A 112,957-nucleotide genomic window follows, 5' to 3' on the forward strand; every position below is an offset into this window, starting at 1 on the left:
CCTTCACGGCGTGGAGGCCGAAGGAGGCGCACGTCACGTTCCATGGCTGTCACGGATCACCGGGTGAGCCCGGTCAGTACGGCGTAAGCGCCCTATCACTGAGGAGATCCCGTCATGGAATCGCGTGTCGACTACTTCGGAAACGCTCTTGCCGGCAAGGTCATGAGGCACCTCAACTCGGCCAACAAGGTCGTGGCCGAGTCGACGCTGCCGGTCGCGACACAGGAGCTCGTGAAGATCCGCGCAAGCCAGATCAACGGCTGCGGATTCTGCACCGACATGCACATCAAGGACGCCGTCGCCGCCGGCGAGACCCAGCAGCGTCTGAACCTGGTGGCGGTCTGGCGGGAGGCCAAGGTCTTCACCGACGCCGAGCGCGCGGCCCTGGAGATCGCCGAACAGGGCACCCGCATCGCCGACGCCGCGGGCGGGGTCCCGGACGATGCCTGGGCGCGTGCCGCGAAGTACTTCGACGAGGACCAGCTCGCCGCGCTGATCTCGCTTCTCGCGATCATCAACGCCTACAACCGCATCAACGTCATCAACCAGCAGCCTGCCGGGGACTACGAGCCCGGCATGTTCGGCTGAGGCGATCCGGCCTGCCTCGCCGGACACACCGTCCCTCTCCTCGTCGCTGTGGCCCACGACGGGGAGACGGGCTCCGAGTCGATCGCGACGGCGTTGGGGCAGCTGGCCCGCGCCGGTGCATCGGATCGGCCTGCTCTCACCTCGCAATAGGGAGCAAAATGCCAGGTCAGAAACGGTGTGTGTGGCTTCGATGCCCAGAAGCGTGCGGTCCGTGGCGGTTGTAACATTGTCCTGGCCGAAAGGGGCCGCCATGCACGCCGAGGATGACGCCGACTCGCTCGAGAGAGCGACGCAGGAGTTCATCGCGGCGCGTCCGCAGCTGTTCGGTGTCGCGTACCGCATGCTCGGCAGTTCCACGGAGGCCGAGGACATCGTCCAGGAGGCCTGGCTGCGGTGGCAGAACACCGACCGTCGGGAAATCGTCGAGCCGAAGGCCTTCCTGACGACAGTCACCGCCCGGCTCGCGATCAACCTGGCGCAGTCGGCCCGGATGCGGCGGGAGTCGTACGTGGGCCCGTGGCTCCCCGAGCCGGTCGACACCAGCCTGGACCCGAACATGGGTGCGGAGCGCGCCGAGGCGGTCGAGATGGCGGTTCTTCTCGTCCTCGAGAAACTGAATCCCGTGGAGCGGGCCGCCTACGTCCTGCGCAAGGCCTTCGACTACCCCTACCCGCAGATCGCGGAGATCGTGGACACCAGCGAGGCCAACGCCCGCCAGTTGGTGAGCCGGGCGCGCAAGCACCTGGCCGCCGAACGGCGGGCACCGGTCGACCGCGCGGAGCACCAGCGCCTCTTGAAGGTGTTCCTCACGGCGGCGCAGACGGGTGATCTGGCCACGCTGGAGCACGTCCTCTCCGAGGACGTCGTCAGCTACGCAGACGGGGGCGGCATCCGGGGTGCGTCGAAGATTCCGGTCGTGGGGCGTCAGCATGTTTCCCGGTACCTCCAGGCGTTCGCCCCGCGTTTCTGGCCCGGGTCGGAGATCAGCTGGGTCGAGGCCAACGACCGGCCTGCGGTCCTGGTCTCCTCCGGCGGCAACCCGGTCGCACTGCTGTGCGTCGACGCTTCACCCCGCGGCCTCGAACGCATCATGTGGGTGATGAATCCGGCGAAGCTGGCACCCTACGTGGCGTCACTGGCCGCGTGACCCTCGTCCGAGAGCAGTGGACCGAGGTGGCGCGGTGGGAGTGGGCAGGCCGCGCGGACAGGGCAGAAACGCCTGATCAGGTGCGGGAGTCATGGGCCGGTGTCACAAACGACGGGATCAAGTGGTCGTACTGAGTGACGAACCAAGTGATCGGAGCGGAACGTGGCTATCACCGAGCAACGCCTGTCCACCATGGTGTTGGTGATCGGAACGGGCGGCGCGGGACTGCGGGCGGCGATCGAGCTGGCCGAGGCAGGCATGGACGTACTCGCCGTCGGCAAGCGTCCCAAGGAGGACGCCCACACTGCCCTGGCGGCGGGCGGCATCAATGCGGCCCTGGCCACCATGGACCCCGAGGACAGCTGGCAGCAGCACGCCGCGGACACGCTCAGGGAGAGCTACCTCCTCGCCGATCCCCGCACCGTCGAGATCGTCACCCAGGGCGCCGCCCTCGGCATCGACGACCTGGAGCGCTACGGCATGGCCTTCGCCCGGGAAGAGGACGGCCGCATCTCCCAGCGCTTCTTCGGCGCGCACAAGTTCCGCCGCACCGCCTTCGCCGGCGACTACACCGGTCTGGAGATCCAGCGCACGCTGGTCAGGCGCGCGAGCCAGTTGCAGGTCCGCATGCTCGACAGCGTCTACATCACCCGGCTTCTGGTGCACGACGGTGCGGTGTTCGGCGCCTACGGCTTCGATCTCAACGACGGGACGCGCTACCTGATCCACGCCGACGCCGTCATTCTCGCGGCGGGCGGCCACACTCGTATCTGGCGGCGTACGTCCTCGCGGCGCGACGAGAACACCGGAGACTCGTTCCGGCTGGCGGTGGAGGCAGGAGCCCGGCTGCGCGACGCCGAGCTGGTGCAGTTCCACCCCTCGGGAATCATCGAGCCCGAGAACGCGGCCGGCACGCTGGTCAGCGAGGCTGCCCGCGGTGAGGGCGGCATCCTGCGCAACGCGCTCGGTGAGCGGTTCATGTCCCGATACGACCCCGAGCGCATGGAACTGTCCACGCGTGACCGCGTCGCCCTCGCCTCCTACACGGAGATCAGGGAAGGCCGCGGCACAGCCAAGGGCGGTGTGTGGCTCGACGTGTCCCACCTGCCCCGGCAGACGATCATGAGCCGTCTGCCGAGGGTCTACCAGACGCTTCTGGACCTGCAGATGCTGGACATCACCCGCGATCCGATCGAGATCGCGCCGACCGCCCACTACTCGATGGGCGGGGTGTGGGTCAGTCCCGACGACCACAGCACCGACGTACGCGGCCTGTACGCCATCGGCGAGGCATCCAGTGGCCTGCACGGCGCCAATCGCCTCGGTGGCAACAGCCTCATCGAGCTGCTGGTCTTCGGCCGCATCGCAGGACAGGCCGCAGCTGCCTACTCCAAGGGGCTGACGGCACAGCCGCGGTCGGCGGTCGCGGAGGCCGAGGCCCGGTTCGAGATCGACGGTCTGCTCGCCGCGGACGGCCCCGAGAACGTCCGTGCCCTGCAGCGCGCCATCCGCAACACCATGACCGAGCACGCCGGTGTCGTCCGCGACGAGGAAGGGCTGCGCGCCGGTCTGGCGGAGCTGGCCGGGATCGACGCGCGCATGGAGAACGTCGGGGTCCACCCGGACATCGCCGGCTTCCAGGATCTCGCGCACGCCTTCGACCTCAAGTCCGCGGCCCTCGCCGCCCGAGCCACGCTCGAAGCGGCGATCGAGCGCCGGGAGACCCGGGGCTGCCACAACCGCAGCGACTACCCGGACATGGATCCCGCACTGCAGGTCAACCTCGTCTGGTCCCCGAAGACTGGAATCACGCGCGAGAGCATCGCACCCGTCCCGGACGAGATCGCAGCCGTGATGGAAGAGGTGTCCACCGAAGGAAAACTCGTGGAGTGACCGACGATCGAGACGGTCGCCTGTTCTGTGCGGTGCCGTGCCGTGCCGTGCGAGTGGAGGACACCGTATGAACGATGCAGGTGATTCGGTGTCGATCCCCGATCTGCTCGACGAACGGCGGCATCTCCTGAACGTCGCGCACCGGATGCTGGACAGCAGCTGTGAGGCGGAGGATGTCATCACCGAGGCCTACCGGCGGAGGTACGAGCTGTCCAGCACGGCGCGGACGAGGATCACGACCCCTCGGGCCTGGCTCGTGGCGGTCGTGAGCAGTATCTGCTCGACCCGCCCTAGCGTGCGCGAACAGCACCGGGCCCCTGCGGTCGGGGAGAACGGTGGTGAGGCGGACATCGCGGAACGGACAGAACCGGAGTATGCCGAACCCTCCGACCGCGCACTGTGCAGTCTCCGGGCCCTGCGCTCTCGTCCCACCACGCCTCAGCGGCATGACGCCGTGGTCCGTACCGTCCGGCGGGCTTGCGCCACCGAGGACGCGCCGCTTCTGGCCTCTCTGCTGGCACCCGACGTGATGGCGTTCTTCGACGGCGGCGGCAGGGTCCGCGCGCCGACCGGACCCGTCCACGGCAACCTGCGGGTCGCCCGCAGCCTGCTGACCCTGGTCGCCCGGCGCCCGCGCATCACCTTGCACACCCACCCGGTCAACGGCCGCACCGGAATCGTTGTGCACTACGACCACCAGGTCGCCGCCGTTATCAGCCTCGACATCGCCGGTCACCATGCCGTACAGGTCTGGGTCACCCTCAACCCGGACAAGCTCCGCCCCTGGAACGTGTCACGGAGCGGGAGGGGCAGTCGCGCCGGTTGGGCACGCCCTCAGGCACCTGGACCTCCCTTGTGACGGCTGCCGACGTAACCCGTAGGACGTCGTCCTGGGTGCCTTCGAGGTGTCGGGCGTCGAGGCGTCGGAGCGGGCGTGGTCGGTGGCCCATGCGGAGAGCACTGTCAGGGCCTCGTCCGACGGTGATCCGGGGTCGGCGAGGAACGTGAACAGGGTCTGGTCGGGGTCGCCGGGGAAGGTCAGGGCCTCGGTGCGGAGGGTGAGACGGCCGGCGATCGGATGATGGAGGGTCTTGGTGCCGTGGCTGGGCTCGACGACCTTCTGTCCGGCCCACCAGCGCAGGAAGCGGTCGCTCTTCATGGACAGCTCTACTTTCTGCACGGTACGGGGTGTGCGGCGCCGGCTCGTGGCCGGGCGGCGCGCCACCGCGTGCAGATAGCTGCGTTCCGCCGGATCGAGCTGCAGAGCGTCAGCGAGGGCGTCCAGTACGGTTTCCGAGGGTGTGATGGGCCTGCCCTGCTCCAGGCGCGTGTAGTAGTCCACGCTGACGCCCGCCAGCGCAGCCAGTTCCTCCCTGCGCAGGCCGGGGACCCTGCGCGGGGCCGCGTCGCGGATACCGAACTGCTGCGGGTCCAGTGCCGCGCGCCGGGCGCGCAGGAAATCGCCGAGTCCCTCGTTGCGCTCCATGACCCCATGGTCGCCGGTGCCGGCCCGCCGTGTCCCGGTGAAGGTGGCCCTGCGGATCCCAGGATGAAGCGGGCCAATCCATGGCCCACGTACGCCTGTGCCGGCAGTTGGCTGGAGAGCGGGACACCACACCGGTGTTCCCGTCCCGTCCACCGGGCCGTACGTCTGACGCGCGGCCCACCAGAGAAAGTCTCCGCCATGCCTTCCACCTGGCTCATCACCGGCGCGACCTCCGGCTTCGGCCATCTCGCGGCCGAACGCGCACTCGCAGGCGGCGCCCACGTGATCGCCGTCGGCCGACGCGGCGACCGGCTCGCCGAACTCGCCGACGGCGCCCCGCAAGGTCAGGTCACCCCGGTCGCCCTCGACATCACCGCACCCGACGCACAGGACGTCCTGGCCGAAGCCGTACGCTCCGCAGGGAGCCTGGACGTCCTGGTGAACAACGCCGGCTACGGACTGTTCGGCTCCGTCGAGCAGATCGACGCGGACACGGCACGCTCGATCTTCGACACCAACGTGCTGGCCAACCTCACCGTCCTGCGCGCCGCACTCCCCGCCCTGCGGGCCGCCCGAGGCCGGATCCTGCAGACCTCCTCGCTCATCGGCCAGTTCGCCTGGCCCTCCTCCGGCCTGTACTCGGCGTCCAAGGGCGCCGTGGAACTGATCAGCGAGGCCCTTGCCCACGAGCTGGCCCCCACCGGTGTCAAGGTCACCATCATCGAACCGGGCACGTACGCCACCGAGTTCTCCACCAGCCTCCATGTCGTCGCCCCGAACGACGTCTACCTGCCGACCGTCGGACAGTTCCTCACCGACTTCTCCGCGCTGCCGCCCGAGGCGTTCGGCGACCTCGACTCCGTCGCGGACGCCATCATGGCGGTGACGGAACTGGACGAGCCGCCCCTGCGCCTGGCCGTCGGCGCGGACGCCGTCGAACACATCCGGGCCTCGCTCCGCTCCCGGCTGGCCGAGCTCGACCGCTGGGAGTCCTTCCCGCGCGTGCCGGTGGGCGAACGGGTCTGACCGTCCCGTACCACCGACGCACGAACCGGGCCCCTGTTCCTACGGGCCCGGTGACGTGCTGATGTGCACGGTCGACGCCGGCTGGAGCCGAGCAGGACGGGCGAGGCCGGGCAGGGCCGTCTGCGCGGCGTCAGCGCGGGCTGATCGCCGCTTCGGCTGCGGCCTTGATCCGGGAGCCGAAACCGTCGGCGTCCTTGCGGGCGGCGACCAGCGCCAGGCCGACAAGGAGTTTGCCCAGCCCGTGGCCCTCCAGGATGTTGAAGATACGGACCCGGGTCCTGCCGTCCGCCAGCGACTCCAGGTCGTAGCCGCCTTCGCGTGCCGTCACGCTGTTCTTCGTCACCTCGGCCCACCGGATCGTCACCGGGGCTTCGAGGGTGGTGATGCGGAACTCCCTGGCGGTTTTCATCCCGGCGTCCTTGACGGTGCTCCGGAAGACTGTGCCCACGGCCGTGGGGGTGTCGGGGATCCGTTCGATCTTGAGCACCCGGGGGCTGAACTGCGGGTCGTTGCGACCGTCGGCGAGATAGGCGAACACCTCTTCGACGGGTCGATCGACCTCGACCGTCGCTTCGAACTGTCCTGACATCGGCACTCCTGATCGGTCGAGCCGCTCCGCGCCGACGCGTCCCCTTCGGCCGATGTCCGCCGGACCGCCATGCCTTGTGGGAACTGCCTCGCGCACACGCGAAGGAACACGAGGACCGCGCCGTACCGCCAGTCCTGTCGTGGCGGCACCGCGACCCTACGGGACCACCGGGCATCTCGCGCGGTCAGCGACACAACCACGAGCAGGAAGGAGCATGCCCCGCCTCGACTTGAGGGGGGTGGGCAACCGAGGGATCCCTCAGCGGTCCTGCGAGAGGGCGAGGAGTTCGGCGAAGGTACCGCCCGCGTGGACGAGGTCCTCGTACACACCCTGTTCCGTGATGCGGCCCTGCTCCATGACCACGATGTGGTCGGCGGTCCTGGTGTTCTCGAGTCGGTGCGTGACGACGATCGTGATGCGGTCGGGGGCGATGGCCCTGATCCTTTCGAAGATCCCGTGCTCACCCCTCGGGTCCATCTGGGAGGTCGGCTCGTCCAGGATCAGAAGCTGGGGGCGGCGGTACAGGGCCCTGGAGCAGGCCAGGCGCTGCCACTGGCCGCCGGACAGTTCGGCTCCGCCGAAGACCTCACGGGCGAGGAGTGTGTCGAGGGCGGCGGGGAGGTCTTCGACGGCCTCGCGCATGCCGACCGCGTCGACGGCTTCCCACACCGGCCCGTCGTCCAGGCTTCGGGGCTGGCCCAATGTCACGTTCTCCCGGACCCGCAACGGCCACTGGGCGAAGATCTGCGGCACCAGCCCGATGCAGTTCCAGACAGTGGCCGGGTCGACATCGGCGAGGTCCTTGCCGTTCCAGGTGACGTGTCCCTTGTCCGCCAGGTAGATACCGGTGATCAGACGTGTCAGCGTGCTCTTGCCGGAGCCGTTCACCCCGACGATGGCGAGGATCTCTCCCCGGCGCAGTGTCAGGGTTACGTCGTCGACGGCCGGCTTGTCCTTCCCGGGGTACGTGTAAGTGACCTCGTCCAGCCGGATCTCGTCCACCGGCGCACCGACTGTCAGTTCACCGCGTTGGGGCGCCCGTTCGCCTGCGTCGTCGAGGAACGCCTGCATGTCGCTCAGGTAGAGGCTCGTGTGGAACACCGCAGCGCCGTTGATGACGACCTGGGACAGTGCGGCCAGGGTCGTTTGGACCGCGAGGACCGCCGTCGCTGCGATGGCGAGCGCGATCCGTCCGGTCACGGCCAGCCAGGCGAGGACCGCCCAGGTGGCGAGGAGAAGACCGCCACCGGCGAGAGATGACAGCAGCGCGATCCGCAGCGTCCGTGGTGCGGCGGCCACGGTGCGTTTGTCGACTCGCTCGGACAGCGCCCGGTTCCAGTACAGGAGGTAGTCCGTCATGCCGTTCGCGCGGACCTCGTCACCGTACTTGGGGGTCGTGGACCACCACCGCATCATGCTGCGGACATTGCGGTCGGCGACGTTGGCGTAGTGGATCTCGTAGTCGACGCGGGCGGTGAGCACCGCTCCGACGCCGGCGGGGAGCACGGCCAGGAGGAGCAAGGGCAGCATCAAGGGATTCAGCACGGAAAGGACGCCGCTGGCCGTGACCATCTTGACGAGCGCCGACATGAAGCGCTGTGCGTCCGTGACCATGACGTGCGTGCGGATCACCCCCATCTCGGCGGCCTCCTGCCGGTCCGCGAAGCCGTCGACGGCGTACGCCGCTGCCTCGACCCGGCACACGGCCTCGACGAGGGCGGTGTCGGTCGCGGTCGTCAGCCTGGGGGTGATGCGCCGCTCGGCGTACGTGGCCACGGCCCCCGACCCGCGGGCCAGCGCACTCGCGCCCGCCACGACGAGGAGGGCCGGCAGGGCTGCGTACAGGCGGTCGGCGACGGCACCGTCGCCGAGGATGGGGCTCATTGCCCTGGCCGTCGCGGTCAGCTGCACGGCGGCGGCCACACCGGTGATCAACTGGCAGGCCAGGAGCAGGAACACGGCTCGGCGATCGATGGCCCAGGACATCGTGGTGATGCGGCGCATGACGGAGGGGAGCTGCGCGCAGAGCTTGCGGAAGGTCACTTCGCCGAGCGGGTTCACGGAGTACTGCCCCGAGTAGGTGATCTCGGCGGGCGGCGGTGGGGGTACGGAGTGCGCGTCGTTGGTAGCGGCTGAGGTCAACTGGACTTCTCCTGCACGGTCGTTGGGAACGAGGTGGAGCTACCGGGCTCAACGACGTCGACCGTGAATCGAACACACGTGTTTTGGACGAAGCGGATTCCTTACAGGAGCGCGGAGGGCCAACGTGCCGGATGCATCCACCCTTGACGCGCACGGGTCGCTTCGAGCAGCCCGATGGCCGAAACGCCGATGCGGATACGTGTGTTGCGGGTGAGGTTTCGTTGGGGATCAGCCCCCCCATTCGGACAGCTCTGGGCAGTCCGAGCTCCGGACTCTCTCAGCCGGCGTGAAGGATCCGGAAGCGATCGGGTTCCGCCGGATCTCGATCGACGACCTGGATCGGTGTCCCGGCCCATTGCCACACGCTGATGCCCGGCATGCGGGAGAACCGGATCTGCCCGCGGGTGCCTTCGACTGCGACGCGCGGCCAGGATTCGGCAGTGCGCGCCATGTCCGCACCGTTGGAACGCAGCACATCGGCGAGAACGGCGACCGTGTCGTAGCCCTCGAAGGCGACGAAGGAGGGGGCTTCGGTCAGCTCCTCACGGAGAACCTTCTCCACTCGTACACCGAGTGGGGTGAGGCGCTCGGGCAGGTAGCGCAGGAACGGGATCGCGGCGCTGTCGTCGCCCAGCAACGTCGCCCATTCGGCGAACTCCGGTTGCCCGGCCGGAGCACCGATCATGATCTCGGCGAGCCGCTGGTCGCGGCGGACGGACTTGACGATCGACACTGCCGGCTCCGGGTGGCCGACCAGAAGAAGGAGGGCTGTCGCGCGATTCTCGACGAGTTCGTCGCACACGGCCGTGGCGTCGAGCGCGCTCATGTCGAGTTCGGCGACGGTGCTGCCGCGTGGAGCGAGGTAGTCCCGCAGGATGCGGGTCCCGGATGCCCAGTAGACGCTCGGCTGGGTTGCTACGGCGATTCGACCGTGGCCCGCGGCGAGGAGGAAGTCCGCGTAGACCTGCCAGCCGCGGGACTGCGGCGGGGAGAGGCGCGCGACCCATTCCGTCGGCTGTTCGGTGAGCGCGTCGAGAACCGCTGAGGAGCAGAGGAACGGCAGGCCGAGGGTGTCGGCCCTGGTGGCAGCGGCACGGGCGACGACGCTGTGGTACTCCCCCGCCAGGGCAGCCACGCCCAGGCCGGCCAATTCGTCCACGGCCGCCGCGGCCCTCTGCGGATCAGCCGCGGTGTCTCGGACCACCAGGTCGAGCGGCCTTCCGGCGATCCCCCCAGTGTCATTGACTTCCCGAACTGCCAACTCGAGCCCGGCGAGCAGGTGTTGGCCCGCCTCGATCCAGCCAGGCCGGGTCAGCGGAACGAGAGCGCCGATCCGGACGGACGACCCGGCGGTCCGCTCCGCTCCAGGCTGCGATGGTGGCGTGGTCATGTGTTGGCGTCTCCTGTGTGGCGATCGGCTTGTGGGTGGCTCTGATCGCGGAGTGAATGTCCCGGTCGGTCGGCAGAGGACACTGGGATGAGAGACAAGGGCAGTCACCTCGGCAAGCCAAGATCATCCGAACGTGCAGCTTACCCACGCACCAGTCCTCGATCCAGGGCCTGTTCCGAGAGATCGCGGTCACGTAGGCGACCGGTGGTCCGGCGCGACTCCTCGGCGCGGATGCCCGGATGGTTCATTGGGCGCACGGCCTCTTGGGACAGCCTTCAGCCGAGCTGCTCGGCCAGGCCGACGAGGATGCCCTCGGGGCCGCGGACGTGACAGAGCAGATAGCTGTCCTCGAACCGCTGCACCTCGCCGACGAGTTCGGCACTATGCGCTTGCAGGCGGGCAAGGACGTCCTCGATGTCCTCGGTGTGACGTGGCCACGGTGGCCGCAACTGCTGAGCTGGTCAGTGCCCGGACGGTGCCAGGTGTGCGCGCTCTCCCTGCGGGCCGAACAGGGCGAGCAGTTCCGCGGGCCGGCTGTCGGCGCTGCCGATCCAGTGCGGTGTGCGGGTGTCGAACTCCGCTGCCTCTCCGACGCCGAGCCGGAGCTCCTGCTCGCCGAGCACGAACCTGACGTGTCCGTTGAGGACGTAGAACCACTCATATCCCTCGTGGGTCTGCAGGTTCATGGTGGGTGCCTGGCCGGCGGGCGGATAGATCACCTTGTACGCCTGGATGCCACCGGCCCGCCGGGTCAGTGGCACCATGACCAGCCCGGATCGTCGCACTGGTCGCAGGTGGACGCGCGGGTCGCCGGTGGGCGGCGCGGCGACGAGATCGTCGAGCGGGACGCCGTGCGCCCGGGCCAGGGGAAGCAACTGCTCCAGCGTGGGGCGGAGCTTGCCGTTCTCTAGGCGGGACAGGGTGCTCGCCGTGAGGCCGGTTTCGTCTGCCAGCGCCGCCAGCGTGGCGCTCCGCGCCTGGCGCAGGGCACGCAGTCGCGGCCCTACTCCCGCCAAGACGTCTCCTGTGGGGTCGTCCATGTTGTCCATGTCCCGATGATGCGGATCCGCAATTTTCCTTGCAAGGGCGAAACTGCGGTGGCGATGCTGTCCGCACATCACCGACGTCCGATGTGCGTATCGGATCACGCTCGGCACGTCGGCCGACGAAGGGGCACCTCAGATGGATTCCACCCGACGCCGAAGGCCCACCGCCGACGCCGCGGGCGACCAGGGCGCGGCGGACGAGGACGCGGTGCTGTTCTGGGAGCGCCACTACCGCACCCAGCGTGCCTGGGGAGCAGGTGTCAACCCACTGCTCGCCGAGACCGCCACGCCGCTGCGCCCCGGAGCGGCCCTGGATCTGGGCTGCGGCGCCGGCGGCGACGCCATCTGGCTCGCCCAGCGTGGCTGGCACGTCACCGCCGTGGACATCTCCACCACTGCCCTGGAACGGGTGCGGGAACATGCCCGCGATCTCGGCGTCGCGGACCGGGTTCTCACCGCACAGCACGATCTGGCCGGCAGCTTCCCGGCCGGGCAGTTCGATCTCGTCTCCGCCCAGTACTTCCACACCCCGCTCCCCCTGCTCCGCGGCCGAGTTCTGCGCACCGCCGCACGGGCCTTGCGACCCGGCGGTCTCCTGCTGGTCGTCGACCACGGCTCCACCGCGCCCTGGTCATGGAATCAGGACCCCGACATCCACTACCCCACACCCACCGAGACCGCCGCCGAGCTCGATCTCGACCCCGCGCGCTGGTCCGTCCTTCGCGCCGACATGCCTCGCCGCCGGGCCAGCGGACCTACTGGTGAGACGGCCGCAGTCATCGACAACGTCCTGCTCGTCCAGCGCGCCGCCTGATGACCGCCCGAACCACACGACATCACGTCGGAACGGAGTGACTCGATGTCAGGAAATGACACGCAGCGATCCCGATCCCGGTCTCGGGCCAAAGACACCGGGCCTCCGCTGACCGGCGCCGACGAAAAGGCCACTCTGCAGGGCTTCCTCGACTATCTGCGGAACGCTGTCGCGGACAAGGTTGCGGGCGTGCCGGAACCACAGGTCCGAACGGGCGGAGTGCCCTCGGGTACCAACCTTCTGGGGCTGGTCAGGCACCTGGCGTTCGTCGAACGGTTCTACTTCCTCGGTGAGGATGTCGGCGACTGGCGTGCGACCATGCGGCCGTCCGCGGAGGACACCGTGGACAGTGTGCTCGCCGACTACCGTAAGACCGTCGAGCGAGCGAACCAGGTCATCGACGCCTGCCCGGATCTGGCCCTTCCCGCCCCGCGGCCCCCGCGCCGAGGACAGGCACCGTCGATGCGATGGGTCCTGGTGCACATGATTGAAGAGACCGGCCGGCACGCCGGCCATGCCGACCTCCTCCGCGAGCAGATCGACGGATCCACCGGCCGCTGACCAGTCGGCCACCGACCCGCTCGGACACTCCGAGACTGGTCTACGAGGACCCGGCTGACCACCACGGAGCCGGCCACTACCGAGGACCCACGTCCGGCACGTCCTGACCGCCTTGGCCTGCCACCCGGATGGCTTGGAGCAGCGCCTTGGTGGCCGGTGGGTCGGGTGGATCGCCGTAGGTGACGGTGTGGATCTGGCGGGGGAAGTCGGGGATCTCGGTGGTGTGGACGTCGGGCAGACGGTGGGCGCGGAGTGCGAGTCCGGGCAGGGTGGTGACACCGATACCGGCGGCGACGAGGGCCTGCACGACGACCATGTCGTCGCAGACGGACTCGATGCGTGGGGCGAATCCGTGTTGCCGGCAGACCGCGGTCAGCTCGCCCTGGCACCGTTCGCAGCCACCGATCCAGGCGGAGTGGCGATGGTTCGCGATGCTGTCGTCGGGGCTCTGGCTCACCAAGTAGATCGGGTCGTCGGCCACATGGACCATGCGGAAACCTTCGTCCTCCAGCGGAGCGTGCGCGTACCGGAAGACGAGTGCGACGTCGATCTCGCCGTGCCGCAACATCTGTAGCGCTTCGACCGGATGACGGTCGATCACGCTCAGTGTGAGGCCCGGGTGCGCCTCGGTGAGCATCGCGGCCGCCTTCGGCACGATCGTGCTCAGTACGGACGCGTTGGCGGCGAGGCGCACCCGCCCCGTCCGCAGACCGACCTGCGCGGACAGCTCGTTGGCCGCCGCGTCGACCCGTCCCACGATCTCGGTGGCCCGGTTGGCCAGCAGCTCGCCCTCAGGGGTCAGTCGGATCCCACGGCCCACGCGCTGGACGAGCTTGACCCCGGTGGCCGCTTCCAGGCGGGACAGGTGATGGCTCACCGACGGCTGCGAGTAGTGCAGCTCCCTCGCAGCCTCGGTCACGGACCCGTGTCGCGCCACCGCGGCCAGCACCTTGAGATGGACCAGGTTCAGCACATATCAAGGATATCAATGTGTTCTTCGACGGACTGGCATTGGACGTCATCTGTGCATCGGTCCATGCTCGTTGGTGAGGGCGCCGATGGCGGTGCCGAGCCGACTGAGGAGGCACGATGAGCAATCTCAGGTGTCATATCTCGATCTCGCTGGACGGTTTCGTCGCCGGCCCGAACCAGAGCGAGGAGAACCCGCTCGGCGAGGGTGGCGAGGGACTCCACGACTGGGTGGTTCCGCTGGCCGCCTTCCGCCAACCCCACGGCGAGCAGGGCGGAGAGGTGAACGCGAGCACACCGGTGTTCGAGGAGTCGCTCAAGAACATCGGCGCCGCGGTGATGGGCAGGAACATGTTGGGCCCCATCGGCGGCGGTGCCTGGCGCGACGAGCAGTGGACCGGCTGGTGGGGTGACAACCCGCCCTACCACTATCCCGTGTTCGTCGTGACCCATCACCCGCGCAAACCGGTGGAGATGGAGGGCGGGACCACGTTCCACTTCGTCACCGACCCCACACCCCACACCCTGCTGGACCAGGTCGTCGCCCGGCGCGCCGCGCCGAAGGCACCGCGCAGAGGAGAGCACCATGCAGCTTGACCGCCTGAAGACCTTCATCGACGACGTGGGACTCGTAGTGCGCAGCACCGACGACGAGCACGAGATCACGGCGCGGGTCGCCGAGCGGCTGTCCGCTCTGCTGGCCGACGGTTACCGGCTTCCGCCGGAGGTGACGCGGTCATCGTCCGCGCGCCACCTGACGTATCCGCTGTACATCGCTCCCGACGAAAGCTGGTCGCTGGCGTCCGTGGTCTGGGACGTGGGCCAGCGGACCAAGGTGCACTCGCACGAGACATGGGGCGTCGCCGGCATCTACGCGGGAGTCGAGCACGAGATCCGGTACCTCAAGCCGACGGCGTCCACCGCGAGCGGGCCACTGACACCGGCCGGTGAAACGCGGTGGGCTCCGGGGCAGGTGACCGTCTGCTGCACCACCGACGATGATGTCCACGCCGTCACAGCGGTCGGCAGCGAACCCACCATTGGCATCCACGTCTACGGCGGCAACATCGGCACGATCAGGCGACGGTCGTACGACCCCGCCACCGGCGAAGCCGACTGGTTCGTCTCCGGCTGGGACAGCGCCGAGGACGTGTCCCGAGCGAGGGCATCGAGCTGAAAACGGGCTACAGGTCGAGCACCGCCCGGAGCGCGTCGTCGACCAGGGCCTGCTGCGCGGGGCCGATGTTGCCGAGGCAGGTGCCTGTCTCGAAGCGGAGCGCGGAGAGCTGGAGCAGATTGACGGCCACGACCGAGGCGTCGACCGGAGTCGCCAGGCGCACACTCATCGCCGTATCCGGATGAGCCGCGGGGGCGTGCAGCACCAGGGCGACCACGGCGCCGTACCGGTCGGCAAGCCCGTCGAGGCTGGCGATCAGCACGGTCCGGTTGCCCTTGCCGGTGTCGACGTCCCACACGTCGCCCTTGCGGATCGTCACAGAGCGTCGCCCTCGCCGTCGAGGTCGAGGCGCTCCAGGGTGGCGAGCCGGCCGGCGGCATCGAGGGTCATCTGACGGCGCACGGCCTTGACGATGTACTCGTTGAGCGAAGCAGCGCCGGCTGCGGCATCGCGCAACGGCTTGTCCATGGAGTCCGGAATCCGAACGGTGATGGCAGTCATGCCACCAAATCTAGTGCCACGACTGCCATCACCGCACCCCTCCTCCCCATGCTGGTCTCCGGACGGCCCGACCGGGGTCGGCCGGTTCGTCCAAGGCCAGGCGTCGTGCCGAAGCCCCGTACGTGCATACTCAGGCTTTGCGCGCGCACCGGCGTTCGCGAGAAGCAGGAGGTGGGCGATGGTGTCGGCATCGGGTGCGGAGTCCCGGAAGGTCACGATCAACGACGTCGCCAAGTCCGCGGGGGTGTCCAGGCAGACCGTGTCGCGGGCACTCAACGACAAGGACGAGATCGACAGCGACACCAAACAGCGCGTGCTGGACGCCGCTCGGGCGCTCGGTTACCGGCCGAGCCGGTTCGCCCGGGGCCTGGTCCGCCAGGACACCATGACCATCGGGCTGGTCATCCCCGATCTGCTCAACCCGTACTTCACCGAGGTCGCGGCCTCCGCCCTGGAGGCCGCCCGGACCCATGGCTGGCATGTCGTCGTGTACGACACCGCCGACCGGGCGGAAGAGGAGCTCGGCACGCTCCAGGTGATCAGTTCGCAGGTCGATGCGGTCATCGGCTACTTCAGCTGCTCCGACAGCGAACTCGAGGCGTTCACCCGCGGCATGCCGGTGGTGCTCATCGGCCGTGAGGGCAAGTCAACGCGGTTCAGTTCCATCCGGATCGACGGCCGGGAGGGGGTCCACGCCGCGGTCGCGCACCTGGTCGCGAAGGGGCACACCCGGATCGGCATGGTCGACCACCAGGCCCGGGCCGAGCCGAGCATCCGGCACGCGTGGTTCACGGCGGCCGCGGCGGCGCACGGGATCGACGCGGGCATGGTGGTCGGTGCGGACCAGACGGCCGACGGCGGCGGCGCGGCGCTCAGGGAGCTGCTCACCGCTCATCCCGATGTGACCGCGGTCTTCACGTTCAACGACATCATCGCGATCGGCGCCCTGCGGGAAGCCCGCCGGCTGGGCAGGAGTGTGCCGCAGGATCTGGCGGTCATCGGCTTCGACGGTCTCCAGCTCGGAGCACTCATGGAACCCCCGCTCACCAGCGTCGCCCTCGACACGCGGCAGCTCGGCGTGCTCGCCATCGAGCAGGTCGCACGGCTGCTGTCGGACCCGCGCACGCTCGCGGTCGAGGACCTGGTCGTGCATGCCGAGCTGCGGCCGAGCGGGTCCGCGTAACCCGCCGGAAACCCATCCGCCTCGAATGTCTTGACATTGAACCGCGCCGAAGCGCAGACTTCCGAGCACTTCGCATCGCATCTCGCGAAGTACCTCTGAGAATCCCCGTGAGCGCTCCCGTGAGCGTTCACGGGACCGCTCACAAGCATTCATAACCAATGTTTTCGCCCCTCGCCACGGCGCTCGGCGCCTGAACCGACACCGTTGCGTCCTGTCCCTTCCACCCAGAGGGCGTTCCGCCCGAGGGATCAGCATCGAGCCGCCTAGCACCGTCGCTAGCCGTTGTCTGGAACGGAAAATATGAGCAACACAGTCACGCGCATCCGCCTCGCCGTCGTCACCGCGGCAGCCGGCGTCCTCGTACTCGCCGGATGCTCGTCGTCCGACTCGTCGGACAAGTCATCCGCAGCATCGTGTGAGCCCTCGAAGGGCAAGGTCACCCTCCAGTACTGGAACACCGTCAACGGCATGGACAAGGTCGTCGACCTGTGGAACAAGGACCATCCCAACATCCAGGTCGAGTCGAAGAACATCTCCAACGACCAGTACGGCGCGATCGGCAACGCCCTGAAGGCCGGCAAGGCCCCGGACCTCGCCCAGGTCGGCTACGACCAGTTGCCCACCCTTCGCTCCCAGGACGCCTTCGTGGACGCCTCGGCCTGCAAGACGGCCGCCGGCACCGAGTCGAAGTTCGTTCCGTGGACCTGGTCGCAGGCCAGCTTCGGCGGTGAAGGGGTGTATGCCCTTCCGCAGGACACGGGCCCGATGGCCATGTACGTACGCACCGACATCTTCAAGAAGTACGACGTCCCGATTCCGACGACCTGGGACGAGTACACCACCGCCGCTCAGAAGCTGCACAAGGCGGACCCGAAGCTCACCATGACGTTCTTCGACCCGAACAACGCCGAATGGTTCAACGGGCTCCTCTGGCAGAACAACGCGAACATGTACAGCTACTCCGACGACAAGTGGCACGTCACCGTGGAGTCGGACAAGAGCAAGCAGGTCGCCGAGTACTGGCAGAAGCTGATCGACGACAAGCTCGTGCGTACCGACCTCGCCAACGGGTCGACGCAGATGTTCGCCGCCTACCAGAACGACCAGATGGCCACCCAGCTCGGGGCGGCCTGGGGCTACACGGGAATGCGTGACAACCTGCCCGACCAGGCCGGCAAGTGGTCGATCGTCCCGATGCCGACCTGGGGTGCGGGCGGCAACTCCGGTGACTGGGGCGGCTCGACCGTCGCGTTCATGAAGGGCGGCAAGCACCTCTACGAGGCGGCCGAGTTCAACACGTGGCTCAACACCGACCCCGATGCGCTCGCGCTGGCGAACGAGGTGGGCGGCCTGTACCCGGCGTCCACCGACGGGCTGAAGCTCCCGGCGCTGACCAAGGGTGTGCCGTACTACAACAACGAGAAGATCTTCGACGTCTTCGCCGAGTCGTCCAAGAAGGTCGACACCGACTTCAGCTGGGGCCCCACCCAGAAGACGGTGAACCTGGCACTGCAGGACGCGATGGCCAAGGCGGTGGCCGGTGACGGCAAGCTGACCGGCGCCCTCGCGGCTGCCCAGGCCTCCGCGCTGAAGTCGATGGACGACCTGGCGATCCCGGCCACGGCGGGCAAGTGACCGCGGAATGACCGACATCGCCACCCGCCCCACCGACGCGGTGTCACCACCGCCCCGGGGCCGCCGCCGTCCGCGTCTGGACGGCGGCGGCCCCCGGGCCGGCACCATCGTCGCGTTCCTGACGCCCTTCTTCCTGCCGTTCGTCCTCTTCTACCTGGTGCCCATCGGCTACGCGCTCTGGCAGAGCTTCCGCGTGGTACGCCGCTCCGGCGGGCAGTACGGCACCTCGTACACGACGTTCGGCGGCTTCGAGCAGTACGTCGAGGTGTTCCAGAACGACGAGTTCTGGGCCAGCATCGGCCGCATCGGCCTGTTCGGCATCGTGCAGGTGCCCGTGATGCTGTTCACCGCGCTGGTCATGGCACTGCTCCTCGACACCCACCTGCTGAAGTTCAAGGGGTTCTTCCGCACGGCCGCGTTCATGCCGTACGCGGTGCCCGGCGTCATCGCCGCGATCATGTGGTCGTATCTCTACTCGCCGCAACTCAGCCCGGTCGTCGACCTGTTGAACGGCATCGGTCTGAAGCCGGACTTCCTCGGCCCCGGTGCCGTGCTGTGGTCGGCGGCGAACGTCTCGACCTGGCTGTGGACCGGCTACAACATGCTGATCATGTTCTCGGCGCTGCAGTCCATCCCGCAGGAACTCTACGAGGCCGCGAGGATCGACGGGGCGAGCAACTGGGTCATCGCCTGGCGCATCAAGGTCCCGATCATCGCCCCGTCCATCGTCATGACCACGGTGTTCTCGATCATCGGCACACTCCAGCTCTACTCGGAGCCGGCCGTGCTGCGCCAGATCTCCTCGAACATCTCCAGCACGTTCACCCCGAACATGCTGGCGTACACCGTGGCCGTCGGGAACAACTACCAGCAGGCCGCCGCCATTTCGGTGGTCATCGCTGTCATCACGTTCGTCTTGAGCTTCGGGTTCATGCGACTGACCTCCAAGCGGGCGGGACTGTGAGCAATCGACCCCCTTCGCAGGAAAGCCGCGTGAGCCGTACGGCCGTCATGGCCCTGATGCTCGTGCTGGCGATCTACTTCATGCTGCCGCTGTATTTCCTGATCGTGGCCGCGACCAAACCGCAGGGCGATCTCGCCTCCACCAGCGGCCTGACGTTCTCGAACTTCCAGCTGTTCGACAACCTGCACACCCTGTTCACCTTCAACGACGGCATCTTCGCCCGATGGATCCTCAACACGGTCGTCTACGCGGTGCTGGGCGCGGCCGTGGGCACTCTGATCTCGGCGCTGTGCGGCTACGCGCTCGCCAAGTTCCGCTTCCGCGGCCGGGAGTTCCTGTTCTCGGTGATTCTCGGCGGTGTGCTGGTCCCCAGCACCGCGCTGGCGCTGCCACTGTTCCTGCTGTTCTCCGAGGTCGGACTCGTCAACACCTACTTCGCGGTCTTCCTGCCCAGCATCGTCAGCCCGTTCGGCGTCTATCTCGCGAGGATCTTCGCGAACGCCGCCGTGCCGCAGGAACTCATCGAGTCCGCGCGCCTCGACGGGGCCGGCGAGTTCCGCACGTTCTTCTCGGTGTCGTTCAAGCTGATGTCGCCGGCGCTGGTGACCATCTTCCTGTTCCAGTTCGTCGGCATCTGGAACAACTTCTTCCTCCCGATGGTGATGCTCCAGAAGGAAGAGCTCTTCCCGATCACGCTCGGCCTCTTCACCTGGAACGGGCAGACCGCCCGCACCCCGCTCCTCCAGGAGTCCGTGATCATGGGCTCACTGGTGTCGATCGTGCCCGTGATCATCCTGTTCATCGTCCTCCAGCGGTTCTGGCGCACCGGACTCGCCGCCGGCTCCCTCAAGTGACCGCTCCCGCCCCCACCCCGTACAGAAGGTCCGCCCCGCCATGCCCAACTCCGCAGTTTTCGTACCCCACTTCCACTGGGACCGGGAGTGGTACGAGCCGTTCCAGGTCTTCCGGCACCGGCTGGTGACCGCCCTCGACACCGTGCTGGAGACGGCCGAGGCCAACCCCGATTTCCGGTTCACCGTCGACGGGCAGATGGCCGCGATCGAGGACTACCTGGAGATGCGGCCGGAGAACCGCGACCGGGTCGTGGCCCTGGTGACCGAGGGGCGGATCGCCATCGGGCCCTGGCTCATCCTGCTCGACGAGTTCCTCTGCTCCGGCGAGACCATCGTCCGCAACCTGCAGATGGGGTGGGCGGCCGCGGCGGACCTCGGCGGCGCGATGCCCATCGGCTATCTGCCGGACATGTTCGGCCACGTCGCGCAGATGCCGCAGATCCTCGCGCGCGCCGGCATCGAGCACGCGGCACTGTGGCGCGGTGTACCGGGCTCTGTCGACGGTCACGCCTTCCGCTGGCGCGCGCCCGACGGCTCCGAGGTGCGTACCGAGTTCCTCTTCGACGGCTACGACAACGGCCTCGACGTCCTGCTGGTGCCCGACCGGATCGGCCGTGCGCTGGGCGAGTACGCGGAGATGACAGCCGAGCGGTGGGGCGGCGATCCGGTACTGGCGATGGCCGGTACCGATCACAACGCGCCCGACCCGCACCTCGCGGCCTGGCTGCGGCAGGCGTCCGGCGAAGGACGGCCCATCACCATCGCGACCCTCGACGAGTACCTGCGCAAGCACGTGCGCGACGAGGTGTCAGCCGTCGTCACCGGGGAGTTGCGCAGCCATGTGCGCGGCAACATCCTCCCGGGCGTGCTCTCCGTACGGCTCGGGCTCAAGCAGCGGATGGCGGTCGCCGAGCGCACGATCGACCACGCCGAGCGCATGAACGCGCTGTGGTCCCGGCGCGACGACTCACCGTTCCTCTCCCTCGCCTGGCACAAGATCATCGAGTCGACGGCGCACGACTCGGTCGTCGGCTCCGGCACCGACGAGACCTGCGACCAGGTCGCCGCACGCCTCGCGGAGGCCGCGCAGACCGCCCGCGCCGTACGGGACGCGGCACTCGCCGAACCGGCGGCCCTGGTGCCGAGCGACGCCCACCTGGTCGCCAACCCGCTGCCGTTCGGGCGTACGGCGCTGGTCGAGGTGGATGTCGCCGCCCCGCCCGCGGGAACGGGGCTGACCTCGATCGCCACCGACGGCTCGGTACACCCTGTCCAGCTGATCGCCGAGGCACCGACGGTACTCAGCGACGAACGCATGGACGCCTCCCAACTCGAACGCGTGCTGCGCCGTATCCACCGCCGTGAACTGTTCGGCCGTCTCATCGACCGCTACGAACTCACCCCCTGCCAGCTCGTCTTCCACCTCGCGGAGGTCCCCACCAGCGGGCCCTTCGACCTGCTGATCCTGCGCAGGGAGGTCGCCGCCGCGGCCGCCGCGCATCCGGGTGAGTGGCGGGTGCTGACGGTGGAGGAAGCCCGGGCCACCGCACTCGTTCCCGTGCAGGTTCCCGCCTCGGGCCTGACCGCCTTCCGGGTCGAGCCGCGTGAGGGCGCCGCCACCGCGCCGGCCTCGTACGAGCCCGCGACGGCGACGGACCGCACGCTCTCCAACGGCCTGGTCGAGGTCACGGTCGCCGCCGACGGCACGCTGGACATCACCGGCTCCGATGGGACCGTACTGAACGGCGTCGGCCGTCTCGTCGACGGTGGTGACCGCGGCGACAGCTACAACTACGCTCCCCCGGCGCAGGACATCCTGATCTCGGACCCGACGGAGATCCGCGTCGACCTTCTCGAGGACGGCCCGCTGCGGTCACGGCTGCGGGTAACCCGCGTCTACGCGTGGCCCGCCGCGCTCTCCTCCGACCGCGATCTGCGCGACGAACGGATCGTGCCGACACCGGTGGAGACACTCGTGGAGGTACGTGCCGGTGAACCGTTCGTACGGGTCTCGACCTCGTTCCTCAACCAGTCCGCGGACCACCGGCTGCGCTTCCACGTGCCGCTGCCCGAGCCGGTTGCCACGTCCTCGTCCGCCGGACAGTTCGCCGTCACCGAACGCGGTCTCACCGCCGAGGGCGGCTGGGGCGAATACCCGCTGCCCACCTTCCCGGCCAGTACGTTCGTGTCGGCGGGCCCCGCCACGGTCCTGCTCGACCACTCCAGCGAGTACGAACTCGTGGGCGACGGCACCGAACTCGCCGTCACCCTGCTGCGCGCCATCGGCTCGATCAGCGTCAACATCCACCCCCTCCGCGACGAACCCGCGGCGGGCGAGATTCCCACGCCGGGTGCGCAGGACCTCGGCATGGGCATCGAGAACCGCTTTGCCGTCATCCCCTCCGCACATGGCTGGCACGGGGCGAACGCGGTCGCTCTCGCCGAGGAGTTCCGCAACGACGTGCTCGTCACGCGCGGGACCGCGCCCGCCGGAGGCCAACTGCCGCCCGACACAGCCGGGTTGCGGGTCGACGGCGAGAACGTCCTCGTGTCCGGCATCCGCCGGATCACCGACGACGAGTTCGGGGCCGGCATCGAGCTGCGGCTGGCCGCGATGAGCGACAGCGCGTCCACGATCCGTGTGACGGGCATGTTCTCCGAGGCCACCACCGTGGACCTGCTCGGCCGGCCCCTCTCTCGTACCCAGGCGGCGAACGAACTCGAACTCGCCCTCGGTGCCTGGGAGATCCGCACAGTCGTACTCCGGTAGAGCCCCGTCGTATCAGCGTCGTACGTGACACACAGAAAGAGTTGTGACCTCTTGCCCAGCGAGCTCTCCCCCCATGTTTCCGACATCGCGCCAGGCCGTGGCGCACTGCGCCCGGCGCGCTCGTGGCTGCACTCCGACGCACCCTCGCGTTCACTGAACGGGTCCTGGCGGTTCCGGCTGTCCCCCACGGCGTCGGTGACGGAGGACTTCGCGGCCGACGGCTTCGTCGACGACGGCTGGGACAGCATCCCCGTGCCCTCCCACTGGGTGCTGGAGGGTGACGGAGCCTACGGCCGGCCCATCTACACGAACATCCAGTTCCCCTTCCCGATCGACCCGCCCCACGTCCCGGACGAGAACCCGACCGGCGACTACCGCCGCCACTTCGACGTCCCCGCCGACTGGTCGGACGCCGAACGCGTGGTGCTGCGCTTCGACGGTGTCGAGTCGCTGTTCCGCGTGTGGGTCAACGGCGTCGAGATCGGCAGTGCGAGCGGTAGCCGGCTCGCCCACGAATTCGACGTGACCTCCGCGGTGCACACGGGCGACAACGTCGTCGCCGTACGGGTCCACCAGTGGTCGGCGGCCAGCTACGTCGAGGACCAGGACCAGTGGTGGCTGCCGGGCATCTTCCGCGACGTCACCCTCATCGCCCGGCCCGCCGAAGGCATCGAGGACGTCTGGCTGCGGACCGGCTTCGACCACGGGCACGGAAGGCTCGAAGCGGAGATCACCGCCGACGCGGCCGCGTTCCCGGTCACCCTGCGCATCCCCGAACTCGGTGTCGAGCACGTCTGGGCCACGCCTTCCGACGTGGCGCCCGTCGACATCACCGGCGTGGAGCCCTGGTCGGCCGAGCGGCCCCGCCTGTACGACACCACCGTGTCCACGGCCACGGAGAGCATCGCGCTGCGGGTGGGTTTCCGTACGGTCGAGATCCGCGGCGACCGGTTCCTGGTCAACGGCAGCCGCGTCGTCTTCCACGGGGTGAACCGTCACGAGACGCATCCCGAGCGTGGCCGCGTCTTCGACGAGGAGCACGCCCGCGAGGACCTGGCCCGCATGAAGCGGTTCAACATCAACGCCATCCGCACCAGCCACTACCCGCCGCATCCCCGGCTGCTCGACCTGGCAGACGAACTCGGCTTCTGGGTGGTCCTCGAATGCGACCTGGAGACACACGGCTTCGACAAGGTCGACTGGGTCGGCAACCCGAGTGACGACCCCGCGTGGCGCGAGGCGTATCTGGACCGCATCCGGCGCACCGTCGAACGGGACAAGAACCATCCCAGCATCGTGATCTGGTCGCTCGGCAACGAATCGGGGACAGGCGGCAACCTGGCCGCCATGTCGTCGTGGGTCCACGCCCGCGACACCGGCCGCCCCGTGCACTACGAGGGCGACCACACCGGCGAGTACACCGACATCTACTCGCGCATGTACGCGTCGGTGCCGGAGACCGAGCAGATCGGATCCGACGGCGCACGCTCGGCACTGCTGAACTGCACTCCCGCGCAGAGCGCCCGGCAGCGCACCAAGCCGTTCCTGCTGTGCGAGTACGCGCACGCGATGGGCAACGGGCCGGGCGCGTTCGACCAGTACGAGGCACTCGTGCGCCAGTACCCGCGGCTGCACGGCGGCTTCGTATGGGAGTGGCGCGATCACGGCATCCTCGCCACGGCCCCGGACGGGACGCCCTACTACGCCTACGGCGGCGACTTCGGAGAGGTCGTGCACGACGGCAACTTCGTGATGGACGGAATGCTGTTGAGCAACGACGTCCCCACCCCCAGCCTCCACGAGTACAAGGCGGTCGTGCGGCCGGTCGAGTTCGCGTTCGACGGCGAGAAGGTCGCGGTCACGAACCTGCGGCATTCGGCCGACACGTCCGACCTGCATTTTGGCTGGCGCGTCGAGCACGACGGACTCCCCGTCGCCTCGGGGGACCTGGAGATCCCCGTGGTCGCCGCGGGCGAGTCGCAATGGGCGTCGCTGCCCCAGGTCGCCGTCGCTCCCGACGCCGAGACGTGGCTCACGATCGACGCGACGCTGGCAGCGTCAACTCCTTGGGCCTCTCAAGGACATGTGATCGCCACGGCCCAACTGGACTGCTCGACACGGCGTCCCGTGCCCGCGGTCCGGCCACAGGCCGACTGGCGACCGGGCGACGGAACCCTGTCGCTCGGAATCGCCGAGTTCACCGGCGGATCCCTCGTGCGTCTCGCCGGCCGCGACGTGGCCGGGCCGCGGCTGGAGCTGTTCCGCGCGCCGACCGACAACGACGAAAGCCCGTCCGACGGGGTCGAGGAGAGCGACGACAGCATCGCCGAGGTGTCCAACGCCGACCTGTGGCGTCGTGACGGCCTCGACCGGCTGACCACACGTCGCGTCTCCGTGGAGCACACCGCGGACGCCCTGCGCACCCTCGACAAGGTCGCCGCGGCGAACTCCGCGCTGTGCGTGATGGTGGAGTCCGTCTGGTCGATCGAAGACGGCGAGCTGGAACTGCGTGTGGAGATCGAGCCCTCGCGTGGCTGGCAGACAGTGTGGCCCCGGATCGGGGTCCGCTTCGAACTGCCCGACGGCACAGCTCCCGTCGACGGAGCTCAGTGGTTCGGTCTGGGCCCGCTGGAGACCTACCCCGACAGTCTCCGCGCGGGCCGCACCGGCCGCTTCTCCGCCACGGTCCACGACCTCTCGGTCGACTACGCACGCCCCCAGGAGACCGGGCACCGCTCCGAACTGCGCCGACTGACACTGACGACCGGCTCCACCGAGGTGCTGCGCATCGAGGCGCTTCCCGACACCCGGGGGCGTCGCCCCGGCTTCACCCTCAGCCGCCACACCCCCCAGCAGATCGCCCGAGCCGGACATCCCTTCGAGCTCGGCGGCTCGACGACGAGCCACCTGATCGTCGACGCGGCCCAGCACGGTCTCGGCTCCCGGACGTGCGGACCTGATGTCTGGCCCGAGTTCGCGCTTCGGCCCGAGTCGCGCACGATCAGGCTGCGTATCTCGGAGGGATAGGAATCCGGAATCCGGGCGCGGCGCCTGAGGCGTCGCGCCCGACCGCGGTGTTCAGGTGCGGGCGAGGAAGCCGAGGAGCGCCTCGGTGGTTTCCTTCGGATGGGTCAGCAGACCCGCGTGAGCGGCACCGGATACCGCCACGAACTCTCCCCGGGGAAGCACCTCAACCGCGGCTTTTCCGGACCGCGGCGGGAAGTACAGGTCGTGCTCGAACGCCGCGACCAGTACCGGCTGGTGGATGTCCGCGAGGGCGGACATGCGGTGCCCGTCCCGCACCCACCGGCCGGCGGCGGCCCACTGTCCGGTCGCTCCCTCGGCCGATGCCCACACCGACTCCTGGGCGTCGAGCAACTCCAGCCAGGTGCGCACCTGTTCCTCGTCGTCGCGCAGTACCTCCGGTGGCAGTGAGGTCAGCAGGGTCTGCAGTTTCGTGAACGCCGCAGGCACACGACCGGTGGCCGAGGCCAGTTCGGCCCCCGCCTGCAGGAAGGCGTCCAGCGCCGCCGTCAGCGGCCCGGCACCGGCCAGGAGCACCGCCGCGCGCACCAGATCCGGGCGGGCACGGGCCAGAAGTTCGGTGGTGAAGCTGCCGAGCGAGTAGCCGATGACCGTGACAGCGGTCAGTTGCAGTGCGTCCAGCAGGCCGGCCAGGTCCGCTGCAAGGGCCTCAACCGTGTACGGGGCGGGCGGCGCGTCGGAAGGTGCCACACCGCGCGCGGCATAGGTCACCACCTCGAAGCCCGCGTCGACCAACGCGCCGCGCAGACCGCACAGCTCCCATGCGACCGGCGGCATGCCGGTACCCCCTACGAGGGCCACCGGCCGCCCGGCCCCACAACGCTCGTACGCGATCCGCACCCCACCGCCGACCGACACCGACTCCATGACCGCCCCCACCTCGATGACCTGACTGGACGTCAGATACTCATCGTGCCACGACGTCAGCGACGAGGCGGTGGTCACCGAATCAGATGTCGATCGGGGTCAGCCCGGGGTAGGCGGCCAGGCCGCTGTCGAGGCTTCGGCGGAGGCGCGACTCGTTGAACATGTGCCGGATGTATCGGCTGTTCGGTGACAAGGCGCCTTGCTCGGGCAGCGCACCGGCCCGCAGGATGGCTTCGGCCTCTGCGGGGTCGTGGGCCACCAACACGTCATCCGTGTTGACCGCGAACTCCATTGGCAGAAGCGGGAGCACGTGCGTACGGGCAGCTGCCTAGGCGCAGCCCGGCGGTTCGTCGTCGGTCGGTACGAACTGCATCGTGGGCATCCCGGCGGCGTCGAAGTAGGCAGTATGCGGGTCGATCAGAGTCATGTAGCCGGCGATCCGCTGGCTGTTCTGCGAGGGCGGCTCTCCCTTGACCTGCTCGGGCCCGGGGAACACGGAGTCGAGAACCCACCAACGGCCGCCGAACTTCACCCACTTGATCCCGCAGTGCGTAGAGATGTCGTACGGATACGGATGTTGCTGCTTGGGCTTGGCCGGCCCCTCCTGCCACTTGTCCTTCACGACAGTGCGGGCGGGCAGAGTAGGGCCGGTGTACCCCTCGTCGTCCGGGTTGTCGGACGAGGACGAGCAGCCGAAGAGCAACAGCCCGGCACTCAGGAGCACGACGACGGCTTGGCGCGTTACCTTCATGCACTTCAGACGCTGCGGGGACATGTTCCGTTCGATCCGTGCCGTCGACGGAAAGGTCTGAGGCAGACGCATTGCCGTCCACCGGGTCGCGACAGAAGCAGGTCCCGCCGAAGGGGGTCAGGTTCATCGCCGCCGTGCGCGCTTTCGCAGCCCGTGCAGGGGCCCGTGTCCCTATGCTCCCGACGTGAGCCGGATCAGCAGGATGCCGGGCGTGCGCGGAAGCGACACCCGCACTCCGGCCCCGTCACCGTCACCGTCCCAGACCGCCGAACCGGCTGTCTGAGCAGACGGGTGCAGGATCTCCGCACGAACCTCCCGGCCCGCCAAGTGCCTCACAGGCACATGGAGTTCACTCTCCCCGCCTCGACGCCAGACCGACACGTACGACGTACTGTCGCCAGGTACCCGCATCCCCAGGGCCAGCCATTCGTCCGTCCAGCCCGGAAGGCCGAGCGGCCAGAAGGGCACGGCCTCCGCGAGATCCTCCCGGATCGACTTGTACAGGGACACGGAATCCCGTACGAGTCCGAGCTGGTGCTCCGACATCCGGTTCAGGTGGCCCGAGAGATGGATGCGCCCGAGCAGCGCCCCGCCGAGGGTGAAGGTGATCAGGTCGTCGTCGAACTCGGGCTGCGGGTAGGCCCAGACGGCGCCCTGCTCGGGCGGGACCGCTGTCGGCGCGGCGGCGGCGATCGGCGGGAAGCGCAGCGGGTCCTGCTGGTCGCTGGTGGACTGGAGCTGGGTGACGGCCAGCGTTGCCCCGTCCATCCGCATCCCGCCCGAGGCGCAGTTCTCGATCACCAGACCCGGGTGCCGGTCCAGCACCTCGGACAGCCAGGCCAGGTACGCCTCGGCGTGGCCGAGCAGTCCGGCTCCCGGCGCGATGTCCCCGGGGGCGCAGGTCCCCGGGTCGACCACGATGTTGTAGTCCAGTTTGAGGTAGCCCACCCCCCAGTCGGCGACGAGCCGGTCGACTGTCTTGTCCAGGTGCGCACGGGCGGCCGGGTGTCGCAGATCGAGCTGGTGGCGGCCCTGCTCGGTGATGCGCAGGCCGTCGCGCTGGAAGAAGGCGTCCGGTGGCAGTGAGTCCGCGACGGGACTGCGCACGCCCACGACCTCCGGCTCCAGCCACAGCCCGGGCACCATGCCGCGTTCCCGGATCCGGTCGAGGACCACCTGGATTCCACCGTCGGGAAAGCGGCGCAGTGAGGGCAGCCACTCGCCGACGCTGTCCCACCAGCCCTCGGTGCCGTCGTCGTACCAGCCCGAGTCGATGCAGAAGTACTCCGACCCGGCCTCGGCGGCGGCGTCGATCAGCGGCAACAGCTTCTCTGTCGTGGGATCACCCATCAGCGTGTTCATGTAGTCGTTGAAGACGACCGGCAGCGTGGTGTGGTCCGGGTGCGGGCGGCGTACGGCACGGCGGTACGAGGTCAGGGCGCCGAAGGCGTCGTCCAGCCCGGAACCGAGGGCCAGGACGCCAGGCACGGTGGTGAATTCGGAGCCCGGCGCCAGTCGGACCCGCCACTGGTGCTCCGCGTCCATGGGCCCGTTCAGCGCCAGATACGTACCGTGGTCGCGCTCACCCAGGTCCCAGCGCCAGCCCGCCGGGGATTCGACCTGCCACAGCCAGGCCCGGTCGCCCCCACGTTCGGTGAGGGCGCCCATCGCAAGGTGTCCGTCGGTGGGCCAGCTGCCGCGTCCGGCCAGGGTCAGCGCTGCCCGGCTGTCGTGCTGGTGGACGTCGACATGGATGTCGGTGACGGTCTCCCGCAGCGGCTCGGTGTGCCAGCGGCACTCCGCCAGCCAGTCGTTGCGGGCGCGGTGGACGTCGAGGCTGTCGGGGGAAGGAATGCCGCCCAGCAGCAGACTGCTGACCGACTGGACGACGAGGGGTTCCCCGCCGTCGTTGCGGAGACGGACGCGGGAGCGGAGCACGGGCAGTCCGATGGGCGAGGACAGCTCGACAAAAGCGGTCAACCCGGTCCGGGCGTCGTGGAGTTCGACGGTCAGGTACGTCCAGCCGTCGCGTTCCTGGGCGGTGTGACCTCGGTACCGCAGACGGGCTCCGAAGGCCGTACCGGTGAAGCGCGGGCCGGACCAGCCGCTGCCGTGACCGAGGGCGGTGAGCTCCACAAGGTGGAGAGGGGCATCGGAGCCGGACTCGGACACCGGATCGCCGGGGCGTGCCAGCCGGACCAACCGCAGGACCCCGTCGGCGCCGGTGGCGAACTCCGCCTCCAGCGCTCGATGGCCCCAAGTGACCTTCTGGTGAGTGTCGTTGGGGGCCGTGCCCGCCGCGTCCGACGTAACGGTCAACGTCTTCCCCTCCCGCTGACCGCCGCTGACGGCGGTCTGAGTCTGCCGCGTGAATTCATGATTACGGTCTCTTGACGAGCTCCATGTGACCGGTCACAATCCTGGCATGAATGTGACCGGTCACACAAGGCGCTCGGTGAGTATCAGGGATGTCGCGACCGCGGCCGGGGTCTCGTACCAGACCGTCTCCCGGGTGATCAACGACCATCCCAGCGTCAAGCCGTCCACCCGGGAGCGGGTGCTCGCCGCCATCGACGAACTGGGGTTCAGGCGCAACTCCACCGCGCTCGCCCTCGCCAGCGGACGCAGCCGCGCCGTGACCGTGCTCACCTCCAACACCACGCACTACGGCTACGCCTCGGTCCTCCAGGGCATCGAGGAGGCGGCGCGAGCGGCCTCCTACACCGTGGGGATCGGCGTTCTCGAATCGGCCGACGGGGCCGACGAGGCCGGCGTCGCCGCCCAGGTTCAGCGGTCGGCCGACGCCGGCGGCGGGCTGATCGTGATCGCATACGATCCGGCCGGTGTACGGGCCCTGGGCGCTGTGCCCGCCGATCTGCCGGTCGTCGGCGTGGTGGAGACCCCCGCGAGCCCGCCCCGCGACGACCGTCCCTGGGTGTGGGCAGACGACCGCGAGGCCGCCTACAAGGCGACCCGCCATCTGCTCTCCCTCGGCCACGAGACCGTGCACTATGTCGCCATCCCGTCCAGCACCAGGCGCACCAGCGCCCGTACCAGCGGCTGGCAGCAGGCACTCAAGGAGGCCGGAGCGCCGCAACCCCGCACGCTGCAAGGGAGTTGGGGCCCGGCGGGCGGCCACGCGGCAGGCCTGAAACTCGCGGGGAACCCGGAGGTCACCGCCATTCTGTGCGGCAACGACGACCTCGCGCTCGGAGTCATCCGCGCCCTCCACGAGGCGGGCCGGGCGATCCCCGGCGACGTCAGCGTGGCCGGGTTCGACGACGCCCCGCACTCCGCCTATCTGACCCCGTCGCTGACGACCGTACGACTGGACTTCACCGGGCTCGGGCGGTCCGCGTTCGCCCTGCTGCACGGCGTGCTGGAGGAGTCCGCGCAGATCGCCCCGCACCCCGTCTCCGTACCGGAACTGGTGGTGCGGGAGAGCTCCGGGCCGCCGCCCGAACGGGGGTGAACCCGCGCCCGCTCCCCTCGCTTCGCTCCACCCGAACTGCCCGCTCGCACCTCCTCAGTTGGACCGCTTTCCGATCCGCCGACCTGAGCACGTTCGCGAAAGGCACACCATGAAGAGAAGAGCCCTGCCCGCGCTGGCTTTCATATGCGCCGCCGCTCTGTCCGCCACCGCCTGCAGCGACCCCACCGCCGGCGACTCCGGTTCCTCCTCCGACTCGGGCGGCAAGCAGACGAAGGTCGACCCGACCGCCCGCCTGGACGGCGTGAAGCTGACCATGTGGACCGCACAGAACACCGTCACCGCGCCCAAGCAGGTCATCGACGCCTTCGAGAAGGCCACCGGCGCCAAGGTCGAGGCACAGGCCATTCCCGACCTGTACGAGCAGAACGTGCCGACCAAGCTCGCCTCCGGCGACAAGCCGGACCTGATGTTCTGGCAGCCGTCCATCTCCACGCTGCCCTTCATCCAGCCGAAGCAGAACCTCCTGACTCTCGACGGGGAGGAGTGGGAGTCCAGGCTCGGCGACACCGAGAAGTCGCTCGGCATGATCGACGGCAAGCGGTATGCGGCGATCGTCACCAGCCCCTCCATGCTCGGCGTCTACTACAACAAGGACGTCTTCAAGAAGGCCGGGCTCACCGAGAAGGACTTCCCCAAGTCGTACGACGAGTTGCTGGCACTCGGCGGCACCGTCACGGACAAGACCGAGGCGGCCGGCTTCTACGAGGCAGGCGGCGACAAGTGGCCGCTGCAGTGGCAGACGCAGGTCCAGCTCACCGACCTCGACAAGCAGTGGTGGGCCGACCTCAACCAGAACAAGGAGAAGTGGACCGACCCGGTCGTCGTCGACGCGATCAAGAAGTACAAGGAGAAGCTGCTCGACGCCGGGCTCGCGCAGAAGAACTACAAGACCGGCACCTTCACCGGGCAGGCCGACTCCCTCTGGAAGGGCGAGTCCGGCATGGTCCTCAACGTCACCTCCTTCCAGAGCCAGTTGCAGGCCAAGTACTCCACGGCCGAGATCGACAAGAGGATCGGCTGGTTCCCGATCGCCAACTCCGCCGCGACCGGCATGTACTCCCCCGACCAGACCAACGGCGTGGTCGCGTTCAAGACCGGTGACGAGAAGCGGCAGAACGCCGCCCGCCAGTTCATGGCCTTCTGGCTCGGGCCGGACTACCCCGACTACATCGAGGCGATGAAGATCCCCTCCGTGCAGCCGTCCGTGCCGACCCCCGACGGCCTTCCCCAGGCGTCGAAGGACCAGGTCGCCGCGCTGCCCACGGCCATCGGTGTCTTCCAGGCCAAGGCGATCGTCGCGCCCGACACCCACCTGTACCTCGCCGACATGCTCTACGGGAAGAAGAGCCCGCAGCAGGTCGCGCAGGCGATCCAGGACCAGTTCGCGCAGGTGGCCAAGGCCCAGGGCGCGACCGGCTTCTAGACCCGACCGACCCGACGGGCAAGGATTTCCGATGGCGGACACGGCCATACGCACGCGTACGCAGAAACCGGCGCCCGCCAAGGGCCGGGGAAGGAAGGTGGGACGGCTGCCCCGCGCCGCCGTCCACCACCCCTGGTGGTTCGCGCTCCCCGCGATCGCCGTCTTCGCGGCCTTCTTCCTGGTGCCGAACCTGCTCAACTTCTACTACCCGTTCACCAATTGGTCCTCGTACCACCCGGACATCGCCTTCACCGGCCTCGACAACTTCAAGACCATCGCCGACGACGGCTCACTGCTGCGGGCGATCCGTACGACCCTGGTGTACGCCCTGCTGGCAGCGGTCTTCCAGAACGGCTTCGGGCTGGTGCTGGCGCTGCTGCTGGAGGAAGACTCCCGGTTCAACCGGTTCTTCCGCGCCGTCTTCTTCCTGCCGGTGCTCATCTCGGCGCTCGCCACCGGCTACGTCTTCCAGGCGCTGCTGAACCAGGACGGCGCCGTCAACGGACTCCTCGGCACCAACATCCCCTGGCTCGGCTCGACGACCTGGACACTGGTCCTGGTCACCGTCATCCACGGCTGGAAGTGGATGGGCCTGTCCATGCTGATCTACCTGGCCGGCCTCAAAGGCATCCCCAGCGAGATGCTGGAGGCCGCGAAGTGCGACGGCGCCGGGCCGTGGCGGACCTTCTGGTCGGTGCGCTGGCCGATGCTGGCGCCCGCGCTCACCTTCAACGTCACCACGGCGCTGATCGGTTCGATGAACACCTTCGACATCGTGCAGGCCACGACGGGCGGCGGGCCCGCGGCCTCCACCGAGGTCTTCAACATCTACATGTTCCGCATCTTCGGACAGGGCCTGTACGCCCAGGCCTCCGCAATGAGCCTCGTGCTCTTCCTGGTCGTGGTCGCCGTCGCGATCCCCCTCGTCATCGGACTGCGCCGAAGGGAGCAACTGCTGTGAGCACCACCGCGAATACCCCATCCGCCGCGCTTCCCGTATCCGCTGTGCGTCGCGCGTCCGGCGTGCACCCCGCCTGGCGTTACGGCCGTCCGGCGCTCGTCCTGCTGATCGCCGGGCTCGCCGTGGGCGTACCACTGTGGCTGGTCGCCGTCACCTCCGCCAAGCCGCAGGCCGAAGCGATCACACCCAACCTGGACCTGCCGCGGCAGTGGCAGCCGGGCAGCAACTACGAGGACGCCGTCAGCCAGGGCGAGATGCTGCGCGGCTTCCTCAACTCCCTGCTCGTCGTGGTGCCTTCGGTAGCCCTCGTCCTGATCCTCGGGGCGGGCGCCGCCTGGGTCTTCGCACGCCGCAAGTCGAGGCTGGTCTCGGCGGCGTACGCGCTCTGCATCAGCGGACTGCTGCTGCCGCCCGCCGTCATCACCATCGTCATGGAGCTACGGCAGCTCGGGCTCGCGGGCACCCGGCCCGGAATGATCGCCGTCTACACCGGGATGTATCTCTCCACGTCGATCTTCTTCATGACCGGCTTCATCCGGGCCATCCCCGTGGAACTGGAGGAGGCCGCGCGGATGGACGGCGCGACGCCGCTGCGGATCTTCCGGCAGATCATCCTGCCACTGCTCAGGCCGGTCATCGCCACCGCGACGATCATGGTGATGCTCTACGCCTGGAGCGACATCTTCTACGCCTTCTTCGTCCTCGGCGGCGGAGAGAAGGCGACCCTGCCGCTGAACCTCTACAAGGTCGCCAGCGCCCAGCTCTACCTCAACAACTGGCATCTCGTCTTCGCCTACGTCGTGGTGATGAGCCTGCCCATGGTCGCCATCTTCCTGGTGGCCCAGCGAAAGATCGTGTCCGGAATCACCAGTGGAGCCGTCAAATGACTGGAGGTCCAACAGCGTGAGCACCCCCACCCGTACGGGATCCCGCACCGGGTCCCGTACCAGAACCGCCCTTGTCACAGCCGTACTTGGAGTCACCGCCATGGCAGGCACCCTCCCCGCGGCGGGGACCGCGACCGCCGCCGCCGACCCGCAGCGGATCACCGTCGACCTCGACGCGTCCGAAGGGCCGGTGATGCACGGCGCCAACGGCACCCTGTACGGGCTCAGCGACGACGGCGTGCCCAGCGACGCCATGCTGGCGCCCTTGAAGATCACCAGCGTCTCGCAGAAGCCGGAGGGCGGCGCCCAGCACCCCAACGGCGACGCCCTCACCGTCTCCAAGTCGTTCTTCCGCAACGGCGGCGGCGAGATCCTGGTGATGATGCAGGACATCTACTCCAAGTGGCCGTACGAGGACCTCGGCATCGCCGACTACCTCCCCAAGGTCGACAAGATCGTGACGGAGGTGTCGGCCGACCCGAACAGCGACCGCTTCGTCTACATCCCCTTCAACGAGCCCGACCAGATCTGGTACAACCTCGGCACCTCCAACCAGGCACAGTACGAGGTCAACCGGGACCGGTTCTTCAAGGACTGGAAGACGGTGTACCAGCGCATCCGCGCGATCGACCCCGACGCCAGGATCGCCGGCCCGAACGAATCCGGCTATCACACACGCCTGTTGACCGACTTCCTCACCTTCGCCAAACGGGAGAACGTCCTTCCCCACATCATGACCTGGCACGAGCTGGACTCCAGCTCGCTGCGCAACTTCCAGGGGAACTACGACAGTTACCGCGCGATCGAGAAGAACCTCGGCGTCGCGCCACTGAAGATCAACATCGACGAGTACGCCAACCGCCGTGACCTGTCCGTGCCGGGCCAACTCGCCCAGTGGGTCTCGATGTTCGAGCGCAACAAGGTGTACGCCAACCAGGCCTATTGGGACGCGGCCGGCAACCTCGACGGCAACGTGGTGCGTTCGAACATCCCCAACGGCGGCTGGTGGTTCTTCCGTTGGTACGCCGGGCTGACCGGCGACACCGTCAAGGTGACCCCGCCGCAGGCCAACACAATCGACACCCTGCAGGGTCTGGCCTCGTACGACAAGAAGCGGCGCCAGGCGCAGGTCCTGCTCGGCGGCTCGGCCGGTGACTCCGACGTCGTCGTCCAGAACGTCTCCCGGTCCGTCTTCGGCCGCACGGTGACCGCGACCGTCTCCGAGTCCGCCTGGTCCGGCTACGAGGGCCAGCACGCGGCGCCGCGTGTCCTCACCCGTACAAAGGTCAAAGTAGCGGCCGACGGTTCGGTGACCGTCCCGCTGCGCGGCATGCACAAGATGTCCGCGTACCGGATCGCTCTCACCCCCGGCGGCTCGGGCACCCCGTCCACCGCCTCCGTCCCGTGGGCCGCCTCGTACGAGGCCGAGGACGCGGCGATCACCGGGGGCCAGGTCTACACCCAGGGCACGGTCAGCAACGCCAACGGCTACGCGGCCTCCGGGACGAAGGACGTCGGCTCGCTCAACACCGCTTCCAGCAAGGTCGACTTCACGGTGACCGTGCCCAAGGCCGGCACGTACGACCTGGCGATCCTGTACGGCAACCAGTCCGGGACACCCGCCACGCAGAAGCTCTCGATCGACGGCAAGGACCCGGTCACGATCTCCTATCCCTCCACCGAGAACTGGACCTACCGCGCCAAGAAGGACGTCACCGTCGAACTCCCGGCCGGCCAACATGTGCTGACACTGGCCAAGGGCGACGCCGAGGTCACCCTGGACCGCATCGACCTGACCGCCCGCACCGCCGCTGCGCCGTCCGCGTCGTACGAGGCCACGCTGGCGGACATCAGCGGCAAGCCGTCCTACGACTACTCCTCGTCGGCCGGGGTCGGCACGGGCGCCCTGGTCCTGCGCTCCGGTGACAAGGCGGTCTTCGACGCCTACGCACCGCGCGACGGCTACTACTCGGTGGTGTCGCGCGCCTCCGCGGCGGTGAAGCTGGAGCTGCACGGTGAGAAGGTGACGGCGGTACCCGGCCGGGCCCTGCGGCTGTACCTCGTGGCGGGCAACAACCGCATCGCGATGACGACCAAGGCCGCCGCCGTCCGCTCCCTCGACGTCTCGGGCGCCGGCTCGACCTCAGGCACCCTCTCCTACGAGGGCGCCTCGGCCACCCTCGCGGGCGGCGCCAAGCTCGTCGACTCCACCCACGCCTCCGCCGGTTCCTACATCGGCTGGCTCGGCAACAGCGCCTCCAGCACGGCCGAGTTCACGGTGGACGCGGCCAAGTCCGGCCGCTACATGCTGGTCGTCCACTACGCGCACAACGACCGGCGCGACAACGGCCACTCCTACAACACCGACATCATGTCCCGTACGGCGGACATCACGGTGGGCACCGCCGCTCCCCAGAAGGTCACCTTCAAGAACACCTGGAGCTGGGACGACTACTGGACGCTGGGCGTCCCCGTCGACCTGAAGAAGGGCTCCAACAAGGTCACGTTCGGGAACGCCGGCGCGTGGGCTCCCAACATCGACCGGATCGAACTGGGCCGAGTCATCGGCTAGTCGACCAACTCCACCCTGACGACACACGCGTTGGTCCCTAGCGGTGGAAGCGCACGGAGCAAGCAGGCCATGCTGGGCCGGATCCCGACGGAGATCCGGCCCAGCGACACGACCCGAGCCGCGCGCAGGGCGGTTCACTGCGGCGGGAGTCGGCGGGGACAGTGCCCGAGAACGAAGTGAGCGGGGGTGAGCGTAAGCCAGAACCACATGGCTGCTTCCGTGTTGACGAAGGCCAGAGGAATCAAGAGGCCGAAGACCAGAACGCTGGACCCGAGTTGGGTCGGAATGGCCGTCGCGGTGGACGACTCGATCCGCGCCGCTCAGAGGTCGTCCACGTCGACCAGCCCGTCCTGGATGGCGCGGGCGACCAGGCTTGCCTTGGTTCGCGCGGGTCGGCCGACGTTCGCGTACTTGATGCGCACCCGGTCCAGATACGAGTTGACCGTTCGTACGGAGATACCGAGACGCTGCGCGACCAACTCCTTCGACTCCGACTGGAACCACTCGATGAGCGCGTTCTCCTCGCCCGCCGAGAGCTGGGGGCGGTCGGCGCGGGCGTTCGTTCCCAGCGCGCCGGCCAGCGCGGGCGGCATGTAGGGCCGCTCATCTGCTGCTGCCAATGTCGCCTCGACCAAGTGATCCTGGCCCTCGCTCTTGGTCAGAAAGGTCGCGGCTCCCAGGTCCAGGCAGGTGAGCGCCGTCTTCTCGTCATCCCGCATCGAGTAGACGACCACCTGCCGCCCGGAATCGACAAGTCTTCGGAGGCTGCTGAGGGCGGGAGCGCCTTCGCCCAGTTGCAGATCCAGGAGGACGACATCGGCCGTGCTGCCCGGCGCGGTCCAGGCTTCCCGTACGGAACCGCCGGCCGCGACCACGGTGATGGGCCGCGGCGATGCGGCGTACCACATCTCCACGCCCGCGAGGATGGCGGGATGATCGTCAACGACGACCACGCTGACTGGTGCGCTGTTACTCATGCCCGGTCAACTTCTGAGGCCGCCGATTTGCTCCAACTGGCCTCCACCCACACACTTCCGCCGCGCGTGGTTCTCGCCACGGACACCTTCGCGTCCGTGACACGGCCATGCGACGGGGCGGCCTCTCCCCTGTTGCGGCCGTCGGCGCAGTCCACGCCGACCACGCTCACGCGGACCGTGCGGGGTGTCCATACGACGGTCACCCGCGCGGTCGAGCGGGTATGGCCCAGAATCACCGTCACCGGGTCGATCAGCTTCCTGCGTACCTCCAGAGGCACCTCACCCCGCTGGCCTCTTACGGCCAGGCTCACCGTCACCCCTTGGCGCTCGGCCACCTCGACGCACGCCCGCAACTCGTTCAGCAGCGGGTCCAGGACGGCATCGCTCTCCGCGAACAGGCGGCGCATACGGGCGGCTTCCACGCCGCACCGCAGCCTGACCTGCTCGTCGTGCGGGCTCAGCACACCGTGGCCAAGGCCCGCGAGCAGCGGCACTGTCGTGGCCGCCAGGGCGCGGTAGCGGTCCTTGTGATCACGCTGCATGTCTTCGTGGATGCGTTCCCGGGTACGCAGTTCCTCTTCCTGTGCGGCCGCGGTCCCTGCTGCCGGCGCCGTGCCGTGGAGCAGGTGCGTCAGTAGTACACCGACGGAGAGCTGGAAGCCGCAGATGGATATCGCGGAGATCCCCATGGTGGCCGACTCCGCGGCGGTTGGCACCCCCGAGAGGAACACAGCGGTCGCGTTGAGCCCGATATGCGCCCCGAGGAACGCCGCGAACGCCCCGACCCGCAGGTCTGCCAGCAGAAACAGCGCATGCCAGCCGACCAGTCCGAACGCCCAGTCCTCCGCCCCTGTCAACCGCTCCGGCGGGAGTGTGAACGCACCTGTCGCCGAAACGGCCAGCACCGCGCCCAGGCTCCACCCGCGCACCTGCGACGGGATCTGCCTGCCACGGAGCAGAAAGGCGGCGCCGGTCGCCGCGACGGCGGCGAGGCAGACGAAGGCCGCTGTCTGTGCCCACGCAGGGCGGTACACGCCCTGGTAGGCCGTGAGCGGGTGCAGCGAGAGGGTGAACTGCGACAGCAGGCTGATCAGCAGCGCGGCCAGTTGGGCCCCGTGCAGCAGCTGTCTGCGGATGAGGCGGACGACGGCCGTGTGTGCCCGGGCGCGGGGCGGGGACGGTACGCCCGCAGCCTGCGCTCTGTCCCCTGGCTGTAATGCCCGGGCTCGGCCGTGCCAGCGCCACTGCACGCGGGTCCCGGTGCCCGGATGTGAGGTGACCGTGGCGGAGCCTCCGACCGCGTGCATCCTGCCGATGATGGAACCACTGATGCCCCGGCGCCGTGCGGAGACGGACTGCGGGTCGAAGCCCCGTCCCGCGTCGGACAGTTCGACAACGGCGCCGTCGCCCTCCGTCCATGCCCTGAGCTCCGCCTCCCGCACCCCGGCATGGCGTGCCACATTGGTGACGGCCTCCCGGACCCCGTTGAATATCGCAAGCCCAGGGCCGGACGGGACCGCGAGCGGGCCGTCGATGTGCGTCTTGAGCCGCACCCTGGCCTGTCCCTCACCTTCGGGCACGCAGCCGAGAAGTGCCGCGAGGTCGACGCTCCCCGTCTCGAATCCGGGCACGGCGGACAGTGCCTCCAGATCCTGTCTGGCACGTGGAGGCAGCCACGACCAGTCCAGCCCGTCGCCCTGGGAGACCATCAGCAGCGTCGCGCTCGCCGTGTCGTGCAGGGTCGCCAGGTACTCGCGCTCGGCTGCTCTGCGTGCGGCGGCGACATCGGCCTTCCGGCGCGACGCCGCCCTGAGCGCGGCCGATCGGTCCGCGGCCCTGGCCCGGGCCCGGACGATGAGGTAAGCGCCCCTCGACAGGCCCGCCAGGAAAAACAGGCGCACCAGAGGGACCAACTCCGGGCTGTGCCCTGGCGAGGAGAGGATGTCGCCGAGCGCACAGGCGACGGCCCCCAGCGCGGCCAGGGCAGCCCCGGGCAGAGGGCGCGTCGCCCACTCGTGCTGGAAAGTGATGACGCTGATGCTGACAATCGCCTCCACCATCACATCCGCGCCATCGCCGCCGAGCACCGGCTGAGACAGCCCCGTCAGCACCACCACGGCCGCGTCCAACGTCCACAGCAGGGCGAACGGGAGCGGGCGGCGCAGCGCGTAGAGGCGCACACCGCAGGCGAGGAGAGCGGGCACCAGCAGAGACATCGCCAGGGGAATGTCCGCCGCATCCGCCGAGACGACGCCCAGCGCACTGCACAGACAGACCACGGTGGACCGGAGCCACACCCCGTACCGCTCAAGGGCCAGGATCACCAGGCGCTCACTGGACCTGGGGCCGTCCATCAGCTCAGCGGCTCTTTCCCCGTTCCCCTCGTATCCCCCGTACCGCATAGAGACAAGGGTAGTTGACTCGCGATCAAGGTAGAACGCCCCTTCCCGTCCGGCCTCGGTGCGATGAAGCGGTCTCGTCCGCTGCCTTGCGCGTACTCCGGTGTGTGCGGTGGCCGTTCCTTGTGGGGCGAACGACCGGCACACTCGGCGATCGGGCCGGGCTACTGTGCCCGTCGTACGGGGCTGACACCGGCCTTTGCCGCCGCGCATCCAGGCGGGTGCGAGTGCGCGCCTGACGCACGGGCAGTTCGCTTCCTCCCCTCACGAGAGGTACAACCATGTCCATTCGTCTCGGCAAGCGGTTCAGATCCCTTCTGGCGACCGGCGCCCTTACCGCCGGCCTCCTCGGCGGCGCCGTGGCCGTCGCTCCTTCGGCGGCAGCGTGGCCCTACGTCGGGGAATGCTCGTCCAGCCACAAGATCACTTACAACACGACCTCCTCGCAGATGATCAAGATCCCAGACGTGTGGTACAAGGGGTACTACAACGTGCGCTGCTGGATGGACTACGGCAGCGCTGGGGTCGGCGTCGAGGCTCTTCAGCTCGCCCTCAAGTCGTGCTACGGGCAACCCATCGCCGTCGACGGCGAATTCGGCCCGGCCACACGAGACGCCCTCAAATACGCCCAGAGCCAAGAGGGAATAACCGTTGACGGGCTGTACGGCGAGCAGGCCTTCGAGAACCTGCAGTGGGCGCGGTACAGGCAGGACGGGACGCGCAACGGCTGCGCCAGCCGCAGCTTCTAGCTACTTCCCCCTGAAGAAGTCGTTGGGGGCGGATCCTCTGAAGTGACGGTCGGGATCAGACAGTGAGGCTCGATGGCGAGCCCGAGGGGAAGACACCATCCGTGCATGACTACGACGACCCCGCCTGGGGGCCGCTTCCCGGCCGTCCGGCCGCACTGCGCTGGCTGATGCTTCTCCCCCTGACTCTGGTGTTCCTGCCGCTGTGGTGGGTGGTGTGGGTCTTCCTCGCCGTCTGCTTCTACTGCGTAGCGACAGTGGCCGAACTGATTGTCTACATGGTGCCGCGTGCCGAGAACGGTGCGATACGGGTGCTGGACGCCACTCTGGGCCGGGTGCCGTTCGTCCCGCTCTGGTGCGTGGCCCCGGTGGCGCTGGTGCGGGAGGGCGACACGGCGTACTACCAGGCGCGCGTGGAGCGGCGCATCGAGAAGCAGACCCGGCGAGTGGAGACCTCCCGGTACCGTCGCGAGTACCACCGCGACCTGGAACTCGGAGCACACTACTTCCGGGGCGCCGGCGCCGGTTACGTCCTGCGCGTCGCCTCGGAGCGGGGCTGGAACCTCCATCCGGTGCTGCGCTCGCACCCCCGGCGTCGGCTCCGGCTGCGCCACAACGGTCGGCCACGGCCGGACTTCAGGAACTGACGGTCCCGGACGGTCTTGGTCAGGGGCGGCTGCCCCTGACCAAAGAACAACGGCGAACCCACCGGCGCACTCCGGGCCACTCACGCAATTGCCGCCAGGCGCGGGCAGGTGGAGCCTCAATCCGTCTGCTGGCGCCGCGAATTGACGAGGCGGCAGCGTGTGTACCGCTTTCAAGGAGACGACACTGAGAAGAAGCGCCCTGCGGTGGCCGGTACTGATCATCGCGTTCTTGCTGGGCCTGCCCTCGTTGACCGGCTGCGCCATTGACAAGGGCACGGCACTCGCCGCGGATTTCGAAGAGAACTGGGCGGGTACGCCGGACGTGGCGAATATCCGCACCACCAAAAACAACACTCTGCCCTTCAAAGGAACGTCGACCGGCACGCTGGTCCTCAAGGACGGCACTTCGTCCGACCGCGTGACCGAACTGGTGGGCGAGATGAGGAAGTACGTCGCCCGTCACGACAAGATCACCGGTCGGATCGCGGCGGATGGCATCACCTTCACCGTTGTCGCGGACGAGGGGCGCACCGGAGAGGTCCTGGCGCTGTGGCGGTCACTGACGGCCGACGACCGGGTTGCGGACGCCGACATCAATGACGCGCCCTGGAAAGAAGCAACCGACCGCTGGCGGATCGAGGTCACCGCGGTCGATGCCATCGGCGCGTTGGCGGTGTTCAAGGACATGTACGCCGAGGGCGACCGGCACCGGCCACTCTCTGGGGTGATTGTCCTAACGGTCAAAGGAGGGCTCTTTGTGGAGACCGACTTCAACGACCGTTTCCCCGCCGAGGCGATCGCCGCGTACGAGGCGGTGCTCGCTCAGTACCCACTCGTCAGCGCGACTCTGCGGCGCGATGCCGTGTCTGGATCGGCGGTGAGCATCGTCGTGGCGGAGGGCGTGGATCGGGACCGTGCCGACGAACTCGCCAGGAGGGCGGCGCCGAACCTCGGTGCCGCCGTCAAGGTCACCAGCGACAGCGCCGACTGATCGCCGGCTGGACCAACCAGCACGGCCGTGCCTTGTACTACAGCCGCAGATCCTCCCTGCAGCGATCGGAGCTGATCGTTTCGCGCTCCTGCGCCCGCCCGGCACCACGGCGCGAGGGCCGGGTCGCGCTCGGTCACCGGCTTGGCGACCGGCGCCCGGCGCCCGGCCGGTTGTGACCGACGGATCAAGATCTGCGGCTGGAGGGCATGTTCCCTTCAGCGGTGGATCGGTTGGACGGCTGTAGTTCAGCGATCCGAGGAAGCGATCGAGTCGGCCAAGTCCGCCTGCCGTCTGCCGTCTGCCGTCTGCCGTCTGCCGACAACGAGGTGCGCTCCTGTCACGGCTGGTACCGGCACATCACCCGGGCCCAGCCGGCCGCCGCGTTCCTTGCCGTCCAGAACACGGCGGCCCCTGCGCGAGCAGGGCCCCCTCACCTCGGAGCACTTGCGTCAGGAAGCGGCACAGCCCGCCGACCACGCAGGGGGACGAGGCCGACGCCCACCGGCTCCGTCCCGCCCCTGCGTTTCACCGCCTACGAGATCCGCCGCCTCGTCATCGTCCTGCAGCCCCGGCTCCAGCCACCCACCCCGACCGGATCCGGCACGGCCTGCACTGGTCCAGCGGGCGACGCTGTCACAAGGCCCGCGCCCGCGCCCACCATCGAGCCCGCCGCTGTCCCGCACGGCCCACCGCCCTGGGCTACAGCCATCCAACCGATCTACGGCTCAAGGGCTTGTGGGGCAAACGACCGGCACACTCAGCGACCGGGCCCGGCTAACGTGCTCTTCGTACGGGGCTGACACCGACCTCAGCGGGCGCGCACGACCTCACTTTCGCTTTTCTCGCTCATGTGCCCGGGCAGTCGGCATGGGCAGGGCCGTCCCAGATGAGATCCGAGGCGAGCGACTCTGCGGTGCCCCTGACCCTCACAGGTGACCAGCGGTCCACATGACTTCACGCTGCATCAGACGCACCGCAGTCCCGTCCTGTAGGAACTCGGGCAATCCGCCCGAAAATCGGAAGGTGGAGCAGAATTGATCAACATCCGAAGCGGGCGCGCCAAGTCGGCTACGGCCACGGGAGCCCTGCTGGCCGGCCTCCTCGGCGGCGTTCTCGCCGGCGCGCCGTCCGCGACCGCGGCCGCGGCCGCGGCTGACTCCCCTTGTAGCTACGGGGGTTATGTCTACAACAAAGTCACAAACCCCACGTCCTACAAGTACGTCCCCTACGTCACCGGCGATTGGTCCGATTGCTGGCTGGACCGAGGGATGAGCAACACAGCAGTCCGCGCCCTGCAGAAGAACCTGAATTCCTGCTACGGATACAAGCTCGCAACGGATGGGGTCTTCGGAGCCCTCACCGAGTCGGCGCTCATCTCCGTTCAGAGGAAGGTGGGTGTCGCGGCGGACGGTGATTACGGCCCCAATACGCGGGATGCGATGGTGTGGGCGAACTACAGCGTGGAAACCGGGGCGCGGATCAGCTGTAACTGACGAACAGTTGCTCCACCGCCCGGTCCCCGGTATGGACGTTCGAGACCGTTCGGTCCGCGTACCTGGCCAGGGGATGGAGACCTGATCTCCATTTTTTTCCCGCGCGAACCGCCGGGATGTCGGCGACAAGTCGCGGGAACTTCGGCGTAACGAGAGGTGCGTTCGCCGCATCAATGGCGACCGCACCTCTTTCGGTTCAGCCTGATCCCTTTTACAGCCCAACTCAAACCTTTTATGCGCAGAACCGATTCAGTCGATTGTGCAGTCCTGAATCTTTGTCACATCACCACAAACCGGGGGACGGAATGCAGCACACGGGGCGTAACAAGAGGATTGCGACCGCGGCGGCGCTGGGCGCACTGACGGTGCTTCTCGCCACTGGATGCTCCTTCAGCATTGGCGACGCGGAGAAGAAGAATGAGGCGACGGCCAGCGAGAGCGCAGCCGCCGTCGAGGAGCAGCCGACGGCCGAGGAGCAGCCGGTCGGTGACGATCCCGCCGAGCCCGAGAACACGGGCGTCAGCGAGGGCGGGGCCGTCCACAAGGCCCGAGTCGCGCAGACGATCTCCGACAAGCTCGCCGCGGACACCGGCAAGCGTCCCGACAGGGTCACCTGCCCTGAGCACCTCGCGGCTCGGGTCGGCGCCACGATCCGCTGCGAGCTCACGGCCGGCAGCGACACCCTCGGTGTCACCGTCACCGCCACCTCGGTCAACGGCAAACAGGTCAACTACAACTTCAAGGTCGACGACAGCGTCGAGTGAACACAGGGACCGGGCGGTCAGGGGTGGGTGCCACTGGCGCCGCACCCGCCCAAGCACGAAGGAGCATGTCGGGTGAGCAACGTACTGACCATGAGAGCCTCCTGGGAAAGAGTCCACGACGGCGCTCCCGCGCCGGTCAAGGACTGGGTCGACTTCTCCGACGGATCGGGACCGGCCCGGGTGGTCGCGTACGTGGAGCGCGAGCTGCCACCGGGCGGCATACCCGCATACCTCGCGGCCCGCAGCAGCGGCGCTCGCTCCTTCGTCCTGTGGGCCGACGAGCACCGCCGGGAACGGGTGGCCACCCTGGTGACCCTTTCAGCCACCGGCGGCGTCGCGACGTTTCAGGCGCTCGGAGCGCACGGCGAGTCCATCGGCACGCTCGTGCGCGAGAAGGCGCTCCGTGGCAGGGGCCTGCGCACCCGCTGGACCGTGACTCAGCCCGGCGGCCCTGAGGCAGTGGGCTTCAAGGGCCGGATCTTCTGGTGGTGCATGTGGTGGCTGTCGTTGCCCATGCAGCTACTGATCCTCGTGTTCAGCGTTCTCGACAGTGTCCCCAACAATGAGGGTGGTGTCGCGCGCGGCCCCCGGCGCATCAAGTGGCGCGCGGGTGGGCAGGTCCCGCTGGAGTTCAGATCCCGCGGCAGCAAGCTGCATCTGCACGCGCCGGGATTGGACTGGCGGCTTGGGGCCACCCTGGTCGTCCTGCTGCGCACCTTCGGCGCCGGCTCGTGGGACGCCAGGAAGAAGTGACCGGTCGGTCGCGCCGCCGGCCCCGTCCCACGCACTGGATACATCCGCCGGGTGGGGGCGAGCGCCTCGGAAACAGTCGGCGCCACCAGGACGCTGGATTCCCGGCACGACGCGTACGAGGTGCTCGCCGCGCTGCGGGTGCTGCGGGCGCACCTGACCTTCGCCGAGACCGCGGGCGGCCTGCTGCACTACGCCGGCGAACGCCAGACCGCGGAAGAGGCAGGGGATCTCCCGCAGGACGCTGCGGGTCGTCTACGAGAGCGTGCTCAAGCCCGACGGCGGTCTCTTCCCTGATCCTTCCCGTGTGCAATCGGCAACGCTGAGTGTTCTGCACCCACATTGGCCTTGGGCTGAGCTCCGATCCGAGGATTCTCACAAGCCGCTGGGAGCGAAGGCGTCCTGACCAAGTTGTCGACCCCGCTCGGCCTCTGCCGCGTCGGCTGTGGTGGAGACCAGGATGATTCAGAGTGGAGGGATGTCTGAATCGTCATTGCCGGGTGGCTTCGTCAATCACGTCGTGCGGGTCGGTGCCACGGTGCGCCGCCCCGCGTCGGCCGGTACAGAGTTCGTCGCCGAACTGCTGAGGTTCCTTGAGGTCCGTGGCTGGCCCGGTGCGCCGCGGTACCTGGGGCTCGATGAGGACGGGCGTGAGGTCCTCACCTTCCTTGACGGGCACGTGGCCTGGGAACGGGGCCAGCCGTCAGCCGTGCGCTCCGAGGAGAGTCTGCTGCTGGTCACCCGGCTCGTGCGGGAGTTCCATGATCTGACAGCCGGCACCGAACTGGCCGGGTCACAGGAGGTCGTCTGTCACAACGATCTCTCGCCCAAGAACACGGTCTACCGATCGGTCGGCGGCGCCTTGCGTCCGGTGGCGTTCATCGACTGGGACTTGGCGGCTCCGGGCGCACGTATTCACGATGTCGCCCATGTGTGCTGGCAGTACATCGGTCTCGGGCCAGGGGTGCGAGACATCGACGAAAGCGCGCGGCGGTTGCGGTTGGTCGCCGACGCCTACGAGCTGGCCGATCGGGATGACCTCATCTCTGCGATCTTGTGGTGGCAGGACAGGTGCTGGCGCGGCATCGAGACTGCCGCGCAGGCCGGGGACCAGGCGATGATCGGCCTTCGAGCCGCCGGCACAGTCACTGAGGTCCAGGCTGCCTGGCAGTGGGTCCTGGACCACCGGGATGTCCTCGCTCGCGCACTGCGATGACGTGCTTGGTGACAGGCATCGTCCCTGCCGACGAAGAGCTGATGCTGTCCGAAGAGGACCTGCCGTTCACCGGGCGCCCAGGTCCACCCTGTAACGCTTTTCGCGCCTCGGTCCAAGAACAGGTGAAGTGCCTTTGAAGAACCCCGCTGAACCTCCGAAGAGGAGGATCGCCGGGGAGTCTCCGACGAGAGGGAGTCGCCTGTGGACGGCGCGGAACGGTTACGGGGTGGGCCCGCCGCGGTGGCACGCGACCCGCAGCTCTTCGAAGAGTTCTATCGGCGTCACGTGGACGCGGTGATGCGTTTCGTGGCCCGGCGGGTCGACGATCCGCACACCGCTGCCGACCTGACGGCCGAGATCTTCCTCGCCGTCCTCGACTCGGCCCACACCTATCGGCCACGCCTCGGCAGCGAGACGGCCTGGCTGTACGGCATCGCGCGCAACGTCGTGTCCTCGGAGCGGCGCCGGGTCGCCCGGGAGGCGGAACGCGATCGGCGCTTCTCCGGTCGGAGGTTGCTGGAGGCCGACGACATCGTCCGCCTTGAGGACAAGCTCGACGCGGAGAGCCCGGGTCGGCGCGCCCTGGCCGCGCTCACGCGTCTTCCCGAGGGCGAGCGGGCCGTCGTGGAGCTGGTCGCGGTGGACCAGCTCACGGTCACCGAGGCTGCGGCCGCGCTGGGCATCCGGCAAGTGACAGCCCGGGTCCGGCTGCACCGGGCACGCAAAGCCCTGCGGGAAGAGGCGGACGTCGCGGCCGCGGAGACGAACAGCGTGGAGACGAACCCCGCGTCTGTACGGGCAAGTTCCACCGGAGCGGGATCGCCGGACCCGTCGCTGCTGCACGTTGCAAGGGGAGAAGCATGAGCGCGAGGACGACGTTCGAGGACCGGCTCCTGGATGATCTGAAGAGGGAGATCGAACTGCGCGGGGCCGGGGCGAGCCGGGCGCCGGCTGGGGCCGAATCCGGCGAGCGAAAGCCGAAGACCTCCGCTCGCCGGCTGCTCGCCCCGCGTCGGATCGCCGTCGTGGCGTTCGCCTGCACGGTGGCCTGGCTCGGCACGGTGGTCGTGCCCGGCTCACTGGCCGACTCGACGGCGTACGCGGTGGAGCGCCACGGCGACGGCAGGGTAACGCTCACCGTCAAGGACCAGAACATCGGTGTCGAGGCTCAGCATGACCTCGCAAGAGAAGTGCGTCCCTGGGGCATTGAGGTGACCATTGACTTGCTCCCTGCCGGATACGTCTGCGAGCGCAGCGAGGTCACGCCGCTTCCGGCTGTTGATCGGCAGGGCAACCGTGTCCTCATCATCCCCTTGAAAGCCGGCTGGGACGTCACCCTGCGCCGGGGCAACGTGCTGGCGTTCGAGAACACCAGGGGTGACTCCCGACCTCGCGCGGTCGAGTTCTACAAGACCAAGAGCGAGGCCGAGCCCTGCGTTCCGATGAAGGTCACCCTGCCGGACGCCTAGCCGACGGATTCACCGCACTGGGACCAGGCGCAGCCACTGCAAACACGCATCCCTCGTCCCTCACTCCCCTAGGTGGTCACATTCTGTGACGTTGCGATTACCAATATCCGCCGCCGTGTCGACCGGTCCGTCGAGGTTGGCCTGGCTGGACGCATTGCGCGGCATCGCTGCACTCGTCGTGGTGTTCGACCACTCGTCGTACTCCTTCATGGCGGAGTTCCGGCGGGAGTTGATGCCCGAATTCAACACCAGCCGGTACGGCATCCTGGTGTTCTTCCTGGTCAGCGGCTACATAATTCCCGCGTCGCTGGAGCGCCGGGGCTGCGTCCGGTCGTTCTGGATCGGACGGATCTTCCGCGTGTACCCGCTTTGGGCGGCTGTCGTCATGGCAATCCTTGCCGTCAACTTCTTGGGCCTCGCGGAGATTCGTGACTTCGGCGGGCAGAGCGCTGTCGCGGTGACCGTCGCCCACATCACCCTGCTCCAGGAGTTGTTGGGGACACCCAATCTCCTGCTCATCCTGTGGACGCTCTCGTACGAGATGGCCTTCTATCTGCTGGTCGTCGCGCTCTTCACGGTCCGTCTGCATCAGCGGTCGGCGACGGTCGCCGTCACCCTGGCCGTGCTCGCCGCCGTGAGCGTCACGGCAGGCATTACGCTGCCGGATTCCACCCTGTCCGACCTGGTCGGCACAGGCCCGCTGATCGGGCTCGCCTCCGGCGCCCTGGTGGTCGCGATCTGCTGTGCGAGCGCCGGGTCACCCGCGCTTCGCGTGTTCGGCGGCGTGCTGGGCGGGGTGCTCGCGCTCGTCCTGGTCCCGCTCAACGGCACGGTCCCGCTGTGGGAGGGTCTGGTGATCCTCGCCGTGATGTTCCTTGGCACCGCCGTCCACCGGGCCGAGAACGGTCAGAACACCTGGCGGCACACGGCTTGCACAGCCGTCGTCGTTGTTGCCTGCGCCGTGGGCAGTGCGTACCGGTACGGCGACGGGGACCAGTTCACCCGGCGAGGTTGGATCGTGGCGTTCCTGCTGGCCGTGCTTACCTTCGGTGTCGGCCTGGCGTCGCGCCGCCGACGCGTACCGCGCCTCCTGACCGGTCTTGGCGCGATCAGCTACTCGGTCTACCTGGCACACCCGGTGCTGCTGGCGGTGATCGACAGCACGATGGGCCGGTGGCGGCAGAACAATCTCGTACTGGAAGTGGCGTTCTATGCGGTGCTGTTGCCGCTGTGCATGCTGACCTACCGTTGCATCGAGGCACCCGCCCAGGCATGGGGCCGCAAGCTGGCACTCCGGGTACCGACCGATCTCAGATCGGGACCCGTTCCTGTCAGTCGGTGACCACGGACGTGTTCAGGCCCTTGTCGTAGCGGTTGTGTGCGATCCGGATGCCCGAACTGCCGTGGAAGACGAACAGCGGGGAGGCGGACGGCGGGTGAGCCCGTCCGTCCAGCCGCCGGACGGTGTTGCCGGTGAATGCGAACCCGCCGACGCTCTTCGCGTTGACGATGGTGACGTCGCCGATGTCGAACGAGTTGTGCTCGACCGAGATGTTGTGGTGCACCGGGGTCGCCGGGTCGATGACCTGGTTGGTCGGCTCGACGAAGATGACCGGGCCGCTCGGCCGCGTGAACGAGTTCCCGCGGATCGTCAGGTCGGCGACCGGCCCGGACTCGTACCACTGGTAGGCGTCGGCGGAGACGTAGATGCTGGCCATGGACATCCCGTCGAACCGGTTGCCGGTGATCAGGACGGGTTTGCGGGTGGTGACCAGGATGCCGCGGGTCGGCACGTTGCGGAACACATTGCCGGAGATGACGACCGACGGGGTGGCCGTGATGTTCTCCACGACCGTGCCGCCGATCTCGACCCCGGAGGGAACCGGCCGGTCGAAGGTGACGGTCATCGTGGTCAGCGGCTTGTTGTGGTCCATCCCGCTCGGTCCGTCGACCGCGGTGACCTTCGCGTGCGGGTTGGCCAGAGCTGTCATCGTGCGCTTGGTGGCGAACTCGACCTTGTCACCGGGGGCGAACTGCGGGAATCCGGCGGTCTGCGGGTGTTTGTAGGCGAGGGTGAGGGTGGACGGTCCAGGTTTCCCCACGAACTCGAGGTAGGTGCCGTGGATGTTGATCGGGTCGTCGTGCGGTCCGTCGAAGACGCTCCGGGTGATCGAGACCTTCCCCTTGACGCCGGACATCTGCACGAAGTCCGCGAAGGATGACGTCGACCGGCCGGACCTCGGCGCGGGTGCGAAGTTCACCCTGTCGATGGAGATGTTCTCGCTGAACTGCCCCACTACACCGAAGGATTGGAGGTAGTAGGCGTTCATCGAGCGCATCGTGACGTTCTTGGACTGCCAGATGAACGCGCCCGGCTCCGTTCGCTCGATGAGGCGCATCTGGTAGACGAGCCCGGCGTCCGCCGGCCGCGCCGCGGTGGTGTAGTCGATCCGGATCCGGCGTCCGCCGAGGTCGGTGACCGCAGCGACATCGTTGAACAGCGGGTTGTCCGCTCGCCACGTCCGTTGCGCCTTGGGGTCGTGGAGCTGTGTGTACTGGAGTCCGTCGACACCCGACCAGTACGGCTGTCCGGTGGCCGGGCTCTTCTCGCCGAGCCAGGTGATGTGCGTGCCCTTCACCTTGTACGGGCTGCCGGCCGGGATCGACAGGACGCGGTAGGCGTGCCCTTCGGTGACACCGGTGCTGGCCACGGTCGCGTCGATGACCTGGGGGGCCGCGTAGTCGAAGGAGAAGTTCGTGAAAGTCACGTCGGTCGAGCGGATCGAGGCGAACGCCGTCTGGAGGCCGTGGTAGACGAGCTTGGCCCCGCCTCCGTCGATGGTGACGTCGTGCATGTCCTCGACGAGCAGCCCGATCTTCTTGTCCCGGTAACGCTGGTCGGCGCCAACGGTGTTGGAGACCTACAGCTCACGCGTCTCGGCCCGCTCCGGGTAGATCTGGTAGGTGCCCTTCGAGAAGACGATCCTGACCGGCCGATCATGATCGACGCTCTTGGCGTGCCGGAGCGCCTCGACGACGGCGGGCGTCGAGTCCCTCCGGCCGGTGGGGTCGGCCCCGTAGGCGTCCACGTCGACCACCACAGGCCTCGTCTTCGGCGCTGCGGCGACAGGACTCCCGCCACCTACGAGCAGCGCGAGCGCCACCCCGAGAAACACGAACCGAGACAAAGCCCCTCCGGAGCATCCATGAGCTACGAAACACCCGATGAATAGGCAGAGTTGCCGCCAGTGATCTGACCGGATCCCCGAGTGGAGTGTCCATAGACCCGACCTCTAGGTCAATGGTCTGGACGAGCAAAGGGAACTCACCCCTTCGGCACCGCCGTGCTCGCACGGATCACCAGTTCGGGGTCGAAGAGGAGTTCACCGACGGGGACGTCGCGGTTGCCGACCAGGGCGAGGATGCTGCGTCCCACCTCCGAGGCCAGACGGTCGGCCGGCTGACGGACCGTGGTGAGCGGAGGGTCGACGAAGTCCATGATCATGGAGCCGTCGTAGCCGACGACCGACACATCGCCCGGGACGTCGTACCCCTGACGGCGCGCGCCCCGGATCGCACCCAGGGCCATGTAGTCGCTGGCGGCGACGATCGCCGTGGCGCCGCGGCCGAGGAGCGAGATCGCGGCGGACTGGCCGCCCTCGACGGTGTAGGACTGCCGGACCACCCACTGCTCCGGGTCCTCGACACCCCGCTTGCCCAGCGAGGCGACGAAACCGCTGACGCGACGGTCGGCCGGGCGGTTGCCGACCGGGCCCGACGCCATGCCGATGCGACGGTGGCCGAGCCGGTGGAGGTGGTCGACGGCGAGTTCGGCGGCCAGCAGGTCGTCGGTGGAGAAGACCGGCGCCTCGCTCACGCCCTCGAACTGGCCGTTGATCCCGACGAAGGGGATTCTGCGGGAGCGCAGGAGTTCGTACGCCTGCGGGTCCGCGCCCTCCAGTGTGTTGCTGGCCGAGAGGAACACGACCGCCGCCACACCCCGGTCGGCGAGGGAGGTCACGAAGTCCAACTCCTGTACTCCACCTGGGAAGCACGGGCACAGGACCGTCTTGAGGCCGTGCGGGGCGAGGATGGATTCGATCCGTTCGGCGACATCGGCGAAGAACGGGTTGGAGACCAACTCCGTGACGACCGCGACGAGTTGACCCCGCATCTGCCGCTCGTACCCCAGGTCGGCCATCGCCTGCTCGACCGCCTCGCGGGTCTTGCGCGACACACCCTGGCGCCGGTTGATGACCCGGCTGACCGTGGCCTCGCTCACCTGCGCCCGGTCCGCGACCTCGGTGATGCCGACCTTCATACGTTCCCTCCGTCACCCCTGGTACCCACCGGCCGACAGGACGCTCACGAGGCCGACCGGTCAGACTTGCAAGATCTCACTGAAAACTTTCAGCTCGTACTTCCGCCCAACGTAGCAGTCAGTGTGCGTGTCTTCCATGTTTCTTGCGCATGACCATTGAATCGCCTCTTCGGCCCCTGCTAGCTTTCCCGCCACTGCCCGACCGCTCGTCCGCTCGACGTGACTGAAGACCCGGGAGACCCGATGAAGCCCTCAAGGCTCATGCTGCTCACCGCTGTTGCTCTGCTCACGCCGATGACCCCCGCGCTGTCTGCTGCGGCGGCGCCGGGGGACGGCGGGGTTCCCGCGTCGGGCACAGCCACCGCCGCCCGTCCCCAACTCGTCATCCCGGACCCGGGGTTCGAGAACGGCGGCACGGACTGGACCTTCGGCGCGGGCACCGGAGTCGGCACCGGCAACTCCCACGGCGGTGCCCGCTTCCTCTACCTCGACGCCGGAGCCGGCAAGAGCGCCGAGCTGAACATCGTCGCGCCGCGGAACGGCAGTTACGACTTCTCCGCGTGGATCGGAAGCGCCGGCACCGGCGGCACGTACACGGTCCGGCGCAACGGCAAGACCGTAGAGACGATCACTCTGCCGGAGCGCCGCGCGTACGCCCGCTACACCATCAGCCGCGTCGAGCTGAAGACCGGCGACCGGCTACAGATCGCCTTCGGCTCGGGCAGCGCCTGGGTCAACGCGGACGACCTGATGATCTCTCCCGCCGCGCCCGCAGACCCCAAGGTCACCTCGTCCGACCCCGAGGTCGCCGAGATGTTCGGCTGGGCCAAGAGAAAGGCCAACAGCTGGGCTCAACTGCCCGGCACGACGGGCCCGATCAACGTCGACGAGTACCAGACCGGCGGCACCGGCACCGCGCAGTACGCGCCCACCTACTGGGCCGGGTACGCCAACCGCAGCGCCTACTACTCCCGCGACATGACCCACCAGCTCGCCGGCGCCCACATCCTCGGCCTCGACGAGGCGAACAAGACGATGCTCCGCTCGTTCGCGGCGTCTTCCACCGCCGCGCACAAGTACTTTCCGGTCTGGGCCCTGAACTTCGATGCCAAGACCTACCTGAGCATCGACTACAAGAGCCCGGACAACTACGTCCGCGAGGTGCCGGCCGTCTTCGAACTCGTGGAGAAGGCAGGGCAGGCGTACCTCTGGACCGGCGACCAGAGTTATGTGGACGACCCGACGATGTGGAACTTCTACCGGCACTCCACCGAGGAGTTCATCGACCTGCACAACGGCGCCAAGCCCAACGGCAAGGTCAAGGTCGCCGAGGGCACGGGCAACGGCATCTTCGCCGGCGCCGCCAGCTACAACGAGCAGGACGGCGACGGCCTCGCCGAGGCCGGGGACGGCATCGCCTCGCAGTACCAGGCGTATCTCGCGCTGGCCACACTCGCGCGCGGCAAGGGCGACACCGCACTGGCCAGGACATACGACCGGCGTGCCGCCGAGCTGAAGGCGTACTTCAACGATGAATGGAGCGGCAGCGGAAGCGGCGCCGACATGGTCCGCGCTTACACCACGTCCAACACCCCGGTCACCGGCTGGGGCAAGGAGAACAGCGTGTTCGTGCCGATGAAGCAGATCCTCGATCCCGGCCCGCGCAACGACGCCTATCTCGACTACATCCAGGAGCAGGAGCTGGGGCCGGAGGGGTCGCCCAACATCGAGTCGACGACGTACCTGCCCGACATGTTCTTCAGGAACAACCGCAACGACACCGCCTGGACGTGGATGAAGAAGATCTACGGCCAGCGGGAACTCCAGCACGTCAACTCCAGCCAGGGCCCCAACGGTGACTACCCCGAGGTGTCGTTCACCCTGGTCAGCCAGACCGTCGAGGGCCTGATGGGCATCGCACCGGACGCGGCCGACCGCACGGTGACCACGCAGTCGCGGCTGCCGTCGGGCATGAAGTGGCTCCAGGCTGCGGACGTGCCCATCGGCACGAGCACGATCACCGTGCGGCACGACGGCGCGACGAAGACCAAGCTGACGAACAACGCTCGCCGTGGGGCCTACCGCTGGGAGGCCCGTTTCCCCGGGGTACACAAGAAGATCGAGGTCAACGGTGTCCCGCAGCGCGTACGCACCAAGACGGTCGGCGGCGTGACCTACACGTACGCGACGCCGACGGTGCGGGCGGGGGCGACAGCGGTGGTACGGGTGACGGACTGACGCGACCGCAGTTCACAGCCGAGCGCGCGTCGGCTGAGGCGGTACCAGAGTTTTCCGTTCTTGCGCGCCTGGTCGATGGTCTGCGCCGTTTCGGGATTTCCGATGGTGAGACTGTCCTCGACGAATCGGTAGCGGCGCATTGTCATGTGGATGAGACCGGCAATGTTGCGGAGAAAATTTGCGACAGGTGTACGTTCGGAGGTGTCGGCCCAGTTGGCATCGATATTCCAGAGTGTCTCGCGATAGGTGCGACAAGTGTTTTGGCGGAGGCCGGGGCGGGTGTAGGCGAAGGTGTTGCAGATTTCGCCTTCGGCCCGGTGTTTGTGGTAGGCCACCGCGTCGTACATCGCGTCACAGATTTCAGTCAGGATCTGGTTCTGCTCTTCGGTCAGCCAAGTGTCTTCGATGTTGTTGCAGGCCAGAGAGGCGGCGATGAAGAGGCGGGCCTGGGCGTCGCAGTGGCGGATTCGAAACCACTGAGCGGGGCTGCGGGCGATCGCTGCCGTGTAGCGGCGCAGGAGTTCGGCGTTCCCGTGCGGGGAGGATTTCTCGGCCGTGATCAGGATTTATTGGAGGCCACAGGGGAAATGTGTTCGCCCCTGAACTCTGTCACGGTGGAGATGGACGTGAGGCGCGCCAGCGCAATGTATCGCGCACGGTCCGTGTAGGCGAAAATGCCAGGTCTCATCGGTCACAGGAGCCTTCCCGGAAGTGGGTCCGAATTTGTGGGCGGGAACGGACACCACTGAGGCTCGGTTCGACACGGCCGCCGCCGACGGCGGCGGCAGGGCAGCCAGTTTCCTTACCTCTGACCCGAATTGATCGCCAATCCGACGCGATTCGACCAGAGGTCGACCGGGTGAGACATACTCCGGTGATACGGATCCATACGCGTGCGTACACGACCGTCCGGTCGGCTGCCGCAGCAGTCCCGCCCCGCCCGCCGACACGCTCGGCCGCGCCGTGCTGAACCGGCTGGTCGGGGCAGCCAGTGGATCACCTCGGCGGACTCTCCGGTAACGTCGGAATATGAGCCATCCACATCCCGAACTCAAAGCCGCCCCTCCCCTGCCTGAAGGAGGGCTGAGGGTCGTCGCCCTGGGCGGTCTGGGTGAGATCGGCCGCAATATGACCGTCTTCGAGTATGCCGGCAAGCTGCTCATCGTCGACTGCGGCGTGCTGTTCCCCGAAGAGACCCAGCCCGGCGTGGACGTGATCCTGCCGGATTTCACCTCGATCCGTGATCGCCTGGACGACATCGTGGCCGTGGTACTCACCCACGGCCACGAGGACCACATCGGCGGCGTGCCGTATCTGCTGCGCGAGCGCTCCGACATCCCCGTCGTGGGCTCGAAGCTGACACTGGCGTTCCTGGAGGCCAAGCTCAAGGAGCACGGAATCCGGCCGCGCACGGTGCGGGTACGTGAGAGCGACCGGCGCGGCTTCGGCCCCTTCGACTGCGAATTCGTGGCGGTCAACCACTCCATCCCGGACAGCCTCGCGGTCGCGATCCGCACCGGAGCAGGCATGGTGCTGCACACCGGCGACTTCAAGATGGACCAGTTCCCGCTGGACGACCGCATCACCGACCTGCGCGCCTTCGCCCGTCTCGGCGAAGAAGGCGTCGATCTCTTCCTCACCGACTCCACCAACGCCGAGGTCCCCGGCTTCACCACCTCCGAACGCGAACTGAACCCGGCCATCGAACAGGTGATGCGTACCGCCCCGCGCCGTGTGATCGTCTCCAGTTTCGCGAGCCATGTGCACCGTATCCAGCAGGTCCTGGACGCCGCGCACCAGCACGGCCGCAAGGTCGCCTTCGTGGGCCGCTCCATGGTCCGCAACATGGGCATCGCCCGCGACCTCGGGTATCTGAAGGTGCCCAGCGGCCTGGTCGTGAGTACCAAGGAAATGGAGAAGCTCGCCGACCACAAGATCACCCTGGTGTGCACCGGATCCCAGGGCGAGCCGATGGCGGCTCTGTCCCGGATGGCCAACCGCGACCACGTGATCCGCATCGGCAAGGGCGACACCGTCCTGCTCGCCAGCTCCCTGATCCCCGGCAACGAGAACGCCATCTATCGAGTGATCAACGGGCTGACCCGGTGGGGCGCCCATGTCGTCCACAAGGGCAACGCCAAGGTGCACGTCTCCGGGCACGCCAGCGCCGGTGAACTCGTCTACTGCTACAACATCGTCAAGCCCCGCAATGTCATGCCCGTGCACGGCGAATGGCGCCATCTACGGGCCAACGCCGACCTGGCCATCCGTACGGGGGTCGATCCCGAGCGGGTGGTCATCGCCGAGGACGGCGTCGTCGTCGACCTGGTGGACGGGCGTGCGTCGATCACCGGCAAGGTGCCCGCGGGCAACGTCTACGTGGACGGCATGGAGGTCGGCGGCGCCACCGAGGCGTCCCTGAAGGACCGCCTCACCCTCGCGGAGGAAGGCGTGGTCACCGTGGTGGCGATCGTCGACGCCGACACGGGCGCCCTTGCCGAGACCCCCGACTTCCTGGCCCGCGGGTTCGTCCACGACGACACCACCTTCGAACCGGTCATCCCCGTCATCGAGAAGACTCTGGCGACCGCAGCCCAGGAGGGCGTCGGCGACGCACACCAGCTGGAACAGCTCATCGCCCGCGCCGTGGCGAACTGGGCCTTCCGTACCCACCGCCGCAGGCCTCTGATCATCCCGGTCATCATCGACGCCTGACCGGCCCGCTTCCCCTGCCCTGCCCCGCCGGCAGCCTTGTCGGCGGGGCAGGGACGGTTTCGCGGTTGCGTCCACACCTGCGCGGAGCAGGGTTCCAGGCACCGACTTCCGGCACCGACGGTGCCTCAGAAAGGCAAACGGATGAGCGCGCGTTTCGAGGAGATCGACTGGCGCCCGACGGCGATGGGCGACATCAGCCTGCGGCGCCGACGCGACCCGGCGTCGGGCACCGATGTGTACGAGGTGAAGCTCGGCGACGAGTTCTTGATGTCCAGCCTCTTCACAGCCGGTGAGATCGCGCTCACGGAACTCGGACTGGCGAATCTGCCGGACGCCGAACTGGACGTCGTTGTCGGCGGGCTCGGGCTCGGGTACACCGCCGAGGCCGCGCTGGACGACCCCCGGGTGCGCTCGCTGACCGTGATCGAAACACTTGCCGAAGTCATCGACTGGCATCAGCGGGGCCTGGTCCCGCTCGGCGCCCGGCTGACTTCGGACGCCCGCTGCCGCCTGGTTCAGGGCGACTTCTTCGCGCTGGCGGCCGATTCGTACGGTCTGGACCCGAAGGAGCCGGGCCGCCGCTTCCACGCCATCCTGCTGGATGTCGACCACTCGCCGCGTCATGTGCTCCACCCGCGCCACGCGGCGCTCTACCAGCCTGCCGGGCTCCGCGCGCTGACCGAACACCTCCACCCCGACGGGGTTTTCGCCCTGTGGTCGAACGACCCGCCGGACAAGCAGTTCACCTCCGTACTCGCAGAGGTCTTCCCGCAATCAGCGGCCCATGTCGTCGACTTCGACAATCCACTGCAGGGCGGCACCTCGACCAACACCGTGTACGTGGCCAGGACAGAACCGGGCCGGCCGTAGGCACCAGTTCGGCCGGATCCGGGGGCGGGTTCCGCCCGCACGACCGATGAGTTCCGCCTCGCCACGTCGTCTGCGTCTTGGGAACGTCCCCCTTCCGCGCCTGCGGGAGGCCCAAGCTGAGACGACAAGGAGCGTGCACGCCATGGCCGAGGAGAATGTGAGCGCCACTCTGACTGTCGCCGTGCCCGCCGCGAGGGTGTTCGCGGTGCTGGCGGACCCGACGACCCATTCCGCGATCGATGGCACCGGATGGGTTCAGGAACCTGCCGACCGGGAGCCGCTGACCGAGGTGGGACAGATTTTCCGGATGGACATGTACCACTCCAACCATCCAGACGGTGACTACCAGGTGGTCAACAAGGTTCAGGTGCTCGACCCGCCGCGCACCATCGGCTGGCTGACGGGGCAGCAGAAGGGCGACGGCGACCTGGAGTTCGGCGGCTGGATCTGGCGATACGACCTTGCGCCGCTGGGTCCGTCCGAGACTGAGGTCACGCTGACATACGACTGGTCGGCGGTACCGCAGTACATCCGGGACCGCGGCATCCGGTTCCCGCCGTTCGGCCCTGAGCACCTCACCAACTCGCTGCACCACCTGGCAGAGCTTGCCGCACCGACGTCCCGGGCCTGAACGCCAGACGTCAAGGCCCGGGTCCGGCTGTGGCGGGCAGCAGATAGTCGCGAATGAACTCCCCCGGGTTGATCTCCTTGTTGATGCTGCTGTCGCTGGTGTTCTCGCTGGTCACGAGCACGATGTCCGCGCTGGGGACTACATGGATGAACTGCCCGCCGAATCCCCAGGCAAAGTACATCGAGCGTTCGGAGATGGTCTGCATCCACCAGCCCTCGGAATAGGCGAATACGTCGTCGACCCGGGCGGTCTGGGCTTGCGCCGCACGCACAGCATCACGTGGCACAAGCTGTCGGCCACCCCACTTGCCGTCGTGCAGGTAGAGCAGGCCGAACTTGGCCATCTCCCGTGGCGTCAGGTAGACGTTGTACCCGCCGGAGAAGACCCCTTGCGGGTCACGGCCCCAGTGCTCGGCCGTGATGCCCATCGGTCCGAACAGGTACTGGTGGGCGAACTGGCACGTGCTCATGCCGGTCGCCTTCTGCAGCACGGCCGAGACGACGTGCGTATTGCCGCTGCTGTAGTTGTACGTCGTGCCAGGGGCGGACACGAGCTCACGGCCGAGAATCGCCCGGACCCAGTTCGACGTCTTCTCGACCTGGCCCTCGGTCGAATCCTCTGTCCAGTCGAGACCTGACCTCATGGTCAACATGTGCCGGATGGTGATCTTTTTCTTGTCCGGCGAAGCTTTGCCGAAGTACTCCGGCAGGTAGTCGGCCACCGGGTCGTCCAGGCTTCCGATGTCACCCTTAGCGACAGCGATGTGGACCAGTGCCTGCAGGATGCTCTTCGACGCCGAGTGGACGTTGTTGCTCCGCGGTGCGCCGCTACCGTGGTAGTACCGCTCGGCCACGAGACGGTCGTTTCGGATGACCAGCGCGCTGAGCAGTGAGGCGTTGTTCCCGAGCTTGGTCAGCCCCGTGCGCAACTTGGTCGAATCCATCCCCTGAGCCTCCGGCGCGGTCGGCGACCAGTCCTCACCATCTTCCCGGGGATCCTTGTACGTCGGATTGCTCTCGTAGAACGTCCGGCCATTGCCCGCGATCCGGCCGCAGTCGACGGCCGCCGCCGTGGCCACCCCCGTTGCTCTCGACTTCGACGACGGCACCTCAGCACACCCGGCCAACACCAGGAGCGACAGCATCGGCACTGCCCAGGCGATCCGCCGCGATCCTCGTCTGCGCAATCTCATGACTGACTGCATCCTCCTCAATGCGAAGCGACGGCACTAGCCTCGCCCTTTCGCCTTGAGGAGAGCGGCTGTTCCGGCGGAACCGCGAAATCTCTTTCCTGACCTGGGACGATGAACCTTGCTGAGGAGGCTGCCGGTCAAGGCGGAGGACAGTCCGTCAGGTGCGGGGCGCCGGGCCTGCTCGTCGGCGGCGGACAACGACGAGGAAGGCTTGAGAGAGCAGGGTCCCCGCTGTGACCTGCGGCCATCGCAAGATCGTCCGTCTTCACACACCGATGATCAGCGGTGGCCGCAGCCTTCCCGCAGCCGACCGACGAGCAAGACCAAGGTCTATGGCTGGAGGTCGCGCCGGTACCAAGTGCCTGACTTGCCGCCGAGGTCGGCCGGGGTGGCAGGGCCGACCGAGACGAACCCTGCCTTGGCCAAGACCTTCCGGGACGCGGCGTTGTCGTGGGAGGTGGCCGCCCGCAGTGTGAGCAGACCGTGCTTCGCTGTCGCCATCCGGCACAGCTCCTGGGCGGTCGCGGTCGCCACGCCGCGGCCGGCGACCCGCTCCGCGACCCGGTAGCCGAGTCTGGCAGTGCCGTCCTCCAAGTCGTACAGGTTGAACCTGCCGAGCACCGAGCCGTCCTCGGCGACAAGCACGTAGAAGGCGCAGATGCCGGCCTCCTGCTCGGCCAGCGAGGCGTTGTACCAGTCGGTGAACCGGTCGAAGAAGTCGTCGCCGCGGTCGGAGATCGAGGCAGCGAAGTAGGCGCGGTTCGCCAGCTCGAAGGCCAGGACCGCCGGGGCATGGCCGGCATGCAGCCGCTTCAGCTCGGGCATCGCCCGACTCTACCCAGAGCGTGCGCTGAGGCCACCTGAGTTTCCGCCAGTGGCAGACGGCCCCAAGACCAGGGCACATAACGACCTACGGCTGGAGCGCTAGGCTCGTCGTGTGCAGTGGCATCAAATACTCGGCTTCGTAGCCGCAGTCATACCCCTCACTTTGATTCCCGGCACGAGCTTCACGCTTGTCACCCAGCAGGTGATCGTGGGCACGTGATCGGATGGCGTGCGCGCCGCACTTGGCTCAGCGTGCGGTCTCTTGGTGCACGCGACGTTTGCCGCGGTTGGCCTGTCGGCCCTGGTCATGTCGTCGGCTCAGGCGTTGACGGCGGTGAAGCTCCTGGGCGGCCGTACTGGTCGCACTCGGGATTCGAACAGCAACGGTGAGCTGAGCCCGCGCGCCATTAGGCGCGGGCGCAGCCCGACGAGGACGACCGTGGGGCTCAGCTTCGGCTCCGCCTTTGGGTGGCGTTGCCGAGAGCCGTCGACAGCTGTACCAGTGAACCGTTGGCCGTGGCCCAGTTGGTCACGTCGATGGCGTGGCCGTTGGAGTGGTTGATCACGGAGCCGTCCAGGCGGAACCACCACTTCTGGCTCGACTTGCCGTTGCAGGTCCCGAGGATGAGCTTGGCATCCGAGGTCCTGCCGTCAGCGTCTGCCGCGAGGCACTGGCCGGCGACACGGAGTTCGCCCGCGGTGGTCTGCGTGATGGTCTGGTTCGCGTTTCCGGAGCAGTCGTAGATCTGTACCTGCACACCCGTCTGGCCGTTCGGGACGTCGAGGCAGCAGCCGGAGTTGGCACCCTTCAATGTGAAGGTGGTGTCCGTCGGCAGGGGGTCGTGGACCAACTGCCAGTCCTGCGAGCTGAGCGGGTCGATCAGCACGACCGGCAGCCGCTGCTCGACGATGCGCCGCTGGTCGTCCTCGGCGGGCATCGAGATCACGATGATCAGGCCGGCCGCGTCGAGCGCCACGCACTCCTTCAGCCACCTGGAGATCGAGCGCCGACCGGTGGTCCCGGTCACGACGTCCACACCCAGTTTGTCCGCCGCGTCCACGATCCCGTGGACGACTTCGAGCGTGTACGGGCCCGACAGGTCCCGGAACACCGGACTGATCTGGTGCGGCGCCGCGGGATCACGCTCTCCGGGCCGGACGTACCCGCCGCAAGCCAACGGGACGAAAAGCCGGCAGACAAGGGCAACCGGCCACGTCCCCCTGCCACTTCGGGCCGGCCTGGCCGTTGCCGCTCTCTTTCGCGGCACTTCTGTCCCATGTCTTGACCCGCCGGGCGGGGAGGTGCAATCTCTCGTCAATACGCATTAGGTAATACGCATTAACGCGCCGTCGCCAACGGCACCAGGCCCTGCCCGGAGGAGAGAAACACTGTGGAACCCAGGAAGCGGCCCGGACGTACGCCCGCGCCTGCCGGTCGTACGTCACGGCCCCGGCAGGCCGAGGTGGCTCGGCTCGCGGGGGTGTCGCAGGCGACCGTGTCCCTGGTGCTGTCCCCGAAGCCCGACGGCAAGGGACGCATCATTTCCGAGGAGACCCGGCAGCGGGTCCTGGAGGCGGCCCGCAGCCTCGGCTACGTTCCCGACCCGGCCGCCCGGCGGCTGGCCGCCGCCCGCAACAACCTGCTCGGTGTCTTCAGCTTCACCGCCACGTTCCCGACCGATGTGCAGCACTCGTACTACCCCTTCCTGGTCGGCGTGGAGCGCGAGGCGGCGGCGCTCGGCTACGACCTGGTGCTGTTCACCGGGTCGAGCACCGGCGGCGCGGGGGCAGCCGGTCCCGACGCCCTGAGCCGGGTCCGGCTCGCCGACGGCTGTCTCTTCATCGGTCGGCACACGCCCCGGGCGGAGCTCAAGCGACTGGTCGAGGACGGCTTCCCTGTCGTACACCTGGGCCGCCGCGAGGAGTTGGAGGGCGTGGCATGGGTGGGCGCGAACTATGTCGAGGCCACGCGTGAAGTCGTGTGCCATCTCGCCGAGTTGGGGCATCGGCGGATTGTCCTGGTCCGGGAGGAGGACGACGCGCCCGCCTCGACGGACCGTCAGCGCGGCTTCCTGGAAGGGCTGGAAGCAGCGGGCCTGCCCTCCGGCCCCGCGACCGTCTTCCGGTCCGCGGATCCGCAGCGGGACCTCACGCCCGAACGGCTGCGCGCCTGGGTCGATGAAGGAGTGACGGCCTTCGTCGCCGAGGAGACCGACACCGGGGCGGCCTGGCGAAGCCTGCTCTCCGCCGTGCGCGAGGCGGGCCTCGACTGCCCCGGAGAGGTGTCTCTCGCCCTGCTCGGCAGCCCGCCCGCCGACCTGACAGGTGAACCCGAGCCCACCGGATTCGACATCCCCCGCCCGCAGTTGGGCGCCGCGGCCGTACGTCTGCTGGCCGCGCTCGTCGCGGGCGAGGAGGCACGCGAACCACTCATCAGCTGTGTCTTCCGCCCTGGCCCGACGACCGCACCGCCGCGTGCCCGTCCCTGAGCACGGTCCGTACCGGCCTCACCCCCTGTGACCCTGATCCAGCAGCAAGGAGAAGCGTGATACCCGAAGCAGACATCCTCGTCGTGGGAGGCGGCCTCGGCGGCGTGGCCGCCGCACTCGCCGCCTGCCGGGCAGGACGCAGCGTCGTGCTCACCGAGGAGACGGACTGGATCGGCGGCCAGCTCACCAGCCAGGCCGTACCGCCCGACGAGCACCCGTGGGTGGAACAGTTCGGTACGACCGCCTCGTACAGCCGGCTGCGCGACGAGATCCGGAGGTACTACCGCCACTGGTACCCGCTGCGGGCCGAGGCCCTGGCGCTCACCGACCTCAACCCGGGAGCGGGCCGCGTCAGCAAGCTCTGCCACGAGCCGAGGGTGGCCCTCGCCGTCCTGGAGGGCATGCTCGCGCCTCACCGGGCGGCGGGACGGCTGACCGTACTCACCGAGCACCAGCCGATCTCCGCCGAGTCCGACAACGATGTCGTACGTTCGGTGACCCTGAAGGACCTGCGCGACGGGACACATCGCACCCTCACCGCGCGGTACGTCCTGGACGCCACCGAGACCGGCGAACTCCTTCACCTCGCGGGCGTCGAGCACGCGAACGGGGCCGAGGCACAGGCCGAGTTCGACGAACCGCACGCCCCCGACAAGGCTCAGCCGCTCAACCAGCAAGGCATCACCGTCTGCTTCGCGCTCTCCCACCACGAGGGCGAGGACCACACGATCGACCGCCCGGAGGACTTCGACTTCTGGCGCACCTACCAGCCCTCGTTCTGGCCCGGCCCGCTGCTGGGCTTCGAGGCTCCCGACCCGCGCACGCTGGAGCCGGTGCCGCGGACCTTCGTACCGAATCCGGCCCTCGACCCGCTCACCGTCTCCGCCGACCAGAGTGCCGACGCCGGTGACAAGGAACTGTGGGGCTTCCGCCGTATCCTCGCCCGCAAGCTGCACTCACCGGGCGCCTTCGATTCCGACATCACGCTCGTCAACTGGCCGCTCAACGACTACTGGCTCAAGCCGTACATCGGCCAGGAGGCCGAAGCGCTGCGCGAGGCACGGCAGTTGTCGCTGTCACTGCTGTACTGGCTGCAGACCGAGGCGCCCCGCACAGACGGCGGGACCGGCTTCCCGGGCCTGCGGATCCGCCCGGACGTGACCGGCACGGCGGACGGCCTGGCCAAGGCGGCGTACGTCCGTGAGTCCCGCCGTATCAAGGCCGTCACCACGGTCACCGAGCACGACGTGGCGATCGACCTCGTCGGCCCACGCGGCGGCACGCGGCACCGTGACTCGGTGGGCGTCGGCAGCTACCGCATCGACCTGCATCCCTCGACCGGCGGCGACGACTACATCGACATCGGATCCGTGCCGTTCGAGATCCCGCTCGGCGCACTCGTGCCGCGCCGGGTGCGCAACCTGCTGCCCGCCGGCAAGAACATCGGCACCACACACATCACCAACGGCTGCTACCGGCTCCACCCGGTGGAGTGGAACGTCGGCGAGGTCGCCGGTGCCCTGGCCGCGCACTGCGTGGCCGAGGACGTCGAGCCGCAGCAAGTACAGGCCGAGGACAAACGGTTCGAGGAGTTCGCGCGGCTGCTCGACCGCGACGGAGTGCAACGCCACTGGCCGGACGTACGCGGCTACTGAACAACCCCCGCGTGGACGGGAGTTCGGGCGGCGCGGGTCCATCCGCCCGACCCGGCGACCGCCCGCGCGAACCGATCCAGCACAAGGAGGTGCACGGATATGAACACACCCCGCATCCGCGTCGGCATCGACGTGGGCGGAACCTTCACCGACGCCGTAGCCGTGGACGCCACGACCCTCGAACTCCTGGGTCAGGTCAAGGTCCCCACCAGCCACCATCACGAGGACGGCGTCGCACACGGCATCGTCGAGGCGCTCGACCGGCTCCTGGAACAGACAGGCTGCGCCCCGGCCGACGTCGCCTTCCTGGCGCACGGCACGACCCAGGCCACCAACGCCCTCCTGGAGGGCGATGTGGCGACCGTCGGACTGATCGGCATCGGAACCGGCCCCGCGGCGGTGCTCACCCGCCGCCTCGCCTCGTTCGGCAAGCTCGAACTCACCCCCGGCAAAAGGCTTCCGCTGGCCTACGCCCATGTCACCGACCCTCAAGACGCGGCGGCCGTCCGCCACGCCGTCGAAGAGCTGAAGGGCGCAGGCGCTCAAGTCCTCGTCGCCAGCCAGCCGTTCAGCGTCGACCGACCCGAGGGCGAGCAGGCCGTCCTGGACACGGCACGGCCGTACGGGCTGCCGATGACCGCCGCGCACGAGATCACCTCGCTGTACGGGCTGCACAAGCGCACCCGCACCGCCGTCGTCAACGCGGCGATCCTGCCCCGCATGCTGGCCACCGCCGACCTCGTCGACGCCTCCATCACCAAGGCGGGCGTGACCGCGCCACTGATGGTGATGCGCTGCGACGGCGGCGTGATGGCACTCGACGAGATGCGCCGCCGACCGCTCCTGACGGTCCTGTCCGGACCGGCTGCCGGGGTCGCGGGCGCTCTGATGCAGGAGCGCGTGAGCGAGGGCGTGTTCCTGGAGACCGGGGGCACTTCGACCGACATCAGCGTCGTACGCCGCGGCAAGGTCGCCGTCCGGCACGCCACCATCCTCGGCAAGACCTCGTATCTGAGCGCCCTCGACGTGCGCACGGTCGGCGTCGGCGGTGGCTCCATGGTGCGGATCGGCGGCGGCCGGGTGACGGGTGTGGGACCGCGCAGCGCCCACATCGCGGGGCTGCCGTACGCCTGCTTCGCCTCCCCCGACCAGCTGCGCGACGCCAGGGTGGACACCGTCCGGCCCATGGACGGCGACCCCGCCGACTATGCCGTGATCGACGCGGCGGGCGGGCGGTTCGCCGTCACCCTGACCTGTGCCGCCAACGCTCTCGGCCGCGTCCCCGAGGGCGACTTCGCCCGCTGCGACCCCGAGAGCGCGCGTGCCTCGATCGCGCCGCTGGCCGCCCATCTCGGCACCGACGTCGAGACCGCGGCGACGCGGATCCTCGACGCGGGAATCGCCCAGGTGAAGACGGTGGTGGACGCCATGATCCGCGACTACCGCCTCGACAAGGACACGGCGATCCTCGTCGGCGGAGGCGGTGGTGCCGCGTCCGTCACCGCTCACCTGGCTCACACCAGCGGCATGGAGGGGCGGATCGCCCGGCACAACGAGGTCATCAGCCCCATCGGTGTCGCCCTCGCGCTCGTACGGGAACAGGTCGAGCGGATCGTGCCCGGCGCCACGCAGGAACAGATCCTCGCCGTACGGGCCGAGGCGGAGCGGGCTGTCGTCGCCCAGGGCGCCGCCGCCGAGGGCGTGGAGGTCGAGGTCACCGTCGACCCGCAGACCAACACCGTGCGCGCGGTCGCCACCGGCGCCACCGAACTGCGCACCCAGGACCGGTCCCACCGGGCCGACGACACCGAACGACTCCGGGCCGCGGCGGCCAGTCTCAAGACCGACCCCGCGGCTGTCCACGTCCTCGCGGGCACCGCCGCCCACACCGTCTACGGCACCGAGACGCGCCGCCGCCTGCGGCCGACCCGCCGGCCCATACGGATCGTCGACGTGGACGGCGTCGTACGCCACCACGCCGCCGACGCCCACGTGGAGACCACCACCGTGGCCGGTGCCCCAGAGGTCCTCGCCCGGCTGGTGGGCGAGTCCACCTCGTACGGCGACGGCGGGGTGCGCGCCCCTGCCCTGCGGCTGCTGCTCGGCGCCCGCATCGCCGACCTGTCCGGCATCCTCGATCCCCAGCCTCTACTGGCGCTGGCCCGCAGCGAGTTGCGGGCCCGAGCGGCCGACGAGCCGGTGGTCGCGGTGCTGGAGGTGCGGTCATGACCGCCATCGAACTCACCTCTGGCAACCAGGAGTTGATGGATCCCGCGTCCGTCGACGACGTCGAATGGGCCGTACGGCTGCTGGCCGCCACCCCCACCCACGAGGGCCGCGACCGCGAGCTGCTGCGCCAATGGGCCCGTAAGGCCGACGAGTTCGGGTCCCGGCTCGCCCCCGTCGCGTCCACGGCGCACGTGGTCGAGCGGGACGACGGGCTGGAGCGGATGCTGCTCGCCCGATACACGTCACGACCCCCGACGGTCGAGCTCTACACCGACACGCTCGCCCTCGCCGAGGAGTTGGTGGAGGCCCGTGGCTGGCGGGTCTGGTACCCGCCGGGCTCGGTGCGCGCCGCCGCGCTGGCCCACGAGGCGGTGCACGCCCATCTCCACCACGGCCTCGCGAAGGCCGCACTCAAGCAGGCGCTCGGCCACACCGTGCTGCGCCTCGGGCGCCACCGCGTGGCCGGTCATGTCGCCGGTGCCGAGGAGGTCGCGGCGCACGCCTACGCCCGAACCGTCTGCGGACTCGGCCGCAGCCCCCTGCTCCTCACCGCCGCGCTTCGCGCGGAACTCACCCGGCCCGGAAGAGAGAACTGACCCATGGGTGTCGTCATCCTTCTCGTCATGGCGGCCGGCGTCGCCCTGATGCTCACCCGCAAACTACCTACCGCCTTCGCGCTGACCCTGCTCGCCGTCGCCATCGCCTTTCTCGCCGGGGCACCGTTCACCGGCAAGAACAGCGTGCTGGACACCGTTCTCCAGGAAGGCGCGCCGGCTCTGGCCGCCACCATGATCGCCATCATTCTGGGCTCCTGGCTGGCGAAACTCCTCGACGAGACCGGAATCGCGGGCACGCTCGTCCGCAAGATCGTCGAGTTCGGCGGTGACCGCCCGACCGTGGTGGCCCTCGGCGTCCTCGCCGTGTCCGCACTCGTGGGTACGGTGACCGGCTCGGCACCCGCCGCGATGCTCGCCGGCATCATCGGCATCCCCGCCATGATCGCCGTCGGCGTGCCCAAGGTGACCGCCGCGGGCACGGTGCTGATGGGCATCGCCGTGGGCATCCCCTTCGAGCTGCCGCTGTGGCAGTTCTTCTCCACCGCGCTGGAGCTGCCGGTCCCGACCGTGCGCGGCTTCATGGTGAAGCTCTTCCCGTTCGCCCTGGCCGCCGCTCTCGCGTTTGTCCTCGTCGAGACGCGACGACGTGGCACGGAGCACGCCTGGTCTCTCAAGTCCGTCGACTCCCCCGGCTCCTCCGGCTCCCCCGGCGCGAAGCCTCGTTCACGTCGCGCTGAGCTGGGCGACGCGCCCTGGTACGCGCTGCTCGCTCCCGCCGTCCCCCTCGTTCTCGCCCTGGGCTTCGAACTCGCCATCATTCCTTCGCTGTTGGCGGGTGTCCTGTATGCGCTGGTCACCACGACCCGGCCCGGCGAGATGAACAAGCGGCTGCTGCGCACCCTGTACGGCGGATTCGAGGTCGCGGCCCCACCGCTCGTCCTGTTCATCGCCATCGGCATCCTGCTCGCGGCCGTGAAACTGCCAGGCGCCGTGGAGGCGCTGGAACCGCTCGTCAAGGCCGTCAGTCCGCAGAACCCCGTGGTGTTCGTCCTCGTCTTCACGCTCCTCGTCCCGCTGTGCCTCTACCGCGGCCCACTCAACGTGTTCGGGCTCGGCGCGGGCATCGCCGGCGTCCTCATCGCCGCCGGGATCTACCCCGCGGTCGCCGTCCTCGGCATGGCCACCTCGTACAACCAGGTCTTCGGCGTCGCCGACCCCACCAGCACACAGACCGTGTGGAGCGCCCAGTACGCGGGCGTTTCTCCCCAACAGGTCATGGTGCGCACGCTGCCGTACGTCTGGGCGGTCGCCCTCGGTGGCCTGTGCGTGACCGCGGCCACCTACCTCTGAGCCCGGGCCCCGTTCGGGCCCGCCGAGCCACACACCTTCTGTCATTGGAGCCACCATGCAGGAGCAACACCTCGACCGACGTCTCTTCCTGCGCGCCACCGCCGCCACCGGAGCCGCCCTCACCGTCGGGACGGCCCTGGGAGCCCAGCCCGCGGCCGCGGCGCCCGGCGGATTCCCCAACTACGCCTACGTGCGCACCCTTCTGACGCCCTCTCAGCTCAAGTACAACCCGACCGGCGAGATCATCTTCCCCTGCATCAGAGGCGTATACGACAAGCTGAGCTCCCCGCTCGGCCGCTACTACCTGTACTACGCGCCGCACGACGCGCCCGGTGGCATCTGCCTGGCGTACGGCAATTCGCTGGAAGGGCCGTTCACGGAGTACCCGTCGAACCCGATCGTCTCCAACAAGTGGTCACCGCACTACTCCGTCAGCCACGTCTCGTCCCCCCATGTCCTGTGGAACCAGGACGCCAAGGAGTTCTGGCTGTACTTCCACGGAGAGAACACCACGACCCGCCTCGCCCGCTCGACCGACGGGATCCACTTCACGTACGACAAGGTCGTACTGTCGACATCCATGCTCCCGGCAGGCACCACGGAGACGTCGTACGCCCGGGTCTTCCGCCACGACCTGCCCTCACGCGGCGCCCGCTACGTCATGGTCTTCATGCTCAACAACACCACCAACCACCGTGACATCCACTGGGGTTGGTCCGCCGACGGTCGCACCTGGGCCTACGACCAGCAGCCGCTGATCCGGCACGGCGACGTCGGCGCCGTCAACGTCGGCGGCCCGCACCTCCTCTACCGCAACAACAGCACCTACGTCGTCTACAACAAGGACAAGGCGAGCGGCGGTGACATCATGATCACCGAGGTCGGCGACGACTTCAGCAAGCGCACCCACCTCGGCGTCTTCTACAACTCGCGCAGCACCGCTCCGGAGAACGGTCGCGCCGCGGCACCCTCCTTCGGCACCGACGGCGGCGTCCCGTACATGATCTACGAGGCGGGAGAGAGGCTCTCCGGGGCCATCGCGATGGCCCGGGGCTGACCCGCCCAGCCGGGGCGCCTCGGTCGGCGGCAAGTCAGGAGCTGCACGTATATCGCGTTGTGGGTCCAGGGGCGCCCGCCATAGGGTCACCGGCATGTCTGTTCGTCTTCGTATGCGTCAAGCACTGCCGGAAGCGATGCGCGCCCGTGACAAGGCCGCGGTGAGCGCCCTGCGGTCAACGCTCGCCGCGCTGGACAACGCCGAGGCGGCACCCGTGGACGAAGCCGAGCTGCGCGGCGTGGCCCTTGAGCAGTCGCCCGTCGGTGCAGGCGCCACCGAAGCGGCGCGGTGTGAGCTGAGCGAGCGCGATGTGGTGGGGGTGGTGCGCGCCGAGGCCGCCGAGCGACTTGAGGCTGCGGCACAGTTCACTGCGCCCGCGCACGCCGACCGAGCCGCGCGGCTCCGGGCGGAGGCCGCCGTGCTGCTTCGGTTCCTCGACGGTCACGGCACCGACTAGGGCACGGTGAGACTTCTCACCGGAAGCGACGCAGGAGCAGCACTGGGGACTGGTGGCGGCCGGCCGAGCAGGTCGGCCACGCCGGGACGGACCGGGGGCACGCCAGGCCAGGCCGGTGCAGGCCAGACCGGGCCGGGACGGGCCGGCCCGGGCCGAGGCAGCGTCTGCTGTGCCGCCCCTCCCACCGGGACGCGGATCAGTCCCTCACGGCACTTCCGGACGGCACGGGAGCAATCACCCGTCCTGCCCCACCCCAAGGTTTCCGGACATGATCGGGCGCTTTGAGGAGAAGAAGTGCCGTGACGGCCTGATGGCCACCGAACCTGCGTAGGGAAGGAAAAGACATGCGCCTGGACCTCACAGGCCGGACCGCCTTGGTGACGGGATCCACCCAAGGCATCGGAGCCGCGATCGCGGCCGGACTCGCACGGGCCGGCGCCCGGGTCGGAGTCAACGGACGCGACAAGGGCAGGGTCGAGGAGTCCATCCGACAGCTCAAAGCCGACGTGCGGGACGGCGCCTTCGTTCCGGTCGCCGCCGACGTCACGACCGAGGCGGGCGCTGCCAGCGCCCAGGAGGCCCTGCCGGACGTCGACGTCCTCATCAACAATCTCGGCATCTTCGGCGCCCAGGACCCGATGGAGATCACGGACGACGAATGGCGTCGCTACTTCGAAGTGAACGTGCTGGCCGCTGTCCGTCTCACCCGCACCTATCTGCCACGGATGACCCAGCAGGGGTGGGGCCGCATCCAGTACATCGCCAGCGACTCCGCGGTGGTGATCCCGGCCGAGATGATCCATTACGGCATGTCGAAGACCGCCCTCCTCGCGGTCGGCCGAGGCTTCGCCAAGCAGGCCGCAGGGACCGGCGTCACCGTGAATTCCGTCATCGCCGGCCCGACCCATACGGGCGGCGTGGAGGATTTCGTCTACCAGCTCGTCGACCGCGACCTGCCGTGGGACGAGGCACAGCGAGCGTTCATGCGAAAGCACCGCCCACAGTCTCTGCTGCAGCGCCTGATCGAGCCCGAGGAGATCGCCAACATGGTGGTGTACCTGAGCTCCGACCTGGCGTCCGCCACCACGGGCGGCGCGCTGCGGGTCGACGGAGGGTACGTCGATTCCATCCTCCCCTGACCTTGGCGTTCATGCGGCAAATCTGTTCGTGATCGGTGCCGCGAGGCTTGGATCGCCCGGTTTCCGGGCGGGTGCTCGCGTGCACGGTGCAAGCGCCTCGGGCCGGTGAGCCGACCGGGGCCCGGACTGCTCATCTTCGGTACGCGGGACAGGTTGAACGGCCTGACGGGGCGCACTGGCTCGGCCACTGCCACGACGCGGCCGCTTTCCTCGGTGAGGTCGGCTACACCGAGCTGGCGGCGCACCCCGACGCTCTCGACATGCTCCGGCTCGACCTGCGCATGAGCGGCTGTCACGACGCAGCCAAGCTTGAGCACTTCCTGACCCACCTGGGCGGGGCAGCATCCGCCATGCTCTTCCGCTGCACGGTCTGCGGGACCCATCTCGCCTACGTCGACGCCTCTTAGACATCGTTCCTTGTGGCGTGATCTTGGTCGCCACCTTGTGTCGGAGCTGCCCCGTGTCAGGCGAGCCAGTAGTAGGGCAGGCGAAGGAGATCGGCGACATGGGCGGCAACCGCCTCGGCATGCGGCGGGTCGTCTTCGTCGGCGAGGCCTCGAACCAGGTGCAGGTGCAGGTGCAGGTGGAGGGACTGGAGGGTGGCAAAGGTGTTGAACGCCCAGATCGGGACGGGCCCGGGGCCCCCTCCGTCCAGGGCCTGCGCCACCACGGTCAGCCAGCCGGTGGCCTGCTCGCGCTTCAGGCCAGGGGCCTGGAGGATACGCATGAGCGCACGGGTAAGCCTCGCGTCCTCCAACTGTGCGTAGCGGTAGTCGGTCTGCGGGGCCGTCATCCTGCGGGCACAGAGTTCAAGTAGTGCCGTGCGGCGGTCGGGCAGGGCCTTTGCGAACGCGGCGGCAGCGTCGGCGCCGTGTGCGACGGCGTGCAGCCAGCCCATGGGAGTCGTCCCAGCCGCGGGTGTCCTGCTCTACCGGATACCAGGCCGAGAATTCAGCGCACCAGCGTTCCGCAGCCTCCTTCGGTACGAGTCCGGGAACGGTGTGTCCGCGTGTCAGAACGGAGCAGAGGGTCAGCGGTGCGAAGGTCCGGGCCTGTACCGCAGAGTGGATGAATCGGCTGGTGGCGGTGTCGCCGAGCGCATCAAGGACTGCGTCGAGACGAGATCAGCACACATCTCGTGAGGCTTTCACACAGCTGACGGATACCAACAGCGGCCTCGTCCGCCATCGCAGACTCACCATCTGAATTGACGTCTTGGCTCGGAGGCCGGTCAGGACAAGGGATGCGGGGAGGTCTCTGCCGTTGCCCCTGCAGTGGCATCAGGGTTTGAGGCACGGCCATTCATCAGGTGGGCGGAGGCGATAGATTCGGCATGTGGTGGCGTCAGAAAGCGAAGACCATAGGGGCACAGAGTTCCGTCGGATGGACAACGCGCTGCGCGAGCAGCTGGCGAACGGAACGCTCCGGCTGGGCGAAATACTGCCCCCACAGCGAAACCTGACCTCCGAGTACGGGGTCTCTCGCGATACGGTCCAGCGCGTCCTGCGGCAACTGGCCGCCGAGGGCTGGATCGAGTCGAGGCAGGGCAGCGGCAGCCGGGTAGTGAGGCTCCCCCCTGTCGACCCGGCCGGGCCGGGTGCCGAGCGGCGCAATCGCGCCCTGCCCCTTCCACTGATTGACGCGGCGTTCCAGAAACGCGCGGTGTCTCTGGACGTCTTCACGCTCACTGCCGAAACTCTGGGCCGCCACCTGAGGCGCCAGACGGAGCGCGTCCTGAGCAAGGAGATCTCACCCGAGCGCCTGCACGCCCGCGTACTCCTTCCCTGGGAGGACGGCCCTCTCGCCTACCCACGTGCCAAGGACCCGGCCGATCACCGGGTCTGGCACCGCTGGCAGAAGATGACCCGTACACATATCAAGGACATGCAGGAGTGCTTCAAGGCACTGCGTGAGGCAGGCGTGGACGCCCGGCTGGAAATCCGCAGAGTGCCACTGACCCCGCACTGCAAGCTGTACGTGCTCAACAACTCCGACATGCTGTACGGAACTTATGACGTGGTCGAGCGCAAGGTCGCCGTCAGCGAAGGTCCCGACATCGAGGCCCTGGACGTAGTCGGCCTGGGTTCGACCTTCTCGTACCACCGCCGAGAGGAGGACGAGGAGTCACACGACTCCACGTTCTTCACGAGCATGCAGGACTGGTTCGAGTCGACGTGGGACCTCCCGGGCCAAGACCGCACGACGGTCTGACGAACGCGAACGGCTTCTCGCTGTCGAGGAGTCAGTTGTCGGTCCTGTACAGGTTGGTCTGGCCGTTCGACGCGGTCAGGCCGCCGTCCACGGGAATGTGCACTCCGTTGAGAAACCCGGCGTCGTCACCGGCGAGGAAGGCGACGACGGCGGCGACCTCGGCCGGTTCGCCCGGGCGGCCCATGGGTACGCGATCCACGAAACGGCTGCGCAGAGCGGTTTCTTCGGCAAGCGCGTCGCGGATGAACTGGCTGCTGAGCGTCACGCCGGGGTGGACGGCATTGACCCGGATCTCCCGGCCGTGGTCCAGCGCCATCGCGTTGGTCAGGTTCGCCAGCGCGCCCTTGGTCGTGTTGTAGGCGGCCTGGCACCAATCGCCGCGCAGGGCGCCCACGGATCCGACGTTGACGATGCATCCGCGCGCCGCTCGCAGGTGGGGCAGCGCGGCCCGCGAGGCGAAGAAGACGCCGTCGACGTTCGTGCTCATCATGGTCCGGTAGCTGTCCATGCCGATCTGGTCGACGGTGCCCGGAATCGCCACGCCCGCGTTGTTGACCAGGACGTCCAGGCGTCCGAACCGCTCGGCCACTCCGTTCATGACCGCGGTGATGGCAGCCAGGTCCGAGACGTCCCCGACCCAGGGATGCATGTCCGCGCCGTCCGGGCCCTCTTGGGCGGTCCGCCGCAGAGTCGCTTCCGTGCGGCCCACAAGCACCACGGTGTATCCGTCGGCGGCGAACCGGTGCGCTGTCGCGGCTCCGAGGCCGGCACCGGCACCCGTGATGACTGCCACGCGGCTGGACTTCTCTTGGTTCACGAGTCTCTCGTCCTTCGTGTGCGCCGGGCCCGGAACGGCCCGGGTTTGCTTCTCCCTCCGAAGCCTAGGAATGCTGGCACTGCCCGCACTTGGACCGGCGCGGCGTCCGAACAGAACGTACGCGCCACAACTCAGCGTCGGCGCATCGAACGCGAAGGGGACCGGGCTGCGATGAACAGCACTGGAGCGGAGGCCGACGGAACGCTCGGCGCGTTTTCCGTGGACTCCACCGTCCCCGGCGCCGTACCGCGAGGATTCGACGCCTTTCTGCGCGAGTGGGAGACGCGGATCGGTGACGGCTTCCCACAGCCGACCTACAGCCCGGCCACGATCGCTGACTTCCGGGTCAGGAGCCGGGTCGCCAAGGTGCGTGACGTGGCGATCACCGATGTCCACGGTGTGTCGGCCGTCCGTACCGCGGGCACCCCGCGCGGCGTCGAGGACCAGGTACGTCTGTACGTCGTCCGGCGCGGAGCATGGACGTTGGGCGGCTCGCGCGATCGTGGCGAACACACCGTCTCGGGCGGGCAGTTCCTCCTCCGGCATGTCGGGCGGCCGTCGCACTTCGAGACGGTGCCCCACACGACGGCGCAGGTCCTCGTCCTGCCGGCCGCGATGCTCAAACCCCTGCTGGGGAACAGGGTCGTGACCGGGTCGGCGGACTCGGCAGAGGTACGCCTGCTGACCGCCCACTCGAACATGGTCCACGCAACGATGGCCGACCTGAGTCCGGCCGGTGTGGAGGCCGCCCACAGCAGCCTGATCGAGCTGGCCAAGGCGGTGGCGCTGAGTCGGTTCGACGACGTGGAGCCCCGCCTGGCCCCGGCTCTCGCCCAGGCCGCAAAGGACCTGGTGGACAGCCAACTGGCCGATCCCGATCTCTCCCCACCGATGCTGGCGCGTGAACTCAACGTCTCCGTACGCACCCTGCAACGGGCCTTCGCCACGACAGGCGAGTCGGCGACCGCCTACATCCGCCACCGTCGCCTGGAAGAGGCCCGGCTCGCCCTCACCACCCCTTCCGGCCGCCTGACCGTCTCGGAACTCGCCGCCCACTGGCAGTTCGCCGACAGCAGCCACTTCATCCGGGCCTTCAAGAAGCACTACGGCCAGACCCCCACCGAGTACGCCCGCTCGACCAGGCCGGCCGACCAAGCCGGCCGACCGCGATACGACGCACCGCCGGAGAGGTTGTGACACGCTGGAGTAGGTGAGCTTGAAGTAGCGAATGCTGCAGACGGCCAAAGCGGCGGTGTGGGAGCTTGCCGCGGTGCGCTCCTAGTGCGGTCGCATCAGGTCCAAGTCCTTACCCCATGCGTCCAGTACCGCGCCGTGCCCGGCCCGGCGGGTCACTGCCTCGACCTGGGTGAAGAGACGACGCTGTGTGGACACGTCACCCATTCCTGAGATGCGGCCCACAGCGGCGAGCAACATGCCGGTGTCCCAGCCGGGCAGCGGGAATCGGGCAAGCTCCCATTCCAGGTACTTGTTATAGGGGCGGGGGCGACGGTCGAGGGCGAAAAGCGCCTCCAGCAGAAACCGGATGCTGTCGGTGGCGTCGAGCCGGGCCGCGAGCGCGTGTCCGTCGCGGTCGTTCTTGAGCGAGCGGTAGAGGGAGTTGGCGTAGGCATCAAGCCACTCGCCCGCCTCCCGGAAGGCCTCGTCGGCGTCGAGCCGCGCCTTGTCGGCCAGGATCTTGGCAATGCCTCCGTCGAGCCGGTCGAGCACGATCCGCGCGCGAGCGAGGGCGTACCGCTCGAAGCCGGGCATTCCGGCGGCGCGGAATTCTTCGAGGGAGAGGATGACGAGGTCGAGCTCTGGGGTGCGGTGCCCGGTGAACCGGGTGAGGGCCGTCGTCGCGCCATCGGCGACGACGACGTAGAGGTCGTGGTCGGAGTATTCGGTAGTCATACCCTCGTGGGCTCGGGACCCTTTGAGGACAAGGCCGACGACAGCTGAATCAGTGGCGGCGAGTTCCACGAACGCGTCGTATGTGATGGGCTGCTGAGCAGTCATTGCGTGATCTCCGGCGTTGTGATGACGGGTATGCCCGGACCTGTTCGGCCGAAACAGCAGGCTCAGGAGCCGACCAATGCATTCGCTTGGGCAGCAACAGCGGCGTGGCAAGCAGGAGAACGCCCGACATGGTGATCGCGGTGAGCGGGCTGGTGAGTGTGGCGAGGATGCCCCAGATCACCATGAGGGCGGCTTGCAGGAGTTTGCTGATGGCGCTCCAGGTGCTGAGGACTTGGGCAGTGCGATCCACGGGGGTCCGCTGCAGGCGTTCTGTTGCGTAGATCGGGTTGAAGACCCCCATGCAGGTGATCAGCAGGCCCTCGACGATGATCACGGTGAGGAGCCCGGGGATGCCGGGCCGGACGAACGCGAGACCGAGCGGGAAGAGTGATCGCAGCCAACCGGACACCATCATGACCCGGTATCGGCCGTAGCGGGTCCCGAGGCGCGCGGAGAGGCGGGCGCCCGCGAAGCCTCCGAGTGCCGGGATGCCGAAGGCGAGACCGTATTGCCAGGCCGGGAAGTGGTACTGGCCCAGCAGGAGGACGGCCAGGAGCGGGGCGGTGGCCATGATGAGGCCGCTGACCAGGATCGAGTTGAGGAACAGGCGTCTCAGTGCGCGGTCGTGGAGGATGAACCGCCAGCCGCCGAGAAGGTCGGCTCCGCGCAACCTGGTGGTCCGGTCGCGGGGTACCGCGATGTCGCCTCCGCGGATGCGGAGGACGCCGAGCGCGGACAGCAGGTAGCTGAGGGCGTCGGCCAGGACCGTGACGACCGGGCCGAGCACCCCTATGAGCGCACCGCCGAGTGGTGGGCCCGCCGCGGTCGCCACCCAGCCAGTGCCCTCGAATCTCCCGTTCGCCACGAGGAGGTGATCACCACGGAGGAGGTACTTCAGATACGCGCCGGATGCGGCGGAGAAGGCGATACTCGCGGTCCCGGAGATAACCGATACAACCAGCAGTTGGCCGTACGAAAGCAGGCCGAGGACGTACGCGATCGGAATACTCGCCACCGCGACGAACCGGATCAGGTCCATCGCGATCATCACCGGACGCTTGGCCCGGTGCTCGACCCACGGCCCGAGCGAGAACGCGACGACCGCCGCGACGGCAAGCCCGGCCGCCTCCAGCACCGACACGGCGAACGCCGACGAGTGCAGCACCTGAACCGCGATCAGCGGGAACGCACCGAAGGCAAGCCACGTACCGTACGTACTGACGGCGTAGGCCGACCACAGCCAGCCGAAACTGCGCCCCAACTGCACGCGCATGCGACTCCCTCGCGACGACCGGTGTTCGAGTCGCTGAATCACACCGGACGCACCGTCGCGGGATCAAACAACCGACTCCCGGGCGAGCCACAACCATCGGTTGGGCACGTCTATGCTCGATCAATGGATACCGAGGCGGTGCGATCCTTCGTTCGCGCGGCCGAACTCGGACAGCTGCAACACGCGGCCGACGAGCTCGGCGTAACGCAACAGGCCGTGTCGAAGCGGATCGCGGCCCTTGAGCGCGAGCTGGACGTCCGGTTGTTCACGCGCACCGCCCGAGGGGTCGAGCTGACACTCGACGGCCAGGCCTTCCTCCCGCACGCCCGGAGCATCGTCACGGGTGTCGATCGCGCCATCACCGCGATCAGACCGGGCTCGCGGGCCCTTCGGATCGACGTGCTCGGACTGCGATCCGCGCAGGCCGTCGTGCTGCACGACTACTGGCGGTCGCACCCCGAAACCGACCTCGACGTGGTGACCCTCAGGGTCAACGACCCGCGCCTGGCGGTCGCCGCCGTCCAAGCAGGCGACATCGACGCCTCGTTCCGCTCGGTCACCGCCCCGGCCACACTGCCGCGCGACGTGCGGATGATCCACGCCTTCGACTCCCCGCCGGAACTCCTCGTCGGCCCGAGGCACCCGCTCGCCTCCGCACGGACACTGACACCGACTCAGCTGCGCCGGCACCGGATCTGGGTGCCGGGTATCGCGCCGCGAAGCGAATGGGCGGAGTTCTACGATCAACTCGCGACCGACTTCGACCTTCGCATCGATGCCGCGGGGCCGAACTTCGGCAACGAGGTACTCCTCGACATCCTCGCGGACTCCGGGGACGTGGCAACCTTCGTAGGCTCACGCGACCGGTACATCTGGCCGACGAACCACGACCTGCGCCGCATCCCGATCGTGGATCCGACACTCGCGTACCCGCTCTCGCTCATCCTCCCCCGCGAGAATCCGCACCCAGGACTCCGGGCAATCATCAACCACTTCGGAAGCCTGACACCACTCCCCGAGACAGCCTGGCTCCCCTCCTGGGCAACGACACCACGCCGCAGCGACGGAGCCGTCGAACACACCTGACGCCGAGGGTCGAGGGCTGCGAGGACAGCTCGCCCCGCCGACGGTTCGCGACAGTGGAGTCGAGCGCGTACAGAAAGGGATCAGGACCTACGCAGCAGCCACTGGCCCAGCGTCCGATGCCGGGGCCGCACCACCACGCGGCCGAAGGCCTTCGTACCGACCAGCTCCACTCGCAGAGTGACCGGCGTGTCGGCATTCGTCGAAGCCTGACGGTACTTGACCCTGCTGTGCACCAGCTGCAGACCATCGGTATCGATCACGACGCCCGGCCTCGTGATCAGCCTCAGGGTCTTTCCCGTCATACCCACGTCGATCCGCAGGGTGTCGTGTGTGATCACCGCGTCGGTGAAGTCGAGTGTCACCTCGCAGTACGTCACCGCGAGCTCCAGCCTCCGCGGTACCACCCAGCGTCCCACGCGCTCGATCGCGCCGCTGTGGACCTGTTCGATCCGGACCACGTCCTTGACCTCGGCCACGGTCGTGCCGGCCGTGGCCGATACGGGCGGCAAGTCAGCAGTGAGCGTGGTCAGTTCGCTCAGTGTACGCGCCGCCAGGGCGGCTTCCAGGCGCTCGTCCAGCTCGTCCGCGGACAGCAGGCCGTCGCCCGCCGCGATACGCAGCACATCCACCACCCGGTCCCGGTCCGCATGAGAGGCTCGCAGCTCGGGCGACGAGCCGGAGGGTTTCCCGGTGGGCGAAATCTCTCCCGACATGATTCCGTCCTGGTCCTGTCGAACGTCTCCGCGCGACGCGGGCAGCGGCGCGAGTAGAAGACTAACGCCATATCGCGACATGAATCCCGGGCAGGGGGCACGATCGACTTCGGCGCGATCACGGTCGTGAGATACGAAAGAAACGTACCCAATGGGACACATGACAGGGAACTGATCACCGGTGTCCCCCGGTCAGACCGGACCTCAGACATATGCGCCCACCCTCTGGGGCGATCCGCGAGTCCCCAGCGCGATGCGCGTCGTGGACACGGGCGCTGCGAGCCTGGGCGGCAGTGTCTGCTTCAGCGGCATGGTCACCAGCTGGTGATCCACACATAGACCCGACCCGCCACTACGGGGGGAAGTGACGGGCCGGGCCTGAGGTCCACGGTGTCACACTCGTCCCCGGCGCGCGCGGTCTCCGGGGGAAAACGCCCGGGCGCAAGGGCACCATCCCTTCTCCGAGGCCTGATTCTGCGGGGCCGCGCTCGTCCGAGCCCGGTTACCGTAGGGCGCCATGAAGGTCCTGATCATCGGCGGCAGCGGTTTCCTCGGTACGGAACTGGTGCGCCTGGCGGCGGCCGCGGGCTGGGAGACGGCCGCGACGTACTGTTCCCGCCCCGGCGGCCTTGCCGAAGCCGCGTGGTACCGGCTCGATCTTCGCTCCCCCGGAGACGTCGACGAGGTACTGGACGTGGTGGCCCCCAGTGCCGTCATCGACGCCACGAGCGGAGGAAGCGACTGGGCGGTCACCGCGGACGGCTCGATCCGCGTGGCGATGGCCGCGACGCGACGCGGTTGCCGCCTGGTCCACGTCTCCAGCGACGCGGTGTTCTCCGGTTCCCGGATTCGCTACGACGAGTCCTGCCTGCCCGACCCGGTCACCCCGTACGGCGCGGCCAAGGCCACCGCCGAGACCGCGGTGCGGCTCTTGGCGCCGACCGCCGCGGTCGCTCGTACGTCGTTGATCATCGGGTGCGGCGGATCCGTGCACGAGCGCCTGGTCCACGCCCTGGCCGCCGGCACACACGACGGCGTCCTGTTCACCGACGACATCCGCTGCCCAGTGCATGTCGAGGACCTGGCTTCCGCGCTGCTGGAGCTCGCGGCGTCGGACCGGGCCGGGATGTTCCACCTGGCCGGGGCGGACGCCCTAAGCCGCCATGAACTCGGCGTACTCATCGCCCGGCGCGACGGACTCGACGCGGCCCGGCTGCCCGCCGGGCGCCGAGCCGACGCACTCATGCCCGGCGCCCTCGACGTCCGCCTCGACAGCAGCGCCACCCGGGAACGCGTACGCACCCGGCTGCGTGGAGCCAGGGAGTTCCTCCGCGTCCAGTAGACGCACCGCGCGCTACAGGACCGGCGGGCCCTGTTCGATGCGGCGCAGCACCGGTGTGAGCCGGTCCAGTGCTTCGCCGGTCTGGAGCTGCCGTTCGTCCCACCAGGTGGCTCCCGCCTCGGCCAACGGGCCGATCAGATCGCGGGTCCTGGCCGCGTCGCCGCCCGGTGTGGCACCGCCGAGGACGATCTCGAACGAGGTGCCGGACCGGTCTTCGCGCTGCTTGCGCACGTATGCGACGAGGTCGCGGACCTGGTCGACCGGCGGTACGTGGCCGTGTCTGGCCTCGGTGAACAGCGGGACCACGCCGTCCCAGCGGGCGGCCCGGCGCATGGGCGGCCGGTTGGGCCAGAAGCCGGCGACCCAGACCGGCGGCCGAGGGCGTTGCACGGTGGCGGGCAGCAAGGTCACGTCCCGTACCTGGTAGTGCCGTCCGTCGTGGTTCACCGGCTGGCCCGACCAGTAGCGCTGGAGCAGGTCCAGGCCCTCGTCCAGTCGCTCGGCCAGCACCTTCGGGTCGGTGGTGTCACCGAAGCTCGCGTACTCGTCCTCGACGGGCCCGCCCAGCCCCGCGGCGAAGGTGACCCGGCCGCCGCTCACGGCGTCCAGGGTGGCCACCTGGCGGGCGAGTTGCTGCGGGCGCCGCCGGGCGACGGGGGTGACGAGTGTGCCCAGCCGGATCCGGGACGTCGCCAGCGCGGCGGCGGTCAGCAGCATCCAGGGGTCCCCGAAGGGCCTGCCCCCGTGCTTGCGGTGCAGCACGTGATCCCAGACGAACAGCCCGTCCCACCCTGCCTGTTCCGCCGCCGCGGCCACCTTCGCCACGGTCCTGGGATCGGCGAAGTCACCGAAGTTCGGAATGTTCACCGAGAAGCGCATCCCCGCATCGTGCTGCACGGCACCTGGAGCGGCAACCGAAAATCCCGGCGGGCCGGTGCACCCTGTCCGGCCCGGCGCGCCCTGTCCCCCGGGAGAGCTACGCGCAGGTGTCCACCGAGCGGTGACGATTCCGGCTCGCCGGATCCATAGCTTTCTACCCAGCCCGCGGCACTCCGGTCGCGGCTCTGACACAGGAGTTCCCATGAGGCTGGTCTCGCAACTCGTGGCCGTCGCGGCGGTCGCCTTCATCGGCGGCCAGGCGCTTGCCGCACTGGAGGACCACCCATGGCTCCAACTGGCCGTCGGCGTCCCGACAGCCGTGCTCGCGGTGCTCGTCTACGGGTGGGTGGTACGGCGGACCGAGCGCCGCCCGTCCACGGAGGTGGCCCTGGAAGGCGCCCCGGCCGCGATGGGCCGCGGAACGCTGATCGGCGCCGCGCTGTTCGGGGCCGTCATGGTGAACCTCTTCACCTCCGGGCACTACGAGGTCGACGGTGTCGGCTCGGTGTCGGGCGCGGCGGGGCTGTTCGGCTTCATGGCCGCCGCCGCGGTGACGGAGGAACTGCTGTTCCGCGGTGTCCTGTTCCGCATCGCCGAGGAGCACGTCGGCACATGGATCGCGCTGGTGCTGACCGGTGCGCTGTTCGGCCTGTCGCACCTGTTCAACCCGTACGCGAGCCTGTGGGGCGCCACTGCCATCGCCATCGAGGCCGGCGGCATGCTCACCGCCGCGTACGTCGCCACCCGCAGGCTGTGGGTGCCGATCGGCCTGCACTTCGGCTGGAACTTCGCCGCGTCCGGCATCTTCAGCACCGAGGTCTCGGGCAACGACACCCCTCAGGGACTGCTGGACTCCGCGATGTCGGGCCCGAAGCTGCTCACCGGGGGCGACTTCGGCCCGGAGGGAAGCGTGTACTCGGTGCTGTTCTGCGTACTGGCGACGATCGCGTTCATATGGCTGGCCCACCGGCGCGGCCATGTGGTGCCCCGCCGTCGGCGCGCCGAGCGGATCGACACCACCGCTACACTCCCCCGATGATCAGTCTTCGGCGGCCCCCGGAGTGGTGGAGCCGGGCCGACGTCACGGTCCGGGATCTCCCGGTCGGGTTGCTGTGCCTCGCCGGGTCGTTCCTGCCGGGGTTCTACGGCACGCAGATCGGCAACCTGCCGCACCGTCCCCTCGACGCACTGGCCATCGTGGCGATCGCCCTCGAATGCTTCCCGCTCGCCGTGCGCCGGCGGTGGCCGGTCGTCTGTCTCGCCCTGGTGTCGGTCGGCTTCGCCATCGACCAGATCCGCGGCTACCACTCGTTCGCGGGCACCGCGCTGCCGATCGCGCTGCTGAGCGTGGGGGCCCATCTGGAACGGCACCGGCGTACCGCCGCAATCGCCTTCTCCCTGGCGTACGTGCCGCTGGCGATCGCGCTCGTCCGGCTCGATTCGGGCGAGCCACCGAGCGGATTCGTGACGTTCTATCTGGCGATGGTCCTCGCATGGGGCTTCGGGGCGTGGCTGCGCTCCACCCGGATCGCGGATGCCGAACGCCGCAGCCGTATCGCCGACGACACCCGCACCGCCGAACGCACCCGCATCGCAAGCGAGTTGCACGACGTCGTGACCCATCACGTGACGGCGATGGTCGTGCAGGCCGAGGCGGCGCGCTATCTCACCGCCGCGCCCGATCGCCTCGACCAGACCCTGACCGCCGTCACCGACACCGGCCGGCGGGCCATCACCGACCTGCGGCACCTGCTCGACCTGCTCAACCCCGACCACGGCACCGAGGCCAGAACGCCGCCCGCCGGCAGACTGCTCACCCTCGTGGAGCAGACGCGCCGGGCCGGTCAGCCGGTGGAGTTCACCGAGGAGGGCACACCGGCGGAGTCGACCGGCAGCGCCGAACTCGTGGCCTACCGGGTCGTGCAGGAGGCCCTGACCAACGCCCTCAAATACGCTCACGGCAGCCGCACTTCGGTCCAGGTACGGCACGCCGAAAGGGAGATCACCGTGGAGGTCAGTACGGACGGTTCCGGCTCGCGGGCCGGGTCCCCCGGCGGGAGCGGGCGGGGCCTCGCCGGTCTCCGCGAACGGGTCGACGTCCTGGGCGGCGACTTCAGCGCGGGCCGGCAGACGGCCGGTGGCTTCGTCGTACGGGCGCGTATACCCGCGGGGAGCCCGTCGTGACCGCACCGATCCGGGTCCTGGTCTGCGACGACCAGGTGCTGATCCGCACCGGGCTGGTGACGATCATCGACGCGCAGCCCGACATGGAGGTGGCCGGCGAGTGCGGCGACGGACGGGCCGCGGTCGACCTCGCCGGCCAAGTGCGCCCGGACGTCGTGGTGATGGACGTACGCATGCCTGTGCTGGACGGCATCGAAGCCACCCGCCTGCTGGCCGGGGCCGGGGTGCCGCATCCCGTCAAGGTGCTCGTGGTGACCACGTTCAACCTCGACGAGTACGTCTACGAGGCGCTGCGCGCGGGGGCGAGCGGGTTCCTGCTCAAGGACGCCCCGCCGGCCCAACTGCTCCACGGGATCCGGACCGTGGGCACGGGCGCGGCACTACTGGACCCCGAGGTGACACGTCGGCTCGTGGGCAGATACGCCGCCCGTATCCGGCCCGCCGAGGGCGCCCCGCACGACATCCCGCTGACCCCTCGCGAACTGGAGGTCCTTCGCCTCATCGCGAACGGCCTCTCCAACAGCGAGATCGCCGCGACCCTCGTGATCAGCCCGGAGACCGTCAAGACCTTCGTCTCCCGCATCCTCGCCAAACTGAACCTCCGCGACCGCGTCCAAGCGGTCGTGTACGCCTACCGCCAGGGCCTGGTGACCTGACATCGCTACCGGGCCTGTTCGGTCATCGGGCCGGCGACGGGACGCGCACCGCTCCCGCGGCCGACCAGGCCCGCAAGGGCGAAGGCACCGGGTCCGGAGAACACGATGAGCAGGAATCCCCAGCAGAAGAGCACCGGTGCAAGTCCCCCGTTCTGCAAGGGGAAGAGCCCGTCCTGCTGGTGCTCCGTGAAGTACGCGAACGCCATGATGCCCGAGCTGATGAACGCCGCGCTGCGGGTCGCGACCCCGAGGAGAACAAGAACGCCGCACACCAGCTCGATCACCCCGGCGTACCAGAAGGGCCAGTCGCCCGTCGGGCTGGCCTTCCGGTCCAGCACCCCGAAGACCGTGGCAGCGCCCTCGGAGGCGAACAACAGGCCAAGGACCATGCGGAACAGGCCCAGCACGAACGGCTGGCGCGTCGTCAGCCAGTCGCCGAGGCGCGGATTGGTGGTCATCGGTACTCCTCGAAAGTGTCACAACGGGACCAGGAGGCCATGAACCACAGCACGCAGATAGAAGCCCCCAGTTGACCGTACGTGTCCGGAGCGCTCCGGGTTCAAACGGGTTCCGATGTATCTGCGCACCATGGTCCTCGTCGCCTGTATCCAGGTCCCGACCGGCCCCGTTCCGTACTGGCACTCACCAAGTGGCAGACGGCATGATGTCCATCCGGAGCCCATAGGGAGTAGCCATGAGATCGCGCCTGCAATGGACCCACGGCCGCGGAGAGCATGTCGTCGTCGGCCGCAAGCAGACGTACACAGCCGAGATCTTCGTCAAGTTCTTCGTCCTGGCCGGTCTGCTGTACATGCCGGTTCTCATCTTCGAATGGGGCGAGTGGATCCCGTTCGCCGGAGCCAGCGTCTATCTGCTCTGGGAGCTGGGCCGCTCCAACAGTGCACTCGGCGAGCTCGCCGAACTCTGGAACGAGCAGCACGCTCAGCGGCACGAGTCGGCTCGAAGCGACTCCCTCCAGCGACACTGACGCAGCTGCTCGGCGACTGCGTGCGATTCCGCCGCCGGCGTGTCAGTGGTGGTGGCCCTTGCGGCCGAGGGTCTCCACCGGGGTCGCGCCGGGGCGGGTCCACTGCGGCACGGGTCGGCTGGTCGGGCCCCAGGTGGCGTTGCCGTCGGCGTCCGAGCGCCAGTACCAGCAGGCCTGTCGGCCCACGGACGGGTGCCCCTCGCGGACCTCGCCGATCACGGGCCGGCCCTCGGGGTTGTCCTCCCATGCCTCGCCGCGGCCGTACGGCGTCATGTCGAGCAGGCCGAGCGACCCGTTGACCCGCTCGTTGCCACGGCCCGTCGTGGAGTAGGTGAGGAACACGCGGTCACCGTCTCGCAGGAAGCAGGCGATGTGCCCCATTTCCCCGCCGACCGGCGCCTCCACGCCCCGTACCGAGTACCAGCGCTGGGTGTAGCCCATGAACTCGACGTAGGAGGCCACCTCGTCCCACGGGCCGGAGGTCAGGACGGCGAACGAGACTCCCCGGGCATTGAGGTAGACGGCGTCCTTCACATGCCAGGCCGTGGTGGTGCAGCCCTCGCACTGTCCCTGGTGCGGCGCGCCGTCGTACCACATGTGCTGGTAGACCACGAGCTCGTCGCGCCCCTGGAACAGGTCCAGGAACGGGACAGGACCGTCGGCTCCGACGACCTCGACCGTCCCGTCGAGCTCCACCATCGGCAGCCGCCGCCGGGCCGCGGCGATCGCGTCGCCCTCACGGGTGTGCGCCTTCTCGCGGACCAGCAGCTCGTCACGGGCGGCCTGCCAGGCGGCCAGGTCGACCACCGGCGGCTTGCCGGGGAGGTCGCCGCTCGCGTTGCCGGGTGTGGGCGTGGTCGTCATGGTGTCCTCCGTGGTGTCTCGTGCAGGGCAGCGCCGTAGACGTCGTACGACGCTCACCAGAACAGACTCGCGGCCCCGCCAAAACTCATCGCGGCAGGGGCGACCTCGGCCGTCCCAGTACCCCGGCATCCACGGCTGCCACGGTCAGCCCGGTCGGCGGAGGCCTGCGACGAGGAGCTCGACCAGCCGGCGTGCGTCGTAGCGGGAATCGCTGTCGGCACCGATGCAGAGGTTTCCGACGCCGCGCATGAGCTGGTAGGCGGTGAGGTCGGAGCGGATCTCGCCGGAGGCTGCGGCAGCGTCGAGGAGTTGGGTGCACACCGGCAGGAGGCGGTCGAGGAAGTAGGCGTGCAGCGTTTCGAAACCGGCGTTGTCGGTCTGCAGCGCGGCCGCGAGTCCGTGCTTGGTGACCAGGAAGTCGACGAAGAGGTCGACCCACTGTGCGAGGGCGGCGTGAGGTGTCGGGCCGGCCTCCAGCAGAGCCGGACCGGCCTCGGCGCAGGCGTCGACCTGGTGGCGGTACACGGCGATGACGAGATCCGCCCGAGTCGGGAAGTGGCGGTAGATCGTGCCCAGCCCGACGCCCGCCTTGGTCGCGATGTCACGTACCGGCGCTTCGACACCCGACGTGACGAAGACCGCGGCGGCCGCGTCGAGCAGGGTCTCCTTGTTGCGCCGGGCGTCCTTCCGCTTGGACTGGGCCGCGCTCCCCGCGCCCTCGCCGCTGTCGTTCACCGCGCCACCCTCCACTGCCGAGCTTGCCAAACGGAACAGCGTTCCATATCGTTCCGGAACGAGGTTCCGTTTGCTCATGATGCCAGAGCGGAGCCCCGCAACCAAGCCATGCAGTGCCACCACGCTTCACCCGCAATGGAGGATCACGGTCATGCAGTACCGCACCTTGGGCCGCACCGGTGTACAGGTCAGTTCCCTCGCGCTCGGCGCGATGAACTTCGGCGCCATCGGCCGCACCACCCAGGAAGAAGCCACCGCCATCGTCGACGCCGCCATCGAGGGCGGGATCAACCTCATCGACACCGCCGACATGTACAGCGCCGGCGAGTCGGAGGAGATGGTCGGCAAGGCCATCACCGGCCGCCGCGACGACATCGTGCTGGCCACGAAGGCGACCATGCCGATGGGCAACGAGCGCAACCACCAGGGCAGCTCACGCCGCTGGCTCGTCACCGAGCTGGACAACAGCCTGCGCCGCCTCGGTGTCGACCATGTCGATCTCTACCAGATCCATCGATGGGACCCGACCACCAGCGACGAGGAGACGCTGTCGGCCCTGACCGACCTGCAACGCGCGGGAAAGATCCGCTACTTCGGCTCCTCGACCTTCCCGGCGTACCGCATCGTGCAGGCACAGTGGGCGGCCCGCGAGCACCACCTGAGCCGCTACGTCACCGAACAGCCCAGCTACTCGATCCTGCAGCGCGGGATCGAGACCCATGTCCTGCCCGTGACCGAGGAGTACGGGCTCGGAGTGCTGGCGTGGAGCCCGTTGGCCTCGGGGTGGCTGTCGGGGGCGGTACGCGAGGGCCGGGACATCACCACCAGCCGCTCGACGTTCATGCCGCAGCGCTTCGACACCGCGATCCCCTCCAACCGGGCCAGGCTTGATGCCGTCGAGCAGCTGGCCGAAGTCGCCGACGAGGCCGGCCTGACCATGATCCAGCTCGCGCTCGGATTCGTGACCGCGCACCCCGCCGTGACCAGCGCGCTCATCGGTCCCCGCACGCTGGACCACCTGCACTCACAGCTCGCCGCGGCCGACACCGTGCTCTCCGCCGACGTGCTGGACGCCATCGACGGCATCGTCGCCCCCGGTGTCGACCTGGCCGCACACGAGAAGCACGACACTCCGCCCGCCCTGCTCGACCCGGCGCTGCGACGCCGCTGACGGCCCCGCCCGCCACAGCGCGGCCACGTCCACGTCCGCGTCATAGCCGGTACTCGCTCCGGACCCCCGAAACGCCCTGTGGCTCTTGTTCTCGTGGGCCAGGACCGGAGTCTCGTCGTTCTCGTTCGCCAGGTCCCGAGTCTCGTCGCTCTCGTTGGCCGGTCCGGAGCCTCGTCATTCTCATTGGCCGGTTCCGGAGGCTCGTCCGCGCTCGCGGAGATACGTCTCCAGCTCGGCCGCCCCGGTCAGCATCGCCCTCCCGCGGGCCGATACCCGGCCTCGCCAGTCGGACAGTGCGGCCTCCAGCGGCTCCAGCCCGCCGGCCGACCGTACCTGGGCGAGCAGCGGGGCGATCTGCTCCAACAGGTAGCCACCGCGCCTGAGTTGGTGGGCGAGCCGGGCGTCCCGTACGTCGGACTCGTGGTAGACGCGGTACCCGGTCAGCGGGTCGCGGCGGGGGCGCACCAGCCCGGCGCGCTCCCATTTGCGCAGCGTCGCGGGCCGGATCCCGAGCTCTGCCGCCAGCGGCCCGATGAACCTGTCAGCGGCCCCGGAACTCGCGTCGGCCCCGGAAGCCGCGTCGAGCTCGGGGGCCGTGGTGGCCAGGTCACGTAGGGCGCTCTCCACGGCCTGAAGGGTCCGCCGGTCGTCGAGGAGCTGGGCGTGGCTCTCGTCGATGAGACGGAACGCCTCATCGACCGCGCCCTGGTTCACGGCCTGCATGATCGACGTCGCCGTCCCGTGGCCGTGGCCGGGCACCAGGGCAAGGAACGCACGCAGGGCATCCGCGTGCAGCGAGGTGTAGGTGCGGTAGCCGTGGGGTGTGCGACCGGCGGCCGGAAGGATGCCGGCCTCCTCGTAGTTCCTGATCGCCTGTGTGGACAGACCGTGCCCACGCGCCAGATCAACCGGCCTGAGCCGCTCACCGTTTTGAAGGTTTTGCTCCATGGGCCTGCCGATATCGCGGGAAAGTTTCAACCGAAGGTTCAACGATACCGTTGAAGGCATGGCTACTGACATCAAGGACGCCGTCCATACCGTCGACGCTGCCGCCGTCATGAAGCTGCTTCCGGCCCGGCCTCGGCTGCTCGCGCTGGGCGAGCCCACCCACGGCGAGGACACTCTGCTCGACCTGCGCAACGAGCTTTTCCGGCAGCTCGTCGAGCAGGAGGGCTACGGGACGATCGCGATCGAGAGCGACTGCATGATGGGCCTGGTCGTGGACGACTACGTCACAGCGGGCACAGGCACTCTCGACGAGGTCATGGAGCACGGATTCAGCCACGGCTGGGGCGCCTCCGCGGCCAACCGCGAGCTCGTGCGCTGGATGCGCGCGTACAACGAGGGCCGGCCCGTGTCCGAGCGACTCCGCTTCGCCGGTTTCGACGGACCGCTGGAGATCACCGCCGCCGCGAGCCCCCGGCAGGCCCTCACCGCCCTCCACGGCTACCTCTCGGCCCGGGTGGACACGGACCTGCTCCCCTGCACCGCGGAAACACTCGACCGGCTGCTCGGGACCGACGACCGGTGGACCGAGCCCGCCGCGATGATGGACCCGTCCCAGTCCGTGGGGCAGTCGGCCGACGCCGGTCGACTGCGGCTGCTCGCCGACGATCTGGTGGCACTGCTGGACACACAGACGCCGCACCTGATCACGACGACCTCGCGGGACGACCTGGACCGGGCGCGCCTGTACGGGCGTACCGCGACCGGCCTGCTGCGCTACCACCACTGGATGGCCGACACCTCACCGGCCCGCATGGCGCGGCTGTGCGCGCTGCGGGATCTGATGATGGCCCACAACCTCCTCGCCGTCACCGATCGGGGGCCGGCACTCGTCCACGCCCAGAACTCCCATCTCCAGCGGGAGAAGAGCTCCATGCAGCTGTGGCAGGGGCGGGTGGAATGGTGGAGCGCCGGTGCCCTGGTGAGCGCCCGACTCGGCGAGGAGTACGCCTTCGTGGCCACGGCCCTCGGCACGATCCCTCACCGGGGAGTGGACACCCCACCGCCGGACACCGTCGAAGGCCTCCTGTACGAACTCCCGGACGACCGCTACGTCGTCGACGCCCCGCGGCTGGCCACCGCCCTCGACGGCACACTGCCCGCACTCCGCGTCTCCCCTTGGTTCGGCTACGCGCCGTTCGACCCGGCCCACCTGGCGGCCAGCGACGGCATCGTGTTCGTCAGGGACGTCCCGCCGCGACGTCGCAGGTAGACGCCCAGGCCCCGAGAGCTGCACGCCTTCCCTGCGGCAGACCGCTGTCGGCGTACGTCCATGAACCCAGCCCGCGGTCGTGGGGAAGCACTCGTAGACGGTCGTCAGCCCTGAGGCTCCTGCGGTTGACCTCGACCTCGCGCAGGCTCTGCTCTTTGAGCTCGGCGCGTGCCTCGGTAAAGCCGCACCCGCCCACGGCCTGGCGGCGATGCCCCTCCCCCTAGAGGGAGAACCGCTCCTTGCCGAGCAGCGGGCGTACCCGGGTGTGGAAGCCCGCCGTACGGAACGGCGTTTGGAGCAGGCCAGGGTGCAGGTGCTGGGCGATGGCCGCGGTGATCATGCCTTGGTCGAGGGCCAGAACGAAGTCGCTTACGCGGCCGGTGGTGACGTCGACGGAGTCGCGGAAGCCGTAGCGGTCGTCGTAGGCGCCGAAGGCACGGTCGAGGGCGCGGAGGTTGGAGAGCGCCTCGGCCGGGGCCTGGGGCAGGGCGAGGAAGGAGGCGTGCGGGGTGACGACACCCAGGGAGTTGTAGCCCTCCTCCTGCATGCCTGTCCCGTCGACCCCGTACTCGCGATAGCCACCGGCGGGAATGGAGGCCGGGGAGAACCCCCAGTAGCCGTACTCCTCCTCGATCAGGCCGTGTTCGATCTGGCTGCGGACGTAACGTCGGTGGGTGGTGCCCCAGGAGCGGGGGGACCACTCCGATTCGGGCACGAACAGCGGGACCATCAACGCCTCGAACATGGAGCCGCCCCAGGAGGGGACGAGCTTCCGGCCCCGGTAGGTGTAGTGGCCCTCCCAGACGCGTACGCCGTCGATCTCGACGTACTCGCCCTGCGGCTCCTGTTCCTGGCCCGCTCCCGGAAGCAGGGTGCGCATCATGTGCCAGTAGTGCTCGGTCGGCAGTGAGCCGTCGGCGATGCCGAGGTAACTGGCCATACGGGGTTCGGTGTTGAGCGCGCCGTAGTGGTGGCCGGTGGGTTCGCCCTTGCCCGGCTTGTCCGGCCAGAAGCCGCCACGCAGTTGTCCGGGGCCGGCGACCGGGTCGGCCGGATCGAAGGGGGTGTAGTAGTAGGACCAGTCGGCGTCGGCGAGGAGGGCGGCGATACGGGGACGCAGGCCGGGGTGGGCGTGCGCGGCGATGCGCAGACCGGTCACCAGCCACGCGTTGTCGACGCTGGACAGGAAGGGACGCACGGGGTCGCCGGTCTCCGGCCAGGCCGTGAGCAGTGAACCGTCGTGCGCGTCGTACCAGTTGAACCAGAAGCCGTGGGCGCGCTCCAGGCGTTCCACGGCAGCGACCGTGCGAGCCAGCCGACTGCGCATGGTGGTGCCGGCTATGACGCCGAGTCCGGCGGCTGCGACGGTGGACCACAGGCCACAACCGATGTTGGTCGGCGAGGTCTGCGCGGACGGCACCGGCGCGCCGCTCCCGCTGACGTCGATCTTGTCGGCGGCCAGGCCGAGTTCGGTCGTCATGGCCTCCATGGAGCGGTGGGTCGCGACGAACCAGTCGCGCAACAGACGGCGTTCCGCGTCGGTTCGTGCGGCTGGGACGGCGTTGGCTGCGGTGGTGGTGAGAGACGTGGCGCTGGCGGCCGCGGCAGTGGTTGCGGCGGCGGTGAGGAAGCTACGACGGTTCATGCGGCTCTGGCTCCTGTGCTGTGGGAAGGCAGGCAGGCGGAAGGGTGCGTGTCCGTGATGCGGTGATGCGGTGATGCGGTGATGCCGGATCGTGCGGGTGCTGCCGAGGCGGAGCTCGGTACTACCGGTTGTGATGTGTGATGTGTGATGTGTGATGTGTGAGGGGTGCCGGGAGCCGACCGGTGTCAGGGCCGGCCGACTCCCGGGTTCTGGGGGAAGCGTCAGGACTCGGTGCGCGGCAGGACGCGGTCGCGGCCCAGGCTGCCGAGCCAGACGGCGGACGGCTTCGGGGTGCGCTCGAAGGTGGTCGGGTCCACGGCGATCAGTCCGAAGGTCGGCTTGAAGGAGCCCCATTCGTAGTTGTCCAGGGCGCTCCACGCAAGGTAGCCCTGGACGTTCAGGCCGTCCTCGACTGCGGCGGCGACCGCGCCGAGGGCACCGGTGTAGTAGTCGACTCGACGGCTGTCGTCCGCGGTGGCGATGCCGTTCTCGGTGACGATCAGGGGTGTGTCGTCGCCGATGACCTCGGCGGTGTGACGCAGGGCGTGACCGACTGCGGTCGGGTAGTACTCCCACTGCGTGAGGGTGCGTTCGACGTCGTCGGGGGCCGGGACGGGACCCTCGGAGGCGATCTTGGTGCGGGTGTAGGACTGCACACCGATCCAGTCGTCGCCGCGGGCGGCCTCGATGAAGACGTCCTCGCGGGGGTGGCGGTAGTCGGCGGTGACCTGCTCGGCGCCGGGCAGGGCCTGGTAGACCTGGTTGGCGATGGTCCAGCCGACCTCGACGTCGGGGTGCTGGGCGCGGATGGTCTTGACGGCCGCCTGGTGCGCGGCGATCACGGCGCGGGTGGTCTCCTCGTCGGGGGTTGGCAGGCCCGCGGGCGGGAAGCCCTTGTCTCCGGCCTTCGCGGCTCCTGCCATGACGGCGATCATGTTCGGCTCGTTGATGGTGCACACGTGCCGCACACCGTCGGCGATGACGGGCGCGCACTCCTCGACGTAACGGGCGAAGAGATCGACGGCGCCGTCGGCGGTCCAGCCGCCGAGGTCCTCGAACCACTGCGGGACGGTGAAGTGGTGCAGGGTCACCATGGGGCGCAGACCGCGGGCGAGGGCGCCTTCGACCATACGGCGGTAGTGGGCGATCTCGGCGCGGGAGAAGGTGCCGAGGACGGGTTCGATGCGTGCCCATTCGATGCTGAACCGGTAGTCGGTGAAGCCCAGTTCGGCGAGCAGGTCCATGTCCTGCTCCCAGCGGTGGTAGCTGTCGCAGGCGTCCAGGCTGGGTTCGGCGATCCCGGCCGCGGGGTCGTGCTCCTTGCGCCACCAGTCGCTGTTGACGTTGTTGCCCTCGATCTGGTGGGCAGCGGTGGAGGCGCCCCACAGGAAGCCGTCGGGGAAGCGGGTGGTGGAGTGCGTCATCGTCCGTTTCTGTCCTTCTGATGTGGGGGTGATGGCATGGCGACCGGCCCGGGGGTCGCGGCGAAGCGACCGGCGGGTGCGGGAGGCCGGGAGAAGCGGGTTCGGGAAGGCCGAGGGAAGAGGCGCCGGGCGGGGCTACTTCAGGCCCGCGGTGGCGATGCCCTGCGTGAAGTGCCGTTGCAGGACGACGAAGACAGCCAGGACCGGGAGTACGACGAGGAGTGAACCGGCCATGAGCATGCCGTTGCCGCCCCCGACCGTGCGGTTGGGATCGTTGGCGAAGGTCGCCAGCGCCACCGGCAGGGTGTACTTGTCCGGGTCATTGGTGGCGATCAGCGGCCAGATGAAGTTGTTCCAGGAGCCGAGGAAGGTGAAGATCGTCAGGGTCGCGAGGGCGGGCTTGACCAGTGGGATCACGATCCGCCAGAAGATGTACCACTCCCCCGCTCCGTCGAGACGCGCCGCCTCCAGGAGTTCGTCGGGCACGGAGAGCATGAACTGCCGCATCAGGAACACCCCGAACGCGCCGGCCGCGAAGGGCAGCACGAGTCCGGCGTACGTGTCGATCAGGCCGAGGCCGTTCATCAGCACGTACAGCGGCAGGATCATGAGGTTGCCGGGGACCATCAGGGCGGCCAGCACGACAGCGAAGACCTTGGAACGCCCGGCGAAGTCGAGCTTGGCCAGGGCGTAGCCGAGCATGGAGCAGAACAGCAGGTTGCTGACGGTCACCAGGACGGCCACGATCAGCGAGTTGAGGAAGTACTGCGGCATGTCGAGCTGGTCGAGCAGGGCCGTGAAGTTGTCCAGCGTCCACCGGGAGGGGATCCACACGGGCGGGCTCGCCGTGAGGTCCTGCTTCGTCTTGAACGCGGACAGTGCCATCCAGAGGAACGGGGCGGCCATCACCAGCAGTGCGGCCGAGGCGACCGTGTAGAGCAGCGGGGTGCGCACCCGTCCGGTACGACGGCGGGTCCGGGCCTTGGTGGCCGTGTCGGCGGTCATCGGGTGTTGTCCTTCAGCAGTCGGAGCTGGAGCACCGTGACGCCCATGATCACGACGAACAGGACGTACGCCATGGCGCTGGCGTAGCCCATGTGGAAGAAGTTGAATCCCTCGCGGTACATGTCGAGCGACACGGTCAGCGTGGAGTCGGAGGGGCCGCCCTGGGTCATCACGAAGGGCTCCTCGAAGACGTTGAGGTAGCCGATGGTGGTGATGACCGTGGCGTACAGCAGGGTGGGCCGCAGCAGTGGGACGGTGATGCCGCGCAGTTCCTGCCAGGCGCCGGCGCCGTCGAGGCGGGCCGCCTCGCGGACATCGGCCGGGATCGCCTGGAGGCCGGCGATGCACAGCACCATGACGGTACCGAGGTTGCGCCACACGGCCATGGTGATCAGGGAGGGCATGGCCCAGGTCTCCGAGCCGAGGAAGTCCGGTGCGGTCAGGCCGACTTCGGAGGCGAGGGAGGCGATCAGCCCGTCGGAGGGGTCGAGTACGAAGCGCCAGACGACCGCCACGGCGACGATGGTCGTGACGACCGGCGCGTAGAACCCGACGCGGAACAACGTGCGGGCCCGGTCGATGCCGTTGTTCAGCAGGATCGCCGCCAGCAGTCCGAGGACGATGGTCGCGGGGACGCCGACGACCACGAAGTAGGCGGTGTTGAACAGGGCCTTGAGGAACTTGTCGTCCTGGAACAGCTGTGTGTAGTTGTCCAGGCCGACGAACTCCGCCTCCAGTGGGCGGGTGACGTTACGGGCGCCGAAGTCGGTGAAGCTCATCAGGAGCGTGGCGACGATCGGGAAGAGCATGAAGACGCCGAACAGCACCAGGAACGGCGTGGAGAACAGCCATCCGGTCAGGTTGTGCTTGCTCAGTGAGCGGCGGCCTCGGCGGGCGCGACCGGATTTCCCGCCGCTGTCGGGGCTCTTGTCGACGGCCGCCTGCGGGACGGCAGGTCCTGTGGTGAGGGACATGAGGGAACGCTCTCCTACTGCCTTCTACTGCACGAGTCCTTCGATCTCGGACTGGGCCTTGTCCAGCGCGGCCTTCGCGGAGGACTTGCCCTGGGTGACCGACTCGATGGCCGTGTCCACCTTGGAGGTGATCTCGGTCAGCTTGGGCTGGGAGGGGGTGGCGCGGGCGGTGTCCATCTGCTTCCGCCACACCTGCATGGTGGGGTCGGTGGCGAGATCGCCGGTCTTCCAGGCGGCCGTGTTGGCGGGCAGGTCGTTGGTGCGCTCGAACCAGTCGGCCTGACCCTTGGCACCGGTCAGGTAGGAGACGAGCTCCTTGGCGGCGGCCTTGTGGTCGCTGTCGGCGGAGACGGCCAGGCTGGACCCGCCGGCCATGGACACCGATGCCTTGTCGGCGGGAACGGGGGCGACGGCCCACTTGCCCTTGATGTCGGGGTAGTTCTCGTCGAGGAGGCTCGTGATCCAGGGGCCGCCGAAGAACATGGGCACGGCACCGGAGTTGAAGTCCTTGGTGACGTCGTAGCCGGGGCGTACGGACTTCTCGCTGAGACCCTTGTCGAAGTAACTGCCGTAGTTCTCCAGCGCCTTGACGGCCGCGGCGGAGTTCACGACGGCCTTGCCGTTGTCGTCGATGATGGCGCCACCGGCGGAGTACAGGAACTGGTAGAAGCTCTGTACGGTGTCGAGTCCGCCCGGCTGGATGGACAGGCCCCACTTGGTGTCGGCCTTCTTCTGGTACGCCTCGGCGGCGCTCTGGAGCTCGGCCATGGTGGCCGGGGCCTTCTTGATCCCTGCCTTGGTGGCGAGGTCGGTGCGGTAGAAGAGCACGCGGGTGTCGACGTACCAGGGGACGCCGTAGGTCTTGCCGTCGTAGGAACCCTGCTGCCAGGCGGCGGGGAAGAAGTCGCCCTCGCGGAAGGTCTTGGTGTCGACCGGCTCCAGGACACCCATGTCGGCGAACTCGCCCAGGTAGCTCCCGCCCATCTGCATCACGTCGGGCAGCTTCCCGGCGGCGGCAGCGGCGACCAGCTTCTGGTGGGCCACGTCCCAGCCGATCGGGGTGATCTTGACGGTGATGTTGGAGTGTGACTTCTCGTACTCCTTGGCGACGTCGCCGAGCTTCTCCCCCTCCGTGCCCATCGCCCACACGGTCAGGGTCTGCTTGGCGTCTCCTGCCACGCCCGCGCCACCCGAGCCGCCACAGGCGGTGAGGGTGAGCGCAGACGCCAGGGTGAGTGCGATCGACCCGGTTGCGACGGCGCGGTTCATGGGCAGCTCCTCCTTGAGCGGTGATGTATGCGCTGCCTGTAAGCGCATACATCACTCTGTTGCAGCGATTCCGGGCCTGGCAAGAGGGGCCTTGGTCACACTCCCGTAACGAGAGGGACATCCGACGGGCGGCCCGCACTGCCCGGGGACGCGGTACCGACCGCGAAGGGCCTGTGCGAGAGCAACGTAAGACGGATCAGTACACGGGGAAAGGATCTGTGATCCAGGGCTCCTGCCATTGATGGTTCCGCGAGCCTTCGGAAGCTCGCCGTACGCACGGTGGCAGGTGCCGGCTTTGCTGGCGCTACCGCGCGAGGGAGTCGTACGCCCGCGACGGTTTCGTGACCGGAGACGGCTACGGCGGGTGCGACGAGATCGGCGCCGGCGTACCGCGTCTCGGTGAGAGCGTCTGTGGCGGGATCGGGCACTGAGGGTGCTCTGGGAGGACTGGTTCTCGGAGTCGGACTGGCGGACCTGCTCACCGGCTGACCGGCTGACTGGCTGACCGTGCCGAGGGTCGGGGAGCGCTCACCGCGGAGTGGCGCCGAGGGAGCTTCCGCGAGGGCAGCAGTCGGCTCATCGGCAGGGAGCCCCCAGGGCCGCCGTCCTCCCCCTCCGTGTGTGGACGGGGAGTCTGGCCAAGGCGGGGTGAGCGTGAGCCGGTGCCCGGGGGTCAGCCGGCCGGTCGGACGGTCGGTCGCATGCGGTGGGCGGCAACCGACCCTCGGACGGGCGGCGTTCAGCCGGTCGTCGTCGAAGGGGTCGTCGCCTCGTCGCAACCGCAGCTCGCCCGGCGGACCACACCGACCGGCAGCATCAGTGAGACAGGCTCCTCCGGAGGCTGTCCGCTCAGCCGTCGTACCAGCAGGTCGACGGCCTCCTCCCCCATGCGCACCATCGGCTGGCGCACGGTGGTCAGGGCGGGGCGCACCAGGCGGCTCAACGGAATGCCGTCGAAGCCGGTCACCACCACGTCGTCGGGCACGCGTACACCACGGCTTTCGAGCGCTTGGAGAGCGCCCACCGCCATCTGGTCATTGGCGAACACGAACGCCTCGGGCCGGTCGCCGTCTCCCTCGCACAGCAGGTGAGCGGCGCGGGCTCCTTCCGCCTGGGTCATCATCGGCATGCGCAGTGCCGACGCGGCGGCGGTCTCGATCCCGGCCTCGCGGCAGGCCCGGCGGAATCCGCGGAAACGCGCCTCGACGTCCGGAGACTCGTCGACGAGCCCCACGTAGGCGAGGCGGCGCAGCCCGTGGTCGTGGACCAGGTGGCGGGTCAGCTCGTACTGGCCGTCCTCGTTGGCGACCTCGACGTGGTCGAGGTGGTCGAGCGAGGGGTCCTGCGCGCGGGGGCCTGCCAGCATCACCACCGGTCGGCGCCGGGAGATCGCTTCGAGCTCCTCGGTCGGTACCGTGCGGGCCATCACCGCGAAGCCGTCGACTCGGCCGGCCACCTGGGCCACGAGGTTCTCCGGGCCACCTTCGAGGGAAGCGGCGATCAGCAGGGCGTACCCGTGCCGGCGGGCCGCGCGTTCCATGCCCCGGATGATCTGGTCCGAGTAGAGCATCGCGGCATCGTCGTCCTCGGCGCCGAGCGTGTCCGGGTCGGAATAGTCCGGGAAGCACAGACCGAGGACGCCGGTCGAACGGCTGGCGAGACCGCGGGCGTTGCCGCTCGGCACGTATCCCAGCTCGCCGGCCGCCGCCAGCACCCTCTCGCGGGTGGCGGCGCGCACGGAGTCGGGGCTGCGGTACACCCTGGACACGGTGGCGATGGATACACCGGAGCGTTCGGCCACGTCGTACACCGTGGGGATCGCGTTCACGATGCGGTGCCGTTCATGGGTCGGGCCCCCGTCTCTTCTGATGCATGCACGTAGATGAAAGCGCATTCACCCTAGGGCGGGGAGGTCTGTGAGGCAACCGGGGCTCGGAGCCGGGGTGTCGTGGCTGCGGAGACGGGTGCCTCTCCCATGTTGTCGCCTGACACCAGGGGTTCAAAGACGTCCGCTCCGCGGGCAACGCCTTCACCCTCGCCTACGCGCTTTCCGCCTCGGCCTTCAATGTCGGCATCGCGGTCGGCTCCCTCATCGCCGGGATCGCACTGGACTCCTCGCCAGGGCTGACCGGCCCGGCCTTGATGCACAGGCACATGGTCGCGCTCACTCTGGTGTCGCTGCGCACCCTCGGCGCACTATGCGCGCCGCCCCCTTGGGTACGCGGAACGCGTGGCTTTCCCCGGAACGGGTTCCGCGGCCGGCGGGTGTCAAGGCTGCTGAGCCGGTCGCGCTTCCGGAGGTGGCGGGGCACGCTGGAAGCAGCCACTCGTGATGCACGGTGCCGCCCGGTGCGGGAACGAGGCGGTTTGCGGTGCACGGAACGGGAGCACGGGACGAGGTGACCACGCATGCGCCACGAGGTCGTGCCATCGTCGCGGATCGCTTCTCGCAGCCCTCGTTACCCTCGTGGTCCTCGTAGCCGACGTCACCCCCTCGCACTGAAGCGGAGCGCGGGACATGCCCCGCCTTTCGGACCCGTCTGAGCCGTCCGAGCCCGATGAGCTCTCTGAGCCATCCGGCTCAACGGGGCCTCCGGGTGTTGCGGAGCCCCCGGACACTTCGAGGGCGCCCGATGATTCGGGGGCGCCGGATTCTCCGGACGCCGGTCACCCCGGCCGACCCGGCAGAGACAGCAACAGGAGCAGAGGCAGAGGCAGGGGCGCGGACAAGGCCACGGGCTGGGCGCATCTCCACAACCGCAGGCACCGGTCTGCGGAGCTGGGGCGCCTCCTCCATGACAGAGGTACGCACGTATGGCAGCGCGGCAAAGAAGTGGAGCTGATGCACCGGGCCATGGGATTCGCCGCGCTGGGACTGGTGACGCTCGCGCCGCTGCTGATCGTGGTCGCGGCGGCCCTTCCGATCGAGGAACGCGGCTTCGCCCTGTGGATCGTGGACGGAATGGGGCTGTCCGGACGCCCCGCCGACGCCGTACAGGATCTCTTCGCCGCACCCAGCAAGGTCCTGAGCACGACCAGCGTCCTGAGCGTGGTGTTGCTCGCGCTCTTCGGCGTGACGTTCGCGGGCAGTGTCCAGACCGGTTACGAAAAGGTGTGGGACCTGCCGGCCGGGCGCTGGCACACCGTATGGCGACGTGTGGTGTGGCTCGTCGCTCTGACGGCCTACCTCTTCGCCGAAGCGCAGAGCGTAGCCGTCCTGGGGTCGGGAACCCTGCGCTCATGGGGCCGGATCGGGCTGTCCTCGCTGCTCGGCGTGCTCTTCTTCTGGTGGGCACAGCGTTTCCTGCTGGGCGGCCGCGTCCCCTGGCGTGCCCTCCTGCCGGGCGCCATCGCCACGCTGGCGGGCCTGGTCGGCCTGCGCCTGTTCTCGTCCCTGGTCTTCTCCCCGCTCATTGTGAGCAACGCGGTCTCGTACGGCTCGGTCGGCACCGTCCTCATCGTGACGTCCTGGCTCATCGGCGTCGGCTTCGTCGTCTTCGGCGGCGCCCTCGTCGGTCGGTACTGGTATCTCCACGAACCGCACCACATTCCACACCCCCATCCCCACCCGCGCTCCCGCACCCGGAAGCGCTGAAGTTCCGAAGCTCCGAAACTCCGAAGGGCTCGTCGGCGTGGACGGGGCGGCCCACCTGCCCGAGGCCTTCGAGGAGAAGTCGGCGGACAGGCCGTTGGACCACCTAACCAGCAGCCGTCGCCGCGTCGGCAACTCCGCGGGCGGTTGGCTCCGCGGAGGCAGACGGCGTGCGGTAGGCGCGCAGAGGAGCGTTGGCCACTGCCACGGCGGCAATCGCCAGGACGGCGGACAGGCCGCCGGCGACGAGGGAGAAGGAGGCGGAGGTGGCCGACGCCAGCAGGCCGCCACGGAAGTTGCCGAGCTCGGGGCCCGCGACACCGATGACGTGTTCCACGGACGAAACCCGCCCCCGGTACGCGTCCGGGGTCTCCAACTGCACCAGGGCACTGCGGGTGACCACGGACACGGTGTCGGCGGCACCGGCCATGGCCAGGCAGCCGAGCGCCAGCCAAAGCGGCCCGGCCAGGCCGAAGCCTGCCAGCGCCACGCCCCAGACGCAGGCCGCGGTCAGCTGGACCAGGCCACCACGTCGCCAACGCGTCACCGTGCCGGAGAGCAGACCGGCTGTGATCCCCCCGACCGCGACGGCCGAGAGGAAGAAGCCGAGGGTCTGTGGGCTGCCCTCGAAGCGGATTTCGTTGACCAGCGGGAAGAGTGCGATGGGCATCGCGAGCAACGTCGCGGACAGGTCGGTGGCCATCGAGCCCCACAGCGTCGGACGGCGAAAGATGATCCCCCAGCCGCCACGTTCAGGTCGGCGCCTGCCGCCAGAAGCGTCGACGCCCTCGGGTTTCATGGCCGGGAGGCGGATCACCGCGAGCATCGAGACTGCGACGGCCATGGCCTGTGCGGCGTAGGCGGCAGGGAAACCCCAGTGGGCGATGATCAGCCCGGCCAGCGCGGGCCCGGCCAGCATCGCCGCCTGGAAGGAGACGTTGGTCAGCGCGAGACCGGCCGCGACCTGGTCGGAGGAGAGCAGCCGGACCGGGAACGTACGCCGGGCAGGTGCACCGAGCGCGCCGCATGCGGTCCCTATGGCGACCAGGGCCAGCAGCAGCGGCACGTTCCGGTTGTCCGCCAGAGCCTGGGCACACAGCCCCGCAGCGGCCAGCAGTTGGCCTGCCGTGGTGGCCCGCACCACCGCACGGCGGTCGACGGAGTCGGCCAACGTGCCGCCGAACAGCCCGAACAGCACCATCGGCAGGCCAGTCGCGAGCCCGATGGCGCCGGTGCCCACCGGGCTGCCGGTGAGGTCCCACACCTGGGCCAGCACCGCCACGGTGGCTATCTGCCCTCCGAGTTGGGAGGCTGCGGAGCCGATCCACAGGTCGCGGAACGGTCGGCTGCTTCGCAGCGGGCGGGTGTCCAGGAACCGGACGCGCCATCTCATCCCTGTGGCTCGACGAGGTGGTGAAGTATCCGCTGTCGCATGGACCGCTGCTCCAGCGCCCGCCGCAGTTCCTCGACGACGGTGGTCATTGGGTACGGGACCTCTGCGTCCAGCTCGGCGACCGTCGCGTGTGTGGCACGCCACTCGGCCTCCAGGAACGGCACCAGCGACCGGCCACGCTCGGTCAGGTCGATCCGCCGGGTGCGGGCGTCGGGGCCCGGCTCGGAGGTGACCAGATCCTCCTTGCGCATGGCGGCGATGGTCTGGCTGATCGCGGAGTGCGAGCGGTCCAGGGACTCCGCGAGCTCGCGGATGGTCAGCGGCCCGGTGTGGGCGAGCCGGATCAGCGGATAGGCGAACCGCGGCCGCACCCCCTTGATGCCACGCTCGACGTAGACCTGCTCGATCTCGGCGTCCATGGCGGCCAGCAGCTTGTGCAGCGACTGCCAGGGATCGGGCAGCGCCGTGGGATCAGGATATGTAACAGCGCTAATATAACAGCGCTGCGATAATCGGGGGCAGCCCTTCACCCGGGGCCATCGAGCTGGAACGGTCACAGAGCTGGGGAATGCAGGACGACAGCGGCCCGGCCGCCGAACTCATCGGCCGCGCGCACCACTTCGACCGCCTCGGCGAAGTGTCCGGGAAGGCGCCGGTGATCACCGACCATGGCGGCCCGGTCTCGGCTGACGACCCGTCGCGGCTGGCAGTTCAGTACCGGCTGCCGGTCCGGTACGCCGGCTCAGGAGAGGCCATCGGACCCATCGGGCGCGCTCGTTCCAGTTGCGGGAGCGACCACCGACCCGAAGGGCTTCCGGCGTATACGCTCCCCTTTCTGCAGCCGTTCGAATCGCACAGGCGAACAGGGGGAGTTCGAGGTGCAGGCGCTGCGCGAAACGGATCCTCGGTGGATCGGCCGGTACGCGGTTCTGGGCAGACTCGAGGGGGGGGCGGCATGGGCGAGGTCTACCTCGCCGGAGCCCGCCGACCGGTGGCTGGCCGTCAGGCCGGTGCGGGCCGAGCATGCCGCGGACCGGACCTTCCGGGCCGGTTTCCGTCAGGAGGTGCGGGCGGCGCGGACCGTGGGCGGGCTCGGGACATACGTCGCCCAGGACGTACGTCGCCCGTGTCGTCGACGCGGGCACCGAGGCCGAACTGCCCTGGATGGCCTCGGAGTTCATCGACGGCCAGAACCTGCGCGACGCGGCTCTGGACCACGGCCGGCTGCCCGAGGAAGCGGTGCGATCACTGGCAGCCGCCCTCAGCGAGGCACTCATCGCGATCCACGCCGCTCCCGGACACCTGCCGGGCAGGCGATCGCCAACGGCCGGACAACGCCAGCAGGGGGCACGCGGCAGCAGCAATGGTGAAGGCGTTGAGCTCGGGGACGGAGGCGATGTTGGCGCACAGCGAGAATCGACATCGTCGCGCGGCCGCTTCCAAGATGAGCCACATGTCGCGCTGGCTGTTGTCAGCCGGACTGCTCAACCGTGTTTGGAAACGGCCTCGCCTCCAAGCTGCCACATTTCATAGTTCCCACATTCTGCCGTGATCTCGGCCGTCGCCTGAGCCGCGGTGAAGAAGTCATCGACCACTGGCGAGGTGCGCGATGCCGCCACCGCGAGGCACACCTGGTCGGGCGCCAGATCCGGGACGGGCACATAGATGACGTCCGGATGTGAGTAGAACACGGTCGCCGAACGGGCCAGGAACGAGATGCCCCGGCCGGCCGCGACATGCTCGAGCGTCTCGTCCACCCCGCGCACCAGGTACCCGGCGTTGGGGTGCGGGCGCCTGGTGGGCTGCGTGCTCGGGTCGGCATGCCAGACCAGTGGTTCGCCGGCCAAGTCGGCCTCGGTGACCTCCTCCTTGCCGGCCAACCGGTGGCCGGCGGGCAGCACCACCACCCGCGGCTCGGTGTACAGCGGGGTGACGCGCAGACCGGCCTCATCGATGGGCAGCCGCACATAACCGACGTCGATGCGGCCGTCGAGCAGCATCGGGGCCTGGTCGTCCCATTCGATCCGCTGCACGTCCACGACCACGTCCGGGTGCCGGGCCTCGAACGCCCGCGCCGCCGGGATGACCGGGATACCGGCCCGGAAACCGACCGTCAGCCGCCGGCTGCCGCGGGCGGCCGCGGACACCCGGCGGCGGACCGCGTGCGCGGAGGCGAGCAGCGGACCGGCGTCGGCCAGCAGTTGTCGGCCCGCGTCGGTCAGCGCTACTCCGTGGCGATCCCTGGTGAACAGCGAGGCGCCGAGATCCTGCTCGAACGCGCGGATCTGCCGGCTGAGCACCGGCTGCGCGATATGTAGCTCATCGGCGGCGCGGCCGAAGTGCAACAGGTCGGCCACGGCGACGAAGTAACGCAGTTTGCGCAGGTCCAGATCCATGGCGCCTCCCGGTCCGGTTATACCTTCAGGGTATCACCACGACTTAAAGAGGTCTTGGACACCCACTCAGGGTCAATGGCAACCTGAATAAGTACCTGATGGGGCCGAAGCGAATTCAGCATAAGAATTCGGCATCGGAATTTGACAGCAGGCCCAGGCTCAGAATGAGCACATCAGGAATTGAGCGCCATCCATCGTGTCATTCGACGGCGTCGATGACGCAACCGTTAACAACGACGGGGTGGGCATGGCGTCCTGTCCAGCTCTGGAAAGCAGGCACACCAATGAGCAGCATCAGCATTATCGGCCTGGGGAACATGGCCGGCGCCCTGGCCGACCGGGCGCTCGCCGGCGGCAACGCCGTCGAGATCATCGGCCGCGACCCGGCCAAGGCCAAGGAATTGGCCGCCACGCTCGGCGGCGCCACTGTCGGTACGGCCGACGCCGCCCCGGCCGGGGACATCGTTGTCCTCGCCGTGCCGTACGCCAGCGCGGCGGCGGTGGTGAGCGAGTACGGGGACGCACTGCACGGCAAGGTCATCATCGACCTCACCAACCCCGTCTCCCCTGATTTCCAGGGCTTTGTCACCCCCGACGGCAGTTCCGGCGCGCAGGAGATCGCCAAGGCCGCCCCCGCCGGCGCGCATGTCGTCAAGGCGTTCAACACCCTGTTCTCCCACGTTCTGGCGGCCGGCCCAGCCGAGGGTCGCCCTATGGACGTCTTCATCGCCGGCGACGACGCGCAGGCAAAGACACGCGTGTCGGCGTTCATCGAGAGCCTGGGGCTACGCCCGATGGACACCGGGCGGCTGGCAATGGCGCGGCCACTGGAGAACGTCGCCCTGTTGCAGCTGGGCCTCGTCGCCCACTCCGTCAAGCACACCAACTTCTTCCTCGGCGTCAGCATTCTCAGCTGAGCGCACCCGCACCACCACTTCTCGCGCCACATCACGCCAGTCGATCTACGGCACGAGAAGAACAGCCCCTCCACCTACTTTTACAAGGAGCAGTAGCGTGCGCGTTTTCGTCACTGGCGGGACCGGCCATTCCGGCTCGTACATCATCCCCGAGCTCATCGCCGCCGGACATGAGGTCACCGGCCTGGCCCGGTCGGACACGGCCGCGGCGGCGGTGTCCGCGCTCGGCGCGAAGGTGCGTCGCGGCGACCTCGAGGATCTCGACGGGCTCAAGGAGGCGGCCGAGGACTCCGACGGCGTCATCCACGTCGCGCACAGGCAGGACCTGCTTCCCTCCGGCGGGCTCGACGCCGTGGCCGCCGCGGAGCTCCGGATCATGCTCGCGTACGGCGAGGCACTTGCGGGGACCGGAAAGCCGCTGGTCGCGGCGGGGAGCATAGGCTCGCCAGGGAACCTGGGCCGGCCGGCCACCGAGGAGGATCCGGCCCTTCCCGGTGGCGATGAGTACAAGGGCACTCTGCGGGTTCGTAACGTCGTGGAAACCGCCGTGATCGGCCTCGCTGAGCGGGGAGTGCGGTCTTCGGTCGTGCGGATTGCCAACATCGCGCACAGCACGACCGATCGTGCCGGCTTCCTCGTGCAGCTGATCGCGCTCGCGAAGGAGAAGGGTTTCGTCGGCTACCCCGGAGACGGCGCGAACCTGTGGAACGCCGTGCACGTCCGCGATGTCGCCTCCCTGTTCCGCTTGGCGCTGGAGAAGGCGCCGGCCGGCAAATACTGGCACGCGGTTGGGGACGGGGCCATCCCGCTCCGCGAGATCGCCGAGGCCATTGGCAGCCGCCTGGTTCTGCCCGCCGTGAGTGTTCCTGCGGACGTACTGATGGTGCCGGGATACTTCGGGTTCCTCGCGAACATAGTCACGCAGAACTACCCGGCGTCGAACCTCATCACCCGCCGGACCCTCGGCTGGGAACCCGCTCAGCCCGGCCTGCTCGCCGATTTGGACAACGGCCATTACTTCTCCGCCGGTTGACGGCAGGGACCCGAATCGCAACGGGTCCGGCAAATGACAAGGGTTCGGCTCTTCTGGAGGGACGCTGAGAATATGATGACTGTGGGATTCAGCGGAAGCGGCAACATCGGCAGTGCCGTCGCGCGGCTCGCCATCGAGGCCGGGCACCAGGTGGTGCTCAGCAACTCGCGCGGTCCCGAAACGCTCGCGGACACGGCCGCGGAACTGGGGCCGCGGGCGTCCGCGGCGACGAGCGGGGAGGCCGCGGCGGCCGGTGACATCGTCCGCCCGCCCAGCGGGGCGGCCGACCGCTCCTATCTTCCGATCGCCGGGGACTCCGCGCCGGCGAAGTCGGCGGTGACCGAATTCATCGAATCCATCGGGTACGGCATGGTGGACGCGGGACCGCTGGCCGATAGCCGGCGGCAGGCGACGGGCACCCCGGTGTGGGGGACCCCGTACGGGCCGTTCTCGAACGAGAAGGGCCGGCCGGTCGGCGAGGACGCCATCCGCGCGGCACTGGCCACCGCAACGCGGTAACCGCAAGTGGGCGTGGGCCGCGGTATGGTCCGGCCGTGTTGTGGCCCCGTCCGGTAGGGGGCGCTTTCCAGGGGTCACTGCAACACGTGGTTGTGTTGATCAGGCCGTGAGTAGTTTGTGCAGGCACTCGGCTGGGGTTTCCCAGCCGAGTGTTTTGCGTGGGCGGCCGTTGAGTTCGGCGACCAAGGCGGCCAGGTGCTGGCGGGTGTGGGCCGAAAGGTCGGTGCCTTTGGGTGCCTCTGTGGTTGTCAAGCTGGTCGGGGTGTTGGCGTAGGCCCAGGTTCGGCGGGTCCGGGACGTGACCAGACGGTCGAGCCGGTCAGGGTGGTCCGCGGCCAGGGCGTAGCCGGTCCACATTCCGACGTCGTGACCGACCATGGCGAAGTGCTGATGGCCGAGCGTGTCCATCAGCGCCACCATGTCGCGTGCGAGCGTGCCGGTGTCGTACCCGCCCAGGGGTTTGTCGGACAGTCCGACACCGCGCGGATCGACCGCGACGACCTGGAAGTCCTGGGCCAGGGACGGCATCAGGAGTCGCCAGGCGTACCAGGTCTGGGGCCAGCCGGCCAGCAGCAGCACCGGAGGCCCTTCGCCGCCGGTGACGGCGTGCAGGCGCACTTCACCGGTGTCGACGTACTGGCTGGTGAAGGCCGACACCCGTACGCTCGACGAGCTCGCCACGTATGTCGTCGCTGTCAACCAGTCACTGGCCGTCCTGAGCCGTGCCGGCATCTCGGACGCCGAGCTGCGCTCCGTGGCGCGGCTCACCTGCACAACGGTGGCGGACACCCTCGCCCTCGCAGCATCCGAGGGCGTCACCCAATGCTGACGGGCACCGGGCCCGCTTGACCCGCAAGTCAGGGGGTTTGGGCCCGAGTTGGCGATCGCTCAGCCATGATCTGTCATGGTGAATGACCCCGCCCTGGTGCCGCGAGGTGATTTGGGCACGGCAATGCCCAGGACGCGGGTCGCTGACGATGAAGTGGGAGAAGCGTGTGATCGTCTGGGTGAACGGTGCGTTCGGCAGTGGGAAGAGCACGCTGGTGGATGAACTGTGTCCGCGTTGGCCCGAGGCGCTGGTCTATGACCCGGAGTTGGTCGGGTATGTGCTGCGCGAGATCGTCGAGGTGCCGACCGGCGATTTCCAGGATCTGCGGCTGTGGCGGCGGCAGGTCGCGGAGCTGGCCGTGGGTCTGGTCCAGGAGTACCAACGCCCCCTCCTGGTCCCCATGACGCTGGTGAACCCCGGGTATGTCGGCGAGATCTTCGGTGCGATCAAGGACGCGGGCATCGTCGCCCACCACTTCTTCCTCAAAGTCTCGCCGGAAGTCCTGGCGAAGCGGATCGACGGACGGAGCTTCACCCCCGACGATCCCGCCAAGGACGAACAGGTCCGGCAGTGGTGCAGGGACAGGATCGAGCCATGCACGGCCGCGGCCGACACCTTGCCCGGCGACACTGTGTTCCTGGACGGCGAGTTGCCCCCGCGGGAACTGGCCGACAGCGTGCTTGCCCACGTCAGCGCAGGCCCGAAGGGCTGACACGAGAGACTGGCGGGGCCGGGTCTTGTTCCGGTCTTTTAGCGGCTGGCCGGCCGCTGGCGGATGCCCTTCTCATCCCTGGCCCGGCTCTTGATGTGAGCCGGGAAGTCCGGAGTCCCCGGAGAGATGGTGTCCCTCGTCGCCCTCACTGACCCGTGCAGCCCAGGGCAGGCGGGACCGCAGGTGAGACAGTCTGGGGGCGGCCCACAGCCCGGCGGAGCCGAGCAGGATGAGGCAGATGCCGAAGAACCGCCTCGGTGCCTCCACTTCGGAGCATGCCTCTTCCCCGTCGCCGGGCCGCCCGTCCTCGTTCTCACCAACCGTGAACGCGGTCCCGCAGTCAAGTCTGACCATCGACACGAGGCCGTCCCGCCCGCCCGTGTCGTCATCCTCGAAGAGGCCGCCCGGCAGGATCATGGCCTGGTCGCTCGTGTCCCAGGAGTACAGGACGCTCATGTCGTACGGGTGGCCTTCGTCATCTACGAAGTACGCGGCCGTGCGGGGAACCAGGAGCAGCCATCCAGCCCCCAGGAGCGCGGCAACCGACACGAGTCGCACCCAGAACTTCGGCCTGCGGAGGACGTTCATGGCCGGGACGGTAGGGGGTGTCGCCCGGGACCGGTCCCGACAGGTCATCGCCCTGTTGGGCAGGGTGGATGGGGTCAGACCTCGGCCAGGTGTTGATCGTGCCGCACCACGCGGCATTGAAGCTGTGCCCTCTTGAAGCAACAGCAACTCGACCCACACGACCTCGATACGGGCACCCTCGCTCTCTTCGTGGGCTTCGCCGCCCCGTCCGCCGTCCAGGCGGAACTCGCCGTCAGCGGCTTCCCCGACCTGCGCATGTCCCACGGCTACGTCTTCCAGCAGCTCCTTCACGCCAGGCCCACCATCGGTGACCTCGCCGAGAAGCTCTACATGACCCAGCAGGGAGCCTCCATCAACGAAGCCCGTCACCGCGGCCCGCGATGCCCGGGCGGCACTGGAGGAACGCCTCCGGCAGCGCTTCGGCACCGCGGCCCTCGACGCCGCCCGCGCACCGGTCGCCGCCCGCGCACTGGTCGCCGACCTCCTCGACGACCTCGGAGGCACTGCCGCCGTCCAGCGACGCGAGGTCAGGCCACCTCGGTAGAGCCGAGCCCGAGGAGCGATGCCGCTCAACAGACAGGCGCCCAGCGCGTGTTGGGCCGGAGCTCGTTTCCTCGGCACGGAATCCCCGCGCGAACCATGCACAACCATTCGGATGCCCCGCGTGTCACACCAGGCAGGAGCAAACGCCTGCAAGAAGTACAAGGGGGAAATATGAGATTCAACCGTTCCGTCCTGGCCGGTGCCGCTTTGGCAGCCCTGTCCGTGGGGGCCACCACCGCGTTGGCGGCGCCCGCCTCCGCCGCACCCAACACCACACCGCAGAAGGTCTGCGGAAGCAGCTACAAGACCGTGAACTCGGCGCCCATAGGCTCGTTGGGCACCGTCTACCTGACGTACAACTCGTCGAACGGCGAGAACTGCGTCGCGACGATCCGCAGCAACCCCGGCACCGCGGTGGACATGTCCACCTGGATCTACGTCCCCGACACCGACGAAGGTGCGGAGGACTACGGGCGGTACACGTCGTACGCGGGTCCGGCCTACGTGTACGGCAAGGCCCACTGCGTCGACTGGGGCGGCCACATCAACAACGTGTACGTCCAGGTGACCGGCTCCAACTGCCAGGCGCTCAAGGAGCACCGGACCACCTTCACCCGCTGATCCGCTCCTCCTCCCGGCCACCACCCTCCCGTGCCGCCGAGTCCCGCCGCCCGACCAGGCGGGGCCGACGGTCATCGTGACGGCGCCCATGACCAGCCCGTCGCGCGGGAACCCGTAGTGGTTCGGCCCGCCCTGGCAGACTCACGGAGTTCTGCCAGGGCGAGGGCGTTCCTGCTGATCGACCGGCTCAGCGGCGGACCCGGTAACGGATATGGGTGGCCTCCGGTGTGTCGATCACCTGGATGATCTCCAACTCGATCTGCGACGGCAGGACGTCGAACAGCCGATGACCGCCACCGAGCAGCACCGGGATCTGATGGATCTGCACCTCGTCCAGCACCCCGGCCGCGAGCGCCCGTTGGGCCGTGTACCCGCCGTGCACCAGGACGTTCCGGCCCCCGGCCCCGGATCCAGCAGCGTCCCGCCCGATGCCCCGATGCCCAGCGGCAGACTGACCAGCGCGGCGACGGCCATCGCGATCGCCAGAGCGTCCAGCCGCGGGAAGCGGGCGCCCGCGCGGGCGTTGAGCACGATGTCCGCCGCCCACATTCCCCCGGCACTCAGGGCGAAGGCCACGCCCGCGACATTGAGCTGGGCGAAGCCTCCCCTGCCCAGCAGGCAGACCCCGGCCAGTGCGAGACCGGCCCACACCAGGCTGGCGGCGCGGCGCGAGGCGACGACCGACAGCAACAGCGGACCGAGCACCTCAAGGGTGACCGCCGCCCCCAGCGGAATACGGTCGATCGCCTGGTAGAAGAGGACGTTCATGCCGCCGAGCGCCAGGCCGAACCCGCCGGCCACCGCCCAGTCGGCGCGCGAGTACCCGCGCAGCCGGGGCCGGGTGATGACGAGCAGCAGCACCGCGGCCAACGTCACCCGCAACGCAACCACCCCGAGCGCCCCGGCCCGGGGGAACAACAACGCGGCGAAGGCCGACCCGAACTGCACCGACACCGCCCCGGCCAGCACTAGTCCGACACCGCCGAGGGTGCCGCGCCCCGCGGCGTGACGAACGAGAACAGGCGCGGCCGTCGTCCTGGTGGAGCGGTGCTCCGTGGATGTCATGCCCTTCAAGCCAGGGATCCGGACGCACCGCGTGAAATGCCGATTCCGCTGTGTTTATGCTCCCGAGGCATGACCATCGAGTTGCGGCACCTGCGTGCCTTCCTCGCCATCGCCGAGGAGGGCAACGTCACCCGCGCCGCCACCCGTCTCCACGTGGGCCAGCCCGCGCTCTCCCGCACACTGCGCCGGCTGGAGGACCACCTGGGCGCCCGGCTCGTCGACCGCTCCACGCACCACCTGGAGTTGACCGCCGAGGGTCATGCCTTCCGTGACAAGGCCCTCGCTGCCCGGCGAACACACCATCCCGTTGCTGCGCCGCTGGGACCAGACGCGCCCGGGGACTCAGCTGGAGCTGCTCCGCATCGACGACCGTACGGCGGGCCTCACGCAGGGCACGGTCGATGCGGCCCTGCTGCGCGGCGCGGTCACCACGGCCGGGCTCCGCACGGAACCACTGCTGTCGGAGGAGCGCGTGGTGGTCATGCCGGCGGACAGCCCGTTGGCGGCTCTCCCCCGGATCACCCTGGCAGACCTCGCCACCCATCCGATCGCCCTCAACACCGTTTCCGGCACCACGGCATTGGACCTGTGGCCACCGACGGCCCGGCCCGTCGCGACCATCGAGGTGACCAACACCGACGAGTGGTTCATCGCCATCGCCGCGGGCCGCGCCCTGGGGGTCTCCACATCGGCCACCCCGAGCAACTACACGCATCCCTCGCTGGTCTACCGCCCCCTCGCGGACGCGCCGACCGTTCCGGTCGTCCTCGCCTGGCGCGAGGGGCCCGGGCACCCTGCCATCCCTGACCTGCTGGCACTCGCACGCCAGGTCCTCGCAGACGGAAGCAACTGAACCGACCGGGAGTCAGCGAGGCCGGCGGGTGTTGAGGCGGGCTGCCTGGCGGGTGAGGTGGGCGCGCTCGGCGAGGTTGGGTGCCTTCTGGGCCGCCTCTGCGTACAGCCGTGCCGCCGTCGTCAGGTCGCCGTCGCGTTCGTGGAGGTAGGCGGCCACCGCGGTGTGGCGGGGCAGCGAGTCGTCCAGTGCCGCGAGCGCCGCCAGGCCGGCCCGCGGTCCGTCCGCCTCGCCGACAGCGACCGCGCGGTTGAGTCGGACGACGGGGTTGTCGGTCAGACGGGCGAGTTCGTCGTACCACTCGACGATCTGCACCCAGTCCGTCTCCTCGGCGGCGGGCGCGTCCGCGTGGAGCGCCGCGATGGCGGCCTGCGCCTGGAACTCGCCCAGCCTGTCGCGGGCGAGGGCCGCCTGCAGGATCTCGACGCCCTCGGCGATCGACTTGGTGTCCCACCGGCCGCGGTCCTGCTCGGCCAGCGGGACCAGGCTGCCGTCGGGCGCGGTCCGGGCGGCGC

General features: G+C 68.8%; 105 protein-coding genes and 5 pseudogenes (1 of these 110 running past the window's edge). 62 read left to right on the forward strand and 48 right to left on the reverse strand.

All coding sequences use genetic code 11. The features are described from left to right. Positions 1-114: 114 nt before the first annotated feature. From ACZ5VQ_RS00825 to ACZ5VQ_RS00840, 4 genes are all read left to right on the forward strand, one after another. Positions 115-588: a carboxymuconolactone decarboxylase family protein gene (locus ACZ5VQ_RS00825; RefSeq protein ID WP_469103024.1), complete on the forward strand. Its 474-nt coding sequence runs from the start codon at positions 115-117 to the stop codon at positions 586-588. Positions 589-838: 250 nt separating this feature from the next. Next, positions 839-1,735, forward strand: a complete 897-nt coding sequence (locus ACZ5VQ_RS00830; RefSeq protein WP_469103025.1) for an RNA polymerase sigma-70 factor — start codon at positions 839-841, stop codon at positions 1,733-1,735. 192 nt (positions 1,736-1,927) lie between these two features. Beyond that, positions 1,928-3,628 carry an L-aspartate oxidase gene (locus tag ACZ5VQ_RS00835; RefSeq protein ID WP_469103550.1) on the forward strand — a complete coding sequence of 567 codons (1,701 nt, stop codon included), beginning with the start codon at positions 1,928-1,930 and terminating at the stop codon, positions 3,626-3,628. Positions 3,629-3,695: 67 nt separating this feature from the next. Continuing rightward, entirely contained in the window at positions 3,696-4,487 is a 792-nt protein-coding gene (locus tag ACZ5VQ_RS00840) for a sigma-70 family RNA polymerase sigma factor family protein (protein WP_469103026.1), read from the forward strand. Here ACZ5VQ_RS00840 and ACZ5VQ_RS00845 read toward each other — a convergent pair. Continuing rightward, the gene (locus ACZ5VQ_RS00845; RefSeq protein ID WP_469103027.1) at positions 4,422-5,114 is read right to left on the reverse strand and encodes a helix-turn-helix transcriptional regulator; all 693 of its coding nucleotides are present in this window, start codon (positions 5,112-5,114) and stop codon (positions 4,422-4,424) included. The two genes, ACZ5VQ_RS00840 and ACZ5VQ_RS00845, sit on opposite strands and share 66 nt — an antisense overlap. Before the next feature lie 198 nt (positions 5,115-5,312). On the opposite strand from ACZ5VQ_RS00845, the gene ACZ5VQ_RS00850 reads away from it, so the two are divergent. Continuing rightward, positions 5,313-6,140: an SDR family NAD(P)-dependent oxidoreductase gene (locus ACZ5VQ_RS00850; protein ID WP_469103028.1), complete on the forward strand. Its 828-nt coding sequence runs from the start codon at positions 5,313-5,315 to the stop codon at positions 6,138-6,140. A gap of 130 nt (positions 6,141-6,270) precedes the next feature. Here the strand turns inward: ACZ5VQ_RS00850 and ACZ5VQ_RS00855 are convergent, their stop codons facing one another. From ACZ5VQ_RS00855 to ACZ5VQ_RS00875, 5 genes and pseudogenes are all read right to left on the reverse strand, one after another. After that, complete coding sequence (locus ACZ5VQ_RS00855; protein WP_469103029.1) at positions 6,271-6,729, reverse strand: SRPBCC family protein; 459 nt, start codon at positions 6,727-6,729, stop codon at positions 6,271-6,273. Between the two features lie 258 nt (positions 6,730-6,987). After that, positions 6,988-8,871 (reverse strand): ATP-binding cassette domain-containing protein, encoded by a 1,884-nt coding sequence (locus tag ACZ5VQ_RS00860; protein WP_469103030.1) that lies wholly within the window; start codon positions 8,869-8,871, stop codon positions 6,988-6,990. Positions 8,872-9,148: 277 nt separating this feature from the next. Further along, entirely contained in the window at positions 9,149-10,261 is a 1,113-nt protein-coding gene (locus ACZ5VQ_RS00865; RefSeq protein WP_469103031.1) for an ABC transporter substrate-binding protein, read from the reverse strand. A 275-nt stretch (positions 10,262-10,536) separates the two neighbouring features. After that, positions 10,537-10,683 (reverse strand): annotated as a pseudogene (locus ACZ5VQ_RS00870) (VOC family protein); the annotation flags it as partial. Positions 10,684-10,722: 39 nt separating this feature from the next. After that, positions 10,723-11,310, reverse strand: a complete 588-nt coding sequence (locus ACZ5VQ_RS00875; RefSeq protein WP_469103032.1) for a helix-turn-helix domain-containing protein — start codon at positions 11,308-11,310, stop codon at positions 10,723-10,725. 133 nt (positions 11,311-11,443) lie between these two features. Between ACZ5VQ_RS00875 and ACZ5VQ_RS00880 the strand changes: the two genes are divergently transcribed. Then, on the forward strand, positions 11,444-12,121 hold the full coding sequence (locus ACZ5VQ_RS00880; RefSeq protein WP_469103033.1) for a class I SAM-dependent methyltransferase: 678 nt from the start codon (positions 11,444-11,446) through the stop codon (positions 12,119-12,121). Between the two features lie 45 nt (positions 12,122-12,166). Further along, positions 12,167-12,682 carry a DinB family protein gene (locus ACZ5VQ_RS00885; protein ID WP_469103034.1) on the forward strand — a complete coding sequence of 172 codons (516 nt, stop codon included), beginning with the start codon at positions 12,167-12,169 and terminating at the stop codon, positions 12,680-12,682. Positions 12,683-12,758: 76 nt separating this feature from the next. Here ACZ5VQ_RS00885 and ACZ5VQ_RS00890 read toward each other — a convergent pair whose 3' ends face one another. After that, positions 12,759-13,655, reverse strand: coding sequence for a LysR family transcriptional regulator (locus ACZ5VQ_RS00890; protein WP_469103035.1), 897 nt, complete (start codon positions 13,653-13,655; stop codon positions 12,759-12,761). Between the two features lie 116 nt (positions 13,656-13,771). Between ACZ5VQ_RS00890 and ACZ5VQ_RS00895 the strand changes: the two genes are divergently transcribed. Continuing rightward, complete coding sequence (locus ACZ5VQ_RS00895) at positions 13,772-14,248, forward strand: hypothetical protein (protein ID WP_469103036.1); 477 nt, start codon at positions 13,772-13,774, stop codon at positions 14,246-14,248. Beyond that, positions 14,238-14,828: a cysteine dioxygenase family protein gene (locus ACZ5VQ_RS00900; RefSeq protein ID WP_469103037.1), complete on the forward strand. Its 591-nt coding sequence runs from the start codon at positions 14,238-14,240 to the stop codon at positions 14,826-14,828. The genes ACZ5VQ_RS00895 and ACZ5VQ_RS00900 overlap by 11 nt, the downstream gene beginning before the upstream one ends. A gap of 7 nt (positions 14,829-14,835) precedes the next feature. On the opposite strand, the gene ACZ5VQ_RS00905 is transcribed toward ACZ5VQ_RS00900, so the two are convergent. Then, the gene (locus ACZ5VQ_RS00905; protein WP_362070056.1) at positions 14,836-15,147 is read right to left on the reverse strand and encodes a hypothetical protein; all 312 of its coding nucleotides are present in this window, start codon (positions 15,145-15,147) and stop codon (positions 14,836-14,838) included. Next, positions 15,144-15,329, reverse strand: a complete 186-nt coding sequence (locus ACZ5VQ_RS00910; protein ID WP_200393643.1) for a hypothetical protein — start codon at positions 15,327-15,329, stop codon at positions 15,144-15,146. The genes ACZ5VQ_RS00905 and ACZ5VQ_RS00910 overlap by 4 nt, the downstream gene beginning before the upstream one ends. A 178-nt stretch (positions 15,330-15,507) precedes the next feature. Here ACZ5VQ_RS00910 and ACZ5VQ_RS00915 point away from each other — a divergent pair, with 178 nt between their 5' ends. The 6 genes from ACZ5VQ_RS00915 (at position 15,508) to ACZ5VQ_RS00940 (ending at position 25,762) form a co-directional block, all read left to right on the forward strand. Continuing rightward, positions 15,508-16,512, forward strand: a complete 1,005-nt coding sequence (locus ACZ5VQ_RS00915; protein WP_362070061.1) for a LacI family DNA-binding transcriptional regulator — start codon at positions 15,508-15,510, stop codon at positions 16,510-16,512. 300 nt (positions 16,513-16,812) lie between these two features. Then, a complete protein-coding gene (locus tag ACZ5VQ_RS00920; protein WP_469103038.1) occupies positions 16,813-18,147 on the forward strand; it encodes an ABC transporter substrate-binding protein in 1,335 nt (444 codons plus the stop codon). A 7-nt stretch (positions 18,148-18,154) separates the two neighbouring features. Next, complete coding sequence (locus ACZ5VQ_RS00925) at positions 18,155-19,111, forward strand: carbohydrate ABC transporter permease (protein WP_469103039.1); 957 nt, start codon at positions 18,155-18,157, stop codon at positions 19,109-19,111. Between the two features lie 47 nt (positions 19,112-19,158). Continuing rightward, entirely contained in the window at positions 19,159-19,965 is an 807-nt protein-coding gene (locus ACZ5VQ_RS00930; protein WP_107102414.1) for a carbohydrate ABC transporter permease, read from the forward strand. Between the two features lie 40 nt (positions 19,966-20,005). After that, entirely contained in the window at positions 20,006-22,735 is a 2,730-nt protein-coding gene (locus ACZ5VQ_RS00935) for a glycoside hydrolase family 38 N-terminal domain-containing protein (protein WP_469103040.1), read from the forward strand. Positions 22,736-22,786: 51 nt separating this feature from the next. Continuing rightward, a complete protein-coding gene (locus ACZ5VQ_RS00940) occupies positions 22,787-25,762 on the forward strand; it encodes a glycoside hydrolase family 2 TIM barrel-domain containing protein (RefSeq protein WP_469103041.1) in 2,976 nt (991 codons plus the stop codon). Between the two features lie 51 nt (positions 25,763-25,813). On the opposite strand, the gene ACZ5VQ_RS00945 is transcribed toward ACZ5VQ_RS00940, so the two are convergent. The 4 genes from ACZ5VQ_RS00945 to ACZ5VQ_RS00960 all read right to left on the reverse strand — a co-directional run bounded on the left by ACZ5VQ_RS00945 (position 25,814) and on the right by ACZ5VQ_RS00960 (position 29,717). Next, the gene (locus tag ACZ5VQ_RS00945) at positions 25,814-26,725 is read right to left on the reverse strand and encodes an alpha/beta fold hydrolase (RefSeq protein ID WP_469103042.1); all 912 of its coding nucleotides are present in this window, start codon (positions 26,723-26,725) and stop codon (positions 25,814-25,816) included. 4 nt (positions 26,726-26,729) lie between these two features. Further along, entirely contained in the window at positions 26,730-26,939 is a 210-nt protein-coding gene (locus tag ACZ5VQ_RS00950) for a hypothetical protein (RefSeq protein ID WP_469103043.1), read from the reverse strand. A gap of 36 nt (positions 26,940-26,975) precedes the next feature. Further along, positions 26,976-27,398: a hypothetical protein gene (locus ACZ5VQ_RS00955; RefSeq protein WP_469103044.1), complete on the reverse strand. Its 423-nt coding sequence runs from the start codon at positions 27,396-27,398 to the stop codon at positions 26,976-26,978. A 171-nt stretch (positions 27,399-27,569) separates the two neighbouring features. Further along, a complete protein-coding gene (locus tag ACZ5VQ_RS00960) occupies positions 27,570-29,717 on the reverse strand; it encodes a glycoside hydrolase family 36 protein (RefSeq protein WP_469103045.1) in 2,148 nt (715 codons plus the stop codon). Positions 29,718-29,823: 106 nt separating this feature from the next. On the opposite strand from ACZ5VQ_RS00960, the gene ACZ5VQ_RS00965 reads away from it, so the two are divergent. The 5 genes from ACZ5VQ_RS00965 to ACZ5VQ_RS00985 all read left to right on the forward strand — a co-directional run bounded on the left by ACZ5VQ_RS00965 (position 29,824) and on the right by ACZ5VQ_RS00985 (position 36,734). Then, positions 29,824-30,870 (forward strand): LacI family DNA-binding transcriptional regulator, encoded by a 1,047-nt coding sequence (locus ACZ5VQ_RS00965; protein WP_469103046.1) that lies wholly within the window; start codon positions 29,824-29,826, stop codon positions 30,868-30,870. A 109-nt stretch (positions 30,871-30,979) separates the two neighbouring features. Beyond that, entirely contained in the window at positions 30,980-32,314 is a 1,335-nt protein-coding gene (locus tag ACZ5VQ_RS00970) for an ABC transporter substrate-binding protein (protein ID WP_469103047.1), read from the forward strand. Between the two features lie 31 nt (positions 32,315-32,345). After that, positions 32,346-33,275, forward strand: a complete 930-nt coding sequence (locus ACZ5VQ_RS00975) for a carbohydrate ABC transporter permease (protein ID WP_469103048.1) — start codon at positions 32,346-32,348, stop codon at positions 33,273-33,275. Between the two features lie 62 nt (positions 33,276-33,337). Continuing rightward, positions 33,338-34,162, forward strand: coding sequence for a carbohydrate ABC transporter permease (locus ACZ5VQ_RS00980; protein WP_469103551.1), 825 nt, complete (start codon positions 33,338-33,340; stop codon positions 34,160-34,162). A 100-nt stretch (positions 34,163-34,262) separates the two neighbouring features. After that, entirely contained in the window at positions 34,263-36,734 is a 2,472-nt protein-coding gene (locus tag ACZ5VQ_RS00985; protein ID WP_469103049.1) for a CBM35 domain-containing protein, read from the forward strand. A gap of 320 nt (positions 36,735-37,054) precedes the next feature. Here the strand turns inward: ACZ5VQ_RS00985 and ACZ5VQ_RS00990 are convergent, their stop codons facing one another. Continuing rightward, positions 37,055-37,711 carry a response regulator gene (locus ACZ5VQ_RS00990; protein ID WP_362070096.1) on the reverse strand — a complete coding sequence of 219 codons (657 nt, stop codon included), beginning with the start codon at positions 37,709-37,711 and terminating at the stop codon, positions 37,055-37,057. Further along, positions 37,708-40,113, reverse strand: a complete 2,406-nt coding sequence (locus ACZ5VQ_RS00995; RefSeq protein ID WP_469103050.1) for a sensor histidine kinase — start codon at positions 40,111-40,113, stop codon at positions 37,708-37,710. The genes ACZ5VQ_RS00990 and ACZ5VQ_RS00995 overlap by 4 nt, the downstream gene beginning before the upstream one ends. Positions 40,114-40,391: 278 nt before the next feature. Between ACZ5VQ_RS00995 and ACZ5VQ_RS01000 the strand changes: the two genes are divergently transcribed. The 11 genes from ACZ5VQ_RS01000 (at position 40,392) to ACZ5VQ_RS01050 (ending at position 49,528) form a co-directional block, all read left to right on the forward strand. Beyond that, complete coding sequence (locus ACZ5VQ_RS01000) at positions 40,392-40,859, forward strand: peptidoglycan-binding domain-containing protein (protein ID WP_469103051.1); 468 nt, start codon at positions 40,392-40,394, stop codon at positions 40,857-40,859. Between the two features lie 101 nt (positions 40,860-40,960). Next, complete coding sequence (locus ACZ5VQ_RS01005) at positions 40,961-41,503, forward strand: hypothetical protein (RefSeq protein ID WP_469103052.1); 543 nt, start codon at positions 40,961-40,963, stop codon at positions 41,501-41,503. A 157-nt stretch (positions 41,504-41,660) separates the two neighbouring features. Next, the gene (locus tag ACZ5VQ_RS01010) at positions 41,661-42,494 is read left to right on the forward strand and encodes a hypothetical protein (RefSeq protein WP_469103053.1); all 834 of its coding nucleotides are present in this window, start codon (positions 41,661-41,663) and stop codon (positions 42,492-42,494) included. 1,034 nt (positions 42,495-43,528) lie between these two features. After that, positions 43,529-43,987: a peptidoglycan-binding domain-containing protein gene (locus ACZ5VQ_RS01015; RefSeq protein WP_469103054.1), complete on the forward strand. Its 459-nt coding sequence runs from the start codon at positions 43,529-43,531 to the stop codon at positions 43,985-43,987. Positions 43,988-44,292: 305 nt separating this feature from the next. Then, on the forward strand, positions 44,293-44,751 hold the full coding sequence (locus ACZ5VQ_RS01020; protein WP_469103055.1) for a DUF4333 domain-containing protein: 459 nt from the start codon (positions 44,293-44,295) through the stop codon (positions 44,749-44,751). Between the two features lie 72 nt (positions 44,752-44,823). After that, positions 44,824-45,504, forward strand: a complete 681-nt coding sequence (locus ACZ5VQ_RS01025; protein ID WP_469103056.1) for a hypothetical protein — start codon at positions 44,824-44,826, stop codon at positions 45,502-45,504. Positions 45,505-45,555: 51 nt separating this feature from the next. Beyond that, entirely contained in the window at positions 45,556-45,798 is a 243-nt protein-coding gene (locus tag ACZ5VQ_RS01030) for a hypothetical protein (protein ID WP_469103057.1), read from the forward strand. Positions 45,799-45,979: 181 nt separating this feature from the next. Continuing rightward, positions 45,980-46,717: a phosphotransferase gene (locus ACZ5VQ_RS01035; RefSeq protein ID WP_469103058.1), complete on the forward strand. Its 738-nt coding sequence runs from the start codon at positions 45,980-45,982 to the stop codon at positions 46,715-46,717. 201 nt (positions 46,718-46,918) lie between these two features. Then, entirely contained in the window at positions 46,919-47,581 is a 663-nt protein-coding gene (locus tag ACZ5VQ_RS01040; protein ID WP_469103059.1) for an RNA polymerase sigma factor, read from the forward strand. Beyond that, positions 47,578-48,186: a hypothetical protein gene (locus ACZ5VQ_RS01045; protein WP_469103060.1), complete on the forward strand. Its 609-nt coding sequence runs from the start codon at positions 47,578-47,580 to the stop codon at positions 48,184-48,186. The genes ACZ5VQ_RS01040 and ACZ5VQ_RS01045 overlap by 4 nt, the downstream gene beginning before the upstream one ends. A gap of 115 nt (positions 48,187-48,301) precedes the next feature. After that, positions 48,302-49,528, forward strand: coding sequence for an acyltransferase family protein (locus ACZ5VQ_RS01050; protein WP_469103061.1), 1,227 nt, complete (start codon positions 48,302-48,304; stop codon positions 49,526-49,528). Here ACZ5VQ_RS01050 and ACZ5VQ_RS01055 read toward each other — a convergent pair. The 3 genes from ACZ5VQ_RS01055 to ACZ5VQ_RS01065 form a co-directional block, all read right to left on the reverse strand. Continuing rightward, on the reverse strand, positions 49,518-51,041 hold the full coding sequence (locus ACZ5VQ_RS01055) for a right-handed parallel beta-helix repeat-containing protein (RefSeq protein ID WP_469103062.1): 1,524 nt from the start codon (positions 51,039-51,041) through the stop codon (positions 49,518-49,520). The genes ACZ5VQ_RS01050 and ACZ5VQ_RS01055 overlap by 11 nt on opposite strands. Positions 51,042-51,107: 66 nt before the next feature. Then, a complete protein-coding gene (locus ACZ5VQ_RS01060; RefSeq protein WP_469103063.1) occupies positions 51,108-51,362 on the reverse strand; it encodes a hypothetical protein in 255 nt (84 codons plus the stop codon). 149 nt (positions 51,363-51,511) lie between these two features. Next, positions 51,512-52,507, reverse strand: coding sequence for a LacI family DNA-binding transcriptional regulator (locus tag ACZ5VQ_RS01065; protein ID WP_469103064.1), 996 nt, complete (start codon positions 52,505-52,507; stop codon positions 51,512-51,514). Between the two features lie 243 nt (positions 52,508-52,750). Between ACZ5VQ_RS01065 and ACZ5VQ_RS01070 the strand changes: the two genes are divergently transcribed. Then, positions 52,751-54,745, forward strand: coding sequence for a carbohydrate-binding protein (locus ACZ5VQ_RS01070; protein WP_469103065.1), 1,995 nt, complete (start codon positions 52,751-52,753; stop codon positions 54,743-54,745). Here the strand turns inward: ACZ5VQ_RS01070 and ACZ5VQ_RS01075 are convergent. Continuing rightward, positions 54,682-55,092, reverse strand: a complete 411-nt coding sequence (locus ACZ5VQ_RS01075; protein ID WP_469103066.1) for a hypothetical protein — start codon at positions 55,090-55,092, stop codon at positions 54,682-54,684. The genes ACZ5VQ_RS01070 and ACZ5VQ_RS01075 overlap by 64 nt on opposite strands. 682 nt (positions 55,093-55,774) lie before the next feature. Between ACZ5VQ_RS01075 and ACZ5VQ_RS01080 the strand changes: the two genes are divergently transcribed. The 3 genes from ACZ5VQ_RS01080 to ACZ5VQ_RS01090 all read left to right on the forward strand — a co-directional run bounded on the left by ACZ5VQ_RS01080 (position 55,775) and on the right by ACZ5VQ_RS01090 (position 58,961). Further along, entirely contained in the window at positions 55,775-57,460 is a 1,686-nt protein-coding gene (locus ACZ5VQ_RS01080; protein WP_362070142.1) for a ribonuclease J, read from the forward strand. A gap of 141 nt (positions 57,461-57,601) precedes the next feature. After that, complete coding sequence (locus tag ACZ5VQ_RS01085; protein ID WP_469103067.1) at positions 57,602-58,330, forward strand: polyamine aminopropyltransferase; 729 nt, start codon at positions 57,602-57,604, stop codon at positions 58,328-58,330. 142 nt (positions 58,331-58,472) lie between these two features. After that, entirely contained in the window at positions 58,473-58,961 is a 489-nt protein-coding gene (locus ACZ5VQ_RS01090; RefSeq protein WP_469103552.1) for an SRPBCC family protein, read from the forward strand. A gap of 10 nt (positions 58,962-58,971) precedes the next feature. On the opposite strand, the gene ACZ5VQ_RS01095 is transcribed toward ACZ5VQ_RS01090, so the two are convergent. The 3 genes from ACZ5VQ_RS01095 to ACZ5VQ_RS01105 form a co-directional block, all read right to left on the reverse strand. Next, a complete protein-coding gene (locus ACZ5VQ_RS01095) occupies positions 58,972-60,153 on the reverse strand; it encodes a serine hydrolase domain-containing protein (RefSeq protein WP_469103068.1) in 1,182 nt (393 codons plus the stop codon). 330 nt (positions 60,154-60,483) lie between these two features. Beyond that, entirely contained in the window at positions 60,484-60,978 is a 495-nt protein-coding gene (locus ACZ5VQ_RS01100) for a GNAT family N-acetyltransferase (RefSeq protein WP_469103069.1), read from the reverse strand. A gap of 446 nt (positions 60,979-61,424) precedes the next feature. Further along, entirely contained in the window at positions 61,425-62,090 is a 666-nt protein-coding gene (locus ACZ5VQ_RS01105; protein WP_469103070.1) for a ricin-type beta-trefoil lectin domain protein, read from the reverse strand. Positions 62,091-62,369: 279 nt separating this feature from the next. Here ACZ5VQ_RS01105 and ACZ5VQ_RS01110 point away from each other — a divergent pair, with 279 nt between their 5' ends. The 9 genes from ACZ5VQ_RS01110 (at position 62,370) to ACZ5VQ_RS01150 (ending at position 72,318) form a co-directional block, all read left to right on the forward strand. Continuing rightward, positions 62,370-63,467, forward strand: coding sequence for a LacI family DNA-binding transcriptional regulator (locus tag ACZ5VQ_RS01110; RefSeq protein ID WP_469103071.1), 1,098 nt, complete (start codon positions 62,370-62,372; stop codon positions 63,465-63,467). A gap of 56 nt (positions 63,468-63,523) precedes the next feature. Next, positions 63,524-65,122 carry an FAD-dependent oxidoreductase gene (locus ACZ5VQ_RS01115; RefSeq protein ID WP_469103072.1) on the forward strand — a complete coding sequence of 533 codons (1,599 nt, stop codon included), beginning with the start codon at positions 63,524-63,526 and terminating at the stop codon, positions 65,120-65,122. Between the two features lie 99 nt (positions 65,123-65,221). Then, entirely contained in the window at positions 65,222-67,351 is a 2,130-nt protein-coding gene (locus ACZ5VQ_RS01120) for a hydantoinase/oxoprolinase family protein (protein WP_469103073.1), read from the forward strand. Further along, the gene (locus ACZ5VQ_RS01125; protein WP_469103074.1) at positions 67,348-67,947 is read left to right on the forward strand and encodes a hypothetical protein; all 600 of its coding nucleotides are present in this window, start codon (positions 67,348-67,350) and stop codon (positions 67,945-67,947) included. The genes ACZ5VQ_RS01120 and ACZ5VQ_RS01125 overlap by 4 nt, the downstream gene beginning before the upstream one ends. Before the next feature lie 3 nt (positions 67,948-67,950). Next, entirely contained in the window at positions 67,951-69,258 is a 1,308-nt protein-coding gene (locus ACZ5VQ_RS01130) for a TRAP transporter large permease (RefSeq protein WP_469103075.1), read from the forward strand. 55 nt (positions 69,259-69,313) lie between these two features. Continuing rightward, on the forward strand, positions 69,314-70,315 hold the full coding sequence (locus ACZ5VQ_RS01135) for a hypothetical protein (RefSeq protein WP_469103076.1): 1,002 nt from the start codon (positions 69,314-69,316) through the stop codon (positions 70,313-70,315). A 94-nt stretch (positions 70,316-70,409) separates the two neighbouring features. Next, the gene (locus ACZ5VQ_RS01140) at positions 70,410-70,772 is read left to right on the forward strand and encodes a GatB/YqeY domain-containing protein (RefSeq protein WP_469103077.1); all 363 of its coding nucleotides are present in this window, start codon (positions 70,410-70,412) and stop codon (positions 70,770-70,772) included. 344 nt (positions 70,773-71,116) lie between these two features. Next, on the forward strand, positions 71,117-71,911 hold the full coding sequence (locus tag ACZ5VQ_RS01145; protein WP_469103078.1) for an SDR family NAD(P)-dependent oxidoreductase: 795 nt from the start codon (positions 71,117-71,119) through the stop codon (positions 71,909-71,911). 86 nt (positions 71,912-71,997) lie between these two features. Further along, entirely contained in the window at positions 71,998-72,318 is a 321-nt protein-coding gene (locus ACZ5VQ_RS01150; RefSeq protein ID WP_469103079.1) for a CbrC family protein, read from the forward strand. 56 nt (positions 72,319-72,374) lie between these two features. On the opposite strand, the gene ACZ5VQ_RS01155 is transcribed toward ACZ5VQ_RS01150, so the two are convergent. After that, positions 72,375-72,809 (reverse strand): DUF2785 domain-containing protein, encoded by a 435-nt coding sequence (locus ACZ5VQ_RS01155; protein WP_469103080.1) that lies wholly within the window; start codon positions 72,807-72,809, stop codon positions 72,375-72,377. Beyond that, positions 72,721-72,981, reverse strand: coding sequence for a DUF2785 domain-containing protein (locus ACZ5VQ_RS01160; RefSeq protein WP_469103553.1), 261 nt, complete (start codon positions 72,979-72,981; stop codon positions 72,721-72,723). The genes ACZ5VQ_RS01155 and ACZ5VQ_RS01160 overlap by 89 nt, the downstream gene beginning before the upstream one ends. 313 nt (positions 72,982-73,294) lie before the next feature. On the opposite strand from ACZ5VQ_RS01160, the gene ACZ5VQ_RS01165 reads away from it, so the two are divergent. Continuing rightward, on the forward strand, positions 73,295-74,122 hold the full coding sequence (locus ACZ5VQ_RS01165; protein ID WP_469103081.1) for a GntR family transcriptional regulator: 828 nt from the start codon (positions 73,295-73,297) through the stop codon (positions 74,120-74,122). Positions 74,123-74,153: 31 nt separating this feature from the next. Here ACZ5VQ_RS01165 and budC read toward each other — a convergent pair whose 3' ends face one another. Then, complete coding sequence (gene budC, locus ACZ5VQ_RS01170; RefSeq protein WP_469103082.1) at positions 74,154-74,939, reverse strand: meso-2,3-butanediol dehydrogenase; 786 nt, start codon at positions 74,937-74,939, stop codon at positions 74,154-74,156. Between the two features lie 171 nt (positions 74,940-75,110). Here budC and ACZ5VQ_RS01175 point away from each other — a divergent pair, with 171 nt between their 5' ends. After that, positions 75,111-76,136, forward strand: a complete 1,026-nt coding sequence (locus ACZ5VQ_RS01175; protein ID WP_469103083.1) for a helix-turn-helix domain-containing protein — start codon at positions 75,111-75,113, stop codon at positions 76,134-76,136. 81 nt (positions 76,137-76,217) lie between these two features. Here the strand turns inward: ACZ5VQ_RS01175 and ACZ5VQ_RS01180 are convergent, their stop codons facing one another. Together ACZ5VQ_RS01180 and ACZ5VQ_RS01185 are read right to left on the reverse strand one after the other, a co-directional pair. Next, positions 76,218-76,955 carry a hypothetical protein gene (locus ACZ5VQ_RS01180; RefSeq protein WP_469103084.1) on the reverse strand — a complete coding sequence of 246 codons (738 nt, stop codon included), beginning with the start codon at positions 76,953-76,955 and terminating at the stop codon, positions 76,218-76,220. After that, positions 76,900-78,228 carry an MFS transporter gene (locus ACZ5VQ_RS01185; RefSeq protein ID WP_469103085.1) on the reverse strand — a complete coding sequence of 443 codons (1,329 nt, stop codon included), beginning with the start codon at positions 78,226-78,228 and terminating at the stop codon, positions 76,900-76,902. The genes ACZ5VQ_RS01180 and ACZ5VQ_RS01185 overlap by 56 nt, the downstream gene beginning before the upstream one ends. Positions 78,229-78,351: 123 nt before the next feature. On the opposite strand from ACZ5VQ_RS01185, the gene ACZ5VQ_RS01190 reads away from it, so the two are divergent. Further along, positions 78,352-79,314: a LysR family transcriptional regulator gene (locus ACZ5VQ_RS01190; RefSeq protein ID WP_469103086.1), complete on the forward strand. Its 963-nt coding sequence runs from the start codon at positions 78,352-78,354 to the stop codon at positions 79,312-79,314. A gap of 80 nt (positions 79,315-79,394) precedes the next feature. Here ACZ5VQ_RS01190 and ACZ5VQ_RS01195 read toward each other — a convergent pair whose 3' ends face one another. Next, positions 79,395-80,027, reverse strand: a complete 633-nt coding sequence (locus tag ACZ5VQ_RS01195) for a DUF1707 SHOCT-like domain-containing protein (RefSeq protein ID WP_469103087.1) — start codon at positions 80,025-80,027, stop codon at positions 79,395-79,397. Positions 80,028-80,544: 517 nt separating this feature from the next. Here ACZ5VQ_RS01195 and ACZ5VQ_RS01200 point away from each other — a divergent pair. Beyond that, positions 80,545-81,369, forward strand: a complete 825-nt coding sequence (locus ACZ5VQ_RS01200; protein ID WP_469103088.1) for an SDR family oxidoreductase — start codon at positions 80,545-80,547, stop codon at positions 81,367-81,369. A 12-nt stretch (positions 81,370-81,381) separates the two neighbouring features. Here ACZ5VQ_RS01200 and ACZ5VQ_RS01205 read toward each other — a convergent pair whose 3' ends face one another. Beyond that, positions 81,382-82,248: an LLM class flavin-dependent oxidoreductase gene (locus ACZ5VQ_RS01205; RefSeq protein ID WP_469103089.1), complete on the reverse strand. Its 867-nt coding sequence runs from the start codon at positions 82,246-82,248 to the stop codon at positions 81,382-81,384. A 202-nt stretch (positions 82,249-82,450) separates the two neighbouring features. On the opposite strand from ACZ5VQ_RS01205, the gene ACZ5VQ_RS01210 reads away from it, so the two are divergent. The 3 genes from ACZ5VQ_RS01210 to ACZ5VQ_RS01220 are packed head-to-tail and all read left to right on the forward strand — an operon-like array spanning position 82,451 to position 85,088. Further along, complete coding sequence (locus ACZ5VQ_RS01210; RefSeq protein WP_469103090.1) at positions 82,451-83,287, forward strand: lysostaphin resistance A-like protein; 837 nt, start codon at positions 82,451-82,453, stop codon at positions 83,285-83,287. Beyond that, positions 83,284-84,432, forward strand: coding sequence for a sensor histidine kinase (locus ACZ5VQ_RS01215; RefSeq protein ID WP_469103091.1), 1,149 nt, complete (start codon positions 83,284-83,286; stop codon positions 84,430-84,432). Before ACZ5VQ_RS01210 ends, ACZ5VQ_RS01215 begins: the two co-directional genes overlap by 4 nt. Further along, positions 84,429-85,088, forward strand: coding sequence for a response regulator transcription factor (locus ACZ5VQ_RS01220; RefSeq protein WP_362070222.1), 660 nt, complete (start codon positions 84,429-84,431; stop codon positions 85,086-85,088). Before ACZ5VQ_RS01215 ends, ACZ5VQ_RS01220 begins: the two co-directional genes overlap by 4 nt. A 5-nt stretch (positions 85,089-85,093) precedes the next feature. Here the strand turns inward: ACZ5VQ_RS01220 and ACZ5VQ_RS01225 are convergent, their stop codons facing one another. Beyond that, positions 85,094-85,546 (reverse strand): DoxX family protein, encoded by a 453-nt coding sequence (locus tag ACZ5VQ_RS01225; RefSeq protein ID WP_362070225.1) that lies wholly within the window; start codon positions 85,544-85,546, stop codon positions 85,094-85,096. Positions 85,547-85,782: 236 nt separating this feature from the next. On the opposite strand from ACZ5VQ_RS01225, the gene ACZ5VQ_RS01230 reads away from it, so the two are divergent. Beyond that, positions 85,783-86,076, forward strand: coding sequence for a hypothetical protein (locus tag ACZ5VQ_RS01230; RefSeq protein ID WP_469103092.1), 294 nt, complete (start codon positions 85,783-85,785; stop codon positions 86,074-86,076). Between the two features lie 42 nt (positions 86,077-86,118). On the opposite strand, the gene ACZ5VQ_RS01235 is transcribed toward ACZ5VQ_RS01230, so the two are convergent. Continuing rightward, positions 86,119-86,940: a DUF899 domain-containing protein gene (locus ACZ5VQ_RS01235; protein WP_469103093.1), complete on the reverse strand. Its 822-nt coding sequence runs from the start codon at positions 86,938-86,940 to the stop codon at positions 86,119-86,121. Between the two features lie 144 nt (positions 86,941-87,084). Next, positions 87,085-87,675, reverse strand: coding sequence for a TetR/AcrR family transcriptional regulator (locus ACZ5VQ_RS01240; RefSeq protein WP_469103554.1), 591 nt, complete (start codon positions 87,673-87,675; stop codon positions 87,085-87,087). A 151-nt stretch (positions 87,676-87,826) separates the two neighbouring features. Here ACZ5VQ_RS01240 and ACZ5VQ_RS01245 point away from each other — a divergent pair, with 151 nt between their 5' ends. Further along, on the forward strand, positions 87,827-88,846 hold the full coding sequence (locus ACZ5VQ_RS01245) for an aldo/keto reductase (protein ID WP_469103094.1): 1,020 nt from the start codon (positions 87,827-87,829) through the stop codon (positions 88,844-88,846). 180 nt (positions 88,847-89,026) lie between these two features. Here ACZ5VQ_RS01245 and ACZ5VQ_RS01250 read toward each other — a convergent pair whose 3' ends face one another. Continuing rightward, positions 89,027-89,794 carry a TioE family transcriptional regulator gene (locus tag ACZ5VQ_RS01250; protein ID WP_469103095.1) on the reverse strand — a complete coding sequence of 256 codons (768 nt, stop codon included), beginning with the start codon at positions 89,792-89,794 and terminating at the stop codon, positions 89,027-89,029. Between the two features lie 58 nt (positions 89,795-89,852). Here ACZ5VQ_RS01250 and ACZ5VQ_RS01255 point away from each other — a divergent pair, with 58 nt between their 5' ends. After that, positions 89,853-91,064 (forward strand): erythromycin esterase family protein, encoded by a 1,212-nt coding sequence (locus ACZ5VQ_RS01255; RefSeq protein WP_469103096.1) that lies wholly within the window; start codon positions 89,853-89,855, stop codon positions 91,062-91,064. Between the two features lie 220 nt (positions 91,065-91,284). On the opposite strand, the gene ACZ5VQ_RS01260 is transcribed toward ACZ5VQ_RS01255, so the two are convergent. The 6 genes from ACZ5VQ_RS01260 to ACZ5VQ_RS01285 form a co-directional block, all read right to left on the reverse strand. Further along, positions 91,285-92,709, reverse strand: a complete 1,425-nt coding sequence (locus ACZ5VQ_RS01260) for a glucoamylase family protein (RefSeq protein ID WP_469103097.1) — start codon at positions 92,707-92,709, stop codon at positions 91,285-91,287. A gap of 221 nt (positions 92,710-92,930) precedes the next feature. Beyond that, the gene (locus ACZ5VQ_RS01265) at positions 92,931-94,133 is read right to left on the reverse strand and encodes a glycoside hydrolase family 1 protein (protein WP_469103098.1); all 1,203 of its coding nucleotides are present in this window, start codon (positions 94,131-94,133) and stop codon (positions 92,931-92,933) included. A gap of 135 nt (positions 94,134-94,268) precedes the next feature. Further along, on the reverse strand, positions 94,269-95,138 hold the full coding sequence (locus ACZ5VQ_RS01270) for a carbohydrate ABC transporter permease (RefSeq protein ID WP_469103099.1): 870 nt from the start codon (positions 95,136-95,138) through the stop codon (positions 94,269-94,271). After that, positions 95,135-96,112, reverse strand: coding sequence for a carbohydrate ABC transporter permease (locus ACZ5VQ_RS01275; protein WP_469103100.1), 978 nt, complete (start codon positions 96,110-96,112; stop codon positions 95,135-95,137). Before ACZ5VQ_RS01275 ends, ACZ5VQ_RS01270 begins: the two co-directional genes overlap by 4 nt. Before the next feature lie 24 nt (positions 96,113-96,136). Then, the gene (locus ACZ5VQ_RS01280; RefSeq protein ID WP_469103101.1) at positions 96,137-97,381 is read right to left on the reverse strand and encodes a sugar ABC transporter substrate-binding protein; all 1,245 of its coding nucleotides are present in this window, start codon (positions 97,379-97,381) and stop codon (positions 96,137-96,139) included. A gap of 739 nt (positions 97,382-98,120) precedes the next feature. Next, positions 98,121-99,209 (reverse strand): LacI family DNA-binding transcriptional regulator, encoded by a 1,089-nt coding sequence (locus ACZ5VQ_RS01285; protein ID WP_469103102.1) that lies wholly within the window; start codon positions 99,207-99,209, stop codon positions 98,121-98,123. 1,014 nt (positions 99,210-100,223) lie between these two features. Here ACZ5VQ_RS01285 and ACZ5VQ_RS01290 point away from each other — a divergent pair. Beyond that, positions 100,224-100,976, forward strand: a complete 753-nt coding sequence (locus ACZ5VQ_RS01290; protein ID WP_469103103.1) for a YhjD/YihY/BrkB family envelope integrity protein — start codon at positions 100,224-100,226, stop codon at positions 100,974-100,976. A 103-nt stretch (positions 100,977-101,079) separates the two neighbouring features. On the opposite strand, the gene ACZ5VQ_RS01295 is transcribed toward ACZ5VQ_RS01290, so the two are convergent. The 3 genes from ACZ5VQ_RS01295 to ACZ5VQ_RS01305 all read right to left on the reverse strand — a co-directional run bounded on the left by ACZ5VQ_RS01295 (position 101,080) and on the right by ACZ5VQ_RS01305 (position 104,762). Next, positions 101,080-102,366 carry an MFS transporter gene (locus ACZ5VQ_RS01295; protein WP_469103104.1) on the reverse strand — a complete coding sequence of 429 codons (1,287 nt, stop codon included), beginning with the start codon at positions 102,364-102,366 and terminating at the stop codon, positions 101,080-101,082. Continuing rightward, positions 102,363-102,785, reverse strand: coding sequence for a MarR family winged helix-turn-helix transcriptional regulator (locus tag ACZ5VQ_RS01300; protein WP_469103105.1), 423 nt, complete (start codon positions 102,783-102,785; stop codon positions 102,363-102,365). The genes ACZ5VQ_RS01295 and ACZ5VQ_RS01300 overlap by 4 nt, the downstream gene beginning before the upstream one ends. A 1,065-nt stretch (positions 102,786-103,850) precedes the next feature. Then, a complete protein-coding gene (locus ACZ5VQ_RS01305; RefSeq protein ID WP_469103106.1) occupies positions 103,851-104,762 on the reverse strand; it encodes a LysR family transcriptional regulator in 912 nt (303 codons plus the stop codon). 284 nt (positions 104,763-105,046) lie between these two features. Here ACZ5VQ_RS01305 and ACZ5VQ_RS01310 point away from each other — a divergent pair, with 284 nt between their 5' ends. The 3 genes from ACZ5VQ_RS01310 to ACZ5VQ_RS01320 all read left to right on the forward strand — a co-directional run bounded on the left by ACZ5VQ_RS01310 (position 105,047) and on the right by ACZ5VQ_RS01320 (position 107,231). Next, positions 105,047-105,679 carry an NADPH-dependent F420 reductase gene (locus ACZ5VQ_RS01310; protein ID WP_469103107.1) on the forward strand — a complete coding sequence of 211 codons (633 nt, stop codon included), beginning with the start codon at positions 105,047-105,049 and terminating at the stop codon, positions 105,677-105,679. A 97-nt stretch (positions 105,680-105,776) separates the two neighbouring features. After that, on the forward strand, positions 105,777-106,712 hold the full coding sequence (locus ACZ5VQ_RS01315; protein ID WP_469103108.1) for an SDR family oxidoreductase: 936 nt from the start codon (positions 105,777-105,779) through the stop codon (positions 106,710-106,712). A gap of 72 nt (positions 106,713-106,784) precedes the next feature. Then, on the forward strand, positions 106,785-107,231 hold the full coding sequence (locus tag ACZ5VQ_RS01320) for an NAD(P)-binding domain-containing protein (RefSeq protein ID WP_469103109.1): 447 nt from the start codon (positions 106,785-106,787) through the stop codon (positions 107,229-107,231). A 99-nt stretch (positions 107,232-107,330) separates the two neighbouring features. On the opposite strand, the pseudogene ACZ5VQ_RS01325 reads toward ACZ5VQ_RS01320, so the two are convergent. Together ACZ5VQ_RS01325 and ACZ5VQ_RS01330 are read right to left on the reverse strand one after the other, a co-directional pair. Then, positions 107,331-107,465 (reverse strand): annotated as a pseudogene (locus ACZ5VQ_RS01325) (IS30 family transposase); the annotation flags it as partial. A 90-nt stretch (positions 107,466-107,555) separates the two neighbouring features. Beyond that, positions 107,556-107,759, reverse strand: a pseudogene (locus ACZ5VQ_RS01330) (alpha/beta fold hydrolase); the annotation flags it as partial. Between the two features lie 97 nt (positions 107,760-107,856). Here ACZ5VQ_RS01330 and ACZ5VQ_RS01335 point away from each other — a divergent pair. Further along, on the forward strand, positions 107,857-108,060 hold the full coding sequence (locus ACZ5VQ_RS01335) for a hypothetical protein (protein WP_469103110.1): 204 nt from the start codon (positions 107,857-107,859) through the stop codon (positions 108,058-108,060). 166 nt (positions 108,061-108,226) lie between these two features. After that, positions 108,227-108,772 carry a P-loop nucleotide/nucleoside kinase family protein gene (locus ACZ5VQ_RS01340; RefSeq protein ID WP_469103555.1) on the forward strand — a complete coding sequence of 182 codons (546 nt, stop codon included), beginning with the start codon at positions 108,227-108,229 and terminating at the stop codon, positions 108,770-108,772. Between the two features lie 72 nt (positions 108,773-108,844). Here ACZ5VQ_RS01340 and ACZ5VQ_RS01345 read toward each other — a convergent pair whose 3' ends face one another. Continuing rightward, entirely contained in the window at positions 108,845-109,360 is a 516-nt protein-coding gene (locus ACZ5VQ_RS01345; RefSeq protein WP_469103111.1) for a hypothetical protein, read from the reverse strand. 714 nt (positions 109,361-110,074) lie between these two features. Here ACZ5VQ_RS01345 and ACZ5VQ_RS01350 point away from each other — a divergent pair. Then, positions 110,075-110,524, forward strand: a complete 450-nt coding sequence (locus ACZ5VQ_RS01350) for a spore-associated protein (RefSeq protein WP_469103112.1) — start codon at positions 110,075-110,077, stop codon at positions 110,522-110,524. A gap of 187 nt (positions 110,525-110,711) precedes the next feature. On the opposite strand, the gene ACZ5VQ_RS01355 is transcribed toward ACZ5VQ_RS01350, so the two are convergent. Together ACZ5VQ_RS01355 and ACZ5VQ_RS01360 are read right to left on the reverse strand one after the other, a co-directional pair. Next, positions 110,712-110,906 (reverse strand): dihydrofolate reductase family protein, encoded by a 195-nt coding sequence (locus tag ACZ5VQ_RS01355; protein WP_469103113.1) that lies wholly within the window; start codon positions 110,904-110,906, stop codon positions 110,712-110,714. Positions 110,907-110,929: 23 nt separating this feature from the next. Beyond that, positions 110,930-111,589 (reverse strand): annotated as a pseudogene (locus ACZ5VQ_RS01360) (EamA family transporter); the annotation flags it as partial. Positions 111,590-111,658: 69 nt separating this feature from the next. Here ACZ5VQ_RS01360 and ACZ5VQ_RS01365 point away from each other — a divergent pair. After that, positions 111,659-112,442 (forward strand): annotated as a pseudogene (locus ACZ5VQ_RS01365) (LysR family transcriptional regulator). A 12-nt stretch (positions 112,443-112,454) separates the two neighbouring features. Here the strand turns inward: ACZ5VQ_RS01365 and ACZ5VQ_RS01370 are convergent. Continuing rightward, positions 112,455-112,957 carry the 3' portion of an RNA polymerase sigma factor gene (locus ACZ5VQ_RS01370; protein ID WP_469103556.1) on the reverse strand. The gene runs 643 nt beyond the window's last position, so the window shows 503 of its 1,146 coding nt (coding positions 644-1,146); its start codon lies beyond the right edge, outside the window — the gene reads right to left on this strand; its stop codon occupies positions 112,455-112,457.

This window comes from Streptomyces sp. NPDC033178, assembly GCF_055577685.1.

Coding starts and splice junctions, on each gene's coding strand:
- ACZ5VQ_RS01045 (WP_469103060.1), top strand. CDS start 47,578: ATGAGCGCGAGGACGACGTTCGAGGACCGGCTCCTGGATGATCTGAAG.
- ACZ5VQ_RS00835 (WP_469103550.1), top strand. CDS start 1,928: ATGGTGTTGGTGATCGGAACGGGCGGCGCGGGACTGCGGGCGGCGATC.
- ACZ5VQ_RS01190 (WP_469103086.1), top strand. CDS start 78,352: ATGGATACCGAGGCGGTGCGATCCTTCGTTCGCGCGGCCGAACTCGGA.
- ACZ5VQ_RS01225 (WP_362070225.1), bottom strand. CDS start 85,546: ATGACCACCAATCCGCGCCTCGGCGACTGGCTGACGACGCGCCAGCCG.
- ACZ5VQ_RS01235 (WP_469103093.1), bottom strand. CDS start 86,940: ATGACGACCACGCCCACACCCGGCAACGCGAGCGGCGACCTCCCCGGC.
- ACZ5VQ_RS01255 (WP_469103096.1), top strand. CDS start 89,853: ATGGCTACTGACATCAAGGACGCCGTCCATACCGTCGACGCTGCCGCC.
- ACZ5VQ_RS01095 (WP_469103068.1), bottom strand. CDS start 60,153: ATGAGATTGCGCAGACGAGGATCGCGGCGGATCGCCTGGGCAGTGCCG.
- ACZ5VQ_RS00875 (WP_469103032.1), bottom strand. CDS start 11,310: ATGGACAACATGGACGACCCCACAGGAGACGTCTTGGCGGGAGTAGGG.
- ACZ5VQ_RS01130 (WP_469103075.1), top strand. CDS start 67,951: ATGGGTGTCGTCATCCTTCTCGTCATGGCGGCCGGCGTCGCCCTGATG.
- ACZ5VQ_RS01250 (WP_469103095.1), bottom strand. CDS start 89,794: ATGGAGCAAAACCTTCAAAACGGTGAGCGGCTCAGGCCGGTTGATCTG.
- ACZ5VQ_RS00990 (WP_362070096.1), bottom strand. CDS start 37,711: ATGAGTAACAGCGCACCAGTCAGCGTGGTCGTCGTTGACGATCATCCC.
- ACZ5VQ_RS01215 (WP_469103091.1), top strand. CDS start 83,284: ATGATCAGTCTTCGGCGGCCCCCGGAGTGGTGGAGCCGGGCCGACGTC.
- ACZ5VQ_RS00985 (WP_469103049.1), top strand. CDS start 34,263: ATGGCAGGCACCCTCCCCGCGGCGGGGACCGCGACCGCCGCCGCCGAC.
- ACZ5VQ_RS00850 (WP_469103028.1), top strand. CDS start 5,313: ATGCCTTCCACCTGGCTCATCACCGGCGCGACCTCCGGCTTCGGCCAT.
- ACZ5VQ_RS01290 (WP_469103103.1), top strand. CDS start 100,224: ATGCACCGGGCCATGGGATTCGCCGCGCTGGGACTGGTGACGCTCGCG.
- ACZ5VQ_RS00965 (WP_469103046.1), top strand. CDS start 29,824: ATGAATGTGACCGGTCACACAAGGCGCTCGGTGAGTATCAGGGATGTC.
- ACZ5VQ_RS01300 (WP_469103105.1), bottom strand. CDS start 102,785: ATGGACGCCGAGATCGAGCAGGTCTACGTCGAGCGTGGCATCAAGGGG.
- ACZ5VQ_RS01145 (WP_469103078.1), top strand. CDS start 71,117: ATGCGCCTGGACCTCACAGGCCGGACCGCCTTGGTGACGGGATCCACC.
- ACZ5VQ_RS01085 (WP_469103067.1), top strand. CDS start 57,602: ATGAGCGCGCGTTTCGAGGAGATCGACTGGCGCCCGACGGCGATGGGC.
- ACZ5VQ_RS00915 (WP_362070061.1), top strand. CDS start 15,508: ATGGTGTCGGCATCGGGTGCGGAGTCCCGGAAGGTCACGATCAACGAC.
- ACZ5VQ_RS01080 (WP_362070142.1), top strand. CDS start 55,775: ATGAGCCATCCACATCCCGAACTCAAAGCCGCCCCTCCCCTGCCTGAA.
- ACZ5VQ_RS00880 (WP_469103033.1), top strand. CDS start 11,444: ATGGATTCCACCCGACGCCGAAGGCCCACCGCCGACGCCGCGGGCGAC.
- ACZ5VQ_RS01120 (WP_469103073.1), top strand. CDS start 65,222: ATGAACACACCCCGCATCCGCGTCGGCATCGACGTGGGCGGAACCTTC.
- ACZ5VQ_RS01320 (WP_469103109.1), top strand. CDS start 106,785: ATGATGACTGTGGGATTCAGCGGAAGCGGCAACATCGGCAGTGCCGTC.
- ACZ5VQ_RS01070 (WP_469103065.1), top strand. CDS start 52,751: ATGAAGCCCTCAAGGCTCATGCTGCTCACCGCTGTTGCTCTGCTCACG.
- ACZ5VQ_RS01230 (WP_469103092.1), top strand. CDS start 85,783: ATGAGATCGCGCCTGCAATGGACCCACGGCCGCGGAGAGCATGTCGTC.
- ACZ5VQ_RS01020 (WP_469103055.1), top strand. CDS start 44,293: ATGCAGCACACGGGGCGTAACAAGAGGATTGCGACCGCGGCGGCGCTG.
- ACZ5VQ_RS01245 (WP_469103094.1), top strand. CDS start 87,827: ATGCAGTACCGCACCTTGGGCCGCACCGGTGTACAGGTCAGTTCCCTC.
- ACZ5VQ_RS01140 (WP_469103077.1), top strand. CDS start 70,410: ATGTCTGTTCGTCTTCGTATGCGTCAAGCACTGCCGGAAGCGATGCGC.
- ACZ5VQ_RS00955 (WP_469103044.1), bottom strand. CDS start 27,398: ATGAAGGTAACGCGCCAAGCCGTCGTCGTGCTCCTGAGTGCCGGGCTG.
- ACZ5VQ_RS00950 (WP_469103043.1), bottom strand. CDS start 26,939: ATGGAGTTCGCGGTCAACACGGATGACGTGTTGGTGGCCCACGACCCC.
- ACZ5VQ_RS01295 (WP_469103104.1), bottom strand. CDS start 102,366: ATGAGATGGCGCGTCCGGTTCCTGGACACCCGCCCGCTGCGAAGCAGC.
- ACZ5VQ_RS01135 (WP_469103076.1), top strand. CDS start 69,314: ATGCAGGAGCAACACCTCGACCGACGTCTCTTCCTGCGCGCCACCGCC.
- ACZ5VQ_RS01195 (WP_469103087.1), bottom strand. CDS start 80,027: ATGTCGGGAGAGATTTCGCCCACCGGGAAACCCTCCGGCTCGTCGCCC.
- ACZ5VQ_RS01175 (WP_469103083.1), top strand. CDS start 75,111: ATGAACAGCACTGGAGCGGAGGCCGACGGAACGCTCGGCGCGTTTTCC.
- ACZ5VQ_RS01155 (WP_469103080.1), bottom strand. CDS start 72,809: ATGGGCTGGCTGCACGCCGTCGCACACGGCGCCGACGCTGCCGCCGCG.
- ACZ5VQ_RS00840 (WP_469103026.1), top strand. CDS start 3,696: ATGAACGATGCAGGTGATTCGGTGTCGATCCCCGATCTGCTCGACGAA.
- ACZ5VQ_RS00865 (WP_469103031.1), bottom strand. CDS start 10,261: ATGACCACGCCACCATCGCAGCCTGGAGCGGAGCGGACCGCCGGGTCG.
- ACZ5VQ_RS00925 (WP_469103039.1), top strand. CDS start 18,155: ATGACCGACATCGCCACCCGCCCCACCGACGCGGTGTCACCACCGCCC.
- ACZ5VQ_RS01075 (WP_469103066.1), bottom strand. CDS start 55,092: ATGTACGACGCGGTGGCCTACCACAAACACCGGGCCGAAGGCGAAATC.
- ACZ5VQ_RS01165 (WP_469103081.1), top strand. CDS start 73,295: ATGGACAACGCGCTGCGCGAGCAGCTGGCGAACGGAACGCTCCGGCTG.
- ACZ5VQ_RS00845 (WP_469103027.1), bottom strand. CDS start 5,114: ATGGAGCGCAACGAGGGACTCGGCGATTTCCTGCGCGCCCGGCGCGCG.
- ACZ5VQ_RS01055 (WP_469103062.1), bottom strand. CDS start 51,041: ATGCACGACGTCACCATCGACGGAGGCGGGGCCAAGCTCGTCTACCAC.
- ACZ5VQ_RS00885 (WP_469103034.1), top strand. CDS start 12,167: ATGTCAGGAAATGACACGCAGCGATCCCGATCCCGGTCTCGGGCCAAA.
- ACZ5VQ_RS01210 (WP_469103090.1), top strand. CDS start 82,451: ATGAGGCTGGTCTCGCAACTCGTGGCCGTCGCGGCGGTCGCCTTCATC.
- ACZ5VQ_RS00935 (WP_469103040.1), top strand. CDS start 20,006: ATGCCCAACTCCGCAGTTTTCGTACCCCACTTCCACTGGGACCGGGAG.
- ACZ5VQ_RS00930 (WP_107102414.1), top strand. CDS start 19,159: ATGGCCCTGATGCTCGTGCTGGCGATCTACTTCATGCTGCCGCTGTAT.
- ACZ5VQ_RS01100 (WP_469103069.1), bottom strand. CDS start 60,978: ATGCCCGAGCTGAAGCGGCTGCATGCCGGCCATGCCCCGGCGGTCCTG.
- ACZ5VQ_RS01200 (WP_469103088.1), top strand. CDS start 80,545: ATGAAGGTCCTGATCATCGGCGGCAGCGGTTTCCTCGGTACGGAACTG.
- ACZ5VQ_RS01090 (WP_469103552.1), top strand. CDS start 58,473: ATGGCCGAGGAGAATGTGAGCGCCACTCTGACTGTCGCCGTGCCCGCC.
- ACZ5VQ_RS00975 (WP_469103048.1), top strand. CDS start 32,346: ATGGCGGACACGGCCATACGCACGCGTACGCAGAAACCGGCGCCCGCC.
- ACZ5VQ_RS01280 (WP_469103101.1), bottom strand. CDS start 97,381: ATGAACCGCGCCGTCGCAACCGGGTCGATCGCACTCACCCTGGCGTCT.
- ACZ5VQ_RS01270 (WP_469103099.1), bottom strand. CDS start 95,138: ATGACCGCCGACACGGCCACCAAGGCCCGGACCCGCCGTCGTACCGGA.
- ACZ5VQ_RS00910 (WP_200393643.1), bottom strand. CDS start 15,329: ATGACTGCCATCACCGTTCGGATTCCGGACTCCATGGACAAGCCGTTG.
- ACZ5VQ_RS01185 (WP_469103085.1), bottom strand. CDS start 78,228: ATGCGCGTGCAGTTGGGGCGCAGTTTCGGCTGGCTGTGGTCGGCCTAC.
- ACZ5VQ_RS01275 (WP_469103100.1), bottom strand. CDS start 96,112: ATGTCCCTCACCACAGGACCTGCCGTCCCGCAGGCGGCCGTCGACAAG.
- ACZ5VQ_RS00830 (WP_469103025.1), top strand. CDS start 839: ATGCACGCCGAGGATGACGCCGACTCGCTCGAGAGAGCGACGCAGGAG.
- ACZ5VQ_RS01035 (WP_469103058.1), top strand. CDS start 45,980: ATGTCTGAATCGTCATTGCCGGGTGGCTTCGTCAATCACGTCGTGCGG.
- ACZ5VQ_RS01260 (WP_469103097.1), bottom strand. CDS start 92,709: ATGAACCGTCGTAGCTTCCTCACCGCCGCCGCAACCACTGCCGCGGCC.
- ACZ5VQ_RS00895 (WP_469103036.1), top strand. CDS start 13,772: ATGAGCAATCTCAGGTGTCATATCTCGATCTCGCTGGACGGTTTCGTC.
- ACZ5VQ_RS00920 (WP_469103038.1), top strand. CDS start 16,813: ATGAGCAACACAGTCACGCGCATCCGCCTCGCCGTCGTCACCGCGGCA.
- ACZ5VQ_RS00855 (WP_469103029.1), bottom strand. CDS start 6,729: ATGTCAGGACAGTTCGAAGCGACGGTCGAGGTCGATCGACCCGTCGAA.
- ACZ5VQ_RS01310 (WP_469103107.1), top strand. CDS start 105,047: ATGAGCAGCATCAGCATTATCGGCCTGGGGAACATGGCCGGCGCCCTG.
- ACZ5VQ_RS00825 (WP_469103024.1), top strand. CDS start 115: ATGGAATCGCGTGTCGACTACTTCGGAAACGCTCTTGCCGGCAAGGTC.
- ACZ5VQ_RS01205 (WP_469103089.1), bottom strand. CDS start 82,248: ATGCGCTTCTCGGTGAACATTCCGAACTTCGGTGACTTCGCCGATCCC.
- ACZ5VQ_RS00900 (WP_469103037.1), top strand. CDS start 14,238: ATGCAGCTTGACCGCCTGAAGACCTTCATCGACGACGTGGGACTCGTA.
- ACZ5VQ_RS01305 (WP_469103106.1), bottom strand. CDS start 104,762: ATGGATCTGGACCTGCGCAAACTGCGTTACTTCGTCGCCGTGGCCGAC.
- ACZ5VQ_RS01350 (WP_469103112.1), top strand. CDS start 110,075: ATGAGATTCAACCGTTCCGTCCTGGCCGGTGCCGCTTTGGCAGCCCTG.
- ACZ5VQ_RS01065 (WP_469103064.1), bottom strand. CDS start 52,507: ATGAAGGTCGGCATCACCGAGGTCGCGGACCGGGCGCAGGTGAGCGAG.
- ACZ5VQ_RS01180 (WP_469103084.1), bottom strand. CDS start 76,955: ATGACTGCTCAGCAGCCCATCACATACGACGCGTTCGTGGAACTCGCC.
- ACZ5VQ_RS00995 (WP_469103050.1), bottom strand. CDS start 40,113: ATGCGGTACGGGGGATACGAGGGGAACGGGGAAAGAGCCGCTGAGCTG.
- ACZ5VQ_RS01345 (WP_469103111.1), bottom strand. CDS start 109,360: ATGAACGTCCTCCGCAGGCCGAAGTTCTGGGTGCGACTCGTGTCGGTT.
- ACZ5VQ_RS01125 (WP_469103074.1), top strand. CDS start 67,348: ATGACCGCCATCGAACTCACCTCTGGCAACCAGGAGTTGATGGATCCC.
- ACZ5VQ_RS01000 (WP_469103051.1), top strand. CDS start 40,392: ATGTCCATTCGTCTCGGCAAGCGGTTCAGATCCCTTCTGGCGACCGGC.
- ACZ5VQ_RS01265 (WP_469103098.1), bottom strand. CDS start 94,133: ATGACGCACTCCACCACCCGCTTCCCCGACGGCTTCCTGTGGGGCGCC.
- ACZ5VQ_RS00970 (WP_469103047.1), top strand. CDS start 30,980: ATGAAGAGAAGAGCCCTGCCCGCGCTGGCTTTCATATGCGCCGCCGCT.